This is a genomic window from Arthrobacter sp. MMS24-S77 (assembly GCF_054888235.1).
Genome location: NZ_JBTZRN010000001.1, coordinates 850,748 through 964,979 on the forward strand (window position 1 = coordinate 850,748; position 114,232 = coordinate 964,979).

Genomic DNA, 114,232 nt, shown 5'->3' on the forward strand with positions numbered 1-114,232 from the left:
GCATCAGCTCCGGTTCACGGGCAAGGGCGCGGGCAAGTGCCACCCGCTGCTGCTGGCCCCCGGAGAGCTGGTGGGGCCTCCTCTTGGCCATGTCCGCATCGAGGGAAACCATCTCGAGCAGCTCCTGGACGCGCGTCTTCACGGCGCGGCGACCGCCGTCGAGCGCTGACTTATCCAGCCCGAACGCGATGTTCTGCCCCACCGTAAGGTGGGGAAGAGCGCGCCGTCCTGGGCAACATAGCCAACGTGGCGCTTGTGTGCCGGCAACCAGACGCCGTTCCCGGCCACCTTGGTGCCGTTGAGGCTGATGGAGCCGGTAGCCGGGTGTTCAAAGCCGGCGATCAAGCGCAGCAGGGTGGTCTTGCCGGATCCGGATGGACCGACGATAGCGGTGGTCCCGCCCTTGGCCACGGAGAGGTTCACGCCCTTCAGCACAGCCTGGGAACCGAAGTTCTTGGTGACCTCGGCGATGTCCAGATGCGTGTTGGTGGTGGGGGCCACCGAAGCCGCCACGCGGGGTGACGGAAGCCTTGAGGGGGATTGTTCGGTCACTGTCCGGCTACTTTCTTGGACTGTTGGAAAAGCAAGTACGTCATGGGGGCAGACAACAGGATCATGAGCAGGGCATACGGCGCCGCGCCCGAATAGTCGATCTCGCTGCTCTTGCTCCAAAACTCGGTGGCCAGGGTGTGCGTGCCATTGGGGGATAGCAGCAGCGTTGCCGTGAGCTCATTGACGATGGCAAGGAACACTAGCGCGGCTCCGCCGGCAGCGGCCGGAGCGGTGAGCCGCAGGGTCACTTTCAAGAAGGACACCAGGGGAGTCTTGCCGAGCGACTGCGCGGCTTCATCGAGTTCCTTGGGTGCTTGGGCAAGGCCGGAGCGGATGTTGACCAGGGCGCGCGGCAGGAACAGCAACACATAGGCAGCAATCAGGACCCCGGAGGTCTGGTAGATTCCCGGGACCATGCGGATGCTCACGGTCACGAATGCGAGGCCCACTACAATGCCGGGCAGGGAGCTGGTGACGTAGTTGGAGAGCTCCAGCATCTTGCTGAACCAGCTGGGGTGCCGCACGGCCAGATACGCCATGGGGAAGCCGACGACGATAGTCGCCGCGGCGCCAACGGTGCCATAAGCGAGGGTCTGGAGCAGCGCCGGAAGGAACTCGTCGGCGGACCAGACTCGGGCGCCTCCCGCAATCACCCAGCGCAAGACAAACCAGATCGGCAATCCGAAGGCCAACACAGTGAGGGCCAGCAGCGCGATCTGGGAGGGAACCTGGAAGTGGCGCAGCGGCAACCGGATCGGCTTGGCTTGGGCGCCGGAACCCACGCGGGCGTAGCGCGCGGTTCCGCGGCTCCTGACTTCCACCAGGAGCAGGATGAGGCAGAAGAACACCAGGACGCTTGCCAACATGTTCCCGGCCGTGCCGTTGAACGTGGACTGGAACTGGGTCATGATCGCCGTGGTGAACGTGTCGAAGCGGATCATCGCGAACGCACCGTACTCGGCCAGCAGGTGCAGGGACACGAGGAGCCCGCCACCTGTCATCGCGATCCGCAGTTGCGGCAAGACAACCCGGAAAAAGACGGCCCACGGCCCCAAACCAAGAGACGCCGCGGACTGCTCAATGGCCGGGTCAAGGCGTCCCAGCGTTGCCGCCGCAGGGATATAGACAAGGGGGAAGTAAGACAGCGTGGCAATGAGTACGCCGGACCAGATGCCCTCAAGGGATGGGACTGCGGATACCCACGAATAGCTGTTAACGAAGGCCGGAACGGCCAGCGGGGCGGCCAGTGCCACGGCCCACCAGCGATGTCCCCGCAGTTTGGTGCGTTCCACGAGCCACGCGCCGCCCACTCCCAACACCAGGCAAATGGGGACGGTGAAGACCACGAGCATGACGGTGTTCAGGAGCAGCTCGCCGACGCGCGGCCGGAAGATGAGCCCGACGGCGGTGCTCCAGCCGGTCGCAGCCGTCATGTAAGCGACGTACCCCAGCGGGATGAGCGAGAACAGTGCGATCAGCACCGCCAGCAGGGATATTGCGGAAACGCCGAAAGGCGGGCGGGGGCGCTTGCCCCTACCCGCCGTCGTCGTGCTCTCCGAATTCTTTGGAAGTACGGGAGCCGATAGATCAGTGGTCACAGAATTACAGCAGTCCTGCCTTGGTCATCAGGTCGGTGACCTTTGCGGAGTTCAACTTGGCCGGGTCCACGGTGGGAGCCTGAAGATCCTTGATGGGAACGAGTTTAGCGTTGGAGTCCACCTTGGAAGCGATCGCGTACTCGAAGGACGTGCCGTTCTTGAGGACTTCCTGGCCCTGTTTCCCGGTGATGAACTTGATGAACGCCTGTGCAGCTGCGGAGTTCTTGGAAGACTTCAGTACGCCGCCGCCGGAGACCGACACGAAGGCGCCCGGGTCCTGGTTCTTGAAGAAGTACGGGGTGACGTTCTTGGAGTTCTCGCCGGTCTTGGCCTGGTCGCCGTAGTAGTAGTAGTGGTAGATCAGCGCGGCGTCGACTTCGCCGGCGTTGACAGCCTTCATGGCGGTGCTGTTGCCCTTGTACGCCTTGAAGTTGTCCTTCACGCCCTTGAGCCACTCAGTGGTGGCAGCTTCGCCCTTGAGTTCAAGCAGCGCGGAAACGATCGCCTGGAAGTCAGCGCCGGTGGGCGACGCTGCCCACTTGCCCTTCCACTCCGGCTTGGCCAGATCCAACATGGACTTGGGCAGCTTGTCGTCGCTGATCTTCTTCTTGTCGTACACCAGAACGGTGGAGCGTGCGGCGATGCCGGTCCACTTGTTCGTGGAAGGACGGTACTCAGCCGGGACCTGGTCCACGGTGGCCTTGTCGATGTCGGCGAAGAGGCCGGCATTCTCAACCTGGGCCATGGCGGGGGAGTTCTCCGTGAGGAAAACGTCGGCCGGGGACGCCGCGCCTTCCTGGACGATCTGGTTGGAGAGCTCGGTGTCGGAGCCCTGGCGGATGGTGACCTTGACGCCGGTCTCCTTGGTGAACGCGTCCACCCATTCCTTGGTCAGGGTGTCGTGCTGGGCGTTGTAGACAGTGATTTCGCCGGCCACTTTAGCGTCAGCGGAAGCGGAGCCGGTGGCTGCGGGGGATGCGGCGCCGTTGCCGCAGGCGGCCAGGCTGAGGGCTGCGGTGGCGGCGAGTGCGATGCCGGCCAGCGCATTTGCGCGAATCTTCATGAGGGCTTCTTTCTGCGAGCAAATCCTAGGGAGCCCGGGGAAGGAAGTGCGGGCTCACAGCTTGAAACTTTAGGTTAGCCATACCTAAATTTCCATCCAGATTGCCGGATCGTGACGGGAATCACATGTATTACGCAAGGTTTACGTGACCTAATGTCCAAGTTCCAGTGCCGGACCCACTGGGCCGTGTGTTCCCGAAGTCAGGATGACGATCATGTATCCGAAGACCATGTGGAAAAGCAGTTCCTCGTTGGTCCAGCGGGTTCCGTTGCTCTTGCGCCGTAGGTCCGAGGTCGTAGCGTTCTCCAGCCAGCGGGTCAGCTCCCGGCAAGCACGGTTGTATCCGGCGATTGTTGCTTCCCGGTCCGGATCCACGGCGCCTCCTGGCGGTGCTTAGGCCCTTTGGCTGACTGTTGGAACTGATGTCCGGATTACGTGCCGCAGGGACTCCAAGGCTGGCTGGCCGGAGAGTCCTGCCGGTGTCGGGTAGACCCGGCAGGCCACCGCCGGTTCGGCGTTGGATGGGAACAAGTCTGTTCCATTGATGCTGAAGGTAGGCGAGCCGTGGAAGGACAGCGCCAGGGCTTCGTCCTCGGTGCTGATCTCCCGGACCGTGAATGGATCTTTGATTCCTTCCAGATCCAGGGCGGTGCGGAAAAGCTCCCCTGCCGAACCCGCATGGGGGCATCCGGGGATGGTCAACAATTCAAGGTCCATGGCTCCAGTGTCCCCGCAATCGACGACGGAAGAAACGACCGCGGTCTCCTTCTCGGCGAGTTCGGTGTAGAGCTGCTGGACACGGGCCTTGATGTCCGTGGCGGGTGCGGCGCAGCTGGTGCCGGCATCCGTGGAGCAGACTCCGGTCTCGGGCAGTTCGAGCTGGACGGTGTCGGCCGCGGCCTGGTCACCGGCGAGGGCGGCGGCAACGGAGCGGACTTGTTCGTAACCGGTGGCCAGCAGGAAGGTCGGGGCCCGGCCGTAGGACTTCATGCCGACAATGTAGAAGTCCTTCTCCGGGTGGGCGAGCAGCTTCGCGCCGTGCGGGGGCACGGTGCCGCAGGAATGGAATTCGGGGTCGATGAGCGGACCCAATTCGACCGGTGCTTCGACCGCGGGGTCCAGATTGAGGCGGAGCTCGCGCAGGATGCCCAGGTCCGGGCGGAAACCGGTGCAGGGAACGACGACGTCGGCCTCGAGGGTACGGCCGTTGACGGCTTCGACGTTCACGCCGGAGTCCAGGGATTTCAGGGCCGCGATGCCGAATCCGGAATGCAGTTCGATTCTTCCCGCCTCAACCAGGCGGCGCAGCCTTCCGCCAAGCTGGCCTCGCGCGGGCAGCCCATCGGCGTCCTCGCCGCCATAGGCCTTTTCCGCGGAAGCACCGCGCACGGCCCACATGATCCGGGTTCCGGGTTCGTCTTTGGCCAGCTCCGTCAGGTTGATCAAGGTGTTCGCTGCCGAGTGACCGGCCCCAACTACCAGGACACGGCGTCCGGCGAAGGAGGCACGGTCCCGTCCGGTGACGTCGGGCAGGGGCGAGGAGATCCGGTCGCCGGCGGTGTCTTCGCCGATGGCGGGAAGTCCGGAGGTGCCCAGCGGGTTGCGGGCGGACCAGGTGCCGGAAGCGTCGATGACGGCTGCCACGGTGTGGTCCCGGACCTCTCCGGCTCCGTGCTCGACGCGGACCACGAACGGGGTGGTGTCGCGGTCCCGGACGTGGGTTTTGTCCAGGCCAGCTCGGGTGATCGCTATGACGCGGGCACCGGTCTGGAGGCGGGAGCTGATGGCCGGGAGGGCGGCCAGGGGTGCCAGGTACTCCTCGATGAGTTCCCCACCGTAGGGCAGTGCAGTCAGGCGCGGGGTCTCCCAACCGGAAGCCTCAAGCAGACGGACGGCGGCGGCGTCGAGGTTGAACCGCCAGGGTGAGAACAGGCGGATGTGCCGCCATTGTTCGATCGCCGCGCCCGCCGTCGGGCCTACTTCGAAGATGACAGGTTCCAGGCCGCGTTCGAGGAGGTGTGCGGCGGCGGCCAAGCCGATCGGTCCGGCGCCGATCACCGCAATGGGAAGTTTCTTCGTTGAATCCATGCTGTCCTCTGTTTTGTCCGTAGGTCTCACCGCAGTCCGGCGCTACTTGGCGGCCGGCGTGAGGGATTCGATCAGGTCCTCGATGCGGGACTTGATCTCGTCGCGGATGGGACGGACGGCGTCGATGCCCTGGCCGGCAGGGTCTTCCAGGACCCAGTCCTCATAGCGTTTGCCGGGGAAATACGGGCATTCGTCGCCGCAGCCCATGGTGATCACGACGTCGGATTCCTTCACGGCCTCTGTGGTGAGGACTTTGGGGATTTCGGTGGACATGTCAATGCCGAGTTCGGCCATGGCTTCGACGGCGGCGGGGTTGACCTTGTCCGCGGGCTGGGACCCGGCGGAGCGGACTTCGATGCCGCCCTTGGACAGGGTGGTGAGGAAGGCGGCAGCCATTTGGGAACGCCCGGCGTTGTGGACACAGACGAAGAGGACGGAGGGTTTCTTGACGGTTTCGGTGCTCATGAAAGGACCTTTCGATCGGCCGCGACTACGGCTTGGGCGGGAACGGTTGGGTAGAGGGCACGGATCAGGAGGAATCCGACGGCCCCGCCCAATAGTTGGGCGATCATGAACGCCGGTACGGAGGCCGGAGCGATGCCGGCGAAGGTGTCGGTGATGGTCCGGGCAACGGTCACGGCGGGGTTGGCGAAACTGGTGGAACTGGTGAACCAGTAGGCGGCCGTGATGTAGCCGCCGACGGCGAATGCCACCCTTTCGGTGCGGCCGGAGCGGATAGCGCCGAAGATGACCAGGATCAGCCCGATCGTGGCAATGATCTCGCCGAGCCACAGCCCCGTCCCGGCGCGTTCGTGCGAGGACAGGGTCGCGGCGTCGAGACCGAACATCAGGTTAGCGAGTACTGCTCCCGCCAGGCCGCCGGCGAACTGGGCGGCGATCAGGCCCACGGCGGTGGGTGTGTCCACCATCCCAAGGGCCCGTTCGACCAGGGTGACCACGGGATTGAAGGATGCCGAGACCGGCTGCAAGGCCAGGATCAGTGCTACCAGAGCGGCGCCCGTGGCGATGCTGTTCTGCAGAAGCTGCAGTCCGAGGTCGTTCGGGGACAGGCGCGAGGCCATGATGCCGGACCCAACCACGGCCATGACCAGGAAAGCCGCGCCCGCGAACTCCGCCAGCACCCTCCGTCTCAGCACGCTCATCGGCTCTGACCCCCGATGAGGGCGGCAAGGTTCTCCAGGGCATCGGTGCGCGCACGGTAGTAGACCCACACGCCGCGCTTTTGGCGCTCCAACAGTCCCGCCTCGTGCAGGACTTTCAGGTGGTGGCTGATGGTCGGTTGGGACAGCTCAAAGGCGTCGTTCAGATCGCATACGCAGGCTTCGCCGCCCTCGTGGGACGCCACAAGGGACATCAGCCGCAGCCGCACCGGATCGCCCAGCGCCTTCAGCAGTGGCGCGATACCTTCCGCTTCCGATTCCAAGAGCGGTTCCCTGGAAAGGGGTGAACAACAAGCCACCGTCTGGACGGGCGTTAACTCCAAGGACATAGACACATGTATATATTTACACTTGTCGATATTGCTGGCAAGGCAGGATTGTCTCGCGGCAGTCGATAAGCTGGCTCCATGCCCGGACTCGCTGAATTCACGCCGACATTCCTCGGCGTCGGCGTCTTGATGGCAGTCACGTTGGCTCTGCTCTTGGCGTTCCGCACCCCGCATCCCTTCGCACCCGCACTCGCCATCCTCCGCGGGGCCGTCCAACTCGCTGCGATCAGTTTCGTTCTGGGTGGCGTGATCACCAGTCCGCTGTGGGTCGCCGTCGCGCTTCTTGTCATGTTCGCAGTGGCCGCGACGAGCGCCACCCGGCGCATCGGCTGGAGCCTGCCGCATTTGGGCTTGGTCGGCGGCTCGATGGCGGGAGGCATAGCAATAACCCTCGCCGTCATTTTCGCCACGGGTGCCATTGCATTCACCCCCCGCTATGTGCTCGCGATTGGCGGGATCGTCATTGGCAACGGAATGACCATCGCCGTCCTGGCTGGCCGGCGCTTCAAGGAATCGGTCTATGAGCATTGGGAAGAGGTGGAAGGCTGGCTCGCACTAGGCGCCACTCCGAGGCAGGCAACCCTGGATCTTGCCCGGCGCACGGTCTACTCGGCCTTGATTCCGTCCACCGATCAAACGAAGACGACGGGACTCGTCACGTTGCCCGGTGCGTTCGTGGGGGCAATCTTTGGCGGGGTCTCTCCGCTTGAAGCGGGGCGCTTCCAGATTGTGGTGCTCGCGGCAATCATGGCGGCCGGTTCCATGACGGCCGTGATGATCATCGGAATTCTCGCGCCAGTCCGCGTGCGTCCGGCGACGCTCCGCTGACGCCCGGCTAGCGGGCGGTTTCCGGCTTGTCGGTTTGGTGAGCCTGAGAAGCCGCTCGAACGGAAAGAATGACGGGTTCAGGCTCGGTTCCGGATCCGCACTCAGTGCAGCAGACGCCGTCGGCCCCGGATCCTTGCACTGCATTAACCTCCGGCACAGTGCAGCAGACGTCTCCGCGCCAAGCGTTCACGCCCTCCCGGGCTGCGATTACTGCGATCACCAGCGCAGCGCCCGCGTCCGCCCACCACCAGCCCAGCAAGCTGTTCAGGACAAGGCCCCCGAGCAGGACAGCTGAGAGGTAGGTGCACAGGAGGGTCTGCTTGGAGTCGGCGACGGCGGTCCTGGAGTTAAGCTCCCGGCCTGCCCGCCGCTGAGCCCATGACAGGACAGGCATGATGACCAGGCTCAGGCCGGCGACGATGATCCCGGGTGTGGAGTGCCGGGCTTCACCCGCGCCAGTCAGGGAGCGTGCCGCCTCGACTGACACAAATGCTGCGAGGGCGAAGAAGGATATGGCGATGATTCTCAGGGTCAGGTGTTCCCGCCGTTCCGGGTCCTTCGCCGAGAACTGCCAGGAAAGCGCCAGCGCAGAGGCGACCTCGATCACCGAGTCCAGCCCAAAGCCGATGAGCGCCGAGGAACCGGCGACACCACCTGCCCAGAGCGCCACGACAGCTTCAATGACGTTGTATGTGATGGTGGCCGCGGCGAAAAGCTGGATCCTCCGGTTCAGGACAGCCTTGCGCTCCGGCGTGGGAACGTATGAGTGAACGGTCATGCCAGGCACTGACCGTCTGGGGCGCAGCAAGACGGGTCGACAGCGAGTACCACGCCGATCAGATCCTTAATCGCGTGGCCCAGGCGCTGGTCTGCCAACTCATAGCGGCTACGCCGCCCGTCCGGAACGGCGACAACGAGGCCGCAGCCTCGCAGGCAGGTCAGGTGATTGGACATGCTCTGCCTTGAGACGCCCAGGGACTCGGCGAGATCGGACGGGTAAGCGGATGCTTCCGTCAAAGCCAGAAGGATGCGCGCCCGGGTCGGATCCGAGACCGCGTACCCAAAGCGTGCCAGCACGGGCGCGTGAGTCAGGGTCTTCATGCCCTCAAAGTACAGCGTCCGATGTATTCACGCAATTCTGTATGGACAATACAGGCTAACGCAAGCCCGTCTCCGGCCGACAGTAGGAACTGAACCGCCCTCCTACAAGTGCCTCCCTAGCTAAAGCAGAAACGCCCATGATCGTTGTCACCCGCCTGAACGGCACCCGCTTTGCCGTGAATCCGGACATCATTGAACGGATTCACGAAAGCCCGGACACCCATCTGGTGACGCTCGACGGCGCTACGTACGTTGTGCGGGAAAGCCTCGCGGAGGTCGTGGAACTGATTGCGAACTACCGGGCCTACATTCTTCGGCGGGCACAGGATCTCCCCACCGTGACGGGCTATCCCTTGAGCCTCGTGCGGACGCCGGACCCGGACGGAAGGTAAGCGATGGATCCCTCAACAATCATTGGCCTGTTCCTGGCCTTCGGCTCAGTGGTCGCCATGGTGACCCTCGAAGATGCCAACCTCATGGCGCTCCTGCTTCCCGCGCCCATGGTCCTGGTTTTCGGCGCCACTTTGGCTGTAGGCCTGGCTGGGAACACTTTCCGCGACACCATCCGGGCGTTCAAGGACCTGCCCAAGGCATTCAAAGGGAAGACCGACAAGCCGCAGGACAGCATCGACCAGCTGATCGGATTTGCCGAGAAGGCCCGCAGCGAGGGGCTACTCGCCCTCGAAGAGGCGGCTGCCCAGGAGAAGGATCCATTCCTGGCCCGGGCTCTCCAGAACATCGCGGATGGCACCGATGCTGAGGAATTGCGCATCCTCATGGAAGACGAGATCGACACCAAGATGCGCAGCGACCACGTCTCTGCCAAGTTCTTCGCCAGCCTGGGCGGCTATGCACCCACCATCGGCATCATTGGCACGGTGGTGTCGCTGACCCACGTCCTTGAGAACCTTTCCTCGCCTGACCATCTGGGACCCATGATTGCCTCGGCATTCGTGGCTACCCTGTGGGGCTTGCTCTCCGCGAACTTCATCTGGCTGCCGTTCAGCTCGCGGCTCAAGCGCCTGTCCGAGTTGGAAATCGAACGCATGACCCTCCTGATGGAGGGCATGCTGGCGGTGCAGAACGGAACCCAACCGCTGCTGCTCGCCGAGCGGCTCCGTGCCATGGTCCCCGCCGACAGGCTCGGCAAAGAGAAATCCGCAAAGAAGAGCAACGACGACGAAGGCCGTCCCGGCAAGTTCGCTTCGTCCAAGGCCGCATGAGGTCCCGGCGCCGCCGCGGCTCACCTCCGGCGGAGGAGCATGTCGACGAACGCTGGATGGCTTCCTATATGGACATGGTCACCGTGCTGATGTGCATGTTCATCGTCCTGTTCGCCATGTCCACGGTTGACCAGGCCAAATTCGATAAGCTCCGCAATTCGCTCGCGACGGGCTTCGGCACTGTGGCCAGCCAGAAGGTGGACACGGCCACGGGCACCGTGGTTCCGCCGGAGTTCACCCACGCCGACGCCCAAGGATTCTCTTCGCTTGACCTCGCGCTCAAGGAAGTGGACCGGCTCACCGCTTTGCGTGACGACATGAAGTCAAAGCTCGACGCCGCGGGGCTGGGGGCCAACGTGCAGTTCCAGATCGGCGAACGCGGACTCACCGTGAAACTCGTCGGATCACAGACCTTCTTCGAAGCCGACCGGCCGGAGCTCACAGCCCGCGCCAGCCAGGTCCTTGGCACTATTGCCCCCGCCATGGTCAGCGCCGGCCTTGAAGTCATGGTGGAAGGCCACGCCGCCAACGGAATCACCTCCTACCCCTCGACGTGGGAGCTCTCCTCCGCGCGTTCCGTCAACGTCCTCAGGTACCTCGTGGACCATGGAGGCATTCCAGCAGGCCACATCGGTGCGGTTGCGTTCGGCTCGGCCCGTCAGGTCAACGACGACTCCACCGAGGCGCTGATGGAGCTCAACCGCCGCGTCGACGTCGTCGTACTCTCGGACAAACCCGAAGTGGTCCGCGCCCTGATCCCCGAGGCACTCAAGGCGAGGGCCGGCCAGTAGGGGCGCGCGGCCGGTGCGGGACGGCGTCGGGCTCCGTGGAAAAGCCCAGCGTGCCGAGGTACGCTCGTGGCATGACCCCGGAGGATCTTGCCAGGCTCACGTACTTGCGCCGGGCCCGTGACCTGATCGACCGCGAGTACGCAAAGCCCCTCGACGTGCCGACCATGGCCAGCCATGCCTTCATGTCCCCGGCACACTTCTCCCGGCAGTTCCGCGCCGCCTATGGCGAGACCCCCTACAACTACCTCATGACCCGCCGGATCGAGCGAGCGATGGCGCTCCTGCGCGGCGGAATGAGCGTCACCGACGCCTGCATGGAGGTCGGTTGTACGTCACTTGGCTCTTTCAGTTCGAGATTCACCGAGCTCGTCGGGGTACCACCCAGCACGTATCGCACCCGCGAGCACTTGGCCGTGGCCGCCATGCCCGCCTGCGTGGCGAAGATTCGCACGCGGCCCCGCCGGGACGAACAGCCCCGCCGGGACGAACAGCCCGCCCGGCAGGAATCCGGCCGGAAGGAAGAGAGCAGGATTCAAGAAGCGCTCGTTGTTGCCGCGGACTAGCGTCATTGCCATGACTATTTCACTTCAGTACTCACACATCACCGTCAACGATCCCGACGAAGCGCTCACCTTCTACCGGGATGCCCTCGGACTCGAGGTGCTCAACGACGTCGCACAAGGCGGATTCCGCTGGGTCACGCTCGGCAGCACGGACCAGCCGGGTGTCGAAATCGTTCTTTCCGAACCGCATGCGGGCCGCTCCAAGGCCGACGGCGATTCCCTCCAGGAGCTGCTCACCAAGGGAGTCCTGGGGCCCATCGTCTTCCGCTCCGATGACGTCGATACGCTCTTCGAGAAGGTCCGCGCGTCCGGCGCAGAGGTCATGCAGGAACCCATCGACCAGCCGTGGGGTCCCCGCGACTGCGCCTTCCGGGATCCTTCGGGCAACATGGTGAGGATTTCGCAGGCACCGGCCGCCTAGGGCGACAGCCCGCGCCCACGAACCCGCCCAATAATTAGTCCCTTACGCCTGCCCTTTCATTGCCGATAGTGGCAACCGTGAGTGAACAGGAAGATCAATCGGCGGGACGGCAGCGGACCGTGGACGTCTATGACTTCCGCAGGCCCACCACCTTGCCGCGCCAGCACAGCCGCGTCCTGGAAGTTGCTTTCGAGACTTTTGCCCGGCAATGGGGCACCCAGCTCACGGCAAAGGTCCGCGTGAAATCCACCGCGACCCTGGAACAGCTCATCATGCAGAGCTATGACGAGTACGCGGCTTCCCTGCCTTCCGTCACAGCGATGGTGCTGTGCCGTATCGAGGGCAGCGAGTCGCGCCTCGTCATGCAGTTTCCCGCCACGGCGGCACTTTCCTGGGTGACCCGCATGTTGGGCGGAGGCACCGAGACGGCCGTCCCGGATCGAAAATTCACCCAGATCGAGCAGGCGCTCATCAGCCGCATGGTGGAAGACGGACTGGAGGACCTCAGCTATTCACTTGGCGCCCTTTTGACTACGCCGGTGCGCATGGACGTCATCCAGTACAACTCCCAATTCGCCCAGGCAGCGGCTCCGGCGGAGCTGATGATCGTGGCCTCATTCACCGTTAAAGTGGGCGAAAGCCTCGCCGCAGCTAGTCTCGCGATTCCCGCCGATGTCCTCCTTTCCGGACTCGGCGACGTGAATCCCACTGTCCACAGCCGCGACGCCGAGGCGTTGGTCCGCGCCCAGGTCACCCAAGTGCCGGTTGACATTGCTGTCCAGTTGAGCCCCACTCCGGTGACTCCTGCGCATATCCTGGGCCTCGCCGTCGGGGACGTCATTCCGCTTCCGCACCTGGAGAACCGGCCGTTCGACGTCGCCATCAACGGCACCCGGCTGGCCACTGCCGCCCCCGCCCGCAACGGCTCACGTGCAGCCGCCGTCATCGTCACAATCGAGGAGAACCAGCGATGAGCATCACCCTGACCTTGCACGAGTCGGCAGCGGAACGACTGGCCGCCCAGCTGCCGACTCCTGCCGCGCTGCACGTCTCCGGCATCGTCCCGTCGCAGGCCGCCGCGCCGTACGCACCACTCGCGATCACGGCCACCTTCGTAGGCGCCGTGACCGCTGACTTCGCGCTCATCCTCGTGGACCGTTCCTTCCTCGCCGCGGCAGGCGGCGGGTTGGGCGGCGTCGTCTCCGCCGTCGACGTCCTGCGTCCCGCGATGGAACACGCAGCCGAGGCGTTCGACGCCGGAGTGCTGGGGGAGTTGCGCGAGGAAGATGCCGCCGGGCTCGTCTCGGACTCCCAAACTGCCGTTTTTGAACTGCGTCAGTCCGTAGCGGGCGACAGCGGGCAGACGTTCGGCTGGCTCGCCGTCCGGGTCCGCGAACACGGAACCGTGCAGGACATTCCGGCCGCACGTGCCGCCCAGGCCGGTACCGTTTCTTCCCGTCTCGGGCTGATCAGCAACGTCGAAATGGCCCTCACAGTGGAGATCGGCCGCACCCGCATGTCCGTGCGCGACGCCCTCGCCCTGGAACCTGGCAAAGTGATCGAACTGGACCGCTCGGCCGGCGCACCCGCGGATGTCCTGCTCAATGGCCGATTGATCGCCCACGGCGAAGTTGTCGTCGTGGACCAGGATTACGCTGTGCGGATCACCCGCATCCTCGACGTCGCCGAGGGAATCTACTAGATGGATTCGCTCATCCTCGGGCTACGCGTGCTCGTGGCCCTGGGTGCGGTGCTGGGCCTCATATGGTTCCTCCAACGCCGCCTTCTCAAGGGCAAAGGCAAAGGCCGACGCCGGGCCAACACCACCCTGACGGTGGTCAGCCGGCAGACCGTCGGCCAAAAGGCCTCCGTGGTGGTGGTCGACGCCGGGGACAAACGGTTCCTTTTGGGCGTCACCGAGCATGCCATTAATGTCCTGCACACCAGCGACGTCCCCGTCGAGCTTCCGGAAACCACGAGCTTCGCCGACATCTTCCGCGATGCTGGCGGCGCGCAGCTTGCGGACACCGAATTTGTCGACAAGGGACTCAGGCGTCGCAGTGAGATCCACCGCCGCAGCGAGCTGGACAAGCAAGCACAACCCCTGCACGGATCCATCCTTGCCGGTTCAACCTGGCGGCAGGCCGCCGAGGCCATCAGGGGACGCCGGAATTGATCCTGACTTTCGGGACTGTCGATGGCCGCCGCATGGCCAAAATGTTGTTCGCAGTACTCTGTGTGCTGCTGCTGACGGCCCTGTTCCTGTGGCTGGGCATGTCCGCCGGGCACTCAGCACCAATCACCCCGACGCCACCCACCGCGCCCGCGGTGCCCACGGCTCCGGCCCAGCCGTCCGGCGGCAACGTCAGCATCGACATCAACGGACTGGACGGTAAACCTTCCACCGCCGTGGTGACGCTAATCGGGATCACGCTGCTCTCCGTTGCCCCGGCCCTGCTGCTGATGATGACCTCGTTCACCAAGATCTTCGTGGTGCTGGCCATGACCCGCAATGCCTTGTCCTTGCCATCCATCCCGCCCAATCAGGTCCTGGCCGGCTTGGCGCTTTTCCTGTCCCTGTTTGTCATGTGGCCCGTGCTGTCTGAGATCAACAACGTCGGCATCCAGCCCTACCTCAACGGGACGTTGGACTTCAACGGCGCCGTTTCTGCCGGGTCCGCACCGCTTCAGCACTTCATGGTGGCCCACACCCGGCAGGAAGACATTGCCCTGATGACCCGGGCGGCAAAATTGGCCAATCCTGCCAACCCGGAATCCGTCCCGTTGCAAACCCTTATCCCGGCGTTCATGATCTCCGAGCTCCGCGCCGCGTTCATCATCGGCTTCGTCATCTTCATTCCGTTCCTCGTGATCGACCTGGTGGTCTCGGCAGCGCTGATGTCAATGGGCATGATGATGCTTCCGCCGGTGATGATCTCGCTACCCTTCAAGATCCTGCTGTTCATCCTGGTGGACGGCTGGGGACTGGTCATCACCGCCCTGATCCAGAGCTATTCGAGCGGCTGATGGATACCAACGCAGTCCTGGACATCTGCCTCCAGGCCATGATCGTGGCCGCGAAACTTGCGGCCCCAGCCCTGGTTACCGCGCTGGTGGTGGGACTGGCCATTTCCCTCTTGCAGTCCATCACCCAGCTACAGGAAGCCACCCTGTCCTTCGTGCCTAAGGCCGTGGCTGTGGCCGTGGCCCTGGTGGTGTGCGGGCATTGGATGATCACGGAGATGGTCTCCTTCACCAACGAGCTCTTCGCCCGGATCCCCGGGCTGATCGGGGGAGCGTGAAGTGGAGCTCCCCATCACCCAATCCGGGCTGGAGGTCCTCCTGCTGGCCTCCATCCGGATGACGGCTTTCCTCCTGGTGGCTCCTCCCTTCTCCCACCACGCCATACCCGCGCGCATCAAGGCCATGCTGGGCCTCGGCCTGGGCCTGGCCGTGTACCAGCGGCTCTCGGTGGGCTACACACCCAAGGACACCGCTGGATTCATCACCGGGGTGGTCCTGGAGCTCGCGACCGGGCTGGTCCTGGGCTTCCTCGTTTCCCTGGTTTTCGCGGCTATCCAGTCGGCAGGCAGCCTGCTGGACCTTTTCAGCGGCTTCCAGATGGCACAGGGCTTCGATCCGCAGATGATGGTCAATGGCGCCCAATTCACCAGGTTGATGCAGATGGCCGCGCTCGCACTGCTCTTTGCTTCCGACGGCTACCAATTGGTGATCGGCGGCCTGACCGGGAGTTTCGCCGCGTTGCCGCTCGCCGGCGGACTGGACCTGGCACAGCCTGTGCAAGCGATGGTCTCCGCCGTCACCGGAATGTTCCTTTCGGCGGTGCAAATCGCCGGGCCCCTGTTGGTGGTCCTGGTGCTCGCCGACATCGGACTGGGCCTCCTCACCCGCGTTGCCCCCGCCTTGAACGCCTTCGCCCTGGGCTTCCCGCTCAAGATCTTCATTACCCTGGCACTCGCCGGGTTCCTCTTCCTCGCCCTGCCACGGCTAGTGGCCATCCTCGCCGAACAAACGGCAAACACGCTGATGGGGGTGGGTTGATGTCGGATTCACAGGAAAAAACCGAGCAAGCCACTGACAAACGAATGCGGGAAGTCCGTTCAAAGGGGCAGCTTTCCCGCTCGCAGGACCTCACAGCCTGGCTCGCCGTCGGTTCCGCGGCGGCAATGATTCCATCGACTATTGAGCGGGCCTCCAACGCCGCTGCGGACCAGTTGTTCAGCGTCCGCAGCGTCATTGCCCACCCTGAGCCCGCCAAGGCCGTCGCAGCCCTTGAAGCCGGGTTCGGTTCCTTGGCCCAGGTGTTGGGGCCTTTGTTCGTGGTGGTCATGGTGGTGGTCCTGGCGGGATCAGCGCTGCAGGGCGGCATCCACTTCAAGAGGTTCCGGGCTGAGTTTGAACACTTCAACCTGATCAGCGGCGTCAAACGGATCTTCGGTGGGCAGGCACTGTGGGGCGGCCTCAAAGCACTCCTGAAGACCGCCGTCGTCGGGCTTGTCCTGTACGCGGTGGTGCAGGGCCTCATCCCGGTGCTGCTCACTGCCGGGGGCCTGCCGGTGTCTGGCGTCCTTTCCGCGGCGGCAGGCGGCATCGGTTCGCTGATCCAGTTCGCCGTGCTCGCTGGCCTGGTTCTGGCGGCGGTGGACATCTTTGTGGTCATGCGCCGCAACCGCAGGAAGACGCGCATGTCCAAGAAGGAAATCCAGGACGAAAACAAGAACAGCGACGGCGATCCCCTCATCAAGTCGCAGCGCCGCTCGCGCCAACTGACCATGAGCCGGAACCGCATGATCGGCGCCATCGCAGACGCCGACGTCGTTCTCGTCAACCCGACTCACGTCGCCGTCGCGCTGAAGTACGACGCCGGCAAAGCGGCACCGCGCGTTGTGGCCAAGGGAGCGGGGATCATCGCTGCCCGCATCAGGGAAGAGGCGGAGGCGAAATCGGTTCCGATGGTCCAGGACATTCCGCTGGCAAGGGCGCTGCATTCGGCCTGTGAGCTCGGCCAGGAAATCCCCGTGGAGCTGTACCGGGCCGTGGCGGGAGTCCTGGCGTTCGTGATGTCGCTCAAGGCCAGGGGAGCGGCACGCGGAATGCACCGTATGCCAGGCGTCGCCCATGCTTTGGCAAGGCCCCCGGCTGGAGCCTCCGCATGAGCCACAGCCTTCGAGCCAAGACCAGCAGCCACTCCACCCGGGACAGGACACAGCAATGAACAACAGATTCGCCAGGCTCACCGTGCCGGTGGGAATCGTGGGCATCGTGCTGCTGCTGGTGGTTCCCGTTCCGGCCCCGCTGCTGGACTTCTTGATCGTTTGCAACATCCTGCTTGCCCTGCTGATCCTGCTCACCAGCATGTTCGTCAAGAAGCCGCTGGACTTCTCGGTGTTCCCGTCCTTGCTGCTGGTGGCCACGCTGTTCCGGCTGGGACTCAACGTCGCCTCCACCCGGCTGGTGCTGGGGCAGGGCTTCGCCGGACAAGTGATCGATGCCTTCGGCAAGGTCACTGTGGGTGGCTCCATGATCATCGGCGCCGTGGTGTTCCTGATCCTGGTGGTCATCCAGTTCGTGGTGGTCACCAAGGGTGCCGAACGCGTGGCCGAGGTGGGGGCAAGATTCACCCTGGACGCCATGCCCGGCAAGCAGATGGCCATCGACGCGGACCTCAACGCTGGCCTCATCACCGATGCCCAGGCCCGCAAGCGCCGCGCCGAGGTGTCCGCCGAGGCTGATTTCTACGGTGCCATGGACGGCGCCTCGAAGTTCGTCAAGGGCGATGCCATTGCGGGCATCATCATTATCATCATCAATTTCGTGGGCGGCATTGCCATCGGTGTGCTGCAGCGCGGCATGAATGTGGGCGATGCACTCAACTCCTATGGACTGCTGACCATGGGCGACGGGCTCGTGACGCAGATTCCGGCCCTCCTCATGGCCGTGTCCACGGGCATGATCGTGACCCGGTCCAATGCCGAAGAGGACATGGGCCGTACCGCTTCCTCGCAGCTCATGCAGTCGCCCAACGCCATGCTCATCGCAGGACTGGCCGCCGTGGCCATGGCGTTGATCCCCGGCATGCCAATCCTGCCGTTCCTGCTGGTAGGTGCCTTCCTCCTGTTCGCTTCCAGGCGTTTGGCGGCGCAGCAAAAGAAGCAGCTCGCGGAACAGGACGCCGAGGAAGCAGCCACCCTGAGTTCCGAGGAAGACCCCAACGAGCGGCTCATGCAGGACATGCGCATCCACCCCGTGGAGATCCTGCTGGCTCCGGACCTTGTGGACATGGTCTCCGGTGCCTCGGACGATCTCCTGGCGCGCGTGCGCTCACTGCGCCACAAGATCGCCATGGAGTTGGGGATCGTGATCCCGCCCGTCCGCACGCGCGACAACGTGGAGCTGCCACCGGCGAACTACGCCATCCGCATTGCCGGCGTCGAAGCAGGACGTGGCACGGCGCCGTCGGGCAAGTTGCTCGCCCTCGGCGACTACCTTGATGCCCTGCCGGGCATCTCCACGGTGGAGCCGGTCTTCGGGCTGGCCGGAAAGTGGATCCCCACTGAAATGCGGCACAGCGCCGAAATGACCGGGGCAACCGTGATCGACCGGGTTTCCGTGCTGGTGACGCACTTGTCATCGATCGTCTCCGCCAACGCCGCGAGGCTCCTCACCCGGGAGGACGTCCGCGTGCTGACGGAAGGCGTGCGCAAGCAGAGCCCTGCCGCCGTCGAGGAACTCATTCCAGGGCTGATGTCCCTCGCAGAGGTGCAGCGGGTGCTGCAGGGCCTCCTCGAAGAACAGGTTCCCATCAACGACCTTCCGCGCATTTACGAGGCACTGGCCCTGCGCGCTAAAGTTTCCACCGAACCCGAGGCATTGGTCGAAGCCGCCCGGCAATCCCTGGGGCCCGCGCTCGCTGCCAAGTTCCTGGACGGCGCGGTGCTCAATGTGATCATGATCGATCCGCTCCTGGAACAGTCCATGCTTGAAGACATGCGCCCGGCCGAGGGAGGCACCCAGATCGTCATGAGCCAAGCGCGACTGGATGCAGTCTTGGCCTCTGTGAAGAGTTCCATGGAAACGGCCGCGGCTGCCGGACGGCAAGCCGTCTTGGTGTGCGCCCCGGCGTTGCGGCCCGCTGTCCGGCGGCTCGTGGTGACCCCCGACGGCGGCGTCCCCGTGCTGTCCTACCGCGAAGTGACGTCGGCCAACATCCAGATCGAAACCGTGGGGGTGGTCCGCCATGCCGAAGCAATACAAGCTTAAGGGCGCATCCTTGGAGGTCATCCGGGAGAAGGCCGAGCAGCAGTACGGGCCCGGGGCGCGGATCGTCTCCGCCGAGAAGGTCACCAACCCGGGAATCGCCGGGCTCTTCGCGGCCAATCGCTACGAGGCCACCATCGAAGTTCCCGTACAGGGTTCCACCCAACTAGCTACCAATAGTTGTCGTTTTGACGGCTCAGAACGACAACAACTGCGAGTTAGTTGGGAAGCCCACCCCGGCGGGGAGGCGCATGCGTTGGAGGGGCCCGCCATCGCGGCGCTGCTTGAGCAGGCCGACGCGGCTGAAGTGGACCTTCACCGGCCCGCGGCAGCTGTTTCGACTGCCTCGCCGGATTTCGCCGGGATGTTGGAGCAGTTAGGCAAGGAGTTCCAGCCACCGGTACCTGAACCGAGAGCCCAAGGGATGCTGACAGCCTTGCCAACCGCCGCCGTCGGGCACGCTGTCCCGGCGCTAGCACCGGCACCCGCGGCCGTACCGGTACCGGTTCCCGCGCTCGTGCCAGTTCCATTAGCTGGCAGCGGCAACCTCATCATCCTGCTCGGCCTTGGTGACGACGCCTTGGGTCCCGCGCTTGAGATGTCGATCGCGGAGGGCGGCTCCGACGTCCGGACGGCGGGGGAGTTGACCGCGTTCGGGCACCTCCACGTGGCGGGGCGTCAGGGCGCGACGGCGGCCCGCGCCCAAGCGGTGCTCACTGGCCAAACCGTGCTCGTGGCGTACGGACTCGGCAGGCCACGCGAAGCCGTGGCGCATGCGGCGCACATCGCCGGCCTCGCCGCAGACCAGCTGTGGCTGGTCGCCGATGCCACACGGAAGGCGGAAGATACTCAGGCCTGGGTGCGGGCGCTCTCCGCAGCTTTGGCGGCCGAGAGTTCTTCACTCGATGCGCTGGCCGTTTTCGGTGCGGCGGAGACCATGAGCCCGGAGACGGTCAACGGACTCGGCCTTCCCATCGGCTGGGTGGACGGCAAGCCCGCCCGTGCCGGAGTGTTTGGAAAGGTAGATTGAGAGCATGCTGGTACTGACACGCAAGCCGGGCGAACAGATCATGATTGGTGATGACATTGTCATCACGGTCATGGAGGGCCGCGGCGACGGGGTGCGGATCGGGATCGAGGCGCCCCGCGGGGTGTCCATCCAGCGTCGTGAAGTGGTTGAAGCGATCGCCGCTGCCAACCTCGCGGCGGCGAAGGCCGGCCCCGAGGCCGAGGAGCTCCTTGCCGGGTTGCGACCCCCGGCATCCCGCCGAAAGCCTGACTAGTCCCCGGGGTACCGGTATATCTTCAGGAGCGTCGGCGCACTAAGCCAAGCCGAGGAATTCTTCGAGGAGTGGCAGCGAACAATCCCTCGTCACGGCTAGGGCCCGCTCAATATTGGCGCTTTCCGCCAGCAGCATCACGTCATCCGCGGCGTCGCCTGTGTCGGCCGAGGCCTCCGTTCCCGACGCATCCGGGACCAAAACGTCCCCGGCCTGCGCTGCCGCGAGCCGCACGTCCCCGGCCCCGCTTGGCCCCGACAGGAGCGCCTCGATGTTGGCGGCGACGGCAGCTTCGACTTGCTTCAGCAGCAGCACCATGCCCTTGTGGTGTTCCTGAAGCAGTTCCGGCCACATTCCGGGCGGCGCCACGGAGGCGATCTTGGGCAGCGTAGCATTCGCGGGAGCACGCCATTTGATCGCCACGGCCGACGATTCGATGTTCCGGGCCAGGGTGTCGAACCGAAGGTTTTCCAGAACCTTTTCCACGTCAGAGGCGGTGAATTTCAGCCAATGCCAATTGCCTGCCCGAACGTGCAGCAGCTGTGTTTCGAGCCGGAACAACAGCAGTTCCAGCTGCCTCCGCTCGCGCCACAGCATCGCTGAAAGCTCATCCGCCCCCACGGTTCCCCATTCCCCGGTTTGGCCTGCGGAACATGATCCCGCGGCCGGCTTTACATCTTTTTCATGAGCGTACACGCATTGTTATATGGCAGATGGTATGTTCACTGAATACGTGTCTGTTCCAGGCAACTTTTAGCCTGCTGCATCGTCTCAGCAGCTCGCCGGAGGATCCTTGGAATCAGGCTTTTGCAACTCAATAATCCGGTCTCATGGGGGACTAATTTTGAATCGCGAAGAACGCAACGAGTTGGTGCTGCAGCATTTGCCGCTCGTTGGCTACTTGGTGTCTGAGCTCTGTGCGAGAGCTTCTCATTTGTCGCGCGACGATTTCGCGTCTGTAGGGTCCGTGGCGTTGATAACGTCCGCCGATTCCTTCGATCCGAGCCTCGGAGTCCCCTTCGGCGCATTTGCGCGCCGCCGGATCGTCGGGGCGTTTGCGGACGAGATGCGGGCCAGCGACTGGGCTACCCGCTCGGCACGCAAACGCATCAAGGAAACCATGTCGGTCCAGGAAACCCTTTCCGGCGTCCTTGGTCGGACGCCTACTGTGGCGGAAACCGCGTCAGCCCTCGGCGTCGAGCGCAGCGTGGTGGAGGCGGCCCTCGCCGATGCCGCCCGGACGCTATCGCCGCTGGACGACGTCGTCGTCGACACCGTTGCCGCGGACACTCTCTCCCCGGAACACTCCGTCCTGGCCGATGAACGCCTCAAGTACCTTCGCGCCGCCGTCGAGGCCCTGCCCGAAAAGATGCGATACGTCGTCGAGGAGATCTACTTCGCCGGGAGGACCGTCAAGGAGCTCGCCGAAGAGCTTGGTTCCACGCACGCCGCAGTGTCCCAACAGCGCGCCGAAGGTATCCGGCTCATGCGCGATGGTCTCTCTGCGCACTACGCTGACGACCCCGAGCAAGTCCTCGAGCCGCAGTCGCGGATTACTGCGCGACGCCGGCACGACTACCTCTCGACGCTCGCCACCGCGACCCTCGGCGGAATTACGCGTGGTTTCAGTTCGCACGATGCCGCGTTGAACCAAGCCGTCTAGTTTGGGGACCGTCTAACTTCAGCGTCGGGAGTGATCCTGCGAAGCTCACGCAGGATTTCCAGCTGTTGTTCGTTGATCTTCAACAGCAGGCCAATGTCCGCTCGCGCGGCGAGGTCTGTGTCGTAGTCGTGTTGGGCCATCGCGGCCGCAATCGCATCCTGGCGTTTGGCGGCGATCAGGAGGATCGCTCCCTGAAGCCCCGCCAGCATCGACAGGAACAGGTTCAGCAGGATGAACGGGTAGGGGTCCCAACCGTTGCCTGGCAGTACCCAGGTGTTGATGGCTGCCCACACGAGCATGAAGAAGATGAAGCCGCCGACGAACGGCCAGCTCCCCATCCCATTTCGCATGATATCCGCGGCTCGCTGACCCGAGCTCAAGCTTGCTTTGTGTTCGGCATGCCACGTGGATTTTTGCTCAGCTGTGCTCATGGGGCCCAGCCTAGCCGTGCATACGGGACGGAGCCTGACAGCAGGCGCTTCAGTGCCGTAAAGAGGGCACCGAGGGTCTCCTCGATGCCCCCAAGGCCTTCGTCGAAGGCGACTGACGGCCTACTTCGCGGTCGGCACGCGGCGGAGTACGACGGCGGCAAGGACTGCCGCTCCAGCCATCAGTACCAGCCCGATCGCCGCGGTGATGTGGACGCCCGATTCAAAGGCGGCACGCGCCGCGGCGGTCAGGGCTCCGGCCAGTGGCTGGGGCAGTGCAGCGGCGGTGTCCACGGCTCCGGCGAGCGTCTCCCGCGAACGCTCGGCGGCATGGCCGGACAGTTCAACGGGAAGAAGCAAGTGGTGCTGGTAGGACGCGGTCAGGATCGAGCCAAGGACTGCCGTGCCCAGCAATGAGCCGAGTTCGTAGCCTGTCTCGGAGATCGCCGAGGCCGCGCCGGCCTTGTCGGCAGGAACGGCGCCCAGGATGAGGTCGTTGGAGATGGTCTCCGCCGATCCAACCCCGATGGCCAGCAGCAGGAGTGCCGTCAAAAGGTACCCGGGGCCCTGGCCATGGTTGCCCAGGGCGGCCACGAGATAACCCACGGCGCTCAACGTCAGGCCGAAAGCCACCACGAGTCCCGGGCGGATCCGCTTGACCAGGGGAACCACCACCAGGCCTGCCACGATGGTGGCCAGCAGTGCCGGAACCATGGCGATTCCTGCCTCCATGGGGGACTGGCCCTCTACGAGCTGCAAGTGCTGCGCGAAGAAGTAGATGAAGCCTGTCATGGAAAACAGGGACAGGACGTTGGCAATGATGGCCGTGCTGAAAACCTTGTTCCCAAAAAGCCGTACGTCCAGCATGGGCGATGCCAGGGAACGCTGCCTGCGGACGAAGACGATTCCCATGGCCATGCCGAACGCCATGAAGGCGGCGGGTCCCGGGCCGAAGCCGTGCACCGCGGCCTCCTTGATGCCATAAACCAGAGGCGCCATCGTCAGGATAGACAGCACGACGCTGGGGACGTCAGGTTTGCCCGGATTGCGGTCCTTGGACTCGGGAATCAGGGACGGGCCGAAGGCCAGCAAGGGCAGCAACAGCGGCACGGCCACCAGGAACACGGCTCCCCACCAGAAGTGTTCCACGAGCCAGCCACCGAAGATCGGCCCGAGCGCGGCGCCGCCGGAGAAGCCTGCGGCCCAGACAGCCACAGCAAGCCGGCGGCGGTTCGGGTCCGGGAAGATATTGCGGATCAAGGACAGCGTTGAGGGCATGAGCATGGCTCCGAAGATGCCCATGCCGGCGCGTCCAGCAATGAGCCATTCGGCCGACGGGGCGAATGCAGTGGCCGCGGAAACGGCGGCGAAGCCCGTGCTGCCGATCAAGAGCAAGCGGCGGCGGCCGATCCTGTCTCCCAAGTTGCCCATGGACACCAGCAATGCGGCCAGGACCAGCGCGTAAACGTCTACGACCCACAGCAGCTGTACGCCCCCGACGTCCAGCGTCCGGGCGATTTCCGGCAGGGCAAATGTCAGCGCGGTATTGTCCACAGCCACCAGCAGCACAGGGAACATCAAGAGTGCCAGGGCAGTCCAATCGCGCCACGGGGCGGACTGGGTCGACGAGGTGCGGGGGTGCTGGGTTGTGGATGGGCTGAACATGAAGATAACTGTACCGTCTGGACGGTATAGTTTCAATTCGACTCATCGATCTGCCGCATCGAACTAAGGGATGATGGACACCATGCCGCGAAAACCTATTGCCCGGGACGCTGTCCTGGATGCCTTTGAAGCCCTGCTGATCGAGGTGGGGGAGCGGGCTGCCACCCTGGACGCCGTCGCCAAGCGCGCAGGCGTCTCCAAGGGGGGCTTGCTCTACCATTTCCCCAACAAGGAATCCATGATCAGCGCCCTGCTCGAACGCATGGACGCGCTCGCCGCACTGGACATCGAGGCGATGAAGGCGGCTCCCGAGGGCGCCTCTGCGTTCTTCATCAAGTCCTCCCTGTGGGCCGATACTCCCATGGACAGGGTGTTCGTGGCCGCCACGCGGCTTGCGGAGGTAGCGCACGAAGAAACCCGCAGGCGCTTTGCCGGGATCCAGCAACAATGGCTGGATGTGCTCGCCGACGAAGTGGGTCCGGAGATGGCCAAGGCGGTCCGGTATATGGGCGATGGGCTCTACTTCAACGCAATGCTTGAAGGCGGCCCGGGAGCCAATGCGAGCGAGAGGAACGCCGACGTCGGTGCGCTGCTTGCCGCCGTCGAACGCCTGCGTAACTGAGTGCCGACCCAACTGACTAGCAGTTGTTGTCCTTTAGAGGCTCCAAAACGACATCTAGTGCGAGTCAGTTGGGGAAGTCAGGCGGCTCGGTGACCCATATTTGCGGACGCGAGCAGTCCATAGGACAATTGACAGTTGTGGCAGCCGTCACCGGCAACCACGATCCGATTCACATAACTGAATACGCCTTTGATCTGCGGCGGGAGAGTCCTGCAGGCATGTGATGCAGGCGCCGTAGGAGCAAATCCTCCCCAGGAATCTCTCAGGCCCACGCACCGCCGCGGCAAGGCAACTCTGGAAAGCAGCACGCTGACGCGTGCTCACCGACGGTGCAAGCGAAGCAGCGCGAAAGCGCGGATTCGCGGAAACTCTCAGGTCCAATACAGAGCGGGGAGGAACCCGATTAGCTGTGGCGTACCCACGCCGCCTTAGTAATGGAGTTCCTTCGTGACGGTTAGTTCAACCTCCACCACGTTCGTTGACCGGCATATCGGCGCCCGCCGCCAAGCCGACATTGACATCATGCTCAAGTCTGTTGGTTACGACAGTGTCGATTCGCTCGTGGACACCGCGGTTCCCAATGACATCCGCCAGGACGTCGCCCTGACCCTCCAGAACGCCCTCAGCGAAGTTGAGGTTCTGGCGGAGCTGCGCAGGCTGGCGGCCAAGAACAAGACGGCCGTGCAGATGATCGGCCAGGGCTATTACGACACCGTCACTCCGCCGGTGATCCGCCGCAACATCCTCGAGTCCCCGGCCTGGTACACGGCGTACACCCCGTACCAGCCGGAAATTTCCCAGGGCCGTCTCGAGGCGCTGCTGAACTTCCAGACCATGGTCCAGGACCTGGTGGGCCTGCCCATCGCCAACGCCTCCCTGCTGGATGAAGCCACGGCGGTGGCCGAGGCGGTCCTGATGATGCGCCGGGCCAACAAGAACAAGGCGGCCCATGACGGCAAGACGGTCCTTGACGCGGACTGCCTGCCGCAGACCATCGCGATCGTGAAGGGCCGGGCCGAGGCGCTGGGCTTCGAGGTGGAGATCGCGGACTTGTCCCTGGGCCTGCCCGGGGGCGAGATCAACGGGATCGTGCTGCAGCAGCCGGGCGTTTCGGGCAGGGTGTTCGACCACACGGCGGTGATCGCTGCCGCCAAGGAACGGGGCGCCCTCGTCACCGTCGCCGCGGACCTGCTGGCCCTGACCCTGATCACGCCTCCGGGGGAGCAGGGTGCGGACATCGCGGTCGGTTCCACCCAGCGTTTCGGTGTTCCGTTGTTCTTCGGCGGCCCGCACGCCGCGTACATGGCGGTGCAGAAGGGCCTTGAGCGGTCGATGCCGGGCCGTTTGGTGGGGGTTTCGAAGGACGACGCCGGCACTCCCGCGTACCGTCTGGCGCTGCAGACCCGGGAGCAGCACATCCGCCGCGAGAAGGCGACGTCCAACATCTGCACCGCGCAGGCTTTGCTTGCCATCGTGTCCTCGATGTACGCGGTCTACCACGGCCCCGATGGGCTGAAGGCGATTGCCGAGACCGCCCACAGCCACGCCCGGACTCTGGCGGCGTCCTTGAAGGCCGCGGGCCTTGAGGTCCTGCACGGGAGCTTCTTCGACACCGTCACGGTCCGCGTCCCGGGCAAGGCTGCCGGGATCGTTGCAGCCGCCGAGGCCAAGGGCATCAACCTGCGGATCATCGACGGCGACATGGTCGGCGTGTCAGTGGATGAGACCACGACGGCGGCGGTCCTCGCCGACGTCGTCGCCGCGTTCGGCGCTTCGCTCGCGGAGTCGGGTGAGGGTTTCGCCCTGGAGGCCGACGTCGTGCGTTCTTCGGACTACCTGCAGCACCCGGTGTTCAACACGCACCGTTCCGAAACCCAGCTGCTGCGCTACATCCGCAGGCTCTCTGACCGTGATCTTGCGCTGGACCGCACCATGATCCCGCTGGGTTCGTGCACCATGAAGCTGAACGCCACTGCCGAGATGGAAGCCATCTCCTGGCCGGAGTTCGCCTCGATCCACCCCTTCGCCCCGGATTCCCAGACCGGGGGCTGGCGTGAACTGATCGAAGATCTGGAAGCCGACCTGACGGAGATCACCGGTTACGACCAGGTGTCCATCCAGCCCAACGCCGGTTCCCAGGGTGAGCTCGCGGGCCTGCTGGCCATCCGCGGTTACCACCTCTCCCGCGGGGACCTGCAGCGCAACGTCTGCCTCATCCCGGCGTCGGCCCATGGCACCAATGCTGCCTCGGCGGTGCTGGCCGGCATGAAGGTGGTTGTGGTGGCCACCGCGGCGGACGGCACGATCGACCATACGGACCTGCAGGCCAAGATCGAGGCCAACAAGGATGTCCTCTCGGCCATCATGATCACCTACCCGTCCACGCACGGCGTGTACGACGCGGACGTGCGCGAGATCTGCGACTCCGTGCATGCAGCCGGCGGCCAGGTGTACGTTGACGGCGCCAACCTCAACGCGCTCGTTGGCCTGGCCCAGCCGGGCAAGTTCGGCGGCGACGTGTCCCACCTGAACCTTCACAAGACCTTCTGCATCCCGCACGGCGGCGGCGGACCGGGCGTGGGCCCGGTCGCTGCCAAGGCGCACCTTGCACCCTTCATGCCGGGCGATGCGAACAAGGCAGCGCATGAAGACGGCGCTTCTTTGCCAGGGACTGGCGTCGCGATTTCCGCTTCGCGGTACGGCTCCGCGGGTGTGTTGCCGATTTCCTGGGCGTACGTGAAGCTCATGGGCGGGCAAGGCCTGACCGAGGCCACGAAGTCCGCGCTGCTTGCGGCGAACTACATCGCCTCGCGCCTGAACGAGCACTTCCCGGTCCTCTACACCGGTGAAGGCGGACTCGTGGCGCACGAGTGCATCCTGGATCTGCGCGAACTGACGGCCAAGACCGGAGTCACCGCGGAGGATGTGGCCAAGCGCCTCATCGACTACGGTTTCCACGCCCCCACCCTGGCGTTCCCGGTGGCCGGCACCCTGATGGTGGAGCCCACCGAATCCGAGGACCTGGGGGAGATCGACCGCTTCATCGAGGCCATGATCACCATCCGCAAGGAAATCGACCAGGTCGCCCACGGCGACTTCGCGGTGGAGAACAGCCCGCTGCGCCACGCGCCGCACACCGCGGCCGCCGTCGTGAGTTCCGATTGGGACCGTGAGTACTCCCGCGAGCAGGCCGTGTTCCCGGTCCACCACCTCAAGCAGGACAAGTACTTCCCGCCTGTCGGCCGCATCGACGGCGCCGCAGGGGACCGCAACCTGGTCTGCTCCTGCCCTCCGATCGAAGACTTCGAGAACTAAGGACTCCTCACGATGACTGAGAACTACACGGCGCTCTACGAAGAGCACAAGAAGCTCGGCGCTTCCTTCACCGATTTCGGTGGCTGGCAGATGCCCCTGAAGTACTCCTCCGAACTGGCCGAACACCACGCCGTCCGCAATGCCGCTGGCCTGTTCGACCTCTCCCACATGGGCGAAGTCTGGGTCACCGGCCCGGACGCCGCGGCCTTCCTGGACTACGCCTTGGTGGGCAAGATCTCCGCGATGTCTATTGGCAAGGCCAAGTACTCGCTGATCTGCCAGGAAGACGGCGGAATCATCGACGACCTCATCACCTACCGCCGTGGGGATTCCACGTTCCTCGTGGTCCCCAACGCCGGCAACGCCAAAGTTGTTGCCGAGGCGCTGGCACAAAGGGCCCGATCGGGCAAAGAAGGCGGCTTCGACGTCGTCGTCGAGGACGCCTCCGCGGCCACCTCCCTGATCGCGGTCCAGGGCCCCAAGGCCGAAGAGATCCTCCTGCGCTTGGTCCCGGCCGATCAGCACTCCCTCGTCACCGGGCTCAAGTACTACGCCGCCGTCGAGGTTCCCTTCACCTTTGCAGGGAACACGACCGAGCTGCTGCTCGCCCGCACCGGCTACACCGGCGAGGACGGCTTCGAAATCTTCGTGGACAACGATGCCGCAGCCGCCCTGTGGCAAGCAATCGCCGCCGCAGCCGAGGACGGCGAGCTGATCCCCGCCGGCCTGGCATCCCGGGATTCGCTGCGCCTGGAAGCCGGCATGCCGCTCTACGGCAACGAGCTTTCCCGCGAAGGCAACCCCTACGCGGCCGGCCTGGGCCCGGTGGTGTCGCTGGCCAAGGAAAGCGACTTCGTGGGCCGCGCCGCCCTGGAAGCCCTGAAAGCCGGGGGCGCCGGTTCCACCAGCGGCCGCAAGCTCGTTGGCCTCAAGGGCCTGGGCCGCCGCGCCGGCCGCAGCCACTACCCGGTCCTCAAGGACGGTGCGGTGGTCGGAGAAGTCACCTCCGGCCAGCCCAGCCCCACCCTCGGCTACCCCGTCGCGTTGGCCTACGTCGACGTCGAACACGCCGAACCCGGCACGGCCCTGGACATAGACCTGCGCGGCAAGGCCGAGCCCTTCGAGGTCGTGGCACTGCCGTTCTACAAGCGGGCCAAGTAGGTCGCGGTTGGCCCGCGGTTCCGGTGGGTGGGTGACCGTGGTTGCGTTTAGCCCGTCGGGTCCGACATCCTCTGCATGCTCGGTCGCGAAGACGCCCGCTGAGCGGACGTGTCGCTCCCGCAGGGGCCCACGCCGTCAGGGTTCCCTGGCCGAGCTTGCGAGGTTAGGGGGACGGTGGGGACGCATGCTGCCGGATGCCGGCACCCGATGGGGCCGTGCAGTTCACCTTCTGTGCGGCTCACTTCGGGTTCAGTTTCAGTCCGGCACCTTTGGCTCGCTTTCGAAAGCCAAAGGTGCTGGATGATGAGCCGCCTGCCGCAGCTTGGCCCACGGGAACCACGGGTCACCTACTAAGACCGAAAGGGCCAGCGTTCTTTTCCGGAACTGTTGGCCCCGAAAACTGAACAAGCCTCTAGCGGTGGGGGAGCGGCATCCGGCAGCGTGCGTCAAAGCGACGAAGGAGCAGCGCGCAGAGGATGGCGGCCCCCGCCGCGTAACCTGACCACAACTGTTTTTTAGACCAACGCAAAGGAAAAAACATGGCAAAAGTTGCACCTGAACTCCAGTACTCCGACGAGCACGAGTGGGTTGCCCGCGAAGCCGGCAATCTTGTGTCTGTCGGTATATCCGCCGTGGCCACCGATGCCCTTGGCGACATTGTGTACGTTGACTTGCCCGAGATCGGTTCGGCTGTGACCGCGGGGGAGACCTGCGGCGAGGTTGAGTCCACGAAGTCCGTCTCGGACCTGTACTCCCCGGTGACGGGCGAGGTCACGGAAGTGAACTCCGCCGTCGTCGACGATCCTGCCCTGATCAACAACGATCCGTACGGTGCGGGCTGGCTCTTCAAGGTGGCCGCGGAGTCCGACGGTCCGCTGCTTTCCGCGGAGGAATACGCTTCCAAGAACGGTGGCGAGCTGTGAGCGCCGCAAACGGAACCGCCGTGTTCGAGCAGGTCGTTTCCCCGTCCCTGGACACGCTGTTGTCCGAGCTGGATCCAGAGATCGCGGCGAAAATCGACGACGAGCTGGACCGTCAGCGTTCGGGCCTGGAAATGATCGCGTCCGAGAACCACACCGCCGTGGCCGTGATGCAGGCTCAGGGTTCGGTGCTGACGAACAAGTACGCCGAGGGCTACCCGGGCAAGCGCTACTACGGTGGCTGCGAGCACGTGGACATCATCGAGCAGCTGGCCATCGACCGGGTGAAGGCCCTCTTTGGTGCCGGGTTCGCGAACGTGCAGCCGCACTCCGGTGCCCAGGCGAACGCTTCGGTGATGCACGCGCTGATCAAGCCGGGCGACACGATCATGGGCCTGAACCTGGCCCACGGCGGGCACCTGACCCACGGGATGCGGATCAACTTCTCCGGCAAGCTCTACAACGTGGTCCCGTATGGTGTCCGGGAGGACACCCACACGGTCGACATGGCCGAGGTGGAGCGCCTGGCCCTGGAGCACAAGCCGGCGCTGATCGTGGCCGGCTGGTCCGCTTACGCGCGCCAGCTGGACTTCGCCGAGTTCCGCCGGATCGCGGACCTTGTGGGCGCGTATTTGATGGTGGACATGGCGCACTTCGCCGGCCTCGTGGCCGCCGGGTTGCACCCGTCCCCGGTCCCGCACGCCCACGTCACGACGTCCACGACGCACAAGACCCTCGCCGGTCCGCGCGGCGGCATCATCCTCTCCAACGACGCCGACATCGCCAAGAAGATCAACTCCGCGGTCTTCCCGGGCCAGCAGGGCGGCCCGCTGGAGCACGTGATCGCCGGCAAGGCCGTGGCGTTCAAGATCGCCGGGTCGGAAGAGTTCAAGGAGCGCCAGGAGCGCGTGCTGGCCGGTGCCCGGATCCTGGCCGAACGCCTCATCCAGCCTGACGTCACGGCCAAGGGGATCTCGGTGATTTCGGGCGGCACGGACGTGCACTTGGTGCTGGTGGATCTGCGCAACTGCGAACTGGACGGCCAGCAGGCCGAGGACCGCCTCGCCGCGATCGACATCACCGTCAACCGCAATGCGGTTCCCTTCGACCCGCGCCCCCCGATGGTGACCTCCGGTCTTCGGATCGGCACCCCGGCCCTGGCCACGCGCGGTTTCGGTGAAGCGGCGTTCCGTGAGGTTGCGGACGTCATCGCCGAGGCACTGATCGCCGACGCCGACGCAGACCTCTCCGGCCTGCGTCACCGCGTGGAGGCACTCGCCGCCGCTCACCCGCTCTACCCGGGCGTTGCAGCGCTTAGCTGACCGTCTCTCTTGGGCCGTTGGGTCCGGCAATCCTGTCGGAACCAACGGCCCGTCGGGGCCGCGCTTCTCACCTCACCCACCGTCCCCGACCACAACTAACTAAGGAAACCGACAATGGCTGTTGGCGTCTTCGATCTTTTCTCTATTGGGATTGGTCCTTCGAGTTCGCATACCGTGGGGCCGATGCGGGCTGCTGCGGTCTTTGCGGGTGAGCTGAGGGATTCCGGTGCCCTGGAACGGGTGGTGTCCCTGCGCGTTGATCTGTACGGTTCCCTTGCGGCCACGGGCCGCGGGCATGGCACGATGACCGCGGTGCTGCTGGGCCTGGAGGGCTACCACCCCGAGGAGATCCTTCCCGAAGAAGTGGAGGAACGGCTCGCCTCGATCGCCGAGACCGGCCTGCTGAACCTGGCAGGCGCCGTCGATCCCGGGTCCGGGGTGTCCCTGCCGTACGGGGAGGCGGACATGATCCTGCACCCCCTCACGGTCCTGCCCCGGCACACGAACGGCATGAAGTTCGCCGTGTCCGACGCCGACGGCGAGGTGCTGCACGAGGCCACGTTCTTTTCCGTGGGCGGCGGGTTCATCGTCCGCGAGGGCGAAGAGGACGCGGCACAGAAGGAACTGGAGGAGTCCAAGAAGGAACTCCCGCTGCCCTTCCGCACCGCCGCCGAGCTCATGGGTCGCTGCGCGTCCAAGGGCATGGGCATTTCGGACATCATGTTCATCAACGAACGCGCCTCCCGGACCGAAGAGGAAATCCGCGAAGGCCTGCTGCACATCTACTCCGTCATGGAGGCCTGTGTTGAAACGTCCCTCAAGCGCGAAGGCGTGCTGCCCGGCGGACTGAAGGTCCGCCGTCGCGCCCCCGACTGGCACGAACGGCTCCTGAAGGAAACCAAAGACCAGGACCCCGACTACCGGGACCCGAAGTACTGGCAGGAATGGGTGAACCTGATCGCCCTGGCCGTGAACGAGGAGAACGCCTCGGGCGGCCGCGTGGTCACCGCGCCCACGAACGGTGCCGCCGGGATCATCCCCGCCGTGCTGTACTACGCCCTGCACTTCGCCCCCGGCATGGACAAAGCCACCCAGGCCGACCGCGACGACGTCGTGGTGAAGTTCCTGCTCGCCGCCGGCGCCGTCGGGGTGCTCTACAAGGAGCAGGCCTCGATCTCCGGGGCCGAAGTGGGCTGCCAGGGCGAGGTCGGCTCTGCCTCCTCGATGGCCGCCGCCGGCCTGGCCGAAGTCATGGGCGGCTCCCCGGGACAGGTGGAGAACGCGGCCGAGATCGCCATGGAACACAACCTCGGCCTGACGTGCGATCCGATCGGCGGGCTCGTGCAGATCCCCTGCATCGAACGCAACGCGATCGCCGCGGCCAAGGCCATCAACGCCGCGAAAATGGCGCTCTGGGGCGACGGCACCCACCGCGTCTCCCTGGACGAGGTCATCGTGACCATGCGCGAAACCGGCAAGGACATGTCCTCCAAATACAAGGAAACCGCCATGGGAGGCCTCGCCGTCAACGTCGTCGAATGCTAAGGGGCCTTCGCCACCGTTGATCGATCGGGCTTGTCGAGCTCAGCTACTGTCTGTTCACTGTCGGACCCCAGTGCCATCATGTATCCATGAGCGGGGGATACAGCAGTGAATTTTTGCGGGCAGGCCTTGAGCTGCCCAGTCCGTCGGAAACGACGATTCTTCTTGATTACACCCACTTTTCGGTGCGGTTCCGTCCTGACCGCAGGCTGGCCGCGATTGTGGCCGTCAACATCGAGGGCAGCCAGTTGGACCCCTTGGCGCGTGAAGGAACCTGGCATTTCGATTCCAGGGTCCCCGAAGAACAGCAGGCAGGGCCGGACGTCTACGCGAACAATGCCTTCGACCGTGGCCATCTTGTGCGTCGGCTGGACCCCGTGTGGGGCGATTCCGCTACGGCCAAAACGGCCAACCAGGAAACGTTCGTGTTTACCAATGCGGCACCCCAGATCGACAAATTCAACCAGGGCAAGCAATTGTGGTCGGGACTCGAGGACCACGTTCTTGGCCATGCCGGCGCCTTTGGCGCGAGGATGAGCGTCTTTACGGGACCGGTCTTCCGGGATGACGACCCTCCATACCGCGGTGTGCACGTGCCGCGGAAATTCTGGAAGATTGCAGCGTGGACCAACGACGCCGAACTCGGTGCCGCCGGCTTCGTGGTGGACCAGACCCCGCTTCTGGATGAGGTGGAGATGGAGAAGGTCACCAAAGAGCGCCTTCTCGCGGAAGAGCCCCCGCCGCTAGGGCCATTCCGCACGTTCCAAGTGCCCATCAAGGACATCGAGGACATCACCGGGTTGTCGCTCGACGTTCTCGTTAGCGCCGATCGCCTTGCCCAGGGCCAGCGGGACCTTGGCGAGAAACCGAAGGCCATCCACCTGGAGGCCATGGAACAGATCAGGCTGTAGCTCGTCCCGGGGGCCGATAGACTTGAGGCTGAACGCCTGCGCCGCACACCGGTGCCTGCTGCCTCAAGTACGCAACTGATTGGACACGGCCCCCTTGCGAGAATTTACCGCACGCTTTGCCACCGCCGAGGAAATCGAACACTGGGACAAACACGTCACGGCCAATCCCAACGGCGGCAACCTCCTCCAATCCGAGGCATTCGCAGACGTAAAACAACACTTCGGCTGGAAGCCTCTACACCTCGTCTACGAAACCCAGGATTACAGCAGCTACAACCTGGTCCTGGAGAAGTCTTTTCCGTTGCTCGGGAAGCTTTGGTACCTCATCAAGGGCCCGGACGTCGCCGGCGTCGAGGACATCCCGGGGATCATCAAGGCCAACCAGGAATTCGTGAAGCGGGACAAACTGGGGGTCTTCGCCGTCAAGATCGAGCCGGACATTGTCCTCAGTGAGGATGCCAAGGCCGCGATCGCGGCCACCGGTGTGGTCAAGACCCCTAACTTGCAGCCGAACGACTCCACAGCCCTGCTGGATATTTCTCCGGAGGAGAATCAGCTTCTGCGTAACCTCCATTCCCGCGGACGTAACGCAGTTCGCCGGGCGATTCGCGAAGGCGTCGAAGTCCAGACCATGGAACCCACGGAGGAGAACTTCCGTTCCATGTATGCGCTGATGACGAACACCGTAGAGGCGAAGTCCCAGGTGCGGGTCCGCGAATTCGGGTACTACCGCCAGTTCTGGACCAATTTCATCGACCGTGGCCAGGGCAGGCTCCTGTTTGTCTTCGAAAACGGTGTCCCGTCCGTCGGCGCCTTCGTGATCAACTATGGCCGAAAGGGCACCTACAAGGACGGCGGATCGCTGCAGAAGCGCGCGCAGTACGGCGATTCGCATTTGGTCCAGTGGACGGCCATCAACCAGGTCAAGGAACTGGGTTGCACTGAGTACGATTTCTGCGGCACTCCGCCCGCGGACCGGCTCAAGGACACCTCGCACCCGTTCCACGGACTCGGCCTGTTCAAGACCAGCTTCAGCAAGACCGTCACAGACTTCGTAGGCTGCTATGACCAAGTCATCAGCCCGCTGAAGTACAAGCTGTGGACCGCTGCCGGGGAACGCATCGCACGGCAGATCTACACCCGCCGGACGGGCCAGCAGTTCTACTAGAATCGCAGCGCTGCCCCGTCAATCGCTTGTGGAACACACAATATTTGGAGGAGCCCCGCCCTTTGGAGGAACACCCGCGTGACCGACCGCCCCGACAATAGGCCCACCACGGACGGCTTGCCCAAGACGCAGCCGTTGAAGCCATCCCAGGTGCGCCAGAATGTCAACGCCAAACGCATGCTTCGCAGGCTCGTGCAGGGCGAGAATCCTCCCACGGCCCCTTTGAGCATTGTGGACCGCCTGGCAGGCAGCCCCTACGCCAACCCCACCATCCAAGTGGGCGGAGTTGATGCTTCAGCCCGCAAGACCATCGACTTCGCGCTGCACATGGCCGAATCCATGTTTCGTTATGGGGCCGGTGCCCTGGAAGTCGAGACCAGCATCATCGCGGTCACGGCTGCACTCGGTCTGAAGAACATCGAAGTCGACATCACGAACCAGTCAGTCCAGATCAACTATGCGCCCAAGGACCAGACCCCGCTCACCTTGCTCCGGGTAGTCCGCTCCTGGACCAACAACTATGCCGGTCTGGCCCAGGTGCACCAGCTCGTTACGGACATCGTGGCCGGGGGCGTGGGGAGGGCAGAGGCTGTCCGCCGGCTGGATGACATTATCCGCAGCAGCAAGCCCTACCCGCGGTGGATGGTCACCATGGCGTTCGGCGTCTTTTCCGCTGTTTTCGTCGGCGTACTGGGCGGGGACTAGGAGCGTCCGCCCTGGCTTTCCTTTCCAACATGCTCATCAACCTCGTGGCCCGGCAGCTGGGCAAATGGCGTACACCGGACTTCTTCGTCACGGCAGCCTGCTCCTTCCTGGTCACGTTCATCGCGCTCATGCTCCGCTGGGCAGGCGCAGACATCCCTCCATCCATTGTGGTGGCGGGCGGCATCCTCCTGCTGTTGCCAACGGGTCGACTTGTCTCTTCGGTGCAAGATGCCATTAACGGATTTCCCGTCACTGCGGCCGGACGTTTCCTGTCCACCATCCTGACCTTCGGTGCGATCGTTGCCGGGATCGCCGTCGCGGTGGTTGTTGGTGACCTGATTGGCAGCGTCGCGATCGACGTCACTCAAACATTCCCCGAGGCGTATCCATTGTGGGGCCAGGCGATCCTGATCGCCGTGGCCGTGATTGCCATCGGCATCACTGAACAGACCCTGCTCAAACTACTGCTCCCGACGGCGGCAGTAGGTTTGGTGGGTTACTTCGTCTTGTGGGGGGCCTCCAACCTCGGGCTGGGAGACCGGCTTTCGCCCGCGATTTCCGCTGTGGTCATCGGCTTGCTGGCTCGGATGGTGGCGCTCAGGCTCGGCGCACCGCAATTGGTGGTGGCCGTCCCCGCGGCCCTGATCCTGCTGCCTGGCCTGAAGATATTCCGGTCCATGTATGTGTTGACGGTTCAGGAAGCGGACGTCTTACTGGGTTCGGGTGGCATGCTCAACGCGGGCGCAATCGTGCTGGGTGTGGCGGCGGGAATTGTGCTTGGTGACAACCTTGCCCGGCCCCTGACCAAGGGGCTGGCGAGCAACGAGCGCCGCCGCGTCCGCAGACGCTAAGCCGCGCGAGCGGTAAGCCGCGGGGCCGCCAGCGCCCGCAAAGCGCGAGGGCCTCAGATCTGCCCGATCGGGAGTTTCTTTTCCGCCTGGAAATCGTCCTCCACGCGCCCTTGGGCCCAGTATCCGGAGAGTGATACTTGGGAACGCTCAAGCCCGCGCTGCTTGAAGAAGATATCCCGCAGGCCTTTCATGTAGCCCCGTTCACCGTGTGCAAACACATCCACCCGGCCGGGTAGCCACTCGGCTTCGCCCAAGGCTTCGAGTAAGATCGAGCTCGATCCTGCCGGGACTCCGGAGCGAAACAGCCAGCGGAGCTCGATGCCGTCGGGCGCCGCGATGTCAAGGATGTCGGCGTCGCTATCGACCTCAAGGAAAGCCAGGCCCCTGGCCTCGGCGGGGAGGGATTCGATCGAGGCGGCAATCGCCGGGAGCGCGGCGTCGTCGCCCGCGAAAAGGTACCAGTCGGCGTCGGGCGCTGGGTTGTAGGCGCCGCCCGGCCCTGTGAAGACCAGTGTGTCTCCGGGCCGGGCAGCCAAGGCCCATGGGCCTGCAAGGCCCTCGTCGCCGTGGACCACAAAATCGATTGCCAATTCCTGGGCAGCTTCATCCACCCAGCGGATGGTGTAGGTCCGGGTGTAAGGCCACTGCTCACGTGGCATGGTCTCGCGGATGGCCCAGAGATCCAGCGGCAGCTCGTAGTCGACGCCGGGCTGCGGGAACACGATCTTCACGTACCGGTCCACGAAGTCGTTGTTCGCGTAACCGGCAAATCCGGGTCCACCCGCAATGATGCGCACCATGTGGGGCGAAAGCTGTTCCGTGCGCAACACGGCCAGGTTCACCTGGGGGCGGGTATTGCGGGATGCGGACGACGTCGCGGGCAAAGATGTCATGTAGGTAAGCCTAAGCTAGGGCAACGGTGGAAGTTCCCAGATGACGGGATCTGCGCCTTGCATGCGCAGCAGGGCGTTGGCCCGGCTGAACGGGTGCGAGCCGAAGAAACCGCGCGACGCGGAGAGCGGACTGGGATGCGCGGAGGTGATCACCGGGGCGCCTTCAAGCAGTGGCTGTACGGCTTCAGCGTCCTTGCCCCACAGGATCGCGACGAGCGGACTCTGCTGCCCGGCAGCATTGCGTCGGCGGGCGACGGCGGTGACTGCCGCCGTCGTAATCGCCTCCCAGCCTTTGCCCCGGTGCGAGCCGGCCGCACCCGCGGCGACGCTCAACACCCTGTTCAGGAGGAGTACCCCTTGGCCTGTCCATGCCGAGAGGTCGCCGTGCACCCGCGGCGGCAGGCCGAGATCTGACTCCATCTCCCGGTAGATGTTTGACAGGCTGCGGGGGATAGGCCGGGTTTGTCCGGAAACCGCGAAAGAGAGCCCGACGGCGTGTCCCGGCGTCGGGTAGGGGTCCTGCCCGAGGATCAGGACCTTGACGTCGGCAAGCGGCTGCCGGAAGGCGCGGAGGATGTTCGATGCCACAGGCAAGACTTGGGTTCCGCCGGCAGCCTCGCCCGCCACGAAGGCAAGCACTGAGCGCAATTCGTCCTCGACGCCGGACAGCGCCTTGGCCCAGTCCGGAGCCATCAGCTCCTCCAAGGCTTTACCCGGGAGTGCCTCGAATTCGGCGGAGTGATCTTCGGATTCGAGCTCAAACAACGCTTCTTCGCCTGCCACCCAGCCATTGTCCCTGTATCCGGGCACTGCGTGAAAGCGACCCAGCGGGAAAGCGGCCCTCGGAAAGAGACTCCACGAGAGAGCGGCGGGGCAAATGACATCGATGTTATTCGCCCGTTACCATGGGGGTGGGACAATTTTCAGTCAATGCGTCGAAGGAGTGTGTCGTGGCAGAACCCGCGCGGGAACCCATGGCGTCCGAAGCAACTGGATTGGTGCTCGAAGACCTGTCCACAGGGATTCGCAGCGACTCGCCGCTGGGCGAGCGCGAGCAGCAGATGCTCGCCCTGGAGAGGCAATGGTGGAAGTACGCCGGAGCCAAGGAACAGGCCGTCAGGGAACTCTTCGATCTCTCGGCTACCCACTACTACCAGCTCCTCAATGCTCTCATCGATACCGAGGAAGCACTGGCGCACGATCCCATGCTCGTCAAGAGATTGCGTAGACTACGTATGTCACGTCAGAGGGCCCGCACGGCGCGCCGTCTTGGTTCTGACGCGTAAAGCACACGCTGATCCCCCAGCAAGCAAGCAGCAAGGACAAGGCTTCACCATGACCAAATTTGCCCGGGATGAATTCGACCGCGTCCCGCAGAGCTCATCGCGGCAGGGTGTCCACCGGCTCGTCGCCTCCGCTTCCCGCCCCGCGCTGTGGCCCGTGCTGCTCCTGGGTGGCATCGCGCTGGCTGTAGGCCTCGTTGCGTTCCTTATTCTTCCGAAGCTTGGCTTCACCTCCTCGACAACGCCGCAAGCTGCCGTTAGCGCTGACGCTTCCAGGCAAAGCGCCGGGGCTTCCGCTCCGGCACAGTCTGCAAGCGCTTCTGCGAGCAGCCCGGCGCCGGCGTCCAGCCAGCCGAGTGACACTCCATCCAGCACGCCAACGCCCACTACGGCGCCGTTGGACAAGACCGCGGCAGTCGCGGTCTACAACGGCACCACTACCGGCGGCCTGGCCGCCCGGGTGGCGGGCGTCGTGCAAGGCGGGGGTTGGCCGTTGTCCACGGTGGCAAACTGGGGCGGTATGCCCCAGCAGACGTCGTCGGTCTTCTACAAGGGCCCGGCCCAGAAGGGCAACGCTGAAGCCCTCGGCAAGCTGCTGGGCATCGCAAACCTTGTGGACAGTGCCGAATTCCAGCAGCCGGTGGTCGTCATTCTGGGCCCGGGATACAAGTAGAACTCGGTTACGCCTCAATAACATTGCGGCCACCCACACCCAAGGTTGCGCTACTGCAACGTGACTGTGGTTACAGTAGTTGTGAGCTGGCCCGGAGATCCCGGAAGCTGGCCACCGCTAGTTGAAAGTGTGGGGATCATGGCTTTGGGAACCGTCAAATGGTTCAATGCCGAAAAGGGCTACGGATTCATCACCGTGGATGAGTCCGGTGACGACATCTTTGTGCATTGGTCCGCTATCCAGATGGATGGCTTCCGTGCCCTCGAAGAAGGACAACGCGTCGACTTCGAACTGGGCGAGGGCCAGAAAGGCCCGCAGGCAGAAAGCGTGCGGCTTATCTAGTGGGAGTTGCGGCAACAAGGCTGTCCCGGCCCGTTGGTCGGCGCCGGTCCCGAGTAGTTTCCCTTCTCGCAGGCAGTGCTGCCCTGGCCCTGGGGCTGGCCGGATGCTCCGCACCCCTCGGCAACGCCAGGCTTGACGCCGTGACACCGAGCGGCGACGGCGTCCTGCGCATCGGGGTGATTCTGGACAACAGCGGTAGTTCCGCATTCATCAACGAGTCAGAGCTGGCGGCGGCCAGGCTGGCCGTCAAGCAGATCAACGACGCCGGCGGATACAGAGGCCGCCCCGTCGAGTTGCTTCCGGCGTCGGCGGCGAGTGGAGACAGCAGCGCTAGCCAAGGGGCCAGCGCAGCGGCCTTCACTGCGGACACTGCGACGCAAGCCAAGGCATTGCTCGGTGCGCACGCCGATGTCGTTGTGGGCCCAACGGATTCCAGCCACGCGGCCGCTGCCATCGGCGTTCTCTCACCCGCCCGGGTTCCGCTCATCTCTCCAGCCAATACCGCCTCCGGACTCAGCAGCTACAGGAGCGGCGGATTCTACTTCCGCACATCGGCCGCCGATGCCGCGCAAGGCAGTGTCCTGGCGAAGCTAGCCCACGACGCCGGCGCCACGCGGCTTTCCGTCCTGCATGAAGCCGGGGACTACGGTACGCGTGTCTCCGGAGCAGTCATGGACGCTGCCCGCGGCCTGGGAATGGACGCCGTGGCCAACGTGGAATTCGCGGCGGGCAAAGCATCTCCGGCTGCGGCGAGCATCAAATCCGGCACGCCGGACGCCGTCGTCGTGGTTGCCCGTGACGGTGCCCAGGGCGCCCTGGCCGAGCTTCTGAACTCGGGGCTGAACGGCAAGAAGCTCCTCTTGAGCGACGGCGCCATCCGCCAATACGAAACCGCGCTCGGTGCAGGCGGGCTCGACGGTGCGCGCGGAGTTCTTCCAGGAATCTTCCCGAGCGCGGAGTTCCAAGCCGGGCTGACGGGGATCGACCCCAAGCTCAAGGACACGACGTACGCTGCCGAAACGTACGACGCCGTCACTCTCGCGGCGCTTGCCGCTTCGGCCGCGAACGACGACGCCGGGGCCTCGATCGCGGCTTGGCTCACCACCGTATCCGGCGGAGTGCGTCCGGCGTCGGGTGATGCGGCGTCGAAAGAGCGCACATCCTGTGCGTCATACAAGGATTGCGTCGAGGCGCTGAAGGGGGCCAAGCTCCCGGATTACGACGGCGAGTCCGGCACCATCGGATTCGACGCCAACGGGGACGTCACCTCGTCCAACTACATGGTCTTTACGTATGGCGCTGACAACACCGCGCGCGTGAGTGGCAAGGAGACCGCTTCGCGGACGCCGTGATGGGCTGTGCCGATAGCGAATTCGCCCGGCGTGGCGAGTAGTTTCCAGCACTTGCTGCTTGCACTCTCCTCGGGTGAGTGCTAATTATTGATTAGCACTCTCAAGCATTGACTGCTAATTCTTCGTGTGGCTCCGGCCGCTGGGGAATGGTAGCCGTGCAAGAGGGATCAAAGAACACCTTGCTGGGGTGAGATCCGGAGCACGCGGCGTACAGAGGCCGAATGTGAAGGATCGTCCGTCGCGGGCACCGCAGTGAAGGCACCTTCTTAACGACTGTCCCGAAAGGACTACCGCCGTTATGGCCAAGATCATTGCATTTGATGAAGAGGCACGCCGCGGTCTCGAGCGGGGTCTTAACATCCTCGCCGACGCCGTCAAGGTCACCCTCGGCCCGCGTGGACGCAACGTCGTCCTCGAAAAGAAGTGGGGCGCCCCCACGATCACCAACGATGGTGTTTCCATCGCCAAGGAGATCGAACTGGACGACCCGTTCGAGAAGATCGGCGCCGAGCTGGTCAAGGAAGTTGCCAAGAAGACGGATGACGTCGCTGGCGACGGCACCACCACGGCCACCGTCCTGGCCCAGGCACTGGTCAAGGAAGGCTTGCGCAACGTAGCTGCCGGCGCCGACCCGCTGTCCCTCAAGCGCGGCATCGAGAAGGCTGTTGAAGCCGTCATCCGCGAGCTGCTCGCCTCAGCCAAGGAAATCGAGACCAAGGAAGAGATCGCAGCCACGGCTTCCATCTCCGCCGGCGACTCCGAAATCGGTAACCTCATTGCTGAAGCCCTGGACAAGGTTGGCAAGGAAGGCGTCATCACGGTCGAGGAGTCCAACACCTTCGGCCTGGAGCTTGAGCTCACCGAAGGCATGCGCTTCGACAAGGGCTACATCTCCGCTTACTTCGTCACCGACGCAGAGCGCCAGGAAACGGTCCTCGAAGACCCGTACATCCTGATCGTCAACTCCAAGATCTCCAACGTGAAGGAACTCGTTGCGGTCCTGGAGAAGGTCATGCAGTCCAACAAGCCGCTGCTGATCATCGCCGAAGACATCGAGGGCGAGGCCCTGGCCACCCTGATCGTCAACAAGATCCGTGGCACCTTCAAGTCCGTCGCCGTCAAGGCTCCGGGCTTCGGTGACCGCCGCAAGGCGCAGCTCGCCGACATCGCCATCCTCACCGGTGGCCAGGTCATCTCCTCCGAGGTCGGCCTGAGCCTCGAGAACGCAACCCTCGAACTGCTCGGCAACGCCCGCAAGGTCGTTGTGACCAAGGACGAGACCACCATCGTCGAGGGTGCCGGCGACGCCGACGCCATCGCCGGTCGTGTTGCACAGATCCGTGCCGAGATCGAGAACTCCGACTCCGACTACGACCGCGAGAAGCTGCAGGAGCGCCTGGCCAAGCTGGCCGGCGGCGTTGCAGTCATCAAGGCCGGTGCCGCAACCGAAGTTGAGCTCAAGGAACGCAAGCACCGCATTGAGGACGCTGTCCGCAACGCGAAGGCTGCTGTTGAAGAAGGCATCGTCGCCGGTGGTGGCGTTGCCCTCATCCAGGCCGGTGCCAAGGCATTCGCCAACCTGCAGCTCGAAGGCGACGAAGCAACGGGCGCCAACATCGTCCGCGTTGCCATCGACGCTCCGCTCAAGCAGATCGCTTACAACGCTGGCCTCGAGCCGGGCGTTGTCATCGACAAGGTCCGCGGCCTGCCGTCGGGCCACGGCCTGAACGCTGCAACCGGCATCTACGAGGACCTGCTGGCTGCCGGCGTCAACGACCCCGTAAAGGTCACCCGCTCGGCACTCCAGAACGCTGCCTCCATCGCTGGTCTGTTCCTGACCACCGAGGCCGTTGTTGCCGACAAGCCGGAGAAGAACGCTCCGGCCATGGGTGGCGGCGACGACATGGGCGGCATGGGCGGCTTCTAAGCCCCCGCGCTAGCTCACCAGCCACACGCACGACGGCGGTTCCCACCTCAGGTGGGGACCGCCGTCGCCGTTAACCGACGCGCGCGTTTGGACGGACGCTCGCTCACGTATGTCGTGTTTTCTTCCGATGCTCGCTCACTTATGTGGGGTTTTGGCCGGACGCTCGCTCACCTCATTTGCTGCAGGAGGGTTTGGGAATTGGGCGCCAGGTCTGCAGGAGGGTTTGAATTTTTGGGTGCATAAGTGAGCGAGCGTCATTCGGGGGCGTGACTCTGCCGCGGGGCCCGGAGGTCTGGAGTGTCGGGGTGGTCTGGCAGGATGGAAACCATGACGATTATTGCTGCCGCCGATGGTTCTGCCCTCGGCAATCCCGGGCCAGCTGGCTGGGCCTGGTACGTGAACGACTCTTGTTGGCGGGCCGGCGGATGGCCGCACGGAACCAACAACCAGGGCGAACTCATGGCGGTGCTGGACCTTTTCCGGTCCACGGCACACGTTCCCCACGAAGAGCTGAAGATTCTCTGCGACAGCCAATACGTCATCAACTGCATCACCAAGTGGATGCCAGGCTGGAAGCGCAAGGGATGGCGTAAGGCCGACGGAAAGCCTGTCTTGAACGTCGATCTGCTCAAGGACATCGACCAGGCCATTGTCGGCCGCAAGTACACGTTCGAATGGGTCAAGGGTCATGCAGGCCACGACCTCAACGAGGCGGCCGACGATCGTGCGCGCGCCGTCGCCACCGCATACCAGCAAGGAACCGCTGCTCCGAGCGGTCCGGGTTATCCGGGAGCCGACGAACCCGGACGATCCGTGCCCCTCAATCGCTCGGCCCGCCAGACGGGGCCCTCAGACCGCGCTGTACCTACGGAACCACTCTCGCTTTTCGACGGCCCTGACGCCCCGGACGAAGACTTCACACTGTTCGGCGATCAGGATCTCTCCAATGAGCCAATGAGGGGTACCGGGCCGGAAGCGTTCACAGAGCAGGAGGCGTTCATCGAGCCCACTCTGTTCGCAGAGTATGAAGACATCGCACCCCTGAGCCAGAGTGGCGGGCGCTCAGACGAGGATACCGTTGTTCTCCTTGAGCGGGAGCTCTTGAGGCCTGACGTCAGGGGAGATCTTGGACGTACCGGGATGCTGCTTCACCCCGATTTCACCGAGATTGGCAGCTCCGGGCGTGTTTGGTCCCGCGACGAACTCATGATGGCGTTGGAGGATAACCCAGGGGATACCGCGGAGGTAGACGTTATTTCCGCGGACCGCATCTCAAGCAACACCATGCTGCTCAGCTACCGGAGCTATGGGCGAACGGGCTCGGCACTGCGGAGTTCGATCTGGGTGCTCGACGACGGCCGTTGGCGCTTGCGGTTCCATCAATCGACACCAGAGAAGTAGCGCAGGAGACGCAGCTCGGTACGAAACTGCCGGTCCGTCCGAAACCCGGTGGGGAAGCGCAAACGCCGCCCCACCGGACCGCGGGGCGCCTTAGTAGCTGAACCGCTGGGTGTTGCCCTGTTCGGCCTGCAGATAAGTTGCCGCGGCGGAGGACAGTGCCAGATTGATGGATGCCAGCGAGGCCTCGACCTTGTTCTGGGTCAACGTCCACTCGGAGACGAGGGCCTGGAAATTGTTGGCCGCTGATCCTCTCCACGTGGCTTGGAGCTCGTCCAGGCCACGTTTCATCGCCTGGACATCGGCGCTGATGCGATCCACGGTGGCCTTGACGTTGGCGGACTTGAGCTGGAGAAGTTCGGTATCGACGGAAATAACGCTCACGGGCGTTGCCTTTCAACTAATGGTGTCCGCAGGTGCGGCTGGCTTGTGGTCCACGAATCGAGCCTAGAAGCCGTCGAACGGCCCTGCCAGAGCCGATCCTGCCTATGTGGACAACTTGCCGCCGCCCGGCGCTAGTCGGAGACTTCCGCCTCGGCAACGCCCGCGTCTTCAGGCACCTCGGACACCTCGTCCTGGAAAGGGAGGCTGACAACCAAGGTGGCCCCGCCGCCGTCGGTCTCTTCGACCCTCACGGTGCCGCCATGGGAGCCCACGATGGCGGCCACAATGGCGAGCCCAAGGCCGCTGCCGCCGGTCTCCCGCGTGCGCGAGGTATCCGCCCTGTAGAAGCGTTCGAAGATCCGGGGCAGTTCCTCGGCCGGAATGCCGCTGCCGTGGTCCCGCACTTCGAGAACAGAGAACATACCCGACGGAGTGTTCCGAACTCCGACGGCGAGCTCGATCGGCGTTCCTTCCGGGGTGTAGCGCAGGGCGTTGCCCACCAGGTTTCCGAGCACCTGCCGAAGCTTGGCCTCGTCACCCTGGACCGGGGCAGGGGACGCTGCCCCGCCGTCGAGCCCTGTCAGGGAAATCTTCCGCTCTCCGGACGTCGCGAGGGAGTCCACGACGGCGTCGTTTGCCAATAGCTGCAGGTCCACGGGTTTGAGCTGCAGGGGCCTTTGTTCGTCAAGGCGGGCAAGCAAGAGAAGGTCTTCCACCATGGACCCCATACGCTTTGCTTCGCTCTCGATCCTGCCCATGGCGGTGCCCACGTCTTCCGGCGTGGCGAGGGCCCCGTGACGATAGAGCTCGGAGAACCCACGGATGGTCACTAGGGGAGTACGCAGTTCGTGGGATGCGTCGGCCGCGAATCGCCGCATTCGGGCTTCGGAAGCGGCCCGCGCGGCAAAGGACGACTCGATATGGGCGAGCATCGCGTTGAGGGAGCCGCCCAGGCGACCGACCTCAGTGACAGGGTTTTCGATTTCCACGCGGCGCGAGAGATCACCAGCGGCGATAGCGGCTGCCGTCTTTTCGACGCGGGCGAGGGGACGGAAGGAGCGTGCAACGGTCCACGTGGCGATGAAGAACGCGAGCACCAGGGTCAGCAGTCCAACGCCGACAACCACGAGGGTGGCGTGTTCCATGACCTTGTCCACGGGGGACAGCGGCAGCCCGACGATCACCACCGCGTTTTGCCCGGTCCGGTTGTCCACGACATTGACCGCCACTACGCGCCAATTGCCGCCGGCGGTGCCACCCACCTGGAAGGGTGCGTAGTTGCGATCCTTGGCTTCAACCGGGCTGATGCTGGCGATGCTCGGCCGATCGGTCTTGCTGCCGCCGAACGGATAGGGCGGCTGGCCCTGGACGTAGAGCGTCAGGGAATAGTCCGTGGGAACGGCGGGGCTCGCCTCAGACAGGTTGGCAAAAGATTGCTGCTGCTGGGCGGTCTGGACGGCGGCCTTGAGCTTGTCGTCCACCTGTCCTTGGAGGTAGCTCTTGACCAGGGTCAGCGTCCCTGCGCCCGTGGCGGCCAGGGCAAGAAGCAGCAGTCCCATGATGATGGCAACAAGCTGCGACCTGAGGGAGGCCGACTTCCAACGGTTGAACAAGGTCAGCGCTTCTCGGCCGTCCGCAGTACGTAGCCCACGCCACGCTTGGTCTGGATCAATGCAGCGGCATCCGGGTCAATGTCCACTTTGCGCCGGAGGTAGGAAATGTAGGACTCCACGATCGACGCATCACCATTGAAGTCGTACTCCCAGACGTGGTCCAGGATTTGCGCCTTGGACAGCACACGGTTGGGGTTCAGCATGAGATACCGCAGCAGCTTGAACTCGGTGGGCGACAGCTCGATGATGGTGCCGCCGCGGCGGACCTCGTGGGCGTCGTCGTCGAGCTCCAAATCATCCACGCGGATGACGGCGTCGTCGTCTTCCATCGGCTGCGTGCGGCGCAGCACAGCGCGGATCCGCGCCACCACTTCATCCAGGCTGAAAGGCTTGGTGACGTAGTCGTCTCCGCCCACGGTCAGGCCCGTGACCTTGTCCTCGGTGTCGTCCTTGGCCGTCAGGAACAGGACAGGGAAGTGCTTCCCCGCGGCGCGAAGGCGGCGGGTGACGGTGAACCCATCCATGTCGGGGAGCATGACGTCCAGAACCGCGAGGTCCGGGGAGTGGAGATCGGCGGCAGCGAGGGCTTCGCGCCCGTTCGACGCCGCAACGACCTCAAAGCCAGCAAAGCGCAGCGAGGTGGAGAGCAGCTCACGGATGTTGGGTTCGTCGTCGACGACGAGGAGCTTGGCTTCGGGGCCGTTCTTTTTCATACCATTCATGATGCTCCCAGTTTCTGGGAGTTGACTGGATGCTTGTTGTGAGAATTATCGGGATGTCGTGGTTGCTGGCGGACTAACTGCCCAAAGCCAGCCCGACACCGAGCCCCATCATGGTGACGGCAATCCCGCCGTCGAGGATCCGCCAGGACGCCGGGCGGGCAAAGAAGCCGCGCAGCAGTTTCGCGCCGAACCCCAATGAACAGAACCATAGAGTGCTGCCCAGCATGGCTCCCGCGCCGAACCACCACTGCAGCCCGGGCCCCTGCGCATTCGCCACGGATCCCAGGAGCAGCACGGTGTCCAGGTAGACATGGGGGTTGAGCCATGTCAGTGCCAGCACGGTTGCCAGCGCCGCCGCCAGCCCGCTTCGACCGGCGCCCGGGGATCCAGGCTCCGCGGAGGCGAGCGCTTGGGGCTTGAGGATCCGCCTCGCCGCCATCACTCCGTACGTCACCAGAAAGGCTGCACCGACATAGCGGAGAACGACGACGGCGGCAGGCGCCGCGGCGAGCAGGGCGCCTGTGCCGAGTACCCCCGCCGCGATGAGCAAGGCGTCGGAGATGGCGCACACGGCGACGATTGGCCCAACGTGCTCGCCACGGATTCCTTGCCGGAGGACGAAGGCGTTTTGTGCGCCGATGGCAACGATGAGGGCCAGGCCGGTACCGAGGCCAAGTCCGGCAGCATGGAGGATGTCAGGCGAGTTCATTCTTCGAGGTTAGGTTTCGCCGCAAACATTAGTCCAGCTAAATATTCTTAGGCATCGTAAGATCTTCTTATGGCAAGATTCTCTTCCGAACAGCTGCACACCTTCGCCGCCGTGCTCACCGAAGGCACGCTCGACGCCGCTGCCCGATCACTGAACATCACGCCGTCGGCGGTCTCCCAGCGCCTCAAGGCGCTTGAACAAGCATCTGGCAGGGTCCTGCTGCAGCGCAGCAATCCGGTCCAGGCCACGGAGTCGGGGCAAGTGTTGCTGCGGCTGGCGCGACAGCTCGCCCAGTTGGAGGCTGACGCCGAACTTGAACTTGGCCTGCCAGGTGAATCGCCAATGGTCTCGGTTCCGATCGTGGTCAACGCGGATTCCCTGTCCGTCTGGTTCCTCAAGGCCCTCACCAGGGTTCCTGCGGAACTGAACGCCGTCTTCGACCTCCACCGGGACGACGAGCAGTATTCAACGTCCATGCTGCGCGCCGGAACAGTGATGGCCGCAGTGACGGCGACCCCCGAGCCGGTACAGGGCTGCCGTGTGGAGCCGCTCGGGAGCATGCGGTACCGCGCCGTCACCACTCCGGGATTCAGGGCACGGTGGCTTCCCGACGGCGTGGACGTCGCCTCCCTGCGCGCAGCTCCGGCCGTGGACTTTGATCGCAAGGATGAGTATCAGCACCGCTTCCTAGAGCTCATGGGCGGCGCGGTGCGCGGGATGGAACCAGCGGGGCCGCGCCACTATGTCCCGTCCAGCCAGGAGTTTTCCGAGGCTATTCGTTTGGGTCTTGGGTGGGGATTATTGCCTGAGGCGCAGTGCGGCCGGGAGATAGCCGATGGATACTTGGTGGAACTCGCACCCGCGCGACCGCTGGACATTCCCTTGTACTGGCAGCGGTGGCGGACGCCGTCACGGATCCTAGACGCCGTGAGTGAGGCAGTCCGCAGCACGGCCGGGGAAGTGCTGCGGAGGGCCTGAGCAAAACGGGCGTACGCAAACGTGGCCTGAGCAACATCGCCAGCCAAAACCCAACACACCGCTAGTGCAGGCCTAAATTGTCGGAGCCCCGTTTCACACTGGAGCCATGAAGAACGAACAAGCCATGAAGAACGAACAAGCACTGGAACCTCAGAACATCGAGTTCCATGTTAGCTACCTAGACACCGAGTCCGGACGCATCGGGCATGAGGAATTCAGTGATCGGGCTTCCGCTGAACGCTTCGCCGATGCGCAGCTCAACGACGAAGAGGCCTGGGCTGTCGTCGACGTCGTTGCGCTGCAAGCAGCGCAGCGACAGGAGCGCGCACAACAGCTGGTTGCCTAACCCCTAAGTTGCCCGGGCTCTACCCGGCGGGCACGTCCTTGGCGTCCATGATCCGGTACGCGTAGCCCTGTTCGGCGAGGAAGCGCTGCCGTTTGGCCGCAAAGTCCTGGTCGAGGGTGTCCCTGGCAACCAACGAGTAGAATCGCGCCGCTCGGCCGTCCTGCTTGGGGCGAAGCAACCGGCCCAGCCGCTGTGCCTCTTCTTGGCGGGAACCGAAGGATCCTGATACCTGGATCGCCACGGAGGCCTCCGGCAGGTCGATCGAGAAGTTGGCCACCTTGGACACCACGAGGGTCTTGATGTCGCCGGCACGGAAGGCGTCGAACAGTTTCTGCCGCACCTTGACTGTTGTGTCGCCTTTGATCACGGGAGCGTCCAAGCGCTCGCCGATCTCGTCCAACTGATCGATGTACTGGCCTATCACCAGCAACTGCTCGCCTTGGTGAAGCGCCACCAGCTGCTCCACCAAGTGGGTCTTGGTCTCCGACGTCGCGCACAATCGGTACTTGTCCGCATCCTCCGCCATCGCGTAGGCCACGCGTTCGTCCCTGGGAAGGTCCACCCGGACCTCCACACAGTCTGCGGGCGCTATGTAGCCCTGGGCCTCAATGTCTTTCCATGGTGCGTCGTAGCGCTTGGGGCCGATCAGGCTGAAAACTTCGCCCTCCCGCCCGTCTTCGCGCACCAAGGTCGCCGTGAGTCCGAGACGTCGCCGGGCCTGCAGGTCCGCCGTCATCCGGAAGATCGGCGCCGGCAGGAGGTGGACCTCGTCGTAGATGATGAGTCCCCAGTCATGTCCGTCCACGAGTTCCAGGTGCGGGTACAGGCCCCCGCGCTTGGTGGTGAGGACCTGGTAGGTGGCGATCGTGACGGGCCGGACTTCCTTGACCGCGCCCGAATACTCACCGATTTCCTGCTCCGTCAAGGACGTCCGCTTGAGGAGTTCGTCCTTCCATTGCCGGGCTGCGACTGTGTTGGTCACTAGGATCAGGGTGGTGGTGGAGCTGGTGGCCATGGCGGCCGCGCCCACCAGCGTCTTTCCCGCACCGCAAGGTAAAACGACCACACCGCTGCCGCCCGCCCAGAAGTTCTCCGTGGCAAGCTTTTGGTAGGGCCGCAGGTGCCAACCGTCCTCGTTCAGGGCGATCAGGTGCGGAGTGCCGTCCACGTAGCCAGCGAGGTCCTCGGCCGGCCATCCGAGCTTGAGGAGGAGCTGCTTGAGCTGCCCGCGCTGGGAGGAATGCACCACTACGGTTTCGCCGTCGATCCTCGGCCCCAGCAGCGGTGCGATCTTCTTCGCACGGATGACTTCCTCGAGTACGGGGTAGTCGGTGGTACGCATGACCAATCCGTGCTGCGGGTCCTTTTCCAGGCGTAGCCGGCCGTAGCGAGACATCGTCTCTTCGATGTCGATCAGCAATGAATGCGGCACCGGGAAACGGGAGTAGCGCAGGAGCGTGTCGAGGACTTTTTCGGCGTCGAGACCCGCGGCGCGTGCATTCCACAAACCCAAAGGAGTGAGCCTGTAGCTATGGACGTGTTCGGGGGCGCGCTCCAGCTCGGCGAATGCCGCAATCGCATGCCGTGCCTCGGTGGCGAGCTCGTGGTCGACTTCCAGCAGGATGGTTTTGTCGCTCTGTACGATCAGCGGACCGTCGCTCACTATTGCTTCCTCACTTGTGCGGATCGCCCGCAGGTTCCACATCGATAATGCGGTGGATGGACAAGACTCTTTCGGTGTCCCTGGCCGCGTCGAACACCCGGACCCGCCCGCCGGACACCGATACGGGAACAACGGTCTCGGTGTTGGAATTCCCCAAGCCGTCAACCACATTCATGGTGACAGCTTGCTTCAGCCGGATGGCCCTCTGGAGTGTTTCGAGGCCCAGTTGTGTTGCCGCCTCGCTGTTCATCTCACCCGAGACCCCGCGATGGTGCCTCAGGACCGCCAGTTGGGCGTCGATGTCGTCGTCCGGCGGGGCAGTGCGGGGCGCCGTGTAAACAGGGCGGGCGCTGCCGGCCACCGCCGTCGTCCTCTTATAGCGCACGACGGCGGGCTCGGCCTCCTGCACGGCAGGCGAGAGTCCCAGCTCGCGCAGCACCCTCGCGGTCTCCCGCGGGCTCGCTGCGGAGGTCAGTACCGTGGGGGCGATCCGGACGAGGCCCAGGCTTGCGGCACCGGGCTCGTGAACGAGTTCGGCAATGGCGGCTTCGTCGTCGCTTTGGATGAAACTGGCGCTGTTGGCGACGCGTAGCCGGCCGTGCCGCGAGGCGATGTCCTTGATCAGGTACTGGAGCGGCTGTGGGACATCAGTGGCGGAGTGGGTGCGCAGGAAGGCGAGGATGGCCTCCGCATCTTGGCCGGCGTCCAGCGCACGTCGGATTGAATCTCCGGAGAAGCGGAAGATGGTGGCCGGGCCCTGGCCTTCGGCCTCGGCTATCAGGAGCAGTTTTTCGCTCAGTTCAGGTGCCAAGTACCCCGGGGCTATGGCGGTCAGGTCTGCTTGGAGCAGGACGTGGTTGACAGCGGCGGGGAGGTGTTCACCGAGGATGCTCAGGGCAAGATCGGGCTGTTCTGTAGCGATAGCGGAGCCTAGCTGGGTGAGGGCGCCGGAGCCCATGAGCCCCAGGATTTCCGCTTCGTGCAAGATGCCGCGGACGAGGGAACTGAACCGCCGTGACATCCGGGGTTGGGTCCATTCTGCGCGTTCCATGACAGCCTCGGCGTTGAGCACCGGGGCCTTGCCGTCAGGTGCTTCGATTTCGCGGGTGAGCTCGTCGAGGATCTCCAAGATCCGCTTGCGGACAAGCGGGGCGTCAGGGCGTTGGGCCTCGGCAGATAAAGCGTTGATGGAAGTTCCCGCAGAACCGGGCCGTGATGCCGTCGCGGCAGGACCGGGGATGGTTTGCCCGACGAGTGAGGGAGCGCGCTCGCTGGCCAGCCAGGCGTTGACCAGCCAGAGCCACTGTTCCTGGCGGGGGAGCGTGAGCCATTCCACTGTAGGTGGCTGGATCCAGGTGGAACTGTCCACATCGAGGCGCAGCAATCCGGACAGGGCGCTCAGTTCAAGGATCAGCGCGGTCTCGGGCAACTCCAATCGGAGGCTATCGGCGAGGCGTTTGAGCTCACGCACGCCCACTCCGCCGCTGCGCAGGGTAACCACCGGCTGCTCCCGGACCGCATACAGGAGTTCGCCGACCAGTCGAAGTATTTCGGCAATGGCGCCCATGGCGGCGTTCCGGCGCAAGGCGGCACTTGTCTGGCCTAACTCCGGCACAGGAGGCTTCAAACTGAAGTGGTCCACGATCGCGCCGCCGCGCAGGGACACACCGACGCTGTGGGGCAGTTCAACATGGCCGGCGTCCAGGGGGACGAGCAAGCCGCGGGCCAAGAGCCAGTCCACCGGACCGACGTCGCGGCCTTCATGAAGCACGGATGCCTTGCGTTGGGCCTGCGGAACGGCGCCCATGGCCCAGCTTCCAAACTTGTTCAAAAGGGGGCGGGTCCGTATCGGCGCCTCGGACAAGATGTGCTGCAGGCCTTCCGGCGTTGACGTCCAACGCTGCAAGGCCAGCGCCGCGTCCATGGGCGTGGTGGCAGCCAGGACCTTGGCGCCGCTCTGGTGAAGTTCGGCAACGAGCTGTACCACGCGTTGGGCGAAGGCCGGCTGTAGCCGTACCAGCTCGGTGTAGCTGCGGCCCAGGCCGGCGGGGTAGATCCCGATGACGTCCTTGAGGCTGCCCACCGGCAAGTAGAAGCGCTGGCGGCCGGGATTGTGCACCGTGGCCGGCGGATCGGCCCTGTGGATGAGTGCCAGCTCCTGGAGCTTGTTCAAGATCGGCTCGAGCGCGGCAAGCGTGGAGCCGTTGATGCACTTCTTCAGTCCCGCCGCAGAGACGCTGTGGCCAGTGTCTGCGTTGGTGCAGAGATGGAGTGTCTCCAGTACCTGCATTTCGGGTTTGTTGAGCCGTTCGAGGGCCCGTTGCACGCTGACCCGTGCGCTCGCCCTCGCAGCGAGTGCCGCGAAGTCCGGGGCGACAGGGGAAATGAGGTCCGGCCGCGCGGCAAACAGGGCCCGCAGCGAATCATCGCTGCGCGCTTCCAGTTCCTTGCTGAGCGCGCGAATAAGGGACATCAGTTCAACGTTACCGCCCGCGGGGCCCGCCGTCGGGCTTTCTGGTGGCTCATTGGCGACGCCGAGCCCAGATGGAGTCCACCACCAGCGCGGCCATCAAAATGAAGGCGAGCGGCAGCCCGTAGAGGGCCGTGGACGTCACCCAAATCGGTGCCACACCCTGGGCAAAAGCGGTGGCCGTGACGGTGCCCACAGCCGCCAAGGAGAGCACTGCGACGACGGCGGCGACGATCACGAGCGGGCGGCGGTAGCCGTGGGGAATCATGTAAGCAACGCTAACAGTCCCGCCCCACATGTGCCGTTGCCGGTCTGCGCACGAGCAAAAGGCGACGGGACCGGCTCCGCGTGGTCTCAAAGCGCGAATCCGGGGCCGGGCAGGATAACCTTGAAGCAATAGACCAACACGGACCAGGCAGTTACCCCTACTCCCGCAGAATCCTGCGGATGCGGTGACGCGCTGGCTGTGTCTCCCAAGCAAGAACGAAGAAGGTTGATTACGTGCCCACCGGCAAGGTCAAGTGGTATGACAAGGACAAAGGCTTCGGATTCCTCGCAGCAGAGGATGGCCAGGAAGTATTCCTGCCCAAATCCGCCCTGCCCGAGGGCGTAACGGATCTCAAAGCAGGTACCCGGGTTGAGTTCGGCGTTGCCGATGGTCGCCGTGGCGCCCAGGCACTAGGCCTCCGCGTACTGGACAAGTTGCCATCCATCGCCAAGGCCAAGCGCACGAACGCCCGTGAGCTCGCGCCCATGGTCCAGGATCTTGTGTCCGTCCTGGACAACCTTTCGGGGACGTTGTCGGCCGGTAAGTACCCTGAAGGTGCCAAAGGCAAGGCCATCGCGGCAGCCCTGCGCAAGGTAGCCGACGAGCTGGAAGCCTAAACCAGCCATGACATCGGAATCCGCTGAAGCCAGTCCTGAAGAGAACGGTACTGGTGCTGCTCCAGCAACGGCAGGAACGGCTGATACCGGTGCTGGGCGGAAGCCGGCCACGGCGAAACCCCGCGCCGGCATTCCCGTGTGGCGCGTCGGCAAGCCGGACGCCTTCCTGGCAGCCGCCGTCGACGTCGCCCGCAATGCGGTGGAGACCATTGCCAAGCCAAGTGAAATCGGACTGCATATTGGGGCACGGTCCGAAGGCGAACGCGTCGTCACGCACCTTTTCGAATCGCGACTGGCCGGTTACGGCGGCTGGCAGTGGTACGCCGTCGTGACCCGCAACTCGCGCTCCAAGGTTGTCACGGTCAGCGAGCTCGGCCTGCTGCCGTCCGAGGACTCTATCCTCGCCCCTGAATGGGTGCCGTGGGCAAAGCGCGTCCGTCCGGAGGACGAGGCGGTCCCCGAGGAGCTGGCAGGGGAAGGCACCTCGATCGCGGACAGTTCCGTTGACGAGGACGACGACGAGGCGCCCGACGGCGACGACGCCCCTGATGACGAGGACGACGACGACGAGGACGCTGACGAGGCTGAAGCCGACGACGACGAGGACGCTGACGACGAGGACGCCGACGACGAAGTCGAGGCCGACTAGCCCTTGGCGGACCCAGCGAGTGAACTCTTTGAAGGTGGAACCTGATGTCCACCTTCAAATCGCTGGGTGTCCTTAACTACCGCATTTGGTTCCTTGGCGCCCTTGTTTCCAACATCGGCACCTGGATGCAGCGGACCGCCCAGGACTGGCTGGTCTTTGCCCATCTGAGCAACCACGACGCCGGTGCCATGGGTATTACCTTGGCCTTGCAACTTGGTCCGCAGCTGTTCCTGGCTCCGTGGGCCGGACTGCTTGCCGACCGCTACAGCCGGCGCAGGCTCCTGGTCATGACACAATCTGCCATGGCCGTCCTGAGTACTGGTTTGGGAATCCTCGTGCTGAGCGGCGCTGCGCAGTTGTGGCACGTCTACGTGTTCGCGCTGTTGCTCGGCGTCGTCTCGGCACTTGACGCCCCCGTTCGCCAGACGTTCGTTTCGGAGCTGGTCAAGGACGACTACCTCTCCAACGCCGTTGCGCTGAACAGTGCCTCTTTCAATGTTGCCCGCATGATCGGCCCTGCCGTAGCGGGCATGTTGACCGTGGCCGTGGGGCCGGGCTGGGTGTTCATCATCAATACGCTGACCTTCGTGGCAATGCTTGGCGCGATCCGCGCCATTCCCATGTCCTCCCTGCGCGTCCAGCCCCGCGCGGCCGCGGGCAAAGGCCGTATCCGCGAAGGGCTCCGCTTTGTGCGGAACCGCCCGGACATCATGGTGGTCCTCGTTGCGGTCTTCATTATGGGCACGTTCGGCCTGAACTTCGTTCTCTTCATTGCCGCGATGGTTGGCACGGAATTCGGCATGGACGCAGGTGCGTTCGGGCTCCTCAACTCGGTCATGGCAATCGGCTCAGTCGCGGGGGCGTTGCTGGCCGCCCGGCGTGGCAGGCCACGGATGCGGCTCATCTTCGCCGCGTCCGGCGGGTTCGGCATCGCGAGCGGGTTCGCTGCCCTGGCGCCGAACTACACCATGTTTGCTTTGGCCCTGATTCCGTGCGGCCTGTTCGCCTTGACCATGATCACCAGCGCCAACGGCTATGTGCAGTCCACTACCGAACCTGTCATGCGAGGCAGGGTCATGGCGCTGTACATGGCCATCTTCATGGGTGGAACACCCATCGGGGCACCCTTCGTTGGCTGGGTGTCCAACGTAGCCGGACCCCGCTGGGCCGTTGGCGTGGCAGCGGCTGCCGGCGCCAGCACCGCCGTCGTCGGTATCATCTGGATCATCCGCGCACACCGGTTGCGGCTCCGCTTCGACCGAAGCGCCCGCGGGTTGCGGTTCTTCCGCATTGAGTCCCAGGGCGCGGGCCCTGTCATGGATGACGGCGATAAGGGCGATAGCGCCGTATAAAAGGCTGGCCTGTTAAAAGGGCTGGCCCTGTTAAAAGGGCTAGCGCCGCCCGGGATCCTCACCCGGACGACGCTGACAAGTCCTGACCGCGGGAACGCCCGCGGCTGGCCCTTATTTCTTGAGTTCGCCCACCACGAAGTCGATGCTGGCGAGCAGAGCCGAAACGTCGTCCGGTTCGATGGCAACGAAGGTAGCGATGCGGAGCTGGTTGCGGCCCAGCTTGCGGTACGGCTCCGTGTCCACGATCCCGTTGGCGCGCAGCACCTTGGCGATGGCCGCGGCGTCGATCGAATCATCGAAATCGATCGTCGCAATGACGTTGGAGCGGTCTTCAGCCTTTGCCACGAACGGGGTTGCGTACTCGGAAGCCTCGGCCCAGGTGTAGATACGGTTGGCGGAGTCCGCCGTGCGCCCGGAAGCGAAGTCCAGGCCACCGTTCTTGTTGAGCCACTGGACCTGGGCGTCCAGCGTCACCAGCGTGGACAGGGACGGCGTGTTGTACGTCTGGTTGAGCTTCGAGTTGTCGATAGCCGTCTGCAAGTCCAGGAAATCGGGGATCCAGCGGCCGCTTGCCTTGATGCGTGCGGCGCGATCCAGGGCTGCGGGGGAGAAGAGGCCAAGCCACAGGCCGCCGTCGGAGGCAAAGTTCTTTTGAGGTGCGAAGTAGTAGACATCAGCCTCGGCGACGTCCACGTCCAAGCCGCCGGCGGCGGAGGTCGCATCCACCAGGACCAGGGCGCCGTCGTCGACGCCGGCAACCCGCTTGACCGGAGCCGCCACACCCGTTGAGGTTTCGTTCTGCGGCCACGCGTAAACGTCCACGCCTGCCTCGGCTTGGGAAACCGGGCGCGTGCCGGGCTCGGACTTGATGATGGAGGAAGCCTCCAGGAAAGGTGCCTTGTTGGTGGCCGCGGCGAACTTGGAACCGAACTCACCAAAGGAGAGGTGCTGTGCCTTCTTCTCTACCAGGCCAAAGCTGGCGACGTCCCAGAACGCGGTGGAGCCTCCGACGCCGAGAATCACCTCGTAGCCCTCGGGTGCGCGGAAGAACTGGCTGAGTCCCTCGCGGACAGAGCCCACCAGGTTCTTGACCGGTGCCTGGCGGTGGGAGGTGCCAAGAATTGTTGCCGAGGCGGCAGACAGGGCCTCGATCTGCTCCGGGCGGACCTTGGAGGGCCCGGCGCCGAAGCGGCCGTCCTTGGGCAGCAAATCGGCGGGGATGGTGATGCTGTTGTCGCTCACGGGATGCTCCAATGGTGAAGTAGCGGCCTAGATGGGTCGTGGCAGGTGGCAAGCTGCCCCCTCGACTCCCCAATTCTGCCTGACTCCACTGGCGGGGACAGAACTGAAGGCTTCATAGTCCGCCACGTGGAAAGCATTTGTTCCGCCGAGACCTGGGCCGAGGCCGGCGCGAGAATTATCCGGAGTAATTCAAAATAGGCTAAGCTTGGAGCTGGCGCCCGGCCTGGGACGACCGGCGGGTCGACCGCCTGGCCGGCTGCGGTACGGTGGAAAATACGCAAGATACTGCGCTCGAGGAGCTGAGCTGGATGACGGATCTGATCGATACCACTGAGATGTATCTTCGGACCATTTTGGAGCTTGAGGAAGAGAACATCGTGGCTCTTCGCGCACGCATTGCCGAGCGCTTGCGGCACTCCGGTCCCACCGTTTCCCAGACTATCGGGCGGATGGAACGCGACGGCCTGGTGATTGTTTCCAACGACCGGCACCTTGAATTGACCGAAACCGGCCGGAAACGCGCCACCGAGGTCATGCGCAAGCACCGGCTCGCCGAGCGGCTCCTGGCCGACGTCATCGGACTGGACTGGGCCTATGTCCACGACGAGGCATGCCGCTGGGAACACGTTATGAGCGAGCGCGTGGAACGGCGGCTCTATGAACTCCTTAACCACCCCACTGAATCTCCCTACGGCAACCCCATTCCGGGGCTCGAAGCCCTGGGCGGAGCTGCGTCCCACGCCTTTACGGATGGCGTAGTCAACCTCCTTGAAGCGATGAACGAATACTCACCGGACAACCGGGTCGTCGTCAGCCGGCTGGCTGAACCGATCCAGGTGGAACCGGAGCTGCTGGTTCAGCTGGACGAGGGCGGAATCCGCCCCGGAGCCAGGGTTTCCCTTGAGCGTGTAGGGGAGTACATCTCCGTTCGCGTGCCCAATATCGATGGTGCGTTGGAGCTGCCGCCTGAGGTGGCGTCGCACGTCTTTGTGACCGTCTCTTAGGCCTTCTGCAAACTGTTCGGCAAAGATAACGAAATTATTACTGCGGGGGTTTAATCCCCTATAGTTTAGTACTGGCGCCGATACCAAAGCGTTACCTGATCCGAAGCCGAGTTCTGCCAGCGGATCAGGTGGATTAGTCCATTCACTGGCAGAAGCGGGGGAACCACCAGCGGCTGTCGAAAGACAGCCTTGGGGTGAAGTCCGCAGCGGAAGTGCAAAAAGCGCAGGACCCTTCCCGGGGACTCCTCTGTGCTTCGCGCCCTCCACGCGGACCGGGTCCATGCACTCTCTGACCCGAATCCGACAGCTAACTTCGCAGGCTTGCCAGAGAGGAACACTTTGACCACGCAGAACACCAGGGGCCGCAGACGCGCGTCCGGTCCTACTGCTGAGCTGCGGAGCACGAACGTCGTTGCGCACGACCGGCCCCGCGATCCGCATCGCGAAGTGCGCCGGCGCAAGGGGCCCTTGCGGCAAATGGCTGATTTTGCTGCCGCGAGCGGTGTGGGACAGAAGGCAGGCGTGGCCCTCGCCGCCACGGGCCTCATCCTGACGGTCGCCATGCCGGGTACCGGCGCATTGACGGCCACCGCGGAATCGAACCAGGCTTCGGCCGCTTCGATGGGTACCCAGCCTGAGATTCCCGCTGCGGCCAGTGCCACCATCGACTTCAGCCGCGCTGCCGTTTCCACCACGGCGGATCCTGATAGCAAGCTCAAGCAGCTCCTGAGCGCGCAGTCCGTCGGCAGCATCAAGACATCGTCCTCGAAGGGCACGCTGGGGGCTCCGCTGGACACCCTCACCACGGCATCGCCGTTCGGCTACCGCGTGAACCCCATTACAGGAGGCCTAGGGGAGTTCCACCGTGGCCAGGACTTCGTGGCCCAGTGCGGCACCCAGGTGCATGCGGCTGCAGCCGGCAAGGTCACGTTTGCGGGCTGGCACCCGTATGGCGGTGGAAACCGCGTTGTGGTGGACCATGGCAACGGCCTCGAAACCACGTACAACCATTTGTCCTCGTTCAACGTCCAGGTGGGCCAAACGGTCAACCGCGGTGACGTTGTCGCTTTGAGCGGCACCACCGGCGCTTCCACCGGCTGCCACCTCCATTTTGAAGTCATGGTCAACGGCGATGTCGTTGATCCCCTCGGCTGGCTGTAGCCAATCCGATGGCCGTCTCTCGCATGCTTGTCACGCTCCGTGACCTGAATGTGACATTCAGCCAAAACTCCTGTACCGTCTAACTCGCATCAACTTTTAGAGAGTTGATGCACTCGGGTGGATTGCCTAGCTCTGCCACTGCTCGAGGTTCCGTTCGCAAAACATCGTCTGGCAGAGGCGGGGGACCCACTTTTGGTCATCTTCACCGATGGCCTTGGGGTTAAGTCGCAATTGTTTCCTACGGGAAGCATTGCGGCCGGATGACTCCCATCCGAATCCGACAGCTTACCTCGCGGGCATAGGGAGAGGCCTTTTAACGTGTCTTCACGCTCTACTCTTGCGCGCCACCGCGCCGCGGTCACCAAGACCAACTCGCTTGCCGTCATCGCTAAGACCGTCGGCAGCAACGCCGGTGGCGTAGGCCGTCAGGCCGCAGTTATCGCCGCTGCTTCCGGACTGGTCCTCACTAGCGGTATCGCAGCCAACGCTGCCGAAACCAACGTCCCCCGCGAGTCCACTGCGACCTCCACCCTGGAAGTCCAGTCCATCGCCCAAGCCAGCATTTCGGCCGATTCTTCCGTGGCCATCAAGTACGAGCGCCCGGTGGTTTCCACCGAAGCTGCTCCGGTTGTCGAAGCTCCGGTTGCCGTCCAGGAAGCTGTTGCCGCTCCCAAGGCGGGCACCGCAACGCTTTCTGTTTCCGCCGCTGTATCCCCTGCCACGAAGGTTGCCAGCGGCAAGGGCGCAGCAATTGCCGCCGCAGCCTACGCGCAGCTTGGCGTTGCCCAGGACTGCACCGCCCTGGCTTCGAACTCCCTGGCCGCTGTTGGCATCAACTTCCACGGCTGGCCGGCAGACTACCTCTCCCTTGGCCGCACGGTCAGCGCTGCTGAAGCGCAGCCGGGCGACTTGGTTTACTACCAGAACGGTGGCATGGGCATGGCCCACATCGCCGTCTACGTCGGCAACGGCATGGCAGTCCACGGCGGCTGGAACGGTGGCACCACTGCCCTGTACAGCGTCAACGTCGGCTCCGGCCCGGTCTTCATCCGCGTTGGTGGCTAAATAGCTTCGGCTACATAGTTTCACTGGAACATCCCCGCCGGTTCGCGCGCGGGGATGTTCCGTTTTAACCAGGCATGTTTAAGGTTCACGCCACATGTCCGGTACATGAACTTTGCCCGACACAGCGCCGGAACCCACCCACGGATTCGTTGATCTGGCCTCTGCGTGTTTACTCTTGTGGTGTCGATCCACAGCCCGTACATGCAGAGGGCAGCCGGCCCTCGCGCCCCTGACGGGTGCGGCCGTGAAGAGGTACGTGCATGCGCACACTCGTTCTGAATGCTGGATATGAACCGCTGGCGGTAGTAACCTTCCGCCGGGCGCTGGTCCTTGTGCTCACCGGAAAAGCGAGCGTAGTGGCCGAAGGCGACGAGCCTGTCGTCGGGCCACAGGAGATTCTCGGACGTCCCTCCGTGATTCTGCTCAATCGCTACATCCGGCCGAGGTACAACACGATCACGGCGGTTACACGCCGCGGCGTCTTGCGCCGCGACGGTCACCGTTGCGCCTATTGCGGGAAAGCAGCCCACACTATTGACCACGTCCACCCCAAGTCCAGGGGCGGCGCGGATTCCTGGGAAAACCTGGTGGCGGCGTGCCTGCGCTGCAACAACGCCAAGAGTGACCATACACCGGCCGAAATGGGCTGGAAACTGAGGTTCACTCCAGCGGCGCCCACCGGGACTATCTGGCAAATCAAGGAGCTTGAGAAACCTGCGCCCGCGTGGGATCCCTTCCTCTTGCCCGAGTCGGCGGCCTGAACCGCAACTGAGCCTGCCCCCGGTAATCTGGGCTGGTGGACTTTGATGCGGCGATCTTGGCGGGTGGCAAGTCCTCCCGCCTCGGTGGTGTGCCCAAATCCCAGCTGAGGTACGACGGCGCCACGCTCCTTGAGCGCGCCCTCGCGGCGGCGTACGGGGCCGGGCGCGTCGTCGTCGTCGGGCCAGATCCTGGCACGTTGCCGGACGGCACGTTGACGGCCCGCGAGGACCCGCCTTTCGCTGGGCCGGCAGCCGCGATCGAAGCCGGACTCCTTGCGCTCGAGAAGCATGCCCGCGAGGGTCTTTCCGCGAAGGAAACACCCGCACCATGGGTACTCGTCATGGCGTGCGACATGCCCCTCGCCGCCGCCGCGGTTCCGGTCTTGCTCCAGGAACTTGCCGGCCATCCGGAAACGGAAGGGGTTATGTCCGTATCCGCCGATGGCCGGAGGCAGCCATTGCTTGGAATTTACCGGATCTCTGCTTTGCGGCGCGAAGTGCTGGCCGCGGCAGAACAGGGTAGCCTCGCCAACGCAGCGGTGTTCCGCCTGCTTGCTAGGCTTGATCTGCTGGCCGTAGCTGTTCCTGCTGGCTCCACCGATGACGTGGATACCTGGGACGACGCCGCGGCGCTTGGACTGGACGGTGACCTGCCGTCACAACAGCTGTACCGGACTGTGGAGGCGGATCGTGAAGAGCCAAGAAGAAACGCTTGAGGAATGGTGCAGGAGCCTGCTGCAGGCATATGAGCTTGAAGGCGTCGAGATCGACATCAACGAGATCCTGTCCCTTGCAGGGGTTGCAGCCCATTCTGTCGTTCGCCCGGCGGCTCCCTTGACCACCTTCATTGCCGGCTTCGCGGCCGGACTGGCCGCAGGTTCGGGACAAGCGACTGAATCCGCATCGATGGACGCCGCGATGGGCCTGGCACGCACGCTCGCCAACGACTACACGAACCCCGGAACCGACGCCGGATGACCGATGCCCCTGAACAGGGTGCCGAGAAAGTGGGCGCCGAGAAGCATGCCGACCACCTGTGGGCGGAAGCCCGGCAGCTTGCCTTTGACTGTGCTACGCCCATTCCCGCCGCTCCCGTTGCCCTGAAGGACGCGCTCGGCAGGACGTTGGCGTCGGACGTCCATGCCCTGCAGGACCTGCCGCACTATGCGTCCTCGGCGATGGATGGCTGGGCTGTCAACGGCAGCGGCCCGTGGATCCTGGCCGAGCCGGGCCATCGGCTGGCCCCCCACCAGGCGAGCCCTATTGTCACCGGTGGCCTGATACCGCCGGGGGCCAAAGCCGTGCTCCGGAGCGAAAGCGGTGTCCTGGCGACCGACGAAGATGGCCTGCCGGTCCTCGCGCTCGGCGGAAATGCGAAACCTGGCGAACCGCGCAACGGGCAGCACATCCGTAACGCGGGAGAAGAAGCCGGGGCAGGGGAACTGCTGATCAAAGCAGGCGTCGTCTTGAACCCCGCCCACCTCGCCCTGGCTGCGCTGGCCGGCCGCGATGAACTGGAAGTCCTGGGCAAACCCCACGTGAAACTGCTCCTGACCGGCTCCGAAGTGGTGACCACGGGTATCCCGGCCCCTGGGAGGGTGAGGGACACCTTCGGCCCCCAGCTTGGCGCCGTCGTCGAGCTCCTTGGCGGGATCCGCGGCGAGCTGATCAAAGTGGGTGACTCCTACGACGAATGGCTCTCCGGCCTTGAGGAAGGCGAGTTGTCGCCGGACACGCCACCCGCCGACGTCGTTATCACCACCGGGGGAACGGGCCGTTCCGGAACGGACCACTTCCGGCGCGCCATTGCCGAACTTGGCGGCCGTTTGCTGATTGACGGCATTGCGATGCGGCCGGGACACCCTGCCGTGTTGGCCGAGTTGCCGGATGGGCGCTTTGTCTTAGGGCTGCCGGGCAACCCGCTCGCGGCCATGATGGTTCTTTTCACGATCGGCGCACCGCTGCTTGCTGGACTGGGGCACGGAACGCTGCCCGACGTCGGTGCGGTGCCTTGTGGTGCGACGCTCGACGCCGACCCCGGACGCACGCGCTTGCTTCCCTTCAGGTTCGTGTACGGTTTGGCCTCGCCGGCGCAACACGCCGGGCCGGGGATGATGCGCGGGCTCGCCAGTGCGGACGGAGTCATGGTGGTCCCGCCACACGGCGTTCAACTAGGCGAGTCAGTACCCGCCTTCCCCTTCCTTGGGGGCAGCCGCTTCCCCAGCCGAAGGCTCCGGAGGACAAAACCAAGAAACCTCCCGCGAAGTCTGCCCGCAAAGTTTCGTCAGGGCCGGTGGACTGGAGTGCCCTGACCGGCTGAGAACTTCCGCTGCCGGATGGACACGGGTGGAATAGAAGGACAGGCCTTGCAATGATGGGGACATGAACAGGCATGCTCCCGAGCAGGACATCAATGAAGATGACCTCCAAATTCACCCGCCCAAGCGCTCCGCCGCCGGTGTCAAGGCAGTCACCGTGGCTTTGGAACGAGGTTGGGCCCAAGCCGGTGTGAGCCGGACCGTCAAGTCAATGCTCCGCGTCAACCAGCGGGACGGTTTCGACTGTCCCGGGTGCGCCTGGCCGGAGTCCATTACCGGAAAACGCAGCCCCGCCGAGTTCTGCGAAAACGGGGCCAAGGCCATCGCCGAGGAGAGCACCACCCGCGTGGTCGATGCGGCGTTCTGGGCCCAGCATTCCATCGCCGCGCTCGAGGACAAGACCGAATACTGGCTGGGCAGCCAAGGACGCATCGCCGAGCCCGTGGTCATCCGCCCCGGCGAAACACACTATTCTCCGATCAGCTGGACGGATGCTTTCGCCCTGATCGGCGAACACGTCAATGCCACGACGCCGGATCGTTGCGTTTTTTACACCTCGGGGCGCACGGCCAACGAGACAGCCTTCATGTACCAGCTCTTTGCGCGGAGCCTCGGCACCAATAACCTGCCCGACTGCTCGAACATGTGCCATGAGTCTTCCGGCAGCGCCCTCAACCCGACCATCGGCATCGGCAAGGGTACCGTCTCCCTGGAGGACATCCACGAAGCGCAACTGGTGCTGGTTGTAGGCCAGAACCCCGGCACGAACCACCCACGCATGCTCTCGGCCCTGCGGGATTGCAAGAACAACGGCGGCAAGGTTGTCGCCGTCAATCCGTTGCCGGAAGCAGGACTCCTGAACTTCAAGGATCCCCAGTCGCTCAACGGCGTGGTGGGCGGCGGCACGGACATTGCCGACGAGTTCCTGCAGATCAAGGTGGGCGGCGACCTCGCGCTGTTCCAGGCGCTGGGCCACCTCCTGCTGGAAGAGGAGAAGCGGCAGCCGGGAACCGTGGTGGATCGCGCCTTCATCGAGGCGCAGACCGACGGCTTCGAGGCCTACGCCGAAGCCCGGGCCACGCTGGATTGGGCCGAGACGGAACGCGCCACGGGCCTGGGCCGCATCGAAATCACCAAGGTTGCGGGCATGCTGGCCGCTTCGAAGGGCACCATCATTTGCTGGGCGCTGGGCCTGACCCAGCAGCCCCACTCCGTGGACACTTTGCGGGAAATCATCAACTTGCTGCTCCTCCAGGGAAACTTCGGCAAGCGCGGAGCCGGCGCTTGCCCCGTCCGCGGCCACTCCAACGTGCAGGGCGACCGCACCATGGGGATCTGGGAGAAGCCATCGGAAGGCTTCCTCGCAGCCCTCGACAAGGAGTTCGGATTCACGATGCCCAGGGCACACGGCTACGACTCCGTGGAAACCCAGCACGCCTTGGAGAAGGGCGACGTGGATGTATTCGTTTCCATGGGCGGGAACTTCGCCGCGGCAGGCTCGGACACGGTCGCGCTGGAGGAAGGGCTGAAGCGGGCCGGACTGACGGTGCACATCTCCACCAAGCCAAACCGCGCCCACGTGGTGCACGGCAAGACCTCCCTGATCCTGCCTACCCTGGGCCGTACGGACACGGACGACAAGCACCCAAGCGGACGCCAGTTCCTCTCCGTGGAAGACTCCATGTCTGTCATCCACTCCACCCAGGGCCGCCTGACTCCTGTCTCGGAGCACTTGCTCAGCGAACCCGTCATCGTCGCACGCATGGCGCAGGCAGTCCTTGGCGATGACCACGCGGTGAACTGGCGGGAGATGGCCGAGGACTACGACGTCATCCGGGACCACATCTCCAGGGTCATCCCCGGCTTCGAGGACTTCAACGCGCGGGTCCGCACCAAGAACGGCTTTGTGCTTCCCAACCCGCCGCGCGATTCCCGCACGTTCGCCACGGATATCGGCAAGGCACGGTTCACCGTGAGCCCGCTGGAATACCTTGAAGCCCCGGCCGGCCACCTGATCCTCCAGACCGTCCGTAGCCACGACCAGTACAACACGACGTTCTACGGGCTCGACGACCGCTACCGGGGTATTTCCGAAGGCCGCAGGGTCATCCTGGTCCACGAGGACGACCTCAGCGAACTCGGCTTCGAAGACCGGGACCTGGTGGACGTCATCTCCATCTTTGGCGGAACGGAACGCCGGGCGGACAAGTTCCGGCTGGTTGCCTACCCGACAGCCAAGGGTTGCGCGGCCGCATACTTCCCGGAGGCCAACGCCTTGGTGCACCGGGAGAACGTCGCGCGTGAATCCAACACACCCGGCTACAAGGCCATGACGGTCCGCTTCGTCAAACACGGGGAAGCGGCCGCCGAGACGGTGGGTATCTGAGATGGGACGGGTGACCCAGCGCCGCAAGGTGCACAAATTCGTCCTGGATGGCTCAGCCCAGGCGTTGGAGCACCCGGTCCGCTACCGCGAGGACTTCCTGGCCGTCGAGGAACCGCTGGAGGTGCGCCTGGGGCACATGTCCTTCTCCGTGACCATGAGGACCCCTGGCGACGACTTTGACCTCGTAGCGGGCTTCCTGGTTTCCGAGGGGGTCATCTGGGACCCGGCCCAGCTCATCTCGCTGCGTTTCTGCGCCGGCGAGGACGAGAACGGCGTGCAGACCTTCAACGTGGTGGAAGCCCAGTTGCGGCCCGACGTCGTCCTTCCCGAGACCGGCCGCAATGTCTACACGTCCAGTTCCTGCGGGATCTGTGGCACAGACTCCATCGAGGCCGTGCGCAAATCTTCACACTTCAGCCCGGCGGACGACCCCCTGCGCGTGCCGGTGGAGGTTCTCGCTTCATTGCCGGACCGTCTCCGTGAAGCGCAAGCGGTTTTTGACAAGACCGGGGGAGTACACGCCGCGGGCCTTTTTAGGATCAACGACGACGGCGACGCTGAGCTGTTGTGCCTGCGGGAAGACGTGGGCAGGCACAACGCCGTGGACAAGGTGGTGGGCTGGGCGCTGCGCGAAGGGTTGCTGCCCCTGAGTGGCACCATTCTGCAGGTATCAGGGAGGGCGTCCTTCGAACTGGTCCAGAAGGCTGCGCTTGCCGGAATCCCGGTTCTGGCCGCCGTCAGCGCGCCCTCCAGCCTCGCTGCGGAGCTGGCCCAGGAGACTGGCCTGACCCTGGTGGGATTCAGCCGGGGAACCAGCCTGAACGTCTACGCGGGCAGCGGGCGGGTAGGCGTTCCGGCAAATTTCTAGAGACTTGTAGGGATAGCTGTCAATCACTTGGTTATTGCTCCGGAACAACGTAGATTTTATCCATCGAATGGAATCGTTGTTTCCACCTGCTAGTAACCTTGCTCGCTTAGGTTGCTCGTAGCGGTACGGAAGCCTCTCGACCCAGCCCAGCGCTAAAGGGGACTTGAATTGCACGACGACCGCCGGATCACTGAGAAGCGGCTCGAACGTTTTGTTCGGGAGCGGATCGCCCCCGCCATCTATGGCCGAGCGCTGCCCCTGACGCTCAGCAGTTGGGATGTGCCGGGAGAGCCGGTCCCTGCCTCGGAGGCGCTCCATCAAGTCTTCGAACCCCAAGAGCACGGGGCTGCGTGGGGCAAGGCCTGGAGCACCAAGTGGCTGCGGCTTCAAGGTGAGGTTCCGGAGGGCTGGGGAGTCGCCGATGGCACCGCGGTGGAGATCGTGGTCGATCTCGGCTTCAACAACGACGCCCCCGGATTCCAATGCGAAGGCATTGCCTGGCGCCCGGACGGCACCATCATCAAGGCCATTTCTCCGCGCAATCAGCATGTCCCGCTGAAGCTCTTGGGTGGCGGACTCTCCGTGGACTTCTACGTCGAAGCAGCGGCAAATCCTGATCTCAGCCAGGGATGGAGCTTCTCGGCAACACCCTTGGGAGACATAGCCACCTCCGGAGACGAGCCCCGCTACCGGCTCGGACGCATAGCCATAGCCGAACTCAATGAGGTGGTCTGGGAGCTCCACCAGGACATTTGGACGCTCAGCGGGCTCATGCACGAGCTACCCTTCGAGCTGCCCCGGCGCCACGAAATCCTTCGCGCCTTCGAACGCATGCTGGACGTCATGGATCCTGACGATGTTGCGGGTACCGCGGGCGCCGGCAGGGAAGCCCTCGCCGGGGTCTTGAGCCGGCCCGCGTACGCCTCGGCCCATGAACTGCTGGCTACCGGGCACGCCCACATCGACTCAGCTTGGCTTTGGCCGGTCCGGGAAACCATCCGCAAGTGCGCCCGCACCTTCTCCAACGTCGTCGCCCTCATGGATGAGAACCCTGACTTCGTCTTTTCCTGCTCCTCGGCGCAGCAATTGGCTTGGATCAAGGAGTTCTACCCTGAGCTGTTCATCCGGATCCGCGAGAAGGTGAAGGCCGGGCAATTCATGCCGGTGGGTGGGATGTGGGTGGAATCGGACACCAACATGCCCGGCGGCGAGGCCATGGCCCGCCAATTCGTCGAGGGCAAGAGCTTCTTCCTACAGGAGTTCGGCATCGACTGCCAGGAAGCCTGGCTGCCGGACTCCTTCGGGTATTCCGGGGCGCTGCCGCAGATCGTCAAGTCAGCGGGTTCCCGCTGGTTCCTGACCCAGAAGATCTCCTGGAACCAGGTCAACAAGATGCCGCACCACACCTTCAACTGGGAGGGCATCGACGGCACGCGGCTTTTCACCCACTTCCCGCCCGTGGATACCTACAACGCCGAACTTCACGGTCGCGAACTCGCACACGCCCAGCGCAACTACCGGGAGCATGGCCGGGGCACCATTTCGCTGGTCCCCTTCGGCTATGGCGACGGCGGTGGCGGACCCACTCGCGAAATGGTCGCCGCAGCCCACCGCACGGCGGATCTGGAAGGCTCGCCGAAGGTGCGCATGGGAACTGCGAAGGAGTTCTTCGCGCAGGCCGAGGCCGAGTACCGGAATCTGCCCGTCTGGGTGGGGGAGATGTACCTGGAGCTGCACAGGGGCACCTACACGAGCCAGGCCAACACCAAGCAGGGTAACCGCCGCTCGGAGCACCTCCTGCGCGAAGCCGAGCTTTGGTGCTCGACGGCGGCAGTGCGGACGGCCGGTTCGTTCACCTACCCGGCGGCGGACCTTAAGCGCTTGTGGAGACTTGTGCTTTTGCAGCAATTCCACGACATCCTGCCGGGCAGCGCCATCGCGTGGGTCCACCAGGACGCCGAGCGGAATTATGCCGCGATCGCCCGGGAACTGGAAGCCATCATCGCCGGCGCCGCCGCTGCCCTGTTGGGTGAGGGGAACACGATGTTCCTGCTCAATGCGGCTCCGCATGAGCGCAACGGCGTGCCCCCGCTCGCGGCCGCCGAGGCGGTTCACTCGGACAGCCCGGTTATCGTCACTGAACGGGCCGGCGGCTACGTTTTGGACAATGGCATCATCCGTGCCGTGCTGGACGCCAACGGACTGCTGACGTCCCTTTTGGACTATGCAAGCGGCAGGGAAGCCATTGCCCCCGGTCAGTTCGGCAACCACCTTGAACTCCACCGGGACACGCCCAACGAGTGGGACGCGTGGGATATCGACGAGTTCTACCGCCGGAATGTCGTCTCTGTAGTCGAGGCACGCTCGGTGACGTTGGAGAGCGCCGGCTGGGACGCCGTCGTCGTCGTGGAACGGACTGTGGGCTCGTCCACCATCACGCAGCGCATCTCCCTCGAAGCGGGGGCGGAGTCCCTCGGAGTATCCACCACGGTGGATTGGCAGGAACGCGAGAAATTGCTGAAGATCGGGTTCCCGCTGGATGTCCGTGCGGACCGTTCGGCTTCGGAGACCCAGTTCGGGCACGTCTTCAGGCCTACCCACACCAACACGTCCTGGGAAGCGGCCAAGTTCGAATTCTGCGCCCATCGCTGGATCCACGTGGCAGAACCCGGTTACGGAGTGGCCATCACCAATTCCTCAAGCTACGGGCATGACGTCACCCGGGCCATCCGCGACGACGGCGGAACCACTACCAACGTCCGCTTGTCCCTGCTGCGGGCACCCAAGTTCCCGGACCCCCAATCCGACCTCGGTGTGCACGTTCTGGAGCTGAGCATCCGGCCGGGCGCCAGCATTGGCGATGCCGTGGAAGAGGGGTACCGAACCAACCTCAAGCCGAGGCTGCTGGCAGGTGCGGAGCCTGTGGAGCCACTCTTCACGGTGTTCAACCAAGCGCTGGTGATCGAGGCGGTCAAACTGGCCGAGGATGGCTCCGGGGACGTGATCGTGCGGCTCTACGAATCCCTGGGAGAACGCTCCACAGGCATGATCACAGCCAACTTTGATTCCAGGGAGGTGCACACCGTGGACCTTCTGGAGCGTCCCGTCGAAGCCCCCGGTGTGATGCCCGGAGCCGGTGCGGCCCAAATGACGCTGCGTCCGTTCCAGTTGGTGACCTTGCGCTTCAGCCGCTGAGCGGTGCCCAGCCCAACTGACTCGCAGTTAATGTCGCTTAGAGCGCCCAAAACGACAACAAATGCGTGGGCCCACGCCGCCAGGGTTCCCTGGCCGAGCTTGCGAGGCGAGGGTGGCGGTGGGGATCAGTTGGGGCTCAGACGTCGTGCTGGAGGCGCTTGACGAATTGCTTGGTGCGTTCCTGCCGCGGCTCCCTCAAGACCTCTGCGGCGGGCCCACGTTCCACCACGACGCCGCCGTCCATGAAGATGACTTCGTCGGCAACCTGACGGGCGAAGGCGAGCTCGTGGGTCACGATCACCATGGTCCACCCCTCGTCAGCGAGTTCCTTGATGACACCAAGGACTTCACCCACGAGTTCCGGGTCCAAGGCCGAGGTGGGTTCGTCGAAGAGCAGCAACTGGGGCTTGAGGGCGAGGGCGCGCACGATTCCCACGCGTTGTTGCTGGCCACCTGACAACTCGAAGGGGTAGGCATCGCGTTTGTCCGCGAGCCCTACCCGGGCCAGGAGCCGCTCGGCTTCGGCCACCACTTCCGCGCGTGGCCGTTTCTGGACTTGGAGCGGTCCCTCGATGATGTTCTTGAGCACCGTCATGTGCGGGAACAGGTTGTAGTGCTGGAACACCATGGCACTGCGGTCGCGGAGGGCAGCGATTTCCCGCTTGCCCACGGTGCCGGCGAAATCGAGGGATAGTCCCGCGCCGGATCCGCGGACGGTGCCGGCGTCGGCGTCCCCGAAGGTGACTGTCCCGGCGTCGGGCACTTCGAGGCCGTTGAGCGAGCGCAAAACGGTGGTCTTCCCGGAACCGGAAGGCCCGATCAGTGCAACCACCTGGCCGCGCAGGACATCGATATCGATGCCGCGCAGCACCACGTTGCTGCCGAAGGCTTTGGCGAGGTCGCGGGCGGACAAAACCAGCCCGGTGCCTGCTTGGGAGGCGTTGCTGGCGTCAGTGGGCGACATAACGGTCCAATCTGCGCTCCAGGGCGGACTGGCCTGTGGAGAGGACAAGGCAAATGACCCAGTAGACCAAGGCGGATTCGAGGTACAGGATCATGAATTCCTGGCTGAACGCGGCGATCTGCTGGGCATTGCGGAAGAGTTCGGTGACCAGGATGAGTGAAGCCAACGAGGTGTCTTTCACGAGGGAAATGAAGGTATTGGACAGAGGAGGCACTGAGACCCTGGCCGCTTGCGGGAGGATGATCCGCACGAGCGTTTGTGGCCGGGACATTCCGATGGTGTGCCCGGCCTCCCATTGGCCCTTGGGGACGGACAGGATCGCCGCGCGGATGACCTCGGCCGCGTAGCCGCCCACATTGAGTGAAAACGCGATGATGGCGCTGGGCCACGGCTCCAGCTTCACACCGAGGCTGGGGAGGCCATAGAAGATGACGAACAGCTGCACCAGCAGGGGAGTTCCGCGGATCACGGAGACGTAAAAGCGCGCGACGCCGGAGAGCACCCGGTTGGGGCTCAAGCGCAGGAGGGCAACAAGCAGCGCCAGTGCCAGGCCCAGGGCGAAGGACGCAAGGGTCAGTGGAATGGTGCCCGTGACGGCGCCGCCGATGATTGGCCCGAAGGAACTCCAGACGAGATCCCAGTTGAAGGTCATCTGTTTGGCCGCCGGCTACTTGGTAACGTCTGCGCCGAAGTACTTCTGGGAGATCTTGGCCAGGGTGCCGTCCGCTTGAAGATCCGTCAGGGCTTTGTCCACGGCGGCCTTAAGCTCGGTGGATCCCTTGCGGAAGACCAAGGCGCTTTGCGTCTTGTCCGTAGTCTCCGCCGCGATCTTCAAGCCGGAGTCCGGAGTGGTCTTGGCGTAATCGAGGTAGGTCAGTTTGTCGTTGACGGTTGCATCGACGCGGCCTTGGCGGACCAGGGTTGCGGCCTGCGCCCAACCTTCAACAGCCTGGACGTTGGCGCCTGCGTCAACTGCCATCTTGTAAAAGTTGCTGGTGAGTGACTGGGCGGTGGTTTTGCCTTTGAGGTCGGCGAAGCTGCTGATGGACGTGTTGTCCGATTTGGTCACCACCACCCCGTTGGAGACCGTGTATGGCGCCGAGAAATCGTATTTGGCCGTGCGCTCGGGGTTGATGGAGATCTGGTTGGCGATGGTGTCGAAGCGCTTGGAATCGAGGCCGGCGAAGATGCCGTCGAACTGGGTTTCCTGGAAGGTCGCCTTGACTCCGAGCTTGCCCGCCACGGCCTGTGCGATTTCGACGTCGAAGCCTGTGAGCGGCCCCGCTCCGTTCTCGTGGAAGCTGAACGGGCGGTACGTGCCCTCAGTGGCAATAATGATCTCGCCCTTGGACTTGATAGCGGACAGCGAGGTGTCTCCGCCCGACGTCGACGACGGCGATGACCCGCCACCGCAAGCGGATAGCGCCAGCGCGACGGCGGCAAGGGTTGCGGACAGTGCTGTGCGGCGAGTGGGCAGGCTCTTCATGAAAGCCATCTTAGTCACGGGTCCGCTCCAGCTGCCGGGGGCGTACACAGAAGGACGCTTAAAGAGGCTGAGTGGGGGCGGTCCCCAACAGCCCGCCACCACTCATCCCCCCAAATGTGCTCCCGCACGCGCCACGAACCTTGGAAACCCGTTCATTGATTCAAAGGTCAGGCTGCGTCGCCTTCACACATTCATCATTATGGCACGATATAATGGATTTGTGAAAGAGGTTACGCGGTATGTTTTTCCTCTTGCCTTGACGTTACCGCGCGGCTAGCCCGGTGCGCAATGGCCTTGGACAGCCAGATGGCTCCCAAGCCGAGCGCGCTCGCCAAAGCGGCCGAGTAGTTGATGAGCGGCCGAAGCCACGCGAGCGGCGCAGGGATAAGCGGAAAGACCTGCGAAACGATCAGCAAGCCGAGGCCCAGGAGCAGCATGGCAGAGGCGGCCCGCAGCAGGCCGGGGCCGGAGCGTCGGACGGATCGCCACATGCCCGGGACCAGGCATGCCGCCACGTACCCCGGGTAGAACCTTCCCAAGGCCGCGTAGATATCGAGGGCCGGCCCCGGGTCCAGGTCATTAAGGCCAACAGTGGAGTCCCTGGTGTCCATCGAGAAGAAAAAGAAAGCCGTGAGGACCGCGGCGGCTCCCAAAACGGTCAAGCCAAGCGGTCCCCGAATGGCGTGTTCCCCGCCAGGCGAAGCGAAGGCCCTGGCTACCTTGATGCCCATGAGCAGGAACGTTCCGTAGAGCAGGAACCGGAGCAGCAGGTTGCAGACGTTGAAGTTGCCCAGCCAGGCGTCGATGAGCAAGTAGGGCCCCTCGATGCTGAGCAGGATGTCAAGGGAAATCAGCGCGAACAGGACCAACATCATCCGGTTCTCGCCCCGGACGGCGCTGGGAACGCGGATGACCGTCAACGCAAGGCAAACGAAGAGCGTGGCCCACTGCAGGACGGCGATCATCCGAGATTCTCCCAGATTCTGTTGGCGTGGTCGGCCTCGTGCTCCTGGCGGCGCAAGACCTTGCCCAAGGCCTGTAGCCGCTCGCCGGCCAGCAGGGCCAACTCCCCTTCCGTCATCCGGTCCAGGGCATCCCTCCGTGCCCCTGGAGGCCAGCCGGCTTCAGCCTCCGTGACGAGGCCACTGGCAACGAGGCCTCCGGCCGGTCCGACGCCGGCGGCGCGTGAGGTTGCCAGGGCCAGTTCCGGGGGCAGCCGGTTGGCTGTCAGATGGGCTGAGAAATTCTGCGGTGCGATTCCGGTGGCGCCGGTGACCCGGTGACGCAGCTCGCCGTCGTCGATCGCATCCACCCAGTTCCTGACTGACGTCGCGTGTGGCGTGGCCGCCAGGATCAAGGGAAGCCCCCCGTCCCGGGGCTCGGAGCGCTCCACGACGGCCCGCAAGAGATCCATGGTGGAGATCTGGCTGACGAGTTCCGCGTCGGAGGGCGGAACCGGAGTTCCGCGAAGTGCGGCATAGGCCTCGAATTGTGCCAACGCATCGAAGGGATTCATGTCGAAGGCCCGGCTGATGCTCACGAGCGACGTCTCCGCCACCTTGCCCCGGACCAGTTGCTGGGCCAGCGTAGTGCGTTTCACTCCCGAAAATCGGCAGACATCGGCCGTACTGGTGTTCGGGGCGATCCCGTGCAGCCAGCGTTGGAACGCCTTGGAAGGGAGGGACATGAACCACTTTCTGATAGACGGTTACGGGCGGGCGGTTTCTGATAGGACAGCGAGGTCGATTTTACGATGCGGGCACATTGAATTATGCTTGATTCTCGAACCCGCTGGTCCGCACACCCCCCAAGTACGGACCAGCGGGTTCTTCCATGCCCCGGCCTTTCCGCTGAGGGGCGGAGCAGTGAGAGGATAGACCAATGACTGCAACGCTTGTCGCCAAAGAGCTCTCCGGCGGCCACGGTCACCGCACCTTGTTCTCGAAGCTCTCCCTCACAGTCGCGCCTGGAGACGTCGTGGGTGTTGTCGGCGCCAACGGTGCCGGGAAATCCACGCTCTTGCGCATTCTTGCCGGTGCTGACCGTCCACAAGAAGGAACCGTCAACCTCGCTCCAGCCGACGCTTTTGTCGGGTGGCTGCCCCAGGAACACGAACGCACCCCGGGTGAAACGGTTGCCGCCTACATTGCCCGCCGCACAGGTTGCGCCCAGGCCACGGCGGACATGGAAGCCGGCGCCGAGGGTCTCGCCGCCGGGACCCCGGACGCCGATGACGCCTACTCCTTGGCCTTCGACCGCTGGATGGCATCGGGAGCGGCAGACCTTGAGGACAGGATCCCGGCGATGTTGGCGGAACTGGGCCTGGAATCAGGTCCGGACGCGCTGATGACCGGCCTGTCCGGCGGGCAGGCAGCCCGCGTTGCCTTGGCCGCGCTCTTGCTGAGCCGCTTCGACGTGGTGCTCCTCGACGAACCCACCAATGACCTGGACCTTGACGGACTCGCCCGCCTTGAGTCCTTCGTCCAGGGCCTTCGGGGCGGCGCCGTGTTGGTCTCGCATGACCGGGAGTTCCTGGCCCGGTGCGTCACCAGGGTCCTGGAATTGGACCTGGCACAGAACAGCGTGGCGGTCTACGACGGCGGTTACGACGCTTTCCTCGAAGAACGGGCGGTAGCCAAGCGGCACGCGCGCGAACGGTACGAGGAGTTCGCCAACACCAAGGCGGATCTTATGTCCCGGGCCCGGACCCAGCGCGAATGGAGCTCGCAGGGCGTCCGCAACGCCATGAAGAAAAACCCGGATAACGACAAGATCCGCCGTGCTGCCAGCGTGGAGTCTTCGGAAAAGCAGGCACAGAAAGTCCGGCAGATGGAGTCGCGCATCGCCCGGCTCGACGAGGTGGAAGAGCCGCGAAAGGAATGGCAGCTGCAGTTCAGCATCGGCCAGGCTCCGCGCTCCAGCTCCGTCGTCGCAACCTTGCGCGACGTCGTCGCGCATCAGGGCGACTTCACGCTGGGACCGGTCAATCTCCAGCTGAACGCGGGCGAACGTATCGGGATCACAGGACCCAACGGCGCAGGAAAGTCCACCCTCCTGCGGCTCCTGCTGGGGCTTCAACAGCCCGACGCCGGGGATGCCTCCATGGGCGTGTCCGTGGCGATCGGGGAAATCGACCAAGCCCGGGGACTGCTCGCTGGGCACCTCACCCTCGCCGACGCCGTCGAATCCGTCCTCGCTGACTGGAACTCCGCCGACGTCCGCACCCTTCTGGCCAAGTTCGGCCTGAAGGCCGACCACACGTCCCGGACCGTGGATTCCTTGTCCCCGGGCGAACGAACCCGCGCGGCGCTCGCGCTCCTGCAGGCTCGCGGCGTGAATCTGTTGGTCCTGGACGAACCCACCAACCACCTCGATTTGCCGGCCATCGAGCAACTTGAAGAAGCACTGGACAGCTACGACGGTGCACTCCTACTGGTCACGCACGATCGCCGCTTGCTCGAAAACGTCCGGCTCGATTCCCGTTGGCACCTTGACAACGGCACCGTGACTGAACTGCAGCACACTTCCGGAATGGGGAATCACAAGTCATGAGCATGGATGGCGTCGCCTGGCGCTCGCTCTACAACATCACCCGCGCCAAGAGCGGCTCCCAGCCGTTCTCCCGGGAGACCATCAAACGTGTGCTGGCGTTCGCCAAACCGCACCGGAACAAATTGATCGCGTTCGTGCTGGCCTCCATTGTGGGCGCAGTCCTCGCGGTAGCAACGCCGGTGCTGGCTGGCCGGGTAGTGGACGCGATCATTGCCCGGTCCGGAGTGGACGTGGTGGTAGGGCTGGCCGCACTCATCGCCGCCGTGGCCGTCGCCGATGCCGGGCTTGGTTTGTTGACCCGCTGGCTGTCTTCGGTGATCGGCGAAGGCGTGATCGTGGATCTGCGGACACGTGTGTTCGACCATGTGCAGCGCATGCCCATCGCATTCTTCACCAGGACCCGTACCGGAGCGCTGGTCAGCCGGCTCAACAACGACGTCATCGGAGCCCAATCGGCTTTCGCAGGCACCCTTTCCGGAGTGGTCAGCAACATCGTGTCCTTGGCCCTGACGCTCGTGGTCATGCTCAACACCTCCTGGCTGGTCACCGTGCTGGCCATGGTGTTGCTGCCGATCTTCCTCATCCCCGCGCGCCGCATGGGCTCCAAGCTGGCCGACCTGCGCCGCGAAGCCGCGTCGCACAACGCGGCCATGGGAACCCAGATGACAGAGCGCTTCTCGGCACCCGGTGCCACACTCGTCAAGCTGTTCGGCCGCCCGGACGAAGAATCGGCCGAGTTCGCCCTGCGCGCCGGCCGCGTGCGCGACATCGGCGTCCGCACCGCGATGCTGCAGTTCACGTTCATCACTGCGCTGACGCTCGTTTCCGCCCTCGCCCTCGCGCTCGTCTACGGACTGGGCGGCTGGCTAGCGCTGAGCGGGCAGCTGGCGGCCGGCGACGTCGTCGTCCTGGCGCTGCTGCTAACGCGCCTTTATGCGCCGCTCACCGCGCTGTCCAACGCGCGTGTGGAGATCATGAGCGCGCTGGTCAGCTTCGAGCGGGTCTTCGAGATCCTGGACCTGGAGCCGCTCATCCAGGAAAAGCCCGACGCCGTTGCCGTGCCGCCGGGACCTGTTGCGGTGGAGTTCGACGACGTCCGCTTTGCCTACCCGTCCGCGGACAAGGTCTCCCTCGCGTCGCTGGAAGACGTGGCGACACTGGATACCCGCGGCGGCGAGGAGGTCCTTCACGGAATCAGCTTCCGTGTGGAACCCGGGCAGACCGTGGCGCTCGTGGGGTCCTCGGGCGCAGGCAAGTCCACGGTGGCCCAGCTGCTGTCCCGCCTGTACGACGTCGACTCCGGCACCGTGCGCCTGGGCGGGCACGGGCAGCGTACTGGCCTGGACATCCGTGACGCTACCTTTGACTCCCTCCGGGCGACGCTGGGCATGGTCACGCAGGACGGCCACCTGTTCCACGAAAGCATCGCCTCCAACTTGCGGCTTGCCAGGCCCGGAGCTACCGACGAGGAAATGTGGGACGTGCTCCGGCGAGCCCGGCTCGAAACCATGGTCCGTTCCTTGCCGGACGGCTTGGAGACCGTGGTGGGGGAGCGCGGCTACCGCCTTTCTGGCGGGGAACGCCAGCGGCTCACCATCGCGCGCCTGCTGATCGCGCAGCCGAGGGTTGTCATCCTGGACGAAGCCACGGCGGCCTTGGACTCCACGAGTGAAGCCGCCGTCCAGGCGGCCCTGGGCGAGGCACTCCAGGGACGCACCGCCGTCGTGATCGCCCACAGGCTCTCCACCATCCGGGCCGCCGATGTGATCCTGGTGGTGGAGGACGGATCCATCGTTGAGCGCGGCACGCACGCAGAACTTCTCGCGGCGGACGGTCGTTACGCGGAGCTCTACAACACCCAGTTCGCCGAGGCCACGGCTGTGGCACAGGAAGCTGTTCCGAAGCTGTAAGGCCTCCGGGCCGCTGCTTCAGCTTTGGGTGTGCTGCCGAACTTCCGGCGCGACTTCCACGCGGTTTCTGCCGGCAGACTTGGCTGCGTAGAGGGCCATGTCGGCCTCCTTGAGGAGCCGTTCGCTGCTGACCCGGTGGTCGGGCACGTAGGCCGAGACTCCGGCGCTCATCGTAAGGGTCCCCGAGGGATTCCCGGAATGCTCAATGCCGAGGCCGTGCACTGCCGCAAGTGCACGCTCCAGCCTCGTTTCTGCCCCGGACACAGTCTGACCCGGCAGCAGGAAAAGGAATTCCTCCCCGCCGAACCGGTAAATTCCATCGCTTTGGCGCCCTTGGCCGGCGAGGGAAGCCGCGACGGCCTGCAGGGCCAAGTCACCTGCTTGGTGGCCATAGATGTCGTTGTAACTCTTGAAATTGTCGACATCGCAGATGGCCAGGCTGTAATCCGTCCCGTAGCGCGCGCATTTGTGGTGCAGCTGCTCCAGGTCTTCCGAGAGCTTCAGCCGGTTATGGAGTTTCGTCAAGGGATCGGTCCGGGCTTGCTCCGCGAGCGCAGCACGGTAGCGCGCAAGGTCCGTGTGCAGCGAAGTGACCCTTTGTGCCACCAGGAGGCGGGTATGCAGGGTGAAGGGATCAAGTGGCTTGGCAACGTAGTCGTCCGCACCGGCCTTCATCCCGGCGACAACGTCCTCGCGTGAGTCCTTCGAGGTGACAAGGACAAGATAGGTGTAGGAATCTTCTTCCGCGGAGCGGATGGCCCTGCAGAGGTCGAGTCCGTCGAGTCCGGGCATCATCAGGTCAGTCACGACCACCTGCGGGCGGTGTTGCTTATACAGCTCCCAGGCAGAGCTACCGTCCGCGGCCACGATGCACTCGTGGCCGGACTGCTCCACTGCGGCCTTCGCCACCAGACGCGAACCGAAGTCGTCGTCCGCGACCAGCACCTTCATGGGGCCACCGCCAAGGCGTGGTCCAGCGCCTTGTCAACAAGGGCCAGTTCGGCTTCCAGGCTGGCGAGGAGGGCGCGATCAACAGGCGCTCCGTCTGCAGAGCTATGTTCCATCTCCTCGCACATCCGGGCCGCGCGGGCGGCCCCAATGTTGGCTGCTGAGCCTTTCAATTTGTGGGCTACCTGTCTGAAAGCGTCTCCGCCTCCGTTGTCCAGAGCCTGGCGGAGCGCCTCCAGGCTCGGTTGAATGTCTTGCCGAAAGGCCCGTGCCGCGGCAGGCAGCAACCCCAGCCCGTCCGCTGGGCCGAGGTCGCGCAACGTTTCCAGCCTTGCGGGGTCGAGCGCGGGTTCGGTGCTTTCCTTCGCTGCCTCGGGAATCCACCGTGCGAGAACCTGGTCCAATTTGTCCATGTCCACCGGTTTGGTGAGATAGTCGTCCATGCCGGCGGCAAGGCACCGGTCACGGTCCTCATCCAGGGCCCCTGCAGTCATGGCAATGACGGGGAGCCTGCGCTGGCCATTTTGCCGTTCCCGGATGGCTTTGGTGGCCTCGAATCCGTCCATGACGGGCATATGGCAGTCCATGAGGACCGCTGCGTAGTTGGTCGCACTAGTGGCGGCGACTGCCTCGCTTCCGTCAGCGACGACGTCGGCCTCGTACCCTAACTTTGCAACCATGCTCCGGGCCACGAGCTGATTCACCTCGTTGTCCTCCACGATCAAGATCAGGCCGCGTGAGGGCTGGCTGATGCTCACGGGGACCGCGGGAGAAACGCTGGGCGCACCGACTGGATGGGTCGCTACGAGGCGCATGAGCCGATCGTAGAATTCGGAGCTGCGCACGGGCTTCGTGAGCCACTCCTGGACCCCGGCCGCCACGAGTTCGGCTTTGTCCACGTTCATGGTGGACGTCAGCATGATGATCCGGGTGGATTCCAGCGCGACGTCGGTACTCAGTTTGTGGGCCAGCTCCAGCCCGTTCATGGAGGGCATGCACATATCGAGCACCGCGATGTCGAAGGGACGTCCGGCGGCGGCCTCCTCGCGGCAACGGTCGAGGCCCTGTTGGGCGGTGCTCACAGCCTCCGGTTTCATCCGCCAGCCAGCCAGCTGCCCCTCGAGCACCAGGCGATTGGTCGCGTTGTCATCCACCACCAGCACCCGGAGTCCCGTCAGTTGATCGGGAGAGATCGACGGCGGAGATGCGGCAGGACCTGCCACTCCCAACGGAAGGGTGGCCCAGAAGGTGCTGCCGTTTCCCAGGGAGCTGTCCACCCCGATCTCGCCACCCATCACCTCTGTGAGCCTCCGCGAGATCGCCAGTCCCAAGCCGGTTCCGCCATACCGCCGGGTGGTGGAGGCGTCGGCCTGCGAGAACGACTCGAAGAGCCTGACATGATCGGCTGCCTCGATCCCGATCCCGGTGTCACGGACTTCGAAGCGTACTCGAACGTTTGCGGCGTCCTGGTCCACGACTTTCACGCTGATGACGACTTCCCCGGAAGGAGTGAACTTCACGGCATTTGACGCCAGGTTGAGGAGAATCTGCCTGATGCGGCCGGCGTCGCCAATGAGCATCGCCGGAACCTCCGGCCGGCAGTACGCGATGAGCTCCAGGCCCTTGGCCTGGGCGGCTTCCGCCAAGAGGGCAGCGAGCTCCTCCACCAGGGTGCGTGGATTGAAGGGTGCGGGGTCCAGGTCGACCTTGCCCGCTTCGAGTTTCGAGAAGTCCAGGATGTCGTTGATCAGGGTCAGCAAGGCTTCGCCCGCCCCTTTGACGCCCTCGGCATATTGACGCTGGGTTTCTTCCAAGGGGGTGTCCAGCAGCAGGCCGGTCAATCCGATCACGCCGTTCATGGGTGTCCGGATTTCATGGCTCATCGTCGCCAGGAATTCCGACTTCAAGCGGCTGGCTTCCTCGGCGGCTTCCCTGGCGTTCTCCAACTCCGCCTGCGCGATCCTGCGTTCAGTGATGTCCTGGGCTATCGTGGCGACTCCGTGGATGCCGCCGGTACCGCGGATCGGGGACATCGTCAGCGAGACCGGAACCATCGAACCGTCTAGGCGGACCCGTGCTGTCTCGAAGCTGTGCGTTTCCCCGCCCGCCCTGATGGCGGCCAGGAGGCCTTCTTCCTCGTCCCGGAGATGCTCCGGAATGAGGAAGGAAACATGCCGCCCAATGGCCTCGGCCGCGCTGTACCCGTAAATCCGTTCGGCCCCGGGATTCCAGCTGGTGATGATCCCGTCCAGGGTCTTACCCACGATGGCATCAGCCGAGGAATTGACGATCGCGCCCAGGCCTTCGAGCTCCGCCGTGCGTTGGGCGACCTTGGATTCGAGATCCCGGGTCAGGCTGATGTTCTCCAGGATCATGAGGATCTGGCGCGTGACGGCCAGTGCCAGCGCGGTGAGGCCCACGGATTGGAGGAAGGGGTCGCCGGGGCGCCCAGTGCGTATCGGCGCCACCATGACCGCACCGAAGATCGCGATGTAAGGGAGCAGTTCCAAGGCCAGGGTGTAGAGGCGCCGGTCCGTCCGGCGGCGGGCCGAATAGGGAACCATCGGGGCGAGGGCGATCAGCAGGAACGCAGCGATCCAACCGGCTGCCAGTGGCGTTCCGGTGAGTCCGGTAACGCCATCAAAGGTCAGCTTCACATAGGTGCTGTCGGTGAACGCCAGAACGAGGAGTCCACCGCCCAAACAGACCCACCTGAGTCGCTCCCCGGGCGCCCTCCGCATGGTGAGCATGAGGACGATGGAGACCATTACGATATCGGCAATCGGATAAGCAAGGCCCGTGAGATGGACGAGAATGTCCTGCCCTTCGGCCTTGTACATGGATCCGAGCACGGTGGCCCAGCTCATGAACAGAACCGCGGAGGCGATCACCGCCGCATCCAAGAGTCCGCGGAGGAAAGCGACACGGGAAACCCTGGGGCGCGGGAACAAATAGAGGGCGATTGCAGCCGGGATCGAGTAGCCGACAAAGGCAGCATCGGCTACCGACGGGTAGGGGTAGTTATGGTCCAGCGTGAGCCCATAAAAGGTCCAGATGGCTTGACCGATGGTCCAGACGAGTGTCGCAAGAGCCATGACCCACCACGCGCGGGAGCTTTCGTCCTTGCGCTGCGCGGCCCGCGCGCAACTCGCCGAGGCACCCAGCGCGGCCGCCAGGATAGTGAGATCCCCGACGGACTGCGCCGCCGACGTACCTTGGTTTGCGCCGAGGACAAGAGCCAGGGTGACTACCGCCGCCCCGGTGGCAAGCACTATCCAGGCAAGGGCGGGCTTTCGAATCCGGTACCCGTTCATGCCGACTCGCGGGTTGCGATGGCGGGAACACCTGCGGGAAAACCGGGCAGCACGTTATCGGGGGTGTGGAACAGCCAGAGTGCGAGGCTTCGGTAGGCCTTCCAGTCGCCCTCGCGGACCCGGAGCGACGCCGTGCGGCCTTTCCTTGACGTGGACCAGACCCGAACCATATCCAGGGCAATCGGTTCTGCCCCAGGCAGGGCCAGATGAACGCGGCCGGCCTCCGGCAATGCGTCGGCCTCCACTCGAACGGCGGCACCGCCCATGGAGATGTCGAGCAGCTCGCCTGCGACCCCCTCAACAGTGACGGGCACGTTGATGGTGACCCTGTGGGCGCTCCTTCGCGACGTGGCGAATTCGGCGGCTCGGATCCGGAGCGTTCCCAGCACCAGGACTACTCCGGCCAATACCAGCCAGACGCCGGCGGCAATCGTGGAGCCGGGACTTGTCCGCCAGGGCACCCATCCCAGGACTCCCGCGGTTGCGTAGAGAATGATCGAGCCCACGATGAAGATCAACACAAGAAGGATCCGCGGGGCACGCCCGCGGAGTCGCAGTTCCGCAGCGCCTTTGGGAGTGACTTGAAACTCCAAGGTCTTGCGCGAGACGAGCCACCAGAGGCAAGCCATGCCAACCGGGACCCGGAAGATCCGGAGTGCGAACGCCGTCGGCCAATGGATCTGGTGGCGCATGAGTCTTTTGGCGCCCCACAAACGAATCCAGAACATTGCCCCGAAGGCAAGGGTGAACTCCACGGGGCCGGCGGTAGAGGTCTGGGCTCCGGAGATCATCACCGCCATCGGAATAACGAACGCAACCAGAGTGGCAATGCCTTCCAGCCACCATAAGGTTCCGTTGATGTATTCATGGAAGTTCCGCCAGGTCATCCAGCTCTTGGCGGCCCACAGGCGTTCGTAAGTCAGGATCTGCATTGCGCCCATGCCCCAACGGCGTCGTTGCAGCAGGTACTGATCGGCCGTTGCCGGGGCCAGGCCCACTGCCAGGGTTTGGTGGTGGTACACGGTCTTCCACCCGATCCGGATGAGTTTGAGGGTGGTGTGCATGTCCTCGGTGATGGTTTCGGTGGCTACGCCGCCTACCTCACGGAGCGCCTTGACCCGGAGCAATGAAGTTGATCCGCACCAGAACGGCCCCGCACCGGGAACGTTTCGTGAGGGCATGAGGACGTTGAAGAACAACCCTTGCTCGCCGGAGATTCCGTCGTCGTCGAAGGCCCCTGAGTTATAGAACGCCTGTGGACCTTGGATGAGGGCGATTTCCTCGTCGGCGAACCAGCCCAAGGTGGCCGTCAGGAATGTAGGCAGGGGTACGTGGTCGCAGTCCAGCACGGCAATGATGTCTATTGGGTCTTTGCCCGCGGCTTCCTCCGCGGCCATCAGATCCAGTGCGTGGTTCATATTGCCCGCTTTGGCATGGTCGTGCTCGGCGCGGGTTACAAAGCGCGCGCCGAAGGATGCACACATCTCTTCAACCCATGGGCGGGATCCGTCATCCAACACCCACGTCTCGTGGCTCGGTTGAAGGGCGCACGCAGCGGCGATAGTGGGGGCAAGGACCTCCACCGGTTCGTTGTACGTGGGGATCAACACCGCGACCCTCATGCCGTTGGGCGGTTCGACAACCGGCTCGGGCGCATGGCAGTCGATGTTCCACAGCGTGATGGACTTCAGGACGAGCCCCACAAGCGGGAGGGCCTCAAACGTCACCAGCGTCCAAGCAATGGCGTGGTCCCAGCCTCCAAGCGGCATGGTGAACGCGATCCGCCAGGTCAGGTAGAGCAACAAAGCCGCGATCGACGCTATCCCGCCGGTCCTCGCCATTCTGCGGGAACGCGGAGCTTCCGGCGCGGGAGAACCCAGTTGCGCCGCCCAAGCGGCGATTCCCGCAGCCGAATAGGCCCTGACCTCGCGCGGAGTGTCACGGACTTGCGTCCGTTCTCCACTGACTTCTTCAGCGGCGCGCTCATGTTCAGCAGCGCGACGGCGCTGGACTATAGATTGCATGCGATCCCCCAGCTGGACCTGACAATGCAGCCTGTATCAAGTTAAAACAAACTGTGCGACCACTATAGCCAGTTCCCGCTGGATTTTCATGGGAAAACCGTGACGTTTAGGCCGTGTTGTGGGCGGATTTACCTCGCGTGCGAAGCCTACTTTCCCGTAAGCATCGGCAAGACATGGTCGGTCAGGAGCGGGGCCAGATCGTCCGGAAGCTCAACCGTGAGGTCTAGCCAGCGGATCTCTGCGATTTCGGCCGAGGGATGGGCGTCCCAAGTGCCCGGGGCGGTGAAAACGGTGGCCTCGATCTCGGTGGCGGCCTCATTGGCGGCGACGGCGAGCCAGCTGCCCAAAGGCTGCAGGTCCGCAGGGTCGATGGCGATTCCGACTTCCTCGGCCAGCTCACGGGATGCCGCCTCGGCCGCCGTTTCGCCGGGTTCCGGTTTGCCTCCCGGATGCATGAATTTCTCCGTGCCGCGCTTTCGCACTGTCAACATCCGCCCGGCGTCGTCGTAAACGCAGACCGCGCTGACCACGATCAGATCCTTGGCTGGGCCGTCTTGGGTCATTGTTCCCTCCTCAACTGCGATTCCAGCAGCAGATCCTTGGCAGGTCCATGGACGTCCCAGGCATAGCCAAAGGCATCGGGTCCGCCCCAGAGGTAGTTGACTTTGTAGTCATCAGGATCGCACCAGTGCCGGTCTTCATTGGCATGGCTGCTGAAGCTCATGCGGTGGAAGGGTTTGCCATCAGGGAAGTAGACGTCCATCGCGGCGGGCGAGTCCGAGGGCCGCAGGAGGTATTCGCGGAAGGCCGGGCCTGTGTGGGTGGGCCAGCTCAAGGTGCCGTCTTCGCGGAGTAGGAGCCCGCCGTCGGGCTTTTCTGAATAGCGCACGACGCCGGTGAACGCACCGCGGGTGCCGCTCGCCCTGTCCAACAGGGACCGTTCCACGGTCCAGCTGCCCAGCAGGTAGGCCCGCAGGTCTTGCATCGGAGACGATGTGCGTGGCTGGTCTTTCAAGTGCCCTCGATTGGAATCGAACCAACGACACCGGCTTTAGGAGAGCCGTGCTCTATCCACTGAGCTACGAGGGCTTGTGCGCCTTCCGGAAGCTCCTGGGAGCCGCTGGCCGGGCACGCATACAAGCATACAAGCTGCCGGGGCGGCCCTCGAACACCGACAGCCCGGCACCTCCTCACGTGTGCGGCTAGGCTGGCCCGCATGAGAGATCAGACGACGGCGCCGGCCGCCCCCGGCGACTACCTGCCGGACCTGGCCTCGACCCGATCAATCATTGGCGGCTGGTCGCAGTTGAGCGTCGTGCAGTATTTCGCGGCCGAATCGGCGGTGATCGAAGCCTGGCACGGGCCCGAGGCTTACGATCGCCGGGCCGGTTTCATCAGCGACCTTGGCGCGATCAACTGCGGGACCTACGAGAACCGTGACGTCTGTTCGCCGCTACATTTGCTCATGAATGCGTCCTTTGTGGTGCAGGGCCTTGGAATGCTGTTCGGGGCACTGCTGCTCAGCACCCCTCTCCTGTGCATTGCGGCCCGTCCCGGCGTGCGGATCCAACAAGGCGCCGCGTATCGCAACGCGTGGACGTCCGCCGTCGCGGTCCGCGTTTTGACAGGCATCTCCGGGCTGGGAACTGTCATTGTCGGATTCGTGCCGGAGGACCTCAGGTCTCCCTTGCATCTTGTTGGTGCTCTCATGTTCTTCATCGGGGGAGCATTCGCCCTGTTGCTCCTCGGGCGGCTTTGGCTGCCACATACGCCCATGAGTTGGTTCATTCTGCTGTGTGGAACCGTGTCGCTGGGCGCCCTCGTGGTGGGTGGTCTAACCCGGATGGATGTCCCCGAACCCGGAACCTTGGAACGCCTGATGGCCTATCCGATTACCATCGGATTTTGTGCCGCGGGGCTGGTGGTGGCGCAGCGGGTCCGGGAAGTGCGACGGACGGCGGCGCGGTTTGCAGGACGCTGAGTTTTCAGGGGTAGCCTCATGTCAGTGAGAGGGGCAGTCTGTGCATTATCATGAGTGCACTCACCGGAATGGCGCCGGGCTGAGGATTCCACGCAGCTTGGCGCTGACTAGATTGATCGACACGGCAGAACATAGGACCCATGACTCATCAGCTTGTTCTGCGTCGTACGGGACACGCAGGCTTCATATTCCCCATAAAGGCAACGTCCTACCTTTCGGTGTGTGCCTTTCGGGAGCTTCGCGGGCCGATCGCCCGACGGCGGCAGGCCACACAGCGATGAGCGCCCAGACACTACCGGCCCAGGAATCCCGGCTTCCTGATGATGTGCTGCATGCCTCTTCGGCATCGGTCCTCGCCGCTGGGGAACAGATCACGGTCGACTTGTCGGAGGACGGCATCGTTGAGGTCACCCTGCCACCCAACACGGTGGTCCGCTCGCCGGAAGCCCATGCTGCCGCGGCAGCCGTCCGAGCTTTTGCGGATGGACGGAGGCTGCCGCTGCTGCTGACCGTGACCGGCGTGCTGTCAGTGACGAACGACGCGCGCTTGACCTACACGAATTCCGTGGCTGTTTCGGCGTGTGCCTTGCTGGGGGAGAGCCCCGTGGATCGGGTGATCGCGCATTACCTCCTGCGCGCAAGGTCGGACTCAGTTCCGGCGCGGTTCTTCACCTCCGAGGCGGAAGCCCGGGACTGGTTGAGAGAGCACCACCGTGAATCATGAGCCCCAGGATCCACGACTCCTTGCCCTCGTCGAAGGGGTAGTTCGGATTGCGGACGGCGACCTCAGCACGCGGATACCGGTCTCCGGCCCACGGGACGAGGTGGCTGCCGTCATCACCGGGATCAATCTCATGGCGGACGATCTTCAAGCGATCTACCAGGAACTCGAGGAACGCGTCGAAAGCCGCACCGCCATGCTGCGCGAGGCCCAAATCGAGCTTGAGAGGATGGCCCTCACTGATCCGCTGACCCAGTTGGCCAACCGTACGGCGCTCAACAGGGCACTGAGTCACGAGCTGGCGGAATCCGAACGGGGGAACTTCCACCCGCGTTGCTCGTCCTGGACCTGAACTCGTTCAAGGGCATCAACGACACCCTGGGGCACGGTGCCGGTGATACTGTCCTACAGGTCACCGCCAAGCGCTTGCTCGCGGCGGTCCGCGACGGCGACACGGTGGCCAGGCTCGGCGGGGACGAGTTCGCCGTCATGCTGCCCAAATCCAATGCGGCCCACGCGCGGGGAGTTGCCAAACGGATCCTCCGGGCAGTGGGCGAGAGCATCGAGATAGGCGAAGTCCGGATCATCTGCGGAAGCAGCATCGGGCTCACGGTTGGCGAACCCGGGCAGTCAGTGGACGATCTTGTGATGGAAGCCGATACAGCCATGTATGCGGCAAAGGCCGAGCAGCGGAGCACTGTCAGGGTCTTCGAGCCGGCATTGTTGTATGCGCGCCGACTCCAGGGCCTCATGATCTCGGAGCTGCGTGAAGCCATCCGGACAGATCAGCTGGTCCTCTATTTCCAGCCTGTTGTCGAGTTGGGCTCTGGCCGCATTGAAGGCGCGGAGGCGCTGGTGCGGTGGAACCACCCCGACAGGGGATTGCTGATGCCGGATGCGTTCATCCCGTTGGCCGAGGAAACCGGCATCATCATCGATCTCGGCTACTGGGTTCTTCGCCAAGCGATGCGGCAATTGCGCGAGTGGCAGGACGGCCCCGGCGTGGACGAAGACTTCAGCATGCGGGTCAATATTTCGACAACCGAACTTCAAAGCCTGGAATTGATTGAGCACGTGCGGGAAGTGCTTGCCGAAACCGGAGTGGAAGCATCCAGGCTGGTCATCGAACTTACGGAGTCGATGGCCGTGAACGGCAGCGACATCGACAAATACTCGCTGGCCGGCCTCCGGCGCCTGGGGATCCGCTTGGAGATCGACGATTTCGGTACCGGCTATTCCTCCATCAGCTACCTGCGCAACCTCCCCGTCAACGTGGTCAAGATTGACCGGTCCCTGATCCAAGGCCTGGGCACGGACGACAAGGAACGGGACTTTGTGGCGGCGGTTCTTCAGCTCATCCATGCATGTGGAATGCAGGCAGTCGCCGAGGGCATCGAAACGGCAGAGCAAGCCGCTGAGCTTTCCCGCCTGGGTTGTGCCAGTGGCCAGGGGTACTACTTCGGCCGACCCATGCCACCGGAGAAATTCGCGGAACTGCTGCGGGGTGCCTGAACGCCGCCTCATGGGAAAGGCCCGAGTCGCGCTTCTTGGCCAAATTGAAGGGCACCGGGCCTCGTCCGGTGCCCTTCAAGTATGGCTAGTTGGACGGGGTGGAGTTCGGCCACCAGCCAGTGGCCTGAGGCGAACCCTGAGTAGTGGAGTTCGGCCACCAGCCTGTGGCTTCTGCGGAGTCTTGGGCGAAGTGCGGCCACCAGCCTGTGGCTTCTGCGGAGTCCTGGGCGAAGTTCGGCCACCAGCCAGTGGCTTCTGCCGAGTTCTGGGCGAAGTTCGGCCACCAGCCTGTGGCTTCTGCGGAGTCCTGGGCGAAGTTCGGCCACCAGCCAGTGGCTATGGACGAGTCGTGTGAGGGATTCTCGCTGCTGGCGGAAACGGCTGCCGAGCCGGAAATTCCGGCAAGCAAGATTGCTGCGGCAGCGAGGAGAGCGGCGATGGTTCTTTTCATGCGGAAGCTCCTGATATAAGTTACTGATGCGACTGGAGTGAACGAAGTGAAGCATGCTCATTATAAGAGCAGCGACACGCCGTGTCATCAGTGTTCGTCCACACGGTGCAGAAACATGCTAAACGCTCGCCTGAATCATCGGCGGAGTGTCCCAGAGACATAATGGAGCTATGGGAGAAAAGAAGGTTGCGCCGTCGTACGCCGCCGCGGAACTGCAGGCGAGAGGGCACCGGGCCACCCACGACTTCGCCAAGGCTGCCGATGGTGCGCGCTCGGCTGCTGACATTGCCCTTGATGAGGGCGATTCCACCGGATGGTGGAACATGACTTTCCTTCAAGCAGAGAATCTTCTCGATGCAGGTGATTTCGCTGCGAGCACTGCGCTGGCGAGGTCCCTTTCCGAGGCATCGTTGGCTGCGGCTTCACCCCAACACCGGGCCCGGGCACTCATTTTGATGGCGAACTCCCTACGGGGTGAGGGGCTCCTGGAGATGGCCACCTCGGCTGCGGCGTCGGCAGTTGGAATGGTCGATGATGACGCCGACATGGAAATCGACGTCCATGCCAGGCAGGCACTGATTGCCGCATATGGCGAGTCCGGCAAGCTGGAGGAGGCCTGGGATGAGTGCTTGTCCCTCTCGGCAAGAATCTCCGATGAAATGGATGACCAGCTAGCCGGCAAAGCGTACTGGGTGATCGGCAATGTGGCCTTCCTTTGCGACAAGGTCGATGAAGGGCTCCACTACCATGAACTTGCAGCGGAAACCTTTTCCCCTTCCCGGAACCTTGATGTCTGGGCCAAATTCAACAAGGCATCGGCGGCTATGAGGCTAGCCGCTGAAGTGGCAGATGCCGCCACCCTGCGGTGCATTGAACGGGCGGAGCTTGCGACGGATGTGGTGGGCGGCAGCGAAGAGGAAATTCTCCTGCTTCGGCTCAACCGAGCGCATTGGAACTACCTCGCGGGCGACGCTGGCGCAGCAATAGAGTTGCTGGAAGAAATCAGGGGACGCGCTGACCAACTGCCTCCGCAGATGGCAGGCGAGGTCTACCTCCTGATGGCGCGTGCCCAAGCCGATACCGGGCGCAAGGAGTCGGCACAGGAAAGCCTGCTCGAAGCGGCTGACCGCTTCGACAAAGCGGGCGCCCACCAGCGTGCGCTCCAAGCGCGGGAGATGCTCGCCCCGGGAAGCGGTCCGGCACAGGAGCAACACCCCTGACCGCGGTCCCTTTCTTTCCCAGGTCTTCGTTCCCGCTCCACGGGCGGCTATTCTGGCGCTATGACGACGGCGGGCCCTCCGCGGGCCAGGGACCCTTTGTCCGAAGAACGTGGATTGCTGCCGGACGTCGCCGGAAGACGCGAGCTAATGGGGGCGTGGGCCTCCCTCAGCCTCATCCACTACTTCATTGTTGAAGCCGCAGCCATGGCCGCTTGGCAAGGCACTCCTGGCTACGATCGTCGCGCCCACGTCATCAGCGACCTCGGCGCAGCCAAGTGCGGGCCGTTCAACGGCTATGAGGTCTGTTCGCCACTGAACTGGCTCATGAACGCATCCTTCGTCCTGCAAGGCGTTGCCATGGTGCTTGGTGCCGTGCTGCTGAGCTCGGCGGTGTTGTCCGTGGCCGCGCAGCCGAAGCAGCGCTACATCCGTTCCGGTCCTGGAAAGGTGCCGTGGCTCGCTGCAGGTGCGGTGCGCGTACTGGTCCTAGTGGCCGGCATTGGCCAAACCATCGTGGGACTGGTCCCGGAGGACACGGCGCTGGCCTGGCACCTGACGGGAGCCGGGCTGTACTTCATTGCCGGACCGCTGGCACTGGCTTTGCTGGGAGTGGTGTGGCTGCGACGCACCACCATGTCCTGGATGGTGCTGCTTTTCGGTGTGGTGTCCCTAGGCGCAACGATTTTCGTCCTAGCTTCGGCGCTGCGCGTGGACGAGCCGGGCGCCATCGAACGAACCATGGCTTACCCGATCATCCTCGGGCTTTCGCTCGTCGGCCTTGTGGTGGCGCAGCGGGTGCACCGGGAACGGAGGATCGTCAGTCGCTCTTTGAACTCCGGCGCCCCATGAAGACAGCCGCGCCGCCGGCTAAAAGGCTCAGCAGGAAAAGCACCCAGCCCAAAACGGTGAGCGTGGACGCCAAAGCCACCTGTCCGGCGTCGGGCGTGGCAGATCCCAGCGCGGCGTCAACCGCCACGTTGCTCCACAAACGGACCACGGCGAACAGGAGGGGAGTGGCCCACAGGACCCAACGGAGTGCCTTGCCGGCCACATTGGTGCCAATCAGCAGAAGCCACGTGAAGCCGAAGATCAGAGGGAACAGGGTTCCGGCGGTCTTATGGATGTAGCTGAGCTGGCCGCGGGCGTCATCGGTCATAGCTTCGTGCAACTGATGAACGTAGTCGGTGGAGAATCCGCCCATGAGGGAATCGGGCATGGCCATGCCGCCCGACAGCTGGGTCATCTGGTTCAAGGTCAGGAGGTGCACGTACCAGAACAGGAAAAGGCTGGCCACGACCCCGGCAATCACTATGAGGCGACCGTTGCTCTGGGCCTTCCCGGGGGACCGCTGGGTGGTGGGATTGACCACCGCCGGCAAGTGGTGCTGCGGGACGGCAGCATTGGCGCCGTGCTTCTTGATGCGTTGGGCTGGGGTCTTGGCCATATGAATCATTATCCCGCCACATAAGCTGGACACATGACCACCGGCAGGCACTCCGCCACAGAACTTGATCCATCGCTCGACGACTACGAATTGGCTGCTGCCCTGGTCCGGGAAGCCGGGCAACTTGCCCTGCTGATGCGGATGGGCGGGCTGCAGGGAGAACGCAAGACCTCGGTTTCGGACGTGGTGACCGCCGCAGACCATGCGGCCGAGGCGTACGTCCTTGAGCAACTGCGCCGCTGCCGCCCCGACGACGGCATCCTTGGCGAAGAGGGAAGCTCGGTAGCAGGAACCAGCGGCCGCACGTGGGTGATCGATCCCGTGGACGGTACCTACAATTTCCTGCACGGCTCCACGTATTGGTGCTCTGCGATCGCCTTGAAGCACGAGCGGCCGGCATCTCATGGTGTCGCATCCGATCCCGACGTCATCCTCGGCGCCATCTACCAGCCGGAACTGGACAAGCTCTGGATCGGCGGGGAAGGGCACCCCGCAACCCTCAACGGCGAACGGATCTCCGGACCATCCGGGGCCGCCCTCAGCGAGCTCGGCGCCGCCACCTACATCCACCCCACCTGGCTCGCCGATCCCCGCGCCGCCATGCCGTGGCACGCGGCGGCCGTGTCCGCGGCCTCGCTGCGCATGTTCGGGTCCGGCTCCTGCGATCTCGGCCGGGTGGCCGACGGCGAACTGGGCTGCTGGTTCCAACACAGCTGCCCGGAGTGGGACTGGCTCCCCGGCAAGGCGATCGTCCGCGCGGCAGGCGGGGACACCGGCGTCGTGCGCGTCAACGGCCTGGATTGGTTCATTGCGGGAGGCCCGACGGCGGTCCGCGAGCTGCGCGCGGCGCTCACCTCGGTGCCGCAATTCGCCTGAGCATGCGCTCCCCTTGGTGCTAAGGGTGGACATAGCGCAGTTATGTCCAGTGGTTCAAGCAAGGAGGGGGGCATGTCCCTCGGGGTGGATTGACCCTATTGGGGAGTACCCCGGGCAGCGCGCTGGGCGTTTGCTAGTCTCCGGACGGCAGCTCAAGCCCAGGGGGAAAATTTGGATACCCGTACCGTCCTGCTCATTTACGGCACCCGTCCGGAGGCCATCAAAATGGCGCCGCTGGTCCATGCCTTGGGTGCAACCGGCCGTTACAAGGCGCCAGTAGCAGTGACTGGGCAGCACCGGGAAATGCTGGACCAGGTCAACGCGCTCTTCGGCGTCCATCCGGAGCATGACCTGAATATCATTCAGCCCCGCCAGACCCTTGCCGGGATCACGGAAAAGACCCTGCAAGGAGTCACGAAGGTCCTTCACGATGTCAGGCCGGATGCGGTAGTAGTCCAGGGAGACACCACCAGCGCAATGGCTGCGGGGCTGGCGGCGTTCTACCAGGGAATTCCGGTGGTCCACCTTGAGGCCGGACTGCGCAGCGGCAACCTGAATTCACATTTTCCAGAGGAAGCGAACCGCCGCTTGCTCGGGCAAATCAGCACACTGCATCTTGCGCCTACCTCCACAGGCAGGGACAACTTGCTGTCCGAAGGCATTCGGTCGGAGAACATCGCAGTGACCGGTAACACGGTCATCGACGCGCTGCTGGGAACTGTCAAGAGGGACGTCGAGTTCGCAGAACCCGCCCTCCGGAAGATCACGGATTCAGGCCGCAAGATCCTGTTGGTGACCCTTCACCGGCGCGAGAATCTGGGCCAGGCCATGGTGGGCGTCGGCAGGGCGCTCGCGCGGGTCGCGGCCAGGTGCCCAGAGGTGGAAATCGTCCTTCCCCTGCACCGGAATCCAGCTGTGCGGGAGGCGGTCCTGCCGGAAGTCGCAGGCGTCCCGAACATCACCATCACGGAGCCCCTCGGTTACGTTCATTTCACCAAGCTCTTGAGTCTGTGCCACGTGGTGCTGACGGACTCGGGAGGGGTCCAGGAGGAGGCTCCTGCCCTCGGAAAACCGGTCTTGGTGATGCGGGACAACACCGAACGCCCCGAAGCCGTGGCCGCGGGCACAGCGCGGCTTATCGGAACCAACGAGCAAACGATCGTCGACTCCGTCATTGCACTGATCCGTGACGAAGCGCTGTATTCGGCTATGGCCACGGCGGTTAATCCCTATGGCGACGGAGGAGCTGCCGACCGTGCCGTAGCGGCCATCGACTCCATGCTGGGGATGGGCGAGCGACGCCCTGACTTCGTGGCTTAACCCATTCGGGCACCTTGCACGGACGCCTCCCGCAAGCCTTGTTAACTTTCACGTTGGGGGGAGTGCATCCTCCCAGGTTTCAGTTGCAGCACTCCTAGCGTGACTGCAACTCTCACAAGGGGGCAATACTTGAATACCAGACACAGGACATGGTCTGCCGCAGTTGGCGTCAGCGCCGTCACGGCGCTGGCTCTCGGCTTGGTGGCGGCACCCGCAGCTACCGCAGCACCGACCGATCTTATTTCGTCAGGCAGCGGACAAATCATCGACGGCAGCGTCCTCGCGATCCCGAACTTTGCCAGCCTGGCATCAAATGGCGCAGCAACGGCGCAGCAGATCGGCACACCGCCGTCCGGCCCGGCGGTCATTGAAAACAGCACTCCGTTGGACCTTTCCGCCGTCTTCGGCGTCGTGAACGTCGGTTCGGGCAATGTTCCGCTACTGCAGAACAACGGCATCATCACCGTAGGCGCGGCCAGCCAGTACGGTAAGGCCGTCAATGACGGATCCTCAGCGGCATTCTCCGGCACCGTTTCCGGCGCACCCGGACTCGTCACCCTGCCTGGCGGCCTTCCGACGTCGGGAAGCACCGGAATCCCGGCTGCCGAGGTCAAACTGGGCACCGCCAACATCCTTGGCGGCGCGGACCTCGTCAACGTCGATCTCAAGATCACCACGCTGGCCGCGGCCGCCAAGAAGGACCAGGGCGCGGCCGCCGTCGGCGAATCAGCCGTTGCCGGCGTTTCCGCCGATCTGGGCGGAACGGTCATTGGCGGCGTTGCCGGCACGGTTGGCACCGCCATCAACACCGCCAACCTCGTGCTGACTCCCTTGGGCGTCACCGTCGCGAACCCTCTTGCAGGCGGCACCATCTCCATCACCGAAGCAGACCTCCTGGCTGTTGCCGGTGTGCCCAGCGTGAACGCCCTGCCTCCTGGAACGGACCTCATTTCGTTCCTGCCGCAGGCGGTTGCCAACAAGATCACCAGCCTGGTCAACTCCACGCTGGCTACCGCGACCACGGCAGTCAACGCTCTCGGACCGATCGCGCAGATTACTGCCGGTCCCGCGCTGGCCATCCTGACCACCGCCCTGAACGGCGTGGTCTCGGGAGTGACCGGAACCATCGTGACCCCGCTGTCCAACGCCTTGACCGCCTTGGTCTCGGCCAAGGTCAACATCAAGGAAAGCAGCGGAGGCGTCTTCACGCAGCGTGCCCTGCAGGTAGGCGTGGCCGGCGGCAGCATCGCCACGGTCAACCTGGCCAATGCAGTTGTGGGTCCGAACCTGGATGCGGCCGCCATCCCGGTGGTCAACAAGGACACCCTGGCCATCAGCGGTGCTGCGGCACTGCTCGCGCTTGTTGCCTGGTTGTTCTTCCGTGCACGCCGTCGGACCGCCGTTGTGGCCGCCTGATTGCCACAGCAACAGTCAAGAACAACGGAAGGAATTCCCACATGTACGGACATAGCTGGACGACAGGGGGAGCGGTGGCAGGCGGCGGAACGTTGGCCCTCACCGGCGCACCGGCCCTCGGCTGGGCCATCCTTCTGGGCGTCGCGTTGCTGGTGACCGGTTTCGTGGTCTTGCGCAACAGCAGGCTCAAGACCGCGAAGCGGACTGCCGGCCGCAAGCACTCCTAGCTACGGCAACCGCGGGGCGGCCCCACACCAGGGGCCGCCCCGCTTCACCATTTCTTGAAACGGCCCAGACAGCCGCAAGCACCATCGGGGAGATATGTCAGTACTCGAGTCCGCCCAAGCTTTGGCGTTCGTGCTGTTGGTGGTGTTCCTCGCCTACATCAGCGTGATCCTGGTTCCGTTCCTACGCCGAAAGCCGGACCCAGAGGGCGCACCCGGCAGCTTCGCCTGGCACGTGTTTATTCCGTGCCGGGACGAGGAAACGGTCATCGGACATACCCTCGCGAAGTTACGGGGACAATTTCCTGAAGCCCACGTCTGGGTGGTGGACGATGCGAGTGACGACAACACAGCCCGGATCGTGCAGGATGCATCGGAAGCGGATCCGTTGATCCACCTGGTGCGGCGCTTCCGCCCCATGGCCCGCACGGGCAAGGGCGATGCCCTGAACGCCGCGTACCGGGCCCTCGACGCGTGGCTGCCGTCTGGAACGGACCGTGCCTCGGTGATCGTCTTAGTGCTCGACGCCGACGGGCTGATGGCGGGGAACGCGTTCCGGCAGGCGGCCGGACCACTTGCTTTCGGTGATCCTGAAGTAGGGGCCGCGCAGACCGCCGTCTGGATGTCCAATGTGGATGACCCGTCACTGAAGACGGCCACCGGGCTGGCTCGCGTGAAGCAAGGATTCGCCCGGTACCTCATCCTCATGCAGGACATGGAGTTCCGCACCACCATCGCTGCCATGCAGTCCCTCCGGCGCCACACCCTGACCGTTGGCCTGGGCGGCAACGGCCAGTTCACCCGGCTTTCGGCCCTCGACACCATTGCAAGGACCTCCGGGCAGCCGTGGCATGGCGCCCTCTTGGAGGACTACGAGCTGGCGATCCACGTGATGCTGAGCGGCTACAGGACCGTGTACATGCATGACACCCATGTGGCCCAGGAAGCACTCCCGGGGCTCCGCCGCCTGATAACCCAAAGGACGCGTTGGTGCCACGGAGGGATGCAGTGCAGCAGCTACCTCGGGCGGATTTTCGATTCTCCATACTTCAGCAACATCGGAGCCATCGAGTCGAGCTATTTCCTGGTCCAACCGTTCATCCAGATGCTGGGCTTGGTTTTGTGGCCCACGCTGTTCGTCAGCATGGTTGCCCAAGGCTCCCTCACGATGGGCGGCTTCCAAGCCTGGCTGGCCGCGTCCTGGTTCATCATCCCGCTCATCATTGTCACGGGCATCGCGCCCTTCGCCTTGTGGGGTCCCGTCTACCGCCGGCAGGCAGCCCCTGGCAAGAGCTGGGCGTGGGGAATCCTATGCGGAGTGGGCTACTGGCTCTACATGTATCAGAACTACGTCTCCGTGCTGAGGGCAACATATCGCCTGGTCACGGGACGCCACGGCTGGGCGAAAACCCGCCGCAACAATGAGAACGACGCCCAGTTGCTAGCGAAGGAAGCCTAGTGTCCACGAGTGCCGATTACTCCGCAGGGATCCCGCGGGGTCCACGTTCCGCAAGGCTCCAGACGGGCCAGGGCGGGCTTCTGCCCGGCGTGGCATGTTTGGCGGCGGCCGTCCTGGCCATGCTGCAGCAGGAGCACATCCGTAGTTTCGAAGCTTGGGCCATGGCCTGGGTGTTTGACCGGGTGCTAGGCGGCTCTTCTTACAGCGTTCGCGACATCATCTTCCACAACATCGGGAACGGACACCCGTTCGCTTTGATGGTGACCGGGCTGTGCTCCAGCGCGGTGCTGATAGCCCCCATCCTTGCCTTGTCCGGCGTTCTGTTCCTCATGGGCCGGATCGCGGTGCCACGATTGGCGCGGGCAGCCGCTGCTGCGTTGCTGATTGTGGTTTTCAGCAACGGCTTGAGGTACTCCATGATTGCCGGCGCACAGCAGGCTTGGGGCGAGCAAGGGTTCAGCATCATGCACCATTTCCTCGGCTCGTTTGTGGTGATCATCGGCTTTGTGGCGGCCATCATCGTCCTGGTCCGCGCAGGCAAGACCAGCCGGGGGCGGCGTGCCGCGTAGCTTGGCGGAGTGGGGGCGGCTTTCGGCATCGGCATTGCTGCTCGCCGGGCTCCTGAGCGGATGCAACCAGACCCTGCCCGGAGCATCCACCGCCAACCCGGCAGTGGACGAATGCCACCTGATCGTGTCCCCCGAGCAGTTCGACGCCGTCAGCGAGCCCAGCCCGCCGGTTGCCTGTGGGGATGCCCACACGGCCCAGACATTCAAGATCACGCAGGTACCGGCCCCCTTGGCAGGGCGGGGAACAAGGCCCGGGCAACAGGAGCTCAAGGGGCTGACCAACCGGCTGTGCGACGTTGCTTCGCTCCGGAAATACCTGGCCGCGGGTGAACGCGACGGTACAACGGGCCTGGCCATCGCCGCGTACGCCCCAAGCCGTGACGATTGGGAGCGCGGCGCCCGGGCTGTTCGTTGTGACGTACTCCTGGCTGCGAAAGATGGCACCCCACGGGCCACCACCCTGAGTGTGAAGGGCATCCTGGCCGGCCCGGACTCGGCCGCATTGCGCCTATGCTATCGCCAGGAACCCGCAAGCAGCGGGCTGAGCGACGACGGCGTCGATGTTCCCTGCACGGAGCCCCACACAGCGGAGGACATCAGTGCGTGGTTCATCCTGGATGGAAGCGTGGCCACTCCGGCCGCGCGAAACGCGCGGTGCCTTCCCTATGCCTTGCAGTTCCTCGGCGTGGACGTGATCCCCGCCGGAATCACGCTGCGTCCGATCCTCCGGACGGTCGACAACGCGCGCACGGTCAGGTGCGCCGTCGCGCCCGTGCAGTCCAATCCAAGCACCATCACCGGCACGCTCGCGCCGGCGGGAGGGCCGAAACGTGGTTGAAGCCAGGCCGGATGTCCCAGAAACCCGCACGCCAACAACGTTCGCCCCGGAACCGGTCCGCCGGAAAAGCGGGACTGTTGAGGCGCTCCGCTCCGCTGCCGCCTATCTGGCCAGGATGTTCGGCCCCGGTGAGCTGAGGCACGGTGAGCTGGGGCCCGGTGAGCTGGGGTCACGCGGCGTTCGCGCGGTCGCCGCGTTGTCCGGCACGGTTGCTGCCCTCGCGATGATCCTCCGCTTGTTCCTGCCCCAGCCCGTTGGCATGGCTGACCAAGGATCCGGCCACCAGCTGGTTTGTTCACTGGGCCTTCGGAACATCAGGCCGTGGGGCTACCAGGACTTCACCCGGTTCATCCATCCAGGCTGGGTGCCGCAACAGTACTACGGCGAGGGTTGCGGCTTCACGGGATCCGGAGAGCCCGTCTATTCATCACAATTGCTGCTCTTGTGGCTCGGCAAGTGGCTCACGCCGTTGCTTGGCTGGGGACCGGGCCTGGACACGCGAGCCGTGGGGATTATCTGCTGCGTTGTTTTCGGCGCCCTCATCGCCGGGCTCGTGGCGGTGTTGCCAGGGCGGACTCTTTTCCGGGTGCTGATCGCTGCGCTCGTCACCCTGGTCATGGCGGACGGGATCTTTGCGGATTTCTTCGTGTCGCCCTACAGCGAGCCCGCTGCGTTCCTCGGGGTACTTGCCCTGTCCGTGGCATTGCTGCACTACTGGAACGGCCGGGGACCGCGCTGGGCATCGGTGCTGATAGTGGTCTTCGCCGCCGCGTTCACAGTCTCGGCCAAACCGCAGATGGTGTCCTGGGTGCCGGTGGTTGCCCTCGCGCTCCTTTGGTTGCCGGCAGCCGCCGTCGGGCCAGCGCCGGCCGTCGGGCTAGCGCCGCCCGCGCGCCGTCGCCGTCGGTGGCAAGCGTTGGTGATGCCTGCGGCAGCCGTGATGGCCATCGCGGCGATTGCCCTGGCATTCCTCGCGATGCAACCCAAACGGGCTACGGAGGTAAACCTTTACAACACTGTCTTCGTGGGGATCCTCTCCAACAGTCCCGATCCCGCCGCGGACCTGGAGTGGCTGGGGCTGGACCGGAGTTTTCTGACGGCCGCGGGCAGCAGCATGGACTCCATCAATTCAGCGGTGTACAACTCCCGCTATCCGCAGTTCGGAGAAAAGATCAACCGTGGCACCATCGCCGCGTTCTTTGCCACGCACCCGGAACGACTGATCGGCCTGGGAGAGCAGGGGATCAGCGCGCTGCTCACGCCCGAGCTCAGCTACGCGGGATCATACATGGAGGATGCGGGCCAGGGACCGGGCGCCAAGGAGCGCAGGGTGCCGCTGGTCCTGGGCCTCTACACCGCAATGAAGGCGGCGCCTGTCGCGTTGGTGGGACTCCACCTCTTGACGCTGTTGCTGGGGTTCGCCGTCGCCGCTCGGAGGAAGTCGGGAATAGGACGCCTTGCCGTGGTGACGGTAATCGGCTGCTGGGCGCAGTTCTGGGTTGTCCTGCTGATGGAAGGGCAGCCGGAAATCCGGAGCCAGATGATTGTGGCCGGGTTCATGTCGGCATTGTGCGTTCCGCTTTTGCTCGCGTTGGTGAGCATCCTCGCGTCGACATCACGTCCGAAGCCGCAGCCGAACGTCGATTAGCGAAGCCAACCGTCTTTGCGAAGCTGGTCCTGGAGGCTGATGATGTTTCCCACGTTGAAGCCAGCGGCGGCATAGCGCTGACGGACCCGGTGCAGGTGGGACTTGACTGTCTGTTCGCTGATCCCCAAATGCTCCGCGACTTCCCTGGTGCCTCGAGGCGTGGGTCCAAGGTACAGCTCCACCAGCCGCCGCTCCCTGGCCGTCAGCTCTACCCTCGTAAGCGCAGCCGACTCAAGAATGCCCTCGATCTCCGGGTGCAGGTATCGGCGGCCGGATGCAGCGGCCCGGATCGCGGCGGCGGTGTGGCCAGGCTCCGCGGACTTGGGAACGATGGCCAGCGCACCGGCGTCGAGGGCTGAGGTGATGGCCGTCAAAGGCTGTTGGTCCACCAGCATGACCACCTGCATTCCCAACCCTCGCAGCGAGGTAACCACACCGGCAATAGTGCCGCCTTCGCCTCCGTGCAGTTCACCTACGACGGCGACATCCGCGCCCCTGGCTCCAGCGCCTCCCGGCGCCCCGCTCTCGAGGGGCCAAGCGGTGGCTCCGGCCAGCGCAGTAATCCCGGGAGCATTCAGGAGAAGCCATTGCGACAAGGAGTCGATCAAGAGCCGGTGGCGGTCGACGATGAGAACCCGGATGCCTGGAACCGGGCCAGTTGCGGGAACGGAGCCGGACTGTACCGAAGCCAACTCAACGGTGCTCAACTCAACGGTGCTCAACGTCGCCACCCTGCCGTGTCAACCACAATGCTGCAGCCTCCGCGGTCATTGCGCACTTCTGGACGGCCCAGCGAATCCAGTTCTGTCCACAACAATGGCGAGAGATGGTTCTTGTGAACTCCGCTGATGCGCCATGTCAGGCGCAACCTGTCCTGGCCGGCCTTCTCGGCGAAGAAGTGGAGGCGATGTGCCGACCTTTGTGGAGGGGAGCCGGGCCAGTGCGGGCGGCCTCGGTGCGTTCCACGTCGGTCCGTCCCACGCAAAGTGGCGCCCACAGCCATCAACATGGTCGCAGCCAGGATGGCCGGGCGCGAGCTTTCGGGCAGCTCTTCCACGACGTCCGCCGGCTGGGCAACAACCGCGCTGCTGCCCAGGCCCTCCAGTTCCAATGCCTCTGAGAGCCAGTTATCGGACCATTCCTCCAGTAACAGCTGGCGTAGATGACCCGCAAGCTCCCTCGCTTCCTTGGCCACTGCGGGGTCCAAGGGCACGGACGGAGCCTGGGCCACCTTGGCAAACAGTTCATCGATCTGGGCCTTGGTGCCCGCCAGTTCAAGCTCCCGTGCTGAAGTCTTGGCGTTGACGGCCGCCGTCAAAGCATCGAGCCGCTCACTCAGGCCTCCGGCCCCCTTCCGTTGAATGGCGTCCCGGCGGAGCAACACGCTCACCGTTCCGACGAAACCAGGAAGGAGCGACAGGAAGAGGATGATCCATGCCGCCCTCGGGTCGGCGCCAGGAGTGACAGCGTAGATGCCTGTGCTGATGGCTGCGGTCGCAACGGTGAGGGCGACGAATCCACGAAGGCTCCAAAGATGGGACACGAGAAGAACAGTCACAGCGGAGAAGAGCGTGCTCGCGCCGATCAGCGCGAGACCCGTACGGGGCGTGGTGGCCAAGGTTGCGCAGCAACTGGATCCAAGGATCAAGGCCAGCCAGGTGGCACGCAGATTGGCCAGCCGGTCCCGCCTGGTGGCGACATCGGATGCGTGTACGGCGACGAGGAGCCCCAACAAGTCCAGGCCGGCAGCAAGGATGTGCCAAGGGGCAGCGTCGCTCTTGTCGCCAGCCTCAAGCGCGAGATAGAAATTGAGGATCCACAGCACGAAGCAGGCTGTCGCCAAAATCCTCCGGGACACGAAAAGTGGTCCCCGCACGCTGCTCCGCGACATCGCCGGCACAGTCATGCGCCTACCGCTTCGAGCAGGATCGTGGTTCCTCGTCCAGGGGCGGAAAAGACCCTGGCACGGCCCCCGGCATCGCGCATCCGGGCGAGGACGGATTCTTTGACGCCCAAGCGGTCGGTGGAGAGCTTCGAAGGATCAAATCCACAACCGGAGTCGCTGACTACCACTGACACGTGGTCCGAATTCCGGGACAGAAGCACATCCACATGCGCTGCGCCGGCGTGCCTGTCCGCGTTCAGGATGCATTCGTCGACGGCGGCCAGCAAGGCAGCTTGGACAGGCGCGGCCAGCGGTCCAGTCACCCCGTGGATCTCGACGCTGAAGCCGTCCCGCGACCGCTTCTCCGCGATTCGCTGTAGCCGAACGGCGAGATCGCCATGTTCGGGAGCCTCGGAGGGCGACAAAGCGCCAACGTTGGCGCCGGTCCCACCGGGGGACGGAAACTCCCGCCGCGCGGCCATTCCCGCGGAGGTGCCGCCGTCGAGCATTTCCCTCAGTTCCTTCGAGGAGGCCCCGGCGCCTTGGCGGCCGATCACGGTGAGCGTGCGCAACGCGGTGTCGTGCAAGTGCCTCGCGTTCCAAGCCGCGGAACTGCGCCGGCTCTGTGCAACGATGTGGGCCGCCATCGAATCCTGGCGCACGGCGAAATCGCCCCAATACAGGGCCAGGGCGCGTGGTCCGCCAAGCCGCATTGCCAAGGTGATAGCCCACGCCGATGCCAGAATGAAAGCGCTCGCGGGACGGACACCTATGACCAAGGCGGAAGTGACGGTGTACCCGAGGACGAGCAGGAACGCCGAGGCTGTGAAGATCACCGAACGCCACGTCTTGCGCATCGAAAGGACGAGGACGGAACTCGCCGAGAGGACCAGGCTGTAAGGGAGGAAGGTAGGGTTGAGCTCGTCGCGCTGCTCTGAGGAGCCCAACAGTTCAGCGAGCAGGACCAGGCCGAGGAGAATCCCCAAGCGCTGTGGCCACGCGTCCGAATGGAACATCAGTGCAAAGCAAACGAGGAGCGCAGCCAAGACAAGGTAGGAGCCCACGAATTCCCAAGGCTGGAGCGGGTTGCTCGCCGCCATGAACAAGCTTGCGGCCGTGGCGATGCACAATCCCAGAATGGTGCCGAATCTCGACACCACCTCGGGCCGACGCGTACTCCAAACCCCTCGTTTTCTGCGCATGCCGTTCCCCCGGATGTGTCCCTAAGCCAGCGAACTTGTAGCTTCTAAGAAGCATAAGTGGGAGAAGCCATCCGAATGGCGCCCATCCGCAACGGAGCCGCTATTTGACGGGACATTGCGGACATCCGGTGGGTCCTCCGGTGTCAGAGCCACCGCCTAGACTGGTAAATACCATGGATATGTTGTTTGACCCGTACGCGGATGGCCCATTCAAAGCTGCCAGCAGAGCTGCCACCAAGGCCGCTCCAGCCATGCTTTCGCGCGCCGGAGGTGGGCTGCCGGACTTCGAGCGAGGCTTGCCCGACGCCGGCGGCCAAGTTGAGCGCGAATCCGGACCCGGTGCGCCCGGACCCGGTGCGCCCGGTGGTGGGGCGTCCTGGGGTAGGACGCCCGGCGGTGAGGCGTCGAGCGGTGGGCAGGGCCGGGGCCACTCGGGCTTGCCGTCGGCGGAAGCATTGCTCCAAGGGTTGAACCCGCAGCAGGAGGAAGCTGTCAAACATGCCGGCAGCCCTTTGCTGATCGTGGCCGGTGCAGGGTCGGGAAAAACCCGTGTGCTGTCAAACCGCATTGCCTACTTGATCGCCACCGGACGGGCCCATCACGGCGAGATCCTGGCGATCACCTTCACCAACAAGGCAGCCGCTGAAATGCGGGAACGCATCGAAGCCCTTGTGGGCGGCCGCGCCAAGACCATGTGGATCTCCACGTTCCACTCCTCGTGCGTGCGCATCCTGCGCCGCGAGGCGGCCAACGTGGGGCTGAACTCCAACTTCTCCATCTACGACTCCGCGGACTCCCTGCGGCTCATCACGCTCGTGGCCAAGAACCTGGACATCGACCCCAAGAAGTTCGCGCCCAAAGCCATCCAGCACAAGATTTCGGCGCTCAAGAACGAGCTCATTGATGACGATGCGTTCGCTTCCAGCGCCAACTACAACGAACCCTTCGAACAAGCTGTGGCCGAGGTCTTCAAGGGCTACACGCAGCGCCTGCGCCAGGCCAACGCCATGGACTTCGACGACCTCATCGCACAGACCGTCTACATGTTCCGGGCTTTCCCCGCGCTCGCAGAGTCCTATCGACGCCGTTTCCGCCACGTCCTCGTGGACGAATACCAGGACACCAACCATGCCCAGTACGCCTTGGTCCGCGAAATCGTCGGCGAGGGTCCCCACGCGAGCGAGCTGACCGTCGTCGGCGACTCCGACCAATCCATTTACGCCTTCCGTGGAGCGGACATCCGCAACATTGTCGAATTCGAGAAGGATTACCCGGAAGCCCGCACCATCAAGTTGGAGCAGAACTACCGCTCCACCCAGAACATCCTGAGCGCTGCCAACTCCGTCATTTCGCGCAACCCGAACCGCCCGGACAAGAAACTCTGGACGGCCGAGGGCGACGGCGAGAAGATCATCGGCTACGTGGGGGAGAACGAACACGACGAAGCCCAGTTCATCGCCAAGGAAATCGACCGGCTCCAGGACGAGGAGGGCCTGCGTCCCGGCGATGTCGCCATTTTCTACCGCACCAACGCCCAGTCCCGCTCCATTGAAGACGTCCTGGTCCGTGTGGGCCTGCCGTACAAAGTGGTGGGCGGCACCCGCTTTTACGAGCGCAAGGAAATCAAGGACGCGCTCGCGTACCTTCGTGTCCTCGTGAACCCGGACGACGACGTCAATTTGCGTCGCGTCCTCAACGAACCCAAGCGGGGGATCGGCGATCGCGCCGAGGGCGCCGTGGCCGCCCTGGCCGAGCGCGAGCGTACGTCGTTCATGACTGCGGCACGCAAGGCAGACCAGGCTCCCGGTATGGCCACCCGCTCCGTGAATGCGGTCCTGGGCTTTGTGAAACTCCTGGACGACCTGGCCGAGGTGGCTTCCGGCTCGGGTGCCGCAGCTGCCCTTGAAGCTGTCCTGGAGCAGACCGGGTACCTTGCCGGGCTCCGCGCCAGCACCGATCCGCAGGACGAATCGCGCGTGGAAAACCTCGCCGAATTGGTGGCTGTGGTGCGCGAATACGAGCGCGACAACCCCGAGGGCTCGCTAGGGGAGTTCCTGGAGCAAGTCTCCCTCGTAGCCGACGCCGACCAGATCCCCGACGCTCCGGAGGGATCCTCCGAGGACGCAGCTGCCGCCGTGGCCGAGGCCAAGCGGATGGGCGTGGTGACGCTCATGACCCTCCATACGGCCAAGGGCCTGGAATTCCCCGTGGTCTTCCTGACCGGCATGGAACACGGGCTCTTTCCGCACCAGCGCTCCGCAACGGATCCCAAGGAACTGGCAGAAGAGCGTCGCCTGGCCTATGTGGGCCTTACCCGTGCACGGAAGCGGCTGTATGTGACCCGCTCGGAAGTCCGCAGCATGTGGGGCCAGAGCCAGTACAACCCCGCCAGTCAGTTCCTCGAGGAGATCCCCACTGACCTGGTCGAGTGGAAGCGCGAAGGCACCTCCCGCCAGGTGAGCGGCTGGAGCAACGCGCCCATCGGCTCCGGGCGTTACGGCGGATCCTTCTGGGGTGCGGGCACCTCGCGCGGGGCTGCCGCCAGCGCTACGGCGGGCTTCAACGCCGACGTGCCGGCCGCCGTCGTACGCAACCGTGTCCAGCCGCAAAAGGAGGTGGTCGCCGTCGTCGTGGGGGACAAAGTGAACCACACGAGCTTCGGTAACGGCACCGTGATCGGCATCGAAGGCGCCGGTGACAAGACTGTGGCGAAGGTGAAGTTCGACGTCGGCGAGAAGCGGCTGCTGCTGCGTTACGCGCCGCTGACCAAGCTTGACTCCTAGGGGCTCCCGGCGTCTTGTCGTCCTAGCATGGCCGTGGCCGGATGCTCGGGAAAACCGCGTCATACAGCGGTTTTTCTACGGTCGATAGAAGTGTGTGGTTACTCACTTAACAGGTACTGTAGAACCGGCTGGCCTCCCGGGGGGCTAAAGTTCGAGAGGAACTTGCGCAATGTGACCGGCTGCCTGGCGGCCGTTCGATGCGCACCTATCCGCAGCCGGTTTTCGCGGTCACCGTGGTTTCCGGCTGTACAGAAACTACTTCGACGTAGAAGGACACTAAACCGTGGACCTGTTTGAATATCAGGCGCGCGATATGTTCGAAGCGCACGGTGTACCCGTGCTCGCCGGCATCGTGGCGCACACCCCTGAAGAAGCAAAGGCTGCAGCCGAGAACATTGGCGGCGTGACCGTCGTCAAGGCGCAGGTAAAGGTCGGTGGCCGTGGCAAGGCTGGCGGTGTGAAGGTCGCAAAGTCCGCTGACGAAGCGCTGGAGCACGCCACCAACATCCTTGGCATGGACATCAAGGGCCACACCGTCAACAAGGTCATGATCGCCCAGGGCGCCGACATTGCTGAGGAATACTACTTCTCCGTCCTGCTGGACCGAGCCAACCGCAACTACCTGGCCATGTGCTCCGTTGAAGGCGGCATGGAAATCGAGCAGCTTGCCGTAGAGCGCCCCGAGGCACTCGCCAAGGTTGCCATCGATCCCGCTGTCGGAATCGACCAGGCCAAGGCCGACGAAATCGTTGCCGCTGCTGGTTTCTCCGAGGAGCTGCGTGGCAAGGTTGCCTCCGTCATCCTCAAGCTCTGGGACGTCTTCAAGAAGGAAGACGCAACCCTTGTTGAGGTCAACCCCTTGGTCAAGACCGGCGCTGGCGACATCGTTGCCCTTGACGGCAAGGTCTCGCTGGACGAGAACGCCGGCTTCCGCCACGTTCACCACGTTGAACTCGAAGACAAGGACGCAGCCGACCCGCTCGAGGCCAAGGCCAAGGCGCAGGACCTCAACTACGTGAAGCTTGACGGCGAAGTGGGCATCATCGGCAACGGCGCCGGTCTTGTGATGTCCACCCTCGACGTCGTCGCTTACGCAGGCGAAAACCACGGCAACGTCAAGCCGGCCAACTTCCTGGACATCGGCGGTGGAGCCTCCGCTGAGGTCATGGCCGCCGGCCTGGACGTCATCCTTGGCGACGAGCAGGTCAAGAGCGTTTTCGTGAACGTCTTCGGTGGCATCACCGCGTGTGACGCTGTGGCAAAGGGCATCGTCGGTGCACTGGCCGAGCTTGGCTCCAACGCCAACAAGCCGCTGGTTGTCCGCCTCGACGGCAACAACGTCGAAGAAGGCCGCCGCATCCTGGCCGAGGCCAACCACCCGCTGGTTACCCTGGCAGCCACCATGGACGAGGGCGCCGACAAGGCCGCCGAGCTCGCCAACGCAGCGAAGTAAGGGACGCAAGACTATGTCTATCTACCTCAACAAGGACTCCAAGGTCATCGTCCAGGGCATCACCGGCGGCGAAGGCACCAAGCACACCGCCCTGATGCTCAAGGCCGGCACCAACATCGTCGGTGGCGTCAACGCCCGCAAGGCCGGCACTACGGTGCTGCACGGCGACAAGGAAATCACCGTCTTCGGCACCGTCAAGGAAGCCATCGCGGAGACGGGCGCCGACGTCTCGATCGTCTTCGTTCCGCCGGCATTCACCAAGGCCGCCGTGGTTGAAGCCATCGAAGCAGGCATCGGCCTGGTTGTCGTCATCACCGAAGGGGTGCCGGTTCAGGACTCCGCCGAGTTCTGGGCCCTTGCCCAGGCCACGGTGGACGCTGACGGCAAGCAGATCACCCGCATCATCGGGCCGAACTGCCCCGGCATCATCACCCCGGGCGAAGCCCTGGTTGGCATCACCCCGGCAAACATCACGGGCAAGGGCCCCATCGGCTTGGTCTCCAAGTCCGGTACCTTGACCTACCAGATGATGTATGAACTGCGCGACCTCGGCTTCTCCACCGCGATCGGCATCGGTGGCGACCCCGTCATCGGCACCACCCACATCGACGCCCTGGCTGCGTTCGAGGCTGACCCGGAGACCAAGGCAATCGTCATGATCGGCGAAATCGGTGGAGACGCTGAAGAACGGGCTGCCGACTTCATCAAGGCCAACGTCACCAAGCCGGTTGTCGGCTACGTTGCAGGCTTCACGGCCCCCGAGGGCAAGACCATGGGCCACGCAGGCGCCATCGTCTCCGGCTCCGCGGGTACGGCACAGGCCAAGAAGGAAGCCCTCGAAGCTGCAGGCGTCAAGGTCGGCAAGACGCCGTCCGAGACCGCCAAGCTCCTCCGCGAGGTCTTCGCGACCCTCTAGCAAGGCCCCGCGCAGGGTTTCCGCGCGATTGAAAGTACGGCGGCGCCCGTCACCTTCCACGTGAAGGCGACGGGCGCCGTCGTCGTTTAACCGTTGGGTCCTACTGTTGGATGCCCGAGCGAGTGTTGCAAGGAGCAACGCTCGCTCACTTTTGGCGCCTTTTGGCCCAACGCTCGCTCACCTATGAAGGGTTTTGGCCCGACGCTCGCTCACCACTGTGAGCGAGCGTTTGCCGTTAAGGCCATATAGGTGAGCGAGCGTCGCAGGCGGAGGGGCCACAGTGGCGAGAGCTTGTGGCACGATTCGAAAGTTTGTTAGTATGTCAGGACAAACTGTCTCACAGGAGGAAATATGCCCCTCGTCCGCATTGATGTCAATGAAGGCCGCACGCCGGAGCAGCTCGGCGAACTCAGCAAGCGAATCCACGACGCCATCCTCGCCGAGTACGGCATCCCCGAACGCGACTACTTCCACATCATCACCGAGCATTCCGGTGGCCAGATCTTCGCCCAGGATGCCGGCCTAGGTTTCGAGCGAAGTTCCGGCGTGGTCATGATCCAGATATTCACCCAGGCTGGCCGCAGTCGCGAAGCCAAGCAGTCCTTGTTTGCCTCCATTGCCGCCCAGCTCGGCGAGGTTGGTGTTGCGGGCGAGGATGTCTTCCTCGGTTACGTTGAAAATACTGCCGATGACTGGTCCTTCGGCTTTGGTCGCGCCCAGTATGTCACTGGCGAGCTTGCCGTTCCCACGCGGTAACTCCGGCGTTTTGGAGCGGATTCAAACCCAGGTCACCGCGTAGTTTTGGCCATTACGTTTCGTTGTAAATATGTCAGTACAAACCTTTGACAGGACATGAATTCTGGTGCAAAGTAGTGGTTGTGGCCCCGCTCACTGCGGGCCGGCAAAAGCACCGGAGCTCTCACCGTCCCGCAAGAAGAGTTCACTACAGAAAGGTCCGCGATCACCGTGACCCACGAACTGCTCACCATCGGGCGCATCAGCGTTGATATCTACCCGAACGACATCGGTGTGGGACTGGAGGATGTGCAGTCCTTCGGCAAGTATCTTGGCGGCTCGCCGTCCAACGTGGCCGTCGCGGCCGCCCGCCACGGCCGCCGCTCCGGCGTCATCACGCGCACCGGCGATGACCCTTTCGGCATCTACCTGCACCGCGAGCTGCGCAAGTTCAAGGTCGACGACGCGTTCGTCACCCCCGTGCCGGGCCTTCAGACCCCGGCCACGTTCTGTGCGATCCAGCCCCCGCACGACTTCCCGTTGTACTTCTACGGGCGCTTCCCGACGGCGCCGGACCTGCAGATCAAGGCCGAGGAACTGGACCTGGACGCGATCAGGAACGCCGGGATCTTCTGGTCCACTGTGACCGGCCTCTGCCAGGAACCCAGCCGCGCAGCGCACATTGCGGCTCACGAAGCCCGCCCCCGCACCGGCCTCAAAGAGGGCCAGTACACCATCCTGGACCTGGACTACCGCCCCATGTTCTGGGCTTCCGAGGACGAGGCCCGGGCAGAAGTCGCCAAGATCCTGCCGCACGTCACCGTGGCCATCGGCAATGACAAGGAATGCGCAGTCGCCGTGGGCGAAGGAACCCCGGACGAACAGGCCGACCGCCTGCTGGCCGCGGGCGTCGAGATCGCCGTCGTCAAGCTCGGCCCCGAAGGTGTCATGGCCAAGACCCGCACCGAACGCGTCGTCTCCGCACCGGTCCCCGTTGAGACCGTCAACGGCCTGGGCGCGGGCGATTCCTTCGGCGGCGCCTTCTGCCACGGCCTGCTGTCCGGCTGGCCTTTGGCCCAAATCCTGGACTACGCCAACGCCTCCGGCGCGATTGTCGCCTCCCGGCTCTCTTGCGCGGACGCGATGCCGACGCCGGAGGAAGTCACCTCGTTGCTCGCCGAACGCGGCCGCCTGACCCCCGGCGGCACCCATGCAGCTTCCCACGCAGCAGTTTCCGAAGGAGCAACACGTTGAGCTTCAATGATGACCCCCGCCGTTACGAGCACCTGAGCGCCATTCGGCTTGAAGATCCCGACGCCGTTGCCCGCGCCGCCGCCGCACGTCGCCGCCACCCGGGGCTCAAGTACGGGGTCCAGAACTTCATCGTGGCCGCCGACCACCCGGCCCGTGGCGCCCTGAGCGTTGGTTCGGACCCGGTGGCCATGGCTGACCGCCGGGAGCTGCTTGACCGCCTGCAGATCGCACTGGCGAACCCCGCCGTCGACGGCGTCCTGGCGTCACCGGACATCATGGACGATCTGCTCCTGCTCGGCGCGCTCGAAGGCAAGCTCGTCTTCGGTTCGATGAACCGCGGCGGCCTTGCCGGGCTGGTCAACGAAATTGACGACCGCTTCACGGGCCATACCGCGGCCGCCCTGGACGCGCTCGGTGCCGATGGCGGAAAGATGCTCACCCGGATCTGCCTTGGCGACCCGGATACGGCGTCGATCCTGGAAGCCACGGCCAAAGCGGTAGACTCCCTCGCAGCGCGCAAGCTGATTGCCATGGTGGAGCCGTTCCTGTCCGTCCGGGAGGCAAACGGCAGGGTCCGCAACGACCTTTCCCCGGACGCCGTGATCAAGTCGATCGCCATCGCCGAGGGCCTGGGCTCCACAAGCGCCTACACCTGGATGAAACTTCCCGTCGTGGCCGAGATGGAACGCGTCATGGCCGCCACCACACTGCCCACAGTCCTCCTCGGCGGGGATCCGGACGCAGGCCAGAATGAGGTCTTCGCCAGCTGGCAGGCCGCCCTTGCCCTGCCGGGAGTCCAGGGATTGACTGTGGGACGGACCCTTTTGTATCCGCAGGACGGAGACGTGGCCGGGGCCGTTGCCACTGCCGCCTCGCTCTTGAAGACGACAGAGCCGCTGAAGACCCCTGCGAAAGTATCGGAGTAAGAGTAATGTCAACGCGCAGAATGACGGTCGCCCAGGCGGTTGTCGAGTTCCTGTCCAAGCAGTACACGGTGGACACCGTGGGCGGGAGTGAGTACCGGGAGCGCCTGATCCCGGGCACCTTCGGGATCTTCGGCCACGGCAATGTTGCCGGAGTGGGCCAGGCCCTCAAGCAGTACCAGTCCATCGACCCGAGCATCATGCCGTACTACCAGGGCCGCAATGAGCAGGCCCAGGCGCACCAGGCTGTCGGCTACGCCCGGCACACCCGCCGCCGGCAGACCTTCGCGATCAGCACCTCGATCGGCCCTGGTTCCTCGAACCTGCTGACCGGCGCGGCGCTGGCCACCACCAACCGGCTGCCGGTCCTGCTCTTGCCGAGCGATACCTTCGCCACCCGGGCCGCCGATCCGGTCCTGCAGCAGCTCGAGCTGCCCTACGCCTATGACATCACGGTCAACGACGCCTTCCGTCCGCTCTCGAAGTTCTTCGACCGGGTGTCCCGTCCGGAGCAGTTGTTCTCGGCCTTCCACCACGGCCTGCGTGTCCTGACGGACCCGGCCGAGACCGGCGCGGTGACCATTTCGCTACCGCAGGACGTCCAGGCCGAGGCACTGGACGTGCCGGAGGAGTTCCTCGCCGAGCGTGAATGGCGGATCCGCCGCCCCGAAGCCGACGACGACGATATCCGCCGCGCCGCCGAAGCCATCCGTGCCGCGAAACGGCCATTGATCATTGCGGGCGGCGGCGTCCTCTACGCCTTCGCCAACGAGGAGCTCGCCAAGTTCGCCGAACTGACGGGCATTCCGGTGGGCAACACCCAGGCCGGCGTGGGCGTCCTGCCGTGGGACCACCAGTTCTCGCTCGGAGCCATCGGCTCCACGGGTACGACGGCGGCGAACGCCATTGCTGCCGAAGCTGACTTGATCATCGGCATCGGTACCCGTTACGAGGACTTCACGACGGCGTCGCGCACTGCTTTCCAGAACCCCGACGTCAAGTTCATCAACATCAACGTGGCCGCGATCGACGCCTACAAGCACGGCACCACGCTGCCGATCGTCGCCGACGCCCGCAAGGCGCTGGTCAAGCTGAACCAGGCGCTGGGCGGATACCGTGTGGGCGCGGACCTGGAGCAGACGATCGCGGCGGAGAAGAAGCGCTGGAACGCCATTGTGGACGAGGCCTTCGATACCCGCCACACTCCGCTGCCGGCGCAGAATGAGATCATCGGCGCCACCAACCGGGCGATGGACGAGGCCGACGTTGTCATCTGCGCGGCCGGTTCCCTGCCCGGTGACCTGCATAAGATGTGGCGCGTCCGGGATCCTTTCGGCTACCACGTGGAATATGCCTACTCCTGCATGGGCTACGAGATCCCCGGTGGCCTGGGCGTCAAACGTGCGGCACTGGCCGAGGCGGCAGCGGGCGGCGAGAAGCGCGACGTCGTGGTCATGGTGGGGGACGGCTCCTACCTGATGATGCACACGGAACTGGTCACCGCCGTCGCAGAACGCATCAAACTGATCGTGGTCCTCATCCAGAACCACGGCTACGCTTCCATCGGCTCGCTCTCGGAGTCGCTGGGTTCGCAACGCTTCGGCACGCAATACCGGGTCTTGGACAAGGAACAGCACTCGTTCGACGCCGGCGCGAACCTGCCCATCGACCTTGCCCTCAATGCCGAGTCTCTCGGCGCCAAAGTGATCCGGATCGAGCCGGGCGAGAAGGTCATCGCCGAACTGGAACAGGCCATCCGCGACGCGAAAGCCGCACCGGAGGACAGCGGGCCGATCGTCATCCACGTCGAATCGGACCCCTTGCTGGACGCCCCGAGCTCCGAATCCTGGTGGGACGTCCCCGTCTCGCAGGTCTCCGAACTCGAATCCACCCGGCAGGCCTACCAGACCTACACAGACCACAAGAACCGCCAGCGCAAGCTGCTCGGCTGACCTCTACAGCTCCCCTTCAAGTTCTACAGACAAGGAAGTCCGCACATGTCGACGACCACCCTGACCACCATCAAGCATTTCATCAACGGTGTTGAAACTGCCGGCGCAGGCGACCGCAGCCAGCCGGTTTACAACCCGGCCACCGGCGCAGTTTCCGCGGAGCTGCGGCTGGCGAACCGGGCCGATTTGGACGCCACCGTCGCCGCGGCCAAGGCCGCGAGCGAAAAGTGGGGCGACTTCTCCCTGGCCAAGCGCACCGCGGTCCTGTTCAAGTTCCGTGAGCTTGTCGCCTCCCACGTGGACGAGCTCGCCGCCCTGATTACGGCAGAGCACGGCAAGGTCATTTCCGACGCCAAGGGCGAGATCGGCCGCGGCCTCGAGGTCATCGAGTTCGCCTGTGGGATTCCGCAGCTGCTCAAGGGCGACTACTCGGACCAGGTATCCACCGGCATCGACGTGTTCTCCTTCCGCGAGCCCCTCGGCGTCGTCGCCGGCATCACGCCGTTCAATTTCCCGGTCATGGTGCCGCTATGGATGGCCCCGATGGCGATCGCCACCGGTAACGCCTTCATCCTCAAGCCCTCCGAGCGGGACCCGTCCGCCTCCATGCTGCTCGCCAAGCTCTGGAAGCAGGCCGGCCTTCCCGACGGCGTGTTCCAGGTCTTGCACGGCGACAAGGAAACTGTGGACGGCCTCCTGACGCACCCGGACGTGGACGGCATCTCCTTCGTCGGCTCCACCCCGATCGCCAAGTACGTCCACGAAACCGCGACTGCGCACGGCAAGAGGGTCCAGGCCTTGGGCGGGGCGAAGAACCACGCGATCATCATGCCCGACGCCGACCTGGACAACGCCGCCGACCACCTGGCCGCCGCCGCCTTCGGTTCCGCCGGCGAACGCTGCATGGCAATCTCGGTCGCGGTCGCCGTCGGCGATGCCGCAGACCTGCTGGTCAAGAAGGTCGAAGAACGCGCCCTCGCCGTGAAGGTCAAGAACGGCACCGAGCCCGACGCCGAAATGGGCCCGGTCATCACCCCGGCCTCC

106 protein-coding genes, 1 tRNA gene, 4 pseudogenes and 4 riboswitches (2 of these 115 cut by a window edge) are annotated in these 114,232 nt (G+C 64.3%); of the genes and pseudogenes, 71 read left to right on the forward strand and 40 right to left on the reverse strand.

Going from position 1 to position 114,232, the window contains the following annotated elements:
- From ACX5I4_RS03945 to ACX5I4_RS03985, 9 genes and pseudogenes are all read right to left on the reverse strand, one after another.
- On the reverse strand, positions 1–4 hold the beginning of the coding sequence (locus ACX5I4_RS03945; RefSeq protein ID WP_461838640.1) for a TOBE domain-containing protein. The gene continues 602 nt to the left of window position 1, outside the view; the window shows 4 of its 606 coding nt (coding positions 1–4); it begins with the start codon at positions 2–4; its stop codon lies beyond the left edge, outside the window.
- Between the two features lie 39 nt (positions 5–43).
- Positions 44–552, reverse strand: a pseudogene (locus ACX5I4_RS03950) (ATP-binding cassette domain-containing protein); the annotation flags it as partial.
- Entirely contained in the window at positions 549–2,150 is a 1,602-nt protein-coding gene (locus ACX5I4_RS03955; protein ID WP_461835512.1) for an ABC transporter permease, read from the reverse strand. The gene ACX5I4_RS03955 and the pseudogene ACX5I4_RS03950, both read right to left, overlap by 4 nt.
- Positions 2,151–2,154: 4 nt before the next feature.
- The gene (locus tag ACX5I4_RS03960; protein ID WP_461835513.1) at positions 2,155–3,213 is read right to left on the reverse strand and encodes an iron ABC transporter substrate-binding protein; all 1,059 of its coding nucleotides are present in this window, start codon (positions 3,211–3,213) and stop codon (positions 2,155–2,157) included.
- Positions 3,214–3,363: 150 nt separating this feature from the next.
- Positions 3,364–3,588 (reverse strand): hypothetical protein, encoded by a 225-nt coding sequence (locus ACX5I4_RS03965; RefSeq protein ID WP_461835514.1) that lies wholly within the window; start codon positions 3,586–3,588, stop codon positions 3,364–3,366.
- 441 nt (positions 3,589–4,029) lie between these two features.
- Positions 4,030–5,301: pseudogene (locus ACX5I4_RS03970) on the reverse strand (NAD(P)-binding domain-containing protein); the annotation flags it as partial.
- Between the two features lie 42 nt (positions 5,302–5,343).
- Positions 5,344–5,766, reverse strand: coding sequence for an arsenate reductase ArsC (locus ACX5I4_RS03975; RefSeq protein WP_461835515.1), 423 nt, complete (start codon positions 5,764–5,766; stop codon positions 5,344–5,346).
- The gene (locus ACX5I4_RS03980) at positions 5,763–6,464 is read right to left on the reverse strand and encodes an aquaporin (RefSeq protein WP_461835516.1); all 702 of its coding nucleotides are present in this window, start codon (positions 6,462–6,464) and stop codon (positions 5,763–5,765) included. The genes ACX5I4_RS03975 and ACX5I4_RS03980 overlap by 4 nt, the downstream gene beginning before the upstream one ends.
- Positions 6,461–6,811 (reverse strand): ArsR/SmtB family transcription factor, encoded by a 351-nt coding sequence (locus ACX5I4_RS03985; protein ID WP_461838641.1) that lies wholly within the window; start codon positions 6,809–6,811, stop codon positions 6,461–6,463. Before ACX5I4_RS03985 ends, ACX5I4_RS03980 begins: the two co-directional genes overlap by 4 nt.
- Before the next feature lie 78 nt (positions 6,812–6,889).
- On the opposite strand from ACX5I4_RS03985, the gene ACX5I4_RS03990 reads away from it, so the two are divergent.
- On the forward strand, positions 6,890–7,639 hold the full coding sequence (locus ACX5I4_RS03990; RefSeq protein ID WP_461835517.1) for an ABC transporter permease: 750 nt from the start codon (positions 6,890–6,892) through the stop codon (positions 7,637–7,639).
- Between the two features lie 7 nt (positions 7,640–7,646).
- Here ACX5I4_RS03990 and ACX5I4_RS03995 read toward each other — a convergent pair whose 3' ends face one another.
- Together ACX5I4_RS03995 and ACX5I4_RS04000 are read right to left on the reverse strand one after the other, a co-directional pair.
- Entirely contained in the window at positions 7,647–8,417 is a 771-nt protein-coding gene (locus ACX5I4_RS03995; protein WP_461835518.1) for a cation diffusion facilitator family transporter, read from the reverse strand.
- Positions 8,414–8,740: an ArsR/SmtB family transcription factor gene (locus tag ACX5I4_RS04000; protein WP_461835519.1), complete on the reverse strand. Its 327-nt coding sequence runs from the start codon at positions 8,738–8,740 to the stop codon at positions 8,414–8,416. Before ACX5I4_RS04000 ends, ACX5I4_RS03995 begins: the two co-directional genes overlap by 4 nt.
- A 137-nt stretch (positions 8,741–8,877) precedes the next feature.
- On the opposite strand from ACX5I4_RS04000, the gene ACX5I4_RS04005 reads away from it, so the two are divergent.
- The 15 genes from ACX5I4_RS04005 to csrA all read left to right on the forward strand — a co-directional run bounded on the left by ACX5I4_RS04005 (position 8,878) and on the right by csrA (position 20,299).
- Positions 8,878–9,132 (forward strand): flagellar FlbD family protein, encoded by a 255-nt coding sequence (locus ACX5I4_RS04005; protein WP_269994903.1) that lies wholly within the window; start codon positions 8,878–8,880, stop codon positions 9,130–9,132.
- 3 nt (positions 9,133–9,135) lie between these two features.
- Entirely contained in the window at positions 9,136–9,963 is an 828-nt protein-coding gene (locus ACX5I4_RS04010) for a motility protein A (protein WP_461835520.1), read from the forward strand.
- On the forward strand, positions 9,960–10,754 hold the full coding sequence (locus tag ACX5I4_RS04015; RefSeq protein WP_461835521.1) for an OmpA/MotB family protein: 795 nt from the start codon (positions 9,960–9,962) through the stop codon (positions 10,752–10,754). Before ACX5I4_RS04010 ends, ACX5I4_RS04015 begins: the two co-directional genes overlap by 4 nt.
- Before the next feature lie 71 nt (positions 10,755–10,825).
- The gene (locus tag ACX5I4_RS04020) at positions 10,826–11,317 is read left to right on the forward strand and encodes a helix-turn-helix transcriptional regulator (RefSeq protein WP_461835522.1); all 492 of its coding nucleotides are present in this window, start codon (positions 10,826–10,828) and stop codon (positions 11,315–11,317) included.
- A 10-nt stretch (positions 11,318–11,327) separates the two neighbouring features.
- Complete coding sequence (locus tag ACX5I4_RS04025) at positions 11,328–11,738, forward strand: VOC family protein (protein WP_078106415.1); 411 nt, start codon at positions 11,328–11,330, stop codon at positions 11,736–11,738.
- 77 nt (positions 11,739–11,815) lie between these two features.
- Complete coding sequence (locus ACX5I4_RS04030; RefSeq protein WP_461835523.1) at positions 11,816–12,712, forward strand: flagellar motor switch protein FliM; 897 nt, start codon at positions 11,816–11,818, stop codon at positions 12,710–12,712.
- Positions 12,709–13,440, forward strand: a complete 732-nt coding sequence (gene fliN / locus ACX5I4_RS04035) for a flagellar motor switch protein FliN (RefSeq protein WP_461835524.1) — start codon at positions 12,709–12,711, stop codon at positions 13,438–13,440. Before ACX5I4_RS04030 ends, fliN begins: the two co-directional genes overlap by 4 nt.
- On the forward strand, positions 13,441–13,914 hold the full coding sequence (fliO, locus tag ACX5I4_RS04040; protein WP_461835525.1) for a flagellar biosynthetic protein FliO: 474 nt from the start codon (positions 13,441–13,443) through the stop codon (positions 13,912–13,914). It begins immediately after the preceding gene.
- Positions 13,915–13,955: 41 nt separating this feature from the next.
- Positions 13,956–14,765, forward strand: coding sequence for a flagellar type III secretion system pore protein FliP (gene fliP, locus ACX5I4_RS04045; protein WP_461835526.1), 810 nt, complete (start codon positions 13,956–13,958; stop codon positions 14,763–14,765).
- Positions 14,765–15,040, forward strand: a complete 276-nt coding sequence (gene fliQ, locus ACX5I4_RS04050; RefSeq protein ID WP_184737924.1) for a flagellar biosynthesis protein FliQ — start codon at positions 14,765–14,767, stop codon at positions 15,038–15,040. The genes fliP and fliQ overlap by 1 nt, the downstream gene beginning before the upstream one ends.
- Position 15,041: 1 nt before the next feature.
- The gene (locus ACX5I4_RS04055) at positions 15,042–15,800 is read left to right on the forward strand and encodes a flagellar biosynthetic protein FliR (protein WP_461835527.1); all 759 of its coding nucleotides are present in this window, start codon (positions 15,042–15,044) and stop codon (positions 15,798–15,800) included.
- Positions 15,800–16,915 (forward strand): EscU/YscU/HrcU family type III secretion system export apparatus switch protein, encoded by a 1,116-nt coding sequence (locus ACX5I4_RS04060; protein WP_461835528.1) that lies wholly within the window; start codon positions 15,800–15,802, stop codon positions 16,913–16,915. The genes ACX5I4_RS04055 and ACX5I4_RS04060 overlap by 1 nt, the downstream gene beginning before the upstream one ends.
- 55 nt (positions 16,916–16,970) lie before the next feature.
- Entirely contained in the window at positions 16,971–19,019 is a 2,049-nt protein-coding gene (locus tag ACX5I4_RS04065) for a flagellar biosynthesis protein FlhA (protein WP_461835529.1), read from the forward strand.
- A complete protein-coding gene (locus tag ACX5I4_RS04070) occupies positions 18,997–20,046 on the forward strand; it encodes a hypothetical protein (protein WP_461835530.1) in 1,050 nt (349 codons plus the stop codon). Before ACX5I4_RS04065 ends, ACX5I4_RS04070 begins: the two co-directional genes overlap by 23 nt.
- 4 nt (positions 20,047–20,050) lie before the next feature.
- Complete coding sequence (csrA, locus tag ACX5I4_RS04075) at positions 20,051–20,299, forward strand: carbon storage regulator CsrA (protein WP_184737915.1); 249 nt, start codon at positions 20,051–20,053, stop codon at positions 20,297–20,299.
- A gap of 39 nt (positions 20,300–20,338) precedes the next feature.
- On the opposite strand, the gene ACX5I4_RS04080 is transcribed toward csrA, so the two are convergent.
- Positions 20,339–20,917: a flagellar protein FlgN gene (locus ACX5I4_RS04080; RefSeq protein ID WP_461835531.1), complete on the reverse strand. Its 579-nt coding sequence runs from the start codon at positions 20,915–20,917 to the stop codon at positions 20,339–20,341.
- A gap of 223 nt (positions 20,918–21,140) precedes the next feature.
- Here ACX5I4_RS04080 and ACX5I4_RS04085 point away from each other — a divergent pair, with 223 nt between their 5' ends.
- A complete protein-coding gene (locus tag ACX5I4_RS04085; RefSeq protein WP_461835532.1) occupies positions 21,141–21,959 on the forward strand; it encodes a sigma-70 family RNA polymerase sigma factor in 819 nt (272 codons plus the stop codon).
- Here the strand turns inward: ACX5I4_RS04085 and ACX5I4_RS04090 are convergent.
- Both ACX5I4_RS04090 and ACX5I4_RS04095 read right to left on the reverse strand, forming a co-directional pair.
- Positions 21,956–22,390 (reverse strand): DUF1003 domain-containing protein, encoded by a 435-nt coding sequence (locus tag ACX5I4_RS04090; protein ID WP_461835533.1) that lies wholly within the window; start codon positions 22,388–22,390, stop codon positions 21,956–21,958. The genes ACX5I4_RS04085 and ACX5I4_RS04090 overlap by 4 nt on opposite strands.
- Before the next feature lie 120 nt (positions 22,391–22,510).
- A complete protein-coding gene (locus tag ACX5I4_RS04095) occupies positions 22,511–24,052 on the reverse strand; it encodes an MFS transporter (RefSeq protein WP_461835534.1) in 1,542 nt (513 codons plus the stop codon).
- An 82-nt stretch (positions 24,053–24,134) separates the two neighbouring features.
- Between ACX5I4_RS04095 and ACX5I4_RS04100 the strand changes: the two genes are divergently transcribed.
- From ACX5I4_RS04100 to ACX5I4_RS04140, 9 genes and pseudogenes are all read left to right on the forward strand, one after another.
- Complete coding sequence (locus ACX5I4_RS04100) at positions 24,135–24,674, forward strand: TetR/AcrR family transcriptional regulator (RefSeq protein ID WP_461835535.1); 540 nt, start codon at positions 24,135–24,137, stop codon at positions 24,672–24,674.
- A 190-nt stretch (positions 24,675–24,864) separates the two neighbouring features.
- Positions 24,865–24,962, forward strand: a riboswitch (glycine riboswitch).
- Position 24,963: 1 nt separating this feature from the next.
- Positions 24,964–25,070, forward strand: a riboswitch (glycine riboswitch).
- A 51-nt stretch (positions 25,071–25,121) separates the two neighbouring features.
- Positions 25,122–27,989, forward strand: coding sequence for an aminomethyl-transferring glycine dehydrogenase (gene gcvP / locus ACX5I4_RS04105; RefSeq protein ID WP_461835536.1), 2,868 nt, complete (start codon positions 25,122–25,124; stop codon positions 27,987–27,989).
- 12 nt (positions 27,990–28,001) lie between these two features.
- On the forward strand, positions 28,002–29,150 hold the full coding sequence (gene gcvT / locus ACX5I4_RS04110; RefSeq protein ID WP_461835537.1) for a glycine cleavage system aminomethyltransferase GcvT: 1,149 nt from the start codon (positions 28,002–28,004) through the stop codon (positions 29,148–29,150).
- A gap of 539 nt (positions 29,151–29,689) precedes the next feature.
- Entirely contained in the window at positions 29,690–30,073 is a 384-nt protein-coding gene (gene gcvH, locus ACX5I4_RS04115) for a glycine cleavage system protein GcvH (protein ID WP_461835538.1), read from the forward strand.
- Positions 30,070–31,392 (forward strand): serine hydroxymethyltransferase, encoded by a 1,323-nt coding sequence (gene glyA, locus ACX5I4_RS04120; RefSeq protein ID WP_461835539.1) that lies wholly within the window; start codon positions 30,070–30,072, stop codon positions 31,390–31,392. The genes gcvH and glyA overlap by 4 nt, the downstream gene beginning before the upstream one ends.
- 114 nt (positions 31,393–31,506) lie before the next feature.
- Positions 31,507–32,937, forward strand: coding sequence for an L-serine ammonia-lyase (locus tag ACX5I4_RS04125; RefSeq protein WP_461835540.1), 1,431 nt, complete (start codon positions 31,507–31,509; stop codon positions 32,935–32,937).
- A gap of 86 nt (positions 32,938–33,023) precedes the next feature.
- Entirely contained in the window at positions 33,024–33,845 is an 822-nt protein-coding gene (locus ACX5I4_RS04130) for a DNA/RNA non-specific endonuclease (RefSeq protein WP_461835541.1), read from the forward strand.
- Positions 33,846–33,939: 94 nt separating this feature from the next.
- On the forward strand, positions 33,940–35,013 hold the full coding sequence (locus ACX5I4_RS04135; RefSeq protein WP_461835542.1) for a lipid II:glycine glycyltransferase FemX: 1,074 nt from the start codon (positions 33,940–33,942) through the stop codon (positions 35,011–35,013).
- Positions 35,014–35,091: 78 nt separating this feature from the next.
- Positions 35,092–36,569: pseudogene (locus ACX5I4_RS04140) on the forward strand (threonine/serine exporter family protein).
- Positions 36,570–36,622: 53 nt separating this feature from the next.
- Here ACX5I4_RS04140 and ACX5I4_RS04145 read toward each other — a convergent pair.
- Both ACX5I4_RS04145 and ACX5I4_RS04150 read right to left on the reverse strand, forming a co-directional pair.
- Positions 36,623–37,462, reverse strand: coding sequence for a siderophore-interacting protein (locus ACX5I4_RS04145; protein WP_461835543.1), 840 nt, complete (start codon positions 37,460–37,462; stop codon positions 36,623–36,625).
- Positions 37,463–37,477: 15 nt separating this feature from the next.
- Positions 37,478–38,245: a uracil-DNA glycosylase gene (locus ACX5I4_RS04150; RefSeq protein ID WP_461835544.1), complete on the reverse strand. Its 768-nt coding sequence runs from the start codon at positions 38,243–38,245 to the stop codon at positions 37,478–37,480.
- A gap of 167 nt (positions 38,246–38,412) precedes the next feature.
- Here ACX5I4_RS04150 and ACX5I4_RS04155 point away from each other — a divergent pair, with 167 nt between their 5' ends.
- The 6 genes from ACX5I4_RS04155 (at position 38,413) to ACX5I4_RS04180 (ending at position 44,440) form a co-directional block, all read left to right on the forward strand.
- A complete protein-coding gene (locus tag ACX5I4_RS04155) occupies positions 38,413–38,748 on the forward strand; it encodes a DUF3263 domain-containing protein (RefSeq protein WP_461835545.1) in 336 nt (111 codons plus the stop codon).
- 49 nt (positions 38,749–38,797) lie between these two features.
- Positions 38,798–39,418, forward strand: a complete 621-nt coding sequence (locus tag ACX5I4_RS04160) for a LytR C-terminal domain-containing protein (protein WP_461835546.1) — start codon at positions 38,798–38,800, stop codon at positions 39,416–39,418.
- A 138-nt stretch (positions 39,419–39,556) separates the two neighbouring features.
- Complete coding sequence (locus ACX5I4_RS04165; RefSeq protein ID WP_059388209.1) at positions 39,557–39,760, forward strand: cold-shock protein; 204 nt, start codon at positions 39,557–39,559, stop codon at positions 39,758–39,760.
- A complete protein-coding gene (locus ACX5I4_RS04170) occupies positions 39,760–41,112 on the forward strand; it encodes an ABC transporter substrate-binding protein (protein WP_461835547.1) in 1,353 nt (450 codons plus the stop codon). Before ACX5I4_RS04165 ends, ACX5I4_RS04170 begins: the two co-directional genes overlap by 1 nt.
- A 298-nt stretch (positions 41,113–41,410) precedes the next feature.
- Positions 41,411–43,039 (forward strand): chaperonin GroEL, encoded by a 1,629-nt coding sequence (gene groL / locus ACX5I4_RS04175; RefSeq protein ID WP_461835548.1) that lies wholly within the window; start codon positions 41,411–41,413, stop codon positions 43,037–43,039.
- Between the two features lie 327 nt (positions 43,040–43,366).
- Positions 43,367–44,440 carry an RNase H family protein gene (locus ACX5I4_RS04180; protein ID WP_461835549.1) on the forward strand — a complete coding sequence of 358 codons (1,074 nt, stop codon included), beginning with the start codon at positions 43,367–43,369 and terminating at the stop codon, positions 44,438–44,440.
- Positions 44,441–44,530: 90 nt separating this feature from the next.
- Here the strand turns inward: ACX5I4_RS04180 and ACX5I4_RS04185 are convergent, their stop codons facing one another.
- From ACX5I4_RS04185 to ACX5I4_RS04200, 4 genes are all read right to left on the reverse strand, one after another.
- On the reverse strand, positions 44,531–44,821 hold the full coding sequence (locus ACX5I4_RS04185) for a WXG100 family type VII secretion target (RefSeq protein ID WP_461835550.1): 291 nt from the start codon (positions 44,819–44,821) through the stop codon (positions 44,531–44,533).
- A gap of 131 nt (positions 44,822–44,952) precedes the next feature.
- Positions 44,953–46,434, reverse strand: coding sequence for a sensor histidine kinase (locus ACX5I4_RS04190; RefSeq protein WP_461835551.1), 1,482 nt, complete (start codon positions 46,432–46,434; stop codon positions 44,953–44,955).
- A 2-nt stretch (positions 46,435–46,436) separates the two neighbouring features.
- Positions 46,437–47,147, reverse strand: a complete 711-nt coding sequence (locus ACX5I4_RS04195) for a response regulator transcription factor (protein ID WP_184737880.1) — start codon at positions 47,145–47,147, stop codon at positions 46,437–46,439.
- Between the two features lie 82 nt (positions 47,148–47,229).
- Positions 47,230–47,865: a LysE/ArgO family amino acid transporter gene (locus ACX5I4_RS04200; RefSeq protein WP_461835552.1), complete on the reverse strand. Its 636-nt coding sequence runs from the start codon at positions 47,863–47,865 to the stop codon at positions 47,230–47,232.
- Positions 47,866–47,934: 69 nt separating this feature from the next.
- Between ACX5I4_RS04200 and ACX5I4_RS04205 the strand changes: the two genes are divergently transcribed.
- Positions 47,935–48,843: a LysR family transcriptional regulator ArgP gene (locus ACX5I4_RS04205; RefSeq protein WP_461835553.1), complete on the forward strand. Its 909-nt coding sequence runs from the start codon at positions 47,935–47,937 to the stop codon at positions 48,841–48,843.
- A 106-nt stretch (positions 48,844–48,949) separates the two neighbouring features.
- A complete protein-coding gene (locus tag ACX5I4_RS04210) occupies positions 48,950–49,189 on the forward strand; it encodes a hypothetical protein (protein ID WP_461835554.1) in 240 nt (79 codons plus the stop codon).
- Between the two features lie 19 nt (positions 49,190–49,208).
- Here ACX5I4_RS04210 and ACX5I4_RS04215 read toward each other — a convergent pair whose 3' ends face one another.
- From ACX5I4_RS04215 to ACX5I4_RS04225, 3 genes are read right to left on the reverse strand one after another with little or no spacing between them, the layout of a single operon-like run.
- A complete protein-coding gene (locus ACX5I4_RS04215) occupies positions 49,209–50,852 on the reverse strand; it encodes a DNA repair helicase XPB (RefSeq protein ID WP_404497079.1) in 1,644 nt (547 codons plus the stop codon).
- Between the two features lie 10 nt (positions 50,853–50,862).
- Complete coding sequence (locus ACX5I4_RS04220; RefSeq protein WP_461835555.1) at positions 50,863–53,325, reverse strand: helicase-associated domain-containing protein; 2,463 nt, start codon at positions 53,323–53,325, stop codon at positions 50,863–50,865.
- 49 nt (positions 53,326–53,374) lie between these two features.
- Positions 53,375–53,590 carry a hypothetical protein gene (locus ACX5I4_RS04225; RefSeq protein WP_461835556.1) on the reverse strand — a complete coding sequence of 72 codons (216 nt, stop codon included), beginning with the start codon at positions 53,588–53,590 and terminating at the stop codon, positions 53,375–53,377.
- A gap of 233 nt (positions 53,591–53,823) precedes the next feature.
- Between ACX5I4_RS04225 and ACX5I4_RS04230 the strand changes: the two genes are divergently transcribed.
- Genes ACX5I4_RS04230 through ACX5I4_RS04240 form a run of 3 tightly spaced genes read left to right on the forward strand, consistent with a single transcriptional unit; the run spans position 53,824 to position 56,208 of the window.
- Positions 53,824–54,207 carry a cold-shock protein gene (locus ACX5I4_RS04230; RefSeq protein WP_461835557.1) on the forward strand — a complete coding sequence of 128 codons (384 nt, stop codon included), beginning with the start codon at positions 53,824–53,826 and terminating at the stop codon, positions 54,205–54,207.
- Between the two features lie 7 nt (positions 54,208–54,214).
- Positions 54,215–54,856 carry a DUF3027 domain-containing protein gene (locus tag ACX5I4_RS04235; RefSeq protein WP_461835558.1) on the forward strand — a complete coding sequence of 214 codons (642 nt, stop codon included), beginning with the start codon at positions 54,215–54,217 and terminating at the stop codon, positions 54,854–54,856.
- 44 nt (positions 54,857–54,900) lie between these two features.
- Positions 54,901–56,208, forward strand: coding sequence for an MFS transporter (locus tag ACX5I4_RS04240; RefSeq protein ID WP_461835559.1), 1,308 nt, complete (start codon positions 54,901–54,903; stop codon positions 56,206–56,208).
- Between the two features lie 111 nt (positions 56,209–56,319).
- Here ACX5I4_RS04240 and serC read toward each other — a convergent pair whose 3' ends face one another.
- Positions 56,320–57,450 (reverse strand): phosphoserine transaminase, encoded by a 1,131-nt coding sequence (gene serC / locus ACX5I4_RS04245; RefSeq protein ID WP_461835560.1) that lies wholly within the window; start codon positions 57,448–57,450, stop codon positions 56,320–56,322.
- A gap of 308 nt (positions 57,451–57,758) precedes the next feature.
- Between serC and ACX5I4_RS04250 the strand changes: the two genes are divergently transcribed.
- The 10 genes and pseudogenes from ACX5I4_RS04250 (at position 57,759) to ACX5I4_RS04295 (ending at position 70,208) form a co-directional block, all read left to right on the forward strand.
- Positions 57,759–58,454, forward strand: a complete 696-nt coding sequence (locus ACX5I4_RS04250) for a metal-dependent transcriptional regulator (RefSeq protein ID WP_461835561.1) — start codon at positions 57,759–57,761, stop codon at positions 58,452–58,454.
- Between the two features lie 125 nt (positions 58,455–58,579).
- Positions 58,580–58,791, forward strand: a riboswitch (cyclic di-AMP (ydaO/yuaA leader).
- 2 nt (positions 58,792–58,793) lie between these two features.
- On the forward strand, positions 58,794–59,615 hold the full coding sequence (locus ACX5I4_RS04255) for a M23 family metallopeptidase (RefSeq protein WP_461835562.1): 822 nt from the start codon (positions 58,794–58,796) through the stop codon (positions 59,613–59,615).
- Between the two features lie 145 nt (positions 59,616–59,760).
- A riboswitch (cyclic di-AMP (ydaO/yuaA leader) is annotated at positions 59,761–59,928 on the forward strand.
- Between the two features lie 5 nt (positions 59,929–59,933).
- Entirely contained in the window at positions 59,934–60,680 is a 747-nt protein-coding gene (locus tag ACX5I4_RS04260) for an NlpC/P60 family protein (RefSeq protein WP_461835563.1), read from the forward strand.
- A 260-nt stretch (positions 60,681–60,940) separates the two neighbouring features.
- Positions 60,941–61,441 carry an HNH endonuclease gene (locus ACX5I4_RS04265; RefSeq protein WP_028266173.1) on the forward strand — a complete coding sequence of 167 codons (501 nt, stop codon included), beginning with the start codon at positions 60,941–60,943 and terminating at the stop codon, positions 61,439–61,441.
- Between the two features lie 35 nt (positions 61,442–61,476).
- Positions 61,477–62,157 carry a molybdenum cofactor guanylyltransferase gene (gene mobA / locus ACX5I4_RS04270; protein ID WP_461835564.1) on the forward strand — a complete coding sequence of 227 codons (681 nt, stop codon included), beginning with the start codon at positions 61,477–61,479 and terminating at the stop codon, positions 62,155–62,157.
- A complete protein-coding gene (locus ACX5I4_RS04275; protein ID WP_461835565.1) occupies positions 62,132–62,419 on the forward strand; it encodes a DUF6457 domain-containing protein in 288 nt (95 codons plus the stop codon). The genes mobA and ACX5I4_RS04275 overlap by 26 nt, the downstream gene beginning before the upstream one ends.
- A pseudogene (locus tag ACX5I4_RS04280) lies at positions 62,416–63,761 on the forward strand (molybdopterin molybdotransferase MoeA). Before ACX5I4_RS04275 ends, ACX5I4_RS04280 begins: the two are co-directional and overlap by 4 nt.
- Positions 63,762–63,823: 62 nt before the next feature.
- Entirely contained in the window at positions 63,824–66,145 is a 2,322-nt protein-coding gene (locus ACX5I4_RS04285) for an FdhF/YdeP family oxidoreductase (RefSeq protein ID WP_461835566.1), read from the forward strand.
- A 1-nt stretch (position 66,146) separates the two neighbouring features.
- On the forward strand, positions 66,147–67,013 hold the full coding sequence (fdhD, locus tag ACX5I4_RS04290) for a formate dehydrogenase accessory sulfurtransferase FdhD (protein WP_461835567.1): 867 nt from the start codon (positions 66,147–66,149) through the stop codon (positions 67,011–67,013).
- Positions 67,014–67,181: 168 nt separating this feature from the next.
- Complete coding sequence (locus ACX5I4_RS04295; RefSeq protein ID WP_461835568.1) at positions 67,182–70,208, forward strand: alpha-mannosidase; 3,027 nt, start codon at positions 67,182–67,184, stop codon at positions 70,206–70,208.
- A gap of 136 nt (positions 70,209–70,344) precedes the next feature.
- On the opposite strand, the gene ACX5I4_RS04300 is transcribed toward ACX5I4_RS04295, so the two are convergent.
- From ACX5I4_RS04300 to ACX5I4_RS04320, 5 genes are all read right to left on the reverse strand, one after another.
- A complete protein-coding gene (locus tag ACX5I4_RS04300; protein WP_461835569.1) occupies positions 70,345–71,172 on the reverse strand; it encodes an amino acid ABC transporter ATP-binding protein in 828 nt (275 codons plus the stop codon).
- Entirely contained in the window at positions 71,159–71,824 is a 666-nt protein-coding gene (locus ACX5I4_RS04305) for an amino acid ABC transporter permease (RefSeq protein WP_461835570.1), read from the reverse strand. The genes ACX5I4_RS04300 and ACX5I4_RS04305 overlap by 14 nt, the downstream gene beginning before the upstream one ends.
- 15 nt (positions 71,825–71,839) lie before the next feature.
- Positions 71,840–72,658, reverse strand: coding sequence for an amino acid ABC transporter substrate-binding protein (locus ACX5I4_RS04310; protein ID WP_461838642.1), 819 nt, complete (start codon positions 72,656–72,658; stop codon positions 71,840–71,842).
- A 230-nt stretch (positions 72,659–72,888) separates the two neighbouring features.
- Positions 72,889–73,623, reverse strand: a complete 735-nt coding sequence (locus tag ACX5I4_RS04315; RefSeq protein ID WP_461835571.1) for a hypothetical protein — start codon at positions 73,621–73,623, stop codon at positions 72,889–72,891.
- Positions 73,620–74,345 (reverse strand): hypothetical protein, encoded by a 726-nt coding sequence (locus ACX5I4_RS04320; protein WP_461835572.1) that lies wholly within the window; start codon positions 74,343–74,345, stop codon positions 73,620–73,622. The genes ACX5I4_RS04315 and ACX5I4_RS04320 overlap by 4 nt, the downstream gene beginning before the upstream one ends.
- Positions 74,346–74,539: 194 nt before the next feature.
- On the opposite strand from ACX5I4_RS04320, the gene ACX5I4_RS04325 reads away from it, so the two are divergent.
- Positions 74,540–76,210: an ABC-F family ATP-binding cassette domain-containing protein gene (locus ACX5I4_RS04325; protein WP_461835573.1), complete on the forward strand. Its 1,671-nt coding sequence runs from the start codon at positions 74,540–74,542 to the stop codon at positions 76,208–76,210.
- Positions 76,207–78,120, forward strand: a complete 1,914-nt coding sequence (locus ACX5I4_RS04330) for an ABC transporter ATP-binding protein (protein WP_461835574.1) — start codon at positions 76,207–76,209, stop codon at positions 78,118–78,120. The genes ACX5I4_RS04325 and ACX5I4_RS04330 overlap by 4 nt, the downstream gene beginning before the upstream one ends.
- Positions 78,121–78,138: 18 nt before the next feature.
- Here the strand turns inward: ACX5I4_RS04330 and ACX5I4_RS04335 are convergent, their stop codons facing one another.
- From ACX5I4_RS04335 to ACX5I4_RS04360, 6 genes are all read right to left on the reverse strand, one after another.
- Entirely contained in the window at positions 78,139–79,071 is a 933-nt protein-coding gene (locus ACX5I4_RS04335) for a GGDEF domain-containing response regulator (RefSeq protein ID WP_461835575.1), read from the reverse strand.
- Positions 79,068–82,382 carry a hybrid sensor histidine kinase/response regulator gene (locus ACX5I4_RS04340; RefSeq protein ID WP_461835576.1) on the reverse strand — a complete coding sequence of 1,105 codons (3,315 nt, stop codon included), beginning with the start codon at positions 82,380–82,382 and terminating at the stop codon, positions 79,068–79,070. Before ACX5I4_RS04340 ends, ACX5I4_RS04335 begins: the two co-directional genes overlap by 4 nt.
- A complete protein-coding gene (locus ACX5I4_RS04345) occupies positions 82,379–84,406 on the reverse strand; it encodes a glycosyltransferase family 2 protein (RefSeq protein WP_461835577.1) in 2,028 nt (675 codons plus the stop codon). The genes ACX5I4_RS04340 and ACX5I4_RS04345 overlap by 4 nt, the downstream gene beginning before the upstream one ends.
- 146 nt (positions 84,407–84,552) lie before the next feature.
- On the reverse strand, positions 84,553–84,969 hold the full coding sequence (locus tag ACX5I4_RS04350) for an NUDIX hydrolase (protein WP_461835578.1): 417 nt from the start codon (positions 84,967–84,969) through the stop codon (positions 84,553–84,555).
- Positions 84,966–85,391, reverse strand: coding sequence for a DUF6314 family protein (locus ACX5I4_RS04355; protein ID WP_461838643.1), 426 nt, complete (start codon positions 85,389–85,391; stop codon positions 84,966–84,968). The genes ACX5I4_RS04350 and ACX5I4_RS04355 overlap by 4 nt, the downstream gene beginning before the upstream one ends.
- Before the next feature lie 31 nt (positions 85,392–85,422).
- A tRNA-Arg gene (locus ACX5I4_RS04360) sits at positions 85,423–85,495 on the reverse strand.
- Positions 85,496–85,622: 127 nt separating this feature from the next.
- Here ACX5I4_RS04360 and ACX5I4_RS04365 point away from each other — a divergent pair.
- The 4 genes from ACX5I4_RS04365 to ACX5I4_RS04380 all read left to right on the forward strand — a co-directional run bounded on the left by ACX5I4_RS04365 (position 85,623) and on the right by ACX5I4_RS04380 (position 88,620).
- Positions 85,623–86,387, forward strand: a complete 765-nt coding sequence (locus tag ACX5I4_RS04365; protein WP_461835579.1) for a hypothetical protein — start codon at positions 85,623–85,625, stop codon at positions 86,385–86,387.
- Between the two features lie 277 nt (positions 86,388–86,664).
- A complete protein-coding gene (locus tag ACX5I4_RS04370; RefSeq protein ID WP_461835580.1) occupies positions 86,665–87,111 on the forward strand; it encodes a DUF7793 family protein in 447 nt (148 codons plus the stop codon).
- Positions 87,101–87,460, forward strand: coding sequence for a HAMP domain-containing protein (locus tag ACX5I4_RS04375; RefSeq protein ID WP_461835581.1), 360 nt, complete (start codon positions 87,101–87,103; stop codon positions 87,458–87,460). The genes ACX5I4_RS04370 and ACX5I4_RS04375 overlap by 11 nt, the downstream gene beginning before the upstream one ends.
- Positions 87,442–88,620: a putative bifunctional diguanylate cyclase/phosphodiesterase gene (locus tag ACX5I4_RS04380; protein ID WP_461835582.1), complete on the forward strand. Its 1,179-nt coding sequence runs from the start codon at positions 87,442–87,444 to the stop codon at positions 88,618–88,620. Before ACX5I4_RS04375 ends, ACX5I4_RS04380 begins: the two co-directional genes overlap by 19 nt.
- Before the next feature lie 85 nt (positions 88,621–88,705).
- On the opposite strand, the gene ACX5I4_RS04385 is transcribed toward ACX5I4_RS04380, so the two are convergent.
- Entirely contained in the window at positions 88,706–89,071 is a 366-nt protein-coding gene (locus ACX5I4_RS04385) for a hypothetical protein (protein ID WP_461835583.1), read from the reverse strand.
- A 170-nt stretch (positions 89,072–89,241) separates the two neighbouring features.
- On the opposite strand from ACX5I4_RS04385, the gene ACX5I4_RS04390 reads away from it, so the two are divergent.
- Together ACX5I4_RS04390 and ACX5I4_RS04395 are read left to right on the forward strand one after the other, a co-directional pair.
- Positions 89,242–90,291, forward strand: coding sequence for a hypothetical protein (locus ACX5I4_RS04390; RefSeq protein WP_461835584.1), 1,050 nt, complete (start codon positions 89,242–89,244; stop codon positions 90,289–90,291).
- A 60-nt stretch (positions 90,292–90,351) separates the two neighbouring features.
- Positions 90,352–91,140 (forward strand): DUF998 domain-containing protein, encoded by a 789-nt coding sequence (locus ACX5I4_RS04395; RefSeq protein WP_461835585.1) that lies wholly within the window; start codon positions 90,352–90,354, stop codon positions 91,138–91,140.
- Here ACX5I4_RS04395 and ACX5I4_RS04400 read toward each other — a convergent pair.
- Positions 91,109–91,735 carry a hypothetical protein gene (locus tag ACX5I4_RS04400; RefSeq protein WP_461835586.1) on the reverse strand — a complete coding sequence of 209 codons (627 nt, stop codon included), beginning with the start codon at positions 91,733–91,735 and terminating at the stop codon, positions 91,109–91,111. The two genes, ACX5I4_RS04395 and ACX5I4_RS04400, sit on opposite strands and share 32 nt — an antisense overlap.
- A 33-nt stretch (positions 91,736–91,768) precedes the next feature.
- Between ACX5I4_RS04400 and ACX5I4_RS04405 the strand changes: the two genes are divergently transcribed.
- From ACX5I4_RS04405 to wsfD, 8 genes are all read left to right on the forward strand, one after another.
- Positions 91,769–92,611 carry an inositol monophosphatase family protein gene (locus ACX5I4_RS04405; RefSeq protein WP_461835587.1) on the forward strand — a complete coding sequence of 281 codons (843 nt, stop codon included), beginning with the start codon at positions 91,769–91,771 and terminating at the stop codon, positions 92,609–92,611.
- Positions 92,612–92,782: 171 nt separating this feature from the next.
- The gene (wecB, locus tag ACX5I4_RS04410; protein ID WP_461835588.1) at positions 92,783–93,931 is read left to right on the forward strand and encodes a non-hydrolyzing UDP-N-acetylglucosamine 2-epimerase; all 1,149 of its coding nucleotides are present in this window, start codon (positions 92,783–92,785) and stop codon (positions 93,929–93,931) included.
- A 129-nt stretch (positions 93,932–94,060) separates the two neighbouring features.
- Complete coding sequence (locus tag ACX5I4_RS04415; protein ID WP_461835589.1) at positions 94,061–95,347, forward strand: PVV-CTERM domain-containing choice-of-anchor G protein; 1,287 nt, start codon at positions 94,061–94,063, stop codon at positions 95,345–95,347.
- A 41-nt stretch (positions 95,348–95,388) separates the two neighbouring features.
- A complete protein-coding gene (locus ACX5I4_RS04420) occupies positions 95,389–95,574 on the forward strand; it encodes a hypothetical protein (RefSeq protein WP_461835590.1) in 186 nt (61 codons plus the stop codon).
- Between the two features lie 94 nt (positions 95,575–95,668).
- The gene (locus ACX5I4_RS04425) at positions 95,669–97,030 is read left to right on the forward strand and encodes a glycosyltransferase family 2 protein (RefSeq protein WP_461835591.1); all 1,362 of its coding nucleotides are present in this window, start codon (positions 95,669–95,671) and stop codon (positions 97,028–97,030) included.
- Positions 97,030–97,599 carry an exosortase S gene (xrtS, locus tag ACX5I4_RS04430; RefSeq protein ID WP_461835592.1) on the forward strand — a complete coding sequence of 190 codons (570 nt, stop codon included), beginning with the start codon at positions 97,030–97,032 and terminating at the stop codon, positions 97,597–97,599. Before ACX5I4_RS04425 ends, xrtS begins: the two co-directional genes overlap by 1 nt.
- A complete protein-coding gene (locus tag ACX5I4_RS04435) occupies positions 97,589–98,437 on the forward strand; it encodes a septum formation family protein (RefSeq protein ID WP_461835593.1) in 849 nt (282 codons plus the stop codon). The genes xrtS and ACX5I4_RS04435 overlap by 11 nt, the downstream gene beginning before the upstream one ends.
- Positions 98,430–100,085 carry a glycan biosynthesis hexose transferase WsfD gene (wsfD, locus tag ACX5I4_RS04440; protein ID WP_461835594.1) on the forward strand — a complete coding sequence of 552 codons (1,656 nt, stop codon included), beginning with the start codon at positions 98,430–98,432 and terminating at the stop codon, positions 100,083–100,085. Before ACX5I4_RS04435 ends, wsfD begins: the two co-directional genes overlap by 8 nt.
- On the opposite strand, the gene ACX5I4_RS04445 is transcribed toward wsfD, so the two are convergent.
- From ACX5I4_RS04445 to ACX5I4_RS04455, 3 genes are read right to left on the reverse strand one after another with little or no spacing between them, the layout of a single operon-like run.
- A complete protein-coding gene (locus tag ACX5I4_RS04445; RefSeq protein ID WP_461835595.1) occupies positions 100,082–100,807 on the reverse strand; it encodes a sigma factor-like helix-turn-helix DNA-binding protein in 726 nt (241 codons plus the stop codon). The genes wsfD and ACX5I4_RS04445 overlap by 4 nt on opposite strands.
- Positions 100,804–101,943, reverse strand: a complete 1,140-nt coding sequence (locus tag ACX5I4_RS04450; RefSeq protein WP_461835596.1) for a hypothetical protein — start codon at positions 101,941–101,943, stop codon at positions 100,804–100,806. Before ACX5I4_RS04450 ends, ACX5I4_RS04445 begins: the two co-directional genes overlap by 4 nt.
- Positions 101,944–101,987: 44 nt before the next feature.
- Entirely contained in the window at positions 101,988–103,172 is a 1,185-nt protein-coding gene (locus ACX5I4_RS04455) for a sensor histidine kinase (RefSeq protein WP_461835597.1), read from the reverse strand.
- A 173-nt stretch (positions 103,173–103,345) separates the two neighbouring features.
- Between ACX5I4_RS04455 and pcrA the strand changes: the two genes are divergently transcribed.
- The 8 genes from pcrA to ACX5I4_RS04495 form a co-directional block, all read left to right on the forward strand.
- Positions 103,346–105,955, forward strand: coding sequence for a DNA helicase PcrA (pcrA, locus tag ACX5I4_RS04460; RefSeq protein ID WP_461835598.1), 2,610 nt, complete (start codon positions 103,346–103,348; stop codon positions 105,953–105,955).
- Positions 105,956–106,238: 283 nt separating this feature from the next.
- Positions 106,239–107,408: an ADP-forming succinate--CoA ligase subunit beta gene (sucC, locus tag ACX5I4_RS04465; protein WP_461835599.1), complete on the forward strand. Its 1,170-nt coding sequence runs from the start codon at positions 106,239–106,241 to the stop codon at positions 107,406–107,408.
- A 13-nt stretch (positions 107,409–107,421) separates the two neighbouring features.
- Positions 107,422–108,324: a succinate--CoA ligase subunit alpha gene (gene sucD / locus ACX5I4_RS04470; protein WP_241708187.1), complete on the forward strand. Its 903-nt coding sequence runs from the start codon at positions 107,422–107,424 to the stop codon at positions 108,322–108,324.
- 351 nt (positions 108,325–108,675) lie between these two features.
- Positions 108,676–109,080, forward strand: coding sequence for a tautomerase family protein (locus ACX5I4_RS04475; RefSeq protein ID WP_461835600.1), 405 nt, complete (start codon positions 108,676–108,678; stop codon positions 109,078–109,080).
- 210 nt (positions 109,081–109,290) lie between these two features.
- Positions 109,291–110,313, forward strand: coding sequence for a 5-dehydro-2-deoxygluconokinase (iolC, locus tag ACX5I4_RS04480; protein WP_461835601.1), 1,023 nt, complete (start codon positions 109,291–109,293; stop codon positions 110,311–110,313).
- On the forward strand, positions 110,310–111,239 hold the full coding sequence (locus ACX5I4_RS04485) for a Cgl0159 family (beta/alpha)8-fold protein (protein WP_461835602.1): 930 nt from the start codon (positions 110,310–110,312) through the stop codon (positions 111,237–111,239). The genes iolC and ACX5I4_RS04485 overlap by 4 nt, the downstream gene beginning before the upstream one ends.
- Positions 111,240–111,259: 20 nt before the next feature.
- A complete protein-coding gene (iolD, locus tag ACX5I4_RS04490) occupies positions 111,260–113,188 on the forward strand; it encodes a 3D-(3,5/4)-trihydroxycyclohexane-1,2-dione acylhydrolase (decyclizing) (RefSeq protein WP_461838644.1) in 1,929 nt (642 codons plus the stop codon).
- Between the two features lie 45 nt (positions 113,189–113,233).
- Positions 113,234–114,232, forward strand: partial view of a CoA-acylating methylmalonate-semialdehyde dehydrogenase gene (locus tag ACX5I4_RS04495; protein ID WP_461835603.1) — the 5' portion only. The gene runs 510 nt beyond the window's last position; the window shows 999 of its 1,509 coding nt (coding positions 1–999); it begins with the start codon at positions 113,234–113,236; the stop codon falls past the right edge of the window.

Excerpts from the sequence above, each read along its gene's own strand:
- ACX5I4_RS03960 (WP_461835513.1), bottom strand. The coding sequence starts at position 3,213 with ATGAAGATTCGCGCAAATGCGCTGGCCGGCATCGCACTCGCCGCCACC.
- ACX5I4_RS03975 (WP_461835515.1), bottom strand. The coding sequence starts at position 5,766 with ATGAGCACCGAAACCGTCAAGAAACCCTCCGTCCTCTTCGTCTGTGTC.
- ACX5I4_RS03980 (WP_461835516.1), bottom strand. The coding sequence starts at position 6,464 with ATGAGCGTGCTGAGACGGAGGGTGCTGGCGGAGTTCGCGGGCGCGGCT.
- ACX5I4_RS03985 (WP_461838641.1), bottom strand. The coding sequence starts at position 6,811 with ATGTCCTTGGAGTTAACGCCCGTCCAGACGGTGGCTTGTTGTTCACCC.
- ACX5I4_RS03990 (WP_461835517.1), top strand. The coding sequence starts at position 6,890 with ATGCCCGGACTCGCTGAATTCACGCCGACATTCCTCGGCGTCGGCGTC.
- ACX5I4_RS03995 (WP_461835518.1), bottom strand. The coding sequence starts at position 8,417 with ATGACCGTTCACTCATACGTTCCCACGCCGGAGCGCAAGGCTGTCCTG.
- ACX5I4_RS04000 (WP_461835519.1), bottom strand. The coding sequence starts at position 8,740 with ATGAAGACCCTGACTCACGCGCCCGTGCTGGCACGCTTTGGGTACGCG.
- ACX5I4_RS04005 (WP_269994903.1), top strand. The coding sequence starts at position 8,878 with ATGATCGTTGTCACCCGCCTGAACGGCACCCGCTTTGCCGTGAATCCG.
- ACX5I4_RS04010 (WP_461835520.1), top strand. The coding sequence starts at position 9,136 with ATGGATCCCTCAACAATCATTGGCCTGTTCCTGGCCTTCGGCTCAGTG.
- ACX5I4_RS04015 (WP_461835521.1), top strand. The coding sequence starts at position 9,960 with ATGAGGTCCCGGCGCCGCCGCGGCTCACCTCCGGCGGAGGAGCATGTC.
- ACX5I4_RS04020 (WP_461835522.1), top strand. The coding sequence starts at position 10,826 with ATGACCCCGGAGGATCTTGCCAGGCTCACGTACTTGCGCCGGGCCCGT.
- ACX5I4_RS04025 (WP_078106415.1), top strand. The coding sequence starts at position 11,328 with ATGACTATTTCACTTCAGTACTCACACATCACCGTCAACGATCCCGAC.
- fliN (WP_461835524.1), top strand. The coding sequence starts at position 12,709 with ATGAGCATCACCCTGACCTTGCACGAGTCGGCAGCGGAACGACTGGCC.
- fliO (WP_461835525.1), top strand. The coding sequence starts at position 13,441 with ATGGATTCGCTCATCCTCGGGCTACGCGTGCTCGTGGCCCTGGGTGCG.
- fliP (WP_461835526.1), top strand. The coding sequence starts at position 13,956 with ATGTTGTTCGCAGTACTCTGTGTGCTGCTGCTGACGGCCCTGTTCCTG.
- fliQ (WP_184737924.1), top strand. The coding sequence starts at position 14,765 with ATGGATACCAACGCAGTCCTGGACATCTGCCTCCAGGCCATGATCGTG.
- ACX5I4_RS04060 (WP_461835528.1), top strand. The coding sequence starts at position 15,800 with ATGTCGGATTCACAGGAAAAAACCGAGCAAGCCACTGACAAACGAATG.
- ACX5I4_RS04065 (WP_461835529.1), top strand. The coding sequence starts at position 16,971 with ATGAACAACAGATTCGCCAGGCTCACCGTGCCGGTGGGAATCGTGGGC.
- ACX5I4_RS04070 (WP_461835530.1), top strand. The coding sequence starts at position 18,997 with ATGCCGAAGCAATACAAGCTTAAGGGCGCATCCTTGGAGGTCATCCGG.
- csrA (WP_184737915.1), top strand. The coding sequence starts at position 20,051 with ATGCTGGTACTGACACGCAAGCCGGGCGAACAGATCATGATTGGTGAT.
- ACX5I4_RS04090 (WP_461835533.1), bottom strand. The coding sequence starts at position 22,390 with ATGAGCACAGCTGAGCAAAAATCCACGTGGCATGCCGAACACAAAGCA.
- ACX5I4_RS04095 (WP_461835534.1), bottom strand. The coding sequence starts at position 24,052 with ATGTTCAGCCCATCCACAACCCAGCACCCCCGCACCTCGTCGACCCAG.
- ACX5I4_RS04100 (WP_461835535.1), top strand. The coding sequence starts at position 24,135 with ATGCCGCGAAAACCTATTGCCCGGGACGCTGTCCTGGATGCCTTTGAA.
- gcvT (WP_461835537.1), top strand. The coding sequence starts at position 28,002 with ATGACTGAGAACTACACGGCGCTCTACGAAGAGCACAAGAAGCTCGGC.
- gcvH (WP_461835538.1), top strand. The coding sequence starts at position 29,690 with ATGGCAAAAGTTGCACCTGAACTCCAGTACTCCGACGAGCACGAGTGG.
- ACX5I4_RS04125 (WP_461835540.1), top strand. The coding sequence starts at position 31,507 with ATGGCTGTTGGCGTCTTCGATCTTTTCTCTATTGGGATTGGTCCTTCG.
- ACX5I4_RS04130 (WP_461835541.1), top strand. The coding sequence starts at position 33,024 with ATGAGCGGGGGATACAGCAGTGAATTTTTGCGGGCAGGCCTTGAGCTG.
- ACX5I4_RS04145 (WP_461835543.1), bottom strand. The coding sequence starts at position 37,462 with ATGACATCTTTGCCCGCGACGTCGTCCGCATCCCGCAATACCCGCCCC.
- ACX5I4_RS04160 (WP_461835546.1), top strand. The coding sequence starts at position 38,798 with ATGACCAAATTTGCCCGGGATGAATTCGACCGCGTCCCGCAGAGCTCA.
- ACX5I4_RS04165 (WP_059388209.1), top strand. The coding sequence starts at position 39,557 with ATGGCTTTGGGAACCGTCAAATGGTTCAATGCCGAAAAGGGCTACGGA.
- groL (WP_461835548.1), top strand. The coding sequence starts at position 41,411 with ATGGCCAAGATCATTGCATTTGATGAAGAGGCACGCCGCGGTCTCGAG.
- ACX5I4_RS04180 (WP_461835549.1), top strand. The coding sequence starts at position 43,367 with ATGACGATTATTGCTGCCGCCGATGGTTCTGCCCTCGGCAATCCCGGG.
- ACX5I4_RS04195 (WP_184737880.1), bottom strand. The coding sequence starts at position 47,147 with ATGAAAAAGAACGGCCCCGAAGCCAAGCTCCTCGTCGTCGACGACGAA.
- ACX5I4_RS04200 (WP_461835552.1), bottom strand. The coding sequence starts at position 47,865 with ATGAACTCGCCTGACATCCTCCATGCTGCCGGACTTGGCCTCGGTACC.
- ACX5I4_RS04205 (WP_461835553.1), top strand. The coding sequence starts at position 47,935 with ATGGCAAGATTCTCTTCCGAACAGCTGCACACCTTCGCCGCCGTGCTC.
- ACX5I4_RS04210 (WP_461835554.1), top strand. The coding sequence starts at position 48,950 with ATGAAGAACGAACAAGCCATGAAGAACGAACAAGCACTGGAACCTCAG.
- ACX5I4_RS04220 (WP_461835555.1), bottom strand. The coding sequence starts at position 53,325 with ATGTCCCTTATTCGCGCGCTCAGCAAGGAACTGGAAGCGCGCAGCGAT.
- ACX5I4_RS04225 (WP_461835556.1), bottom strand. The coding sequence starts at position 53,590 with ATGATTCCCCACGGCTACCGCCGCCCGCTCGTGATCGTCGCCGCCGTC.
- ACX5I4_RS04235 (WP_461835558.1), top strand. The coding sequence starts at position 54,215 with ATGACATCGGAATCCGCTGAAGCCAGTCCTGAAGAGAACGGTACTGGT.
- ACX5I4_RS04240 (WP_461835559.1), top strand. The coding sequence starts at position 54,901 with ATGTCCACCTTCAAATCGCTGGGTGTCCTTAACTACCGCATTTGGTTC.
- ACX5I4_RS04250 (WP_461835561.1), top strand. The coding sequence starts at position 57,759 with ATGACGGATCTGATCGATACCACTGAGATGTATCTTCGGACCATTTTG.
- ACX5I4_RS04265 (WP_028266173.1), top strand. The coding sequence starts at position 60,941 with ATGCGCACACTCGTTCTGAATGCTGGATATGAACCGCTGGCGGTAGTA.
- ACX5I4_RS04285 (WP_461835566.1), top strand. The coding sequence starts at position 63,824 with ATGAACAGGCATGCTCCCGAGCAGGACATCAATGAAGATGACCTCCAA.
- fdhD (WP_461835567.1), top strand. The coding sequence starts at position 66,147 with ATGGGACGGGTGACCCAGCGCCGCAAGGTGCACAAATTCGTCCTGGAT.
- ACX5I4_RS04300 (WP_461835569.1), bottom strand. The coding sequence starts at position 71,172 with ATGTCGCCCACTGACGCCAGCAACGCCTCCCAAGCAGGCACCGGGCTG.
- ACX5I4_RS04305 (WP_461835570.1), bottom strand. The coding sequence starts at position 71,824 with ATGACCTTCAACTGGGATCTCGTCTGGAGTTCCTTCGGGCCAATCATC.
- ACX5I4_RS04310 (WP_461838642.1), bottom strand. The coding sequence starts at position 72,658 with ATGAAGAGCCTGCCCACTCGCCGCACAGCACTGTCCGCAACCCTTGCC.
- ACX5I4_RS04315 (WP_461835571.1), bottom strand. The coding sequence starts at position 73,623 with ATGATCGCCGTCCTGCAGTGGGCCACGCTCTTCGTTTGCCTTGCGTTG.
- ACX5I4_RS04320 (WP_461835572.1), bottom strand. The coding sequence starts at position 74,345 with ATGTCCCTCCCTTCCAAGGCGTTCCAACGCTGGCTGCACGGGATCGCC.
- ACX5I4_RS04325 (WP_461835573.1), top strand. The coding sequence starts at position 74,540 with ATGACTGCAACGCTTGTCGCCAAAGAGCTCTCCGGCGGCCACGGTCAC.
- ACX5I4_RS04330 (WP_461835574.1), top strand. The coding sequence starts at position 76,207 with ATGAGCATGGATGGCGTCGCCTGGCGCTCGCTCTACAACATCACCCGC.
- ACX5I4_RS04335 (WP_461835575.1), bottom strand. The coding sequence starts at position 79,071 with ATGAAGGTGCTGGTCGCGGACGACGACTTCGGTTCGCGTCTGGTGGCG.
- ACX5I4_RS04340 (WP_461835576.1), bottom strand. The coding sequence starts at position 82,382 with ATGAACGGGTACCGGATTCGAAAGCCCGCCCTTGCCTGGATAGTGCTT.
- ACX5I4_RS04345 (WP_461835577.1), bottom strand. The coding sequence starts at position 84,406 with ATGCAATCTATAGTCCAGCGCCGTCGCGCTGCTGAACATGAGCGCGCC.
- ACX5I4_RS04350 (WP_461835578.1), bottom strand. The coding sequence starts at position 84,969 with ATGACCCAAGACGGCCCAGCCAAGGATCTGATCGTGGTCAGCGCGGTC.
- ACX5I4_RS04355 (WP_461838643.1), bottom strand. The coding sequence starts at position 85,391 with ATGCAAGACCTGCGGGCCTACCTGCTGGGCAGCTGGACCGTGGAACGG.
- ACX5I4_RS04365 (WP_461835579.1), top strand. The coding sequence starts at position 85,623 with ATGAGAGATCAGACGACGGCGCCGGCCGCCCCCGGCGACTACCTGCCG.
- ACX5I4_RS04370 (WP_461835580.1), top strand. The coding sequence starts at position 86,665 with ATGAGCGCCCAGACACTACCGGCCCAGGAATCCCGGCTTCCTGATGAT.
- ACX5I4_RS04385 (WP_461835583.1), bottom strand. The coding sequence starts at position 89,071 with ATGAAAAGAACCATCGCCGCTCTCCTCGCTGCCGCAGCAATCTTGCTT.
- ACX5I4_RS04390 (WP_461835584.1), top strand. The coding sequence starts at position 89,242 with ATGGGAGAAAAGAAGGTTGCGCCGTCGTACGCCGCCGCGGAACTGCAG.
- ACX5I4_RS04395 (WP_461835585.1), top strand. The coding sequence starts at position 90,352 with ATGACGACGGCGGGCCCTCCGCGGGCCAGGGACCCTTTGTCCGAAGAA.
- ACX5I4_RS04400 (WP_461835586.1), bottom strand. The coding sequence starts at position 91,735 with ATGGCCAAGACCCCAGCCCAACGCATCAAGAAGCACGGCGCCAATGCT.
- ACX5I4_RS04405 (WP_461835587.1), top strand. The coding sequence starts at position 91,769 with ATGACCACCGGCAGGCACTCCGCCACAGAACTTGATCCATCGCTCGAC.
- ACX5I4_RS04420 (WP_461835590.1), top strand. The coding sequence starts at position 95,389 with ATGTACGGACATAGCTGGACGACAGGGGGAGCGGTGGCAGGCGGCGGA.
- ACX5I4_RS04425 (WP_461835591.1), top strand. The coding sequence starts at position 95,669 with ATGTCAGTACTCGAGTCCGCCCAAGCTTTGGCGTTCGTGCTGTTGGTG.
- ACX5I4_RS04455 (WP_461835597.1), bottom strand. The coding sequence starts at position 103,172 with ATGCGCAGAAAACGAGGGGTTTGGAGTACGCGTCGGCCCGAGGTGGTG.
- pcrA (WP_461835598.1), top strand. The coding sequence starts at position 103,346 with ATGGATATGTTGTTTGACCCGTACGCGGATGGCCCATTCAAAGCTGCC.
- sucD (WP_241708187.1), top strand. The coding sequence starts at position 107,422 with ATGTCTATCTACCTCAACAAGGACTCCAAGGTCATCGTCCAGGGCATC.
- ACX5I4_RS04475 (WP_461835600.1), top strand. The coding sequence starts at position 108,676 with ATGCCCCTCGTCCGCATTGATGTCAATGAAGGCCGCACGCCGGAGCAG.
- iolD (WP_461838644.1), top strand. The coding sequence starts at position 111,260 with ATGACGGTCGCCCAGGCGGTTGTCGAGTTCCTGTCCAAGCAGTACACG.